This is a genomic window from Aquimarina ulvae (assembly GCF_053613295.3).
Genome location: NZ_JBSIBP030000001.1, coordinates 749,729 through 836,685, shown reverse-complemented (window position 1 = coordinate 836,685; position 86,957 = coordinate 749,729). Strand labels below are relative to the sequence as shown.

Sequence of the window (86,957 nt, the reverse complement as noted above, 5' to 3'; positions counted from 1 at the left end):
ATCAATCAATCAAAAAAGAAATCATGAGAACATTAGACAACAATCAAATCACAAAAAAATTAAAAAACACCAACGGAGACATCTGGAATGCAAAAAGACGCTATAGATAATCCAATAACATTCTTCCGTCTACTCATCTCTGGCGGAACTAAAAACCAATCATTATGAGAACTTTACAAAATATTCGAAATATATCAAGAAACAGTGGTACACCTCAATATAGTAGGTTTGTAAATTACATTACACAATTCTACGATTATGAAGGAAATATTATTACCGGGAACAAAAGATATACTTACCAAACGGAACGATAAGACAACAGGAAGCAACTCAAAAAAACCATGAAATCACGAAGTTATTATTTCGTGATTTTTTTATAACAGCTTCTCTACTACGTTAGAGATAACAGGAGAAAAACTTAAAAAAAATCTTTACTCTATCCTAGACTGATATTGCAATACAAACATCCACTTTCGACCTTTTCTTTCAATAGTACTTCCGAAATCAAAAAACACCGGACGGTTTTGCGCATTTAGAGAAAATTTCGATAAGTGCCTGTTCAGAAAGTAGTTAATTCCTAAATCATACGAAATCATAGAATCATCCAGGCGATCAAAATCAGAATACTGAACTCTAGCATAAGGTTGTAGCTTTCCTTTATCTCGGTTCTTCCCTATACCTCCCAATAGATATCCTATTTGATAGAGCACGGAAGTTCCGGTTCCTATAACGGGATAGGAATTTCCTTTTCCGTTAAAAGAAGCGCTTTCTTGGTTCAATCCATTAGTTGGATTATTAGCTCCAATAGACCGTATGTAATTAGGACCAAAATTATACTCAAAAAATCCCAAATAAGCACTTAATGCTGTTCCTTTGTTTTTATTAATGGGTAGGTCCAGAAATATATCGGCTGCCAGTAAATTCATATCATGAAATCGCTCATCTCCTTGATTTAATGAGCACAAGGCATCCGGTTGGTATTTAAATCCTGCCCCTACACTTAACACGTTTTTATTTCCTAAATATGTCCCACGGTGTGGTGCATATTTATTGCTTTCAGATTGTGAAAATTCATATTTTACGTATCCTGCATATTGCATACCGGAGTGCGTGTTTGCAAATTCTGCTACTCCTTCTGCTGGTTGAATTTCATTCTGAATAGGAAATGGTTTTGATATGATGAAGCGATAATCGATTTTATGAAATTTGCCCTTTGCATAAAGACCAAGATTTCGCAATAAGTCATCGGTTGTATTCACCGTAGGAAGTGCCAAAAATGGAACATCTGCTATCATTAATTTGGAGGTGCTGGGTGCTGATAAACGGGATAAACCGTTCCATAAAGATTTTCCGCCTCCAATAGTAAAATTCTCAGAAAAACTATATTCGGCATATGCATCTAAGAGTTTTAAAGAAGTTCCTCGACTGGATAGATAATTAAGGTTATTCGTTCCAAACTGAGTATAAACGAATAGCTTTTCTGTAAGCTGTCCTTTAATTGCTAGTCGAAATCGACGTATGGAAATATCCGCTGTTGTATTTTGTATTTCTTCAGAAACGAGACTTCCCGGATTATTCTGATTGACTCTCGCCCACAACTGAAGGTACGTATGTAGTCCCAACCACCGGTTGTGATCATCATTTAAGTACCATTTTAATGGTTTATTCCCAAAAGGATTCGTTTGTTGTTCCTGTGAAATAGTATATTGAAAAAAGAAAATAACTATCCCAATGAAAACAGGAATGGTTTTTTTGTAGCTCATATAATAATGTGCCTGGTTAGGGCGGTGGTGGTTTGTTGGAAAATAGTAAATGTGCCATAAATCGCTGATACCGCCATCAATAGTGCCCCAAATTTTGCGGGACACTCTTCTGACAGTATTTAGAAAATTAATATTTAATTGTTAGCGTATTTTAAATATGCTCCCCTAAGTGATGGTGCTCATCAATTAGCGGTCCTCCTTCTATAATTTGTTGAGAAGCTTGGTTAGCAAACTTTTCAAAATTGAGATGGAAAGAATGTGCTAATTGAATTGCTTTACTGATGTAAGCACCTTTTTGAGTCCAGGTATTCATAGGGTCTAAAATTTCTGTAGGAACACCAGGGCAATATTCCGGCATAAATAATCCAAAAATCGGATGTTGCTCAAAATTCACTTTGTTTAATTTTCCTTCCAGAATAGCTGAGATCATAGCTCTCGTGTTTCTTAATCGTATACGAGATCCAACCCCATAAGGACCTGCACTCCATCCGGTATTAATCAACCAAACATTTACGTTTGCTTCTTCCATTTTTTTACTTAACATTTCAGCATAAACCGTTGGATGCAATGGCATAAAAGGTTCTCCAAAACAAGCAGAGAATGATGGTACTGGTTCTGTAATTCCAGCTTCTGTACCTGCCACCTTAGCAGTATATCCTGAAATAAAATGATATGCGGCTTGTCCGGGAGTTAATTTTGATACCGGAGGTAATACCCCAAACGCATCACAAGTCAGGAAGAAAATATTCTTTGGGTTTTTAGCATATGATGGTTGCTGTATAGTATCAATATGATAGATAGGATAACTTACACGTGTATTTTGAGTGATAGAACTATCTTCAAAATCTACCTCGCCATTTTCCTTGAAAACAACATTTTCTAATATTGCTCCCGGTTTAATAGCTCTATAAATATCCGGTTCTTTATTTTCTGTTAGGTCGATTACTTTTGCGTAACAACCTCCTTCAAAATTAAAGATGGTATTTTCTGCGGTCCATCCGTGTTCATCATCTCCTATTAGTTTACGATCAGGATCAGCAGATAAAGTTGTTTTTCCGGTTCCTGATAATCCAAAGAAAATCGCCGTATCGCCCATTTCTCCAACATTTGCAGAACAGTGCATTGGTAATACGTTCTTTTCTATAGGAAGAATCATGTTTAACGCAGAGAAAATTCCTTTTTTCATCTCTCCGGTGTATGCAGAACCTCCAACTAATGCAATTTTTTTGGTAAAGTTAAGGATAGAGAAGTTTCCTTGTCGGATTCCATATGCAGCTGGATCTTTTGCTTCGTATCCGGGAGCACATAATACCAACCACTCTTCCTGAAAGTTTTCTAACTCAGATTCCTCACAACGTAAGAACATATTATAAATAAACATATTTGACCAAGGATATTCTGTGATCGTACGTACATTCATTTTATACTCGGGATCTGCACACACATACGCATCTCTTACATATAGTTCTTTTCCTGATAAGTAATTGATAATTTCATCTTGTAAAAGATCGAATTTATCCGGATCGATAGGTTTGTTGGTTTTACCCCACCAAACTTTATCTTTGGTATAGTCATCTCTTACTAAGAAACGGTCTTTTGGAGATCTTCCTGTAAACTTTCCTGTGTTAATGGCTAGTGTGCCATCAGAAGTTTCTCTTCCTATTCCTTTTTCGATGGTAATTTCCTGAAGTTTTTCTGGAGAAAGATTGTAACGGACAGTAGTGTCTTTTAATCCATACTTCTCTAGATTAACATTTGCGGCTAATACATTTTCCATTTTCTAAATAATTTAAATTTTAATACTATGTTGGTTAAAAAGGCCATATTACTGGCACTAATAAAAGGGTTATTATAAAAAACAATAACAATAAAGGAGCTCCTACTTTTACATAATCAAGAAACTTGTAACCTCCCGCCGACAAAACCATAGCGTTGGTTGTAGTTCCTACCGGTGTAAGAAATGCTGTAGAGGCACTTATCGCCACAGTAATCATTATTGGTTTTGGCGAAATTCCCAAATTTGTCGCAGCAAGTATCGCTATAGGCGCCATTAATACTGCGGTTGCCGAATTATTAATTGTTTGGCTAAAAGTTGTTGTTAATAAAAACACTCCTCCTAATAATGCAATAGGATGAATTGCTCCCAGATATTTTACCAAACCATCTGCGGCCAATTGAGCAGCTCCCGTTTTTTGAAGTGCGATTCCCATCGGAATCATGGCTGCAATCATAATTACACTGGTCCAGCTTATTCCTTTATAAGCCTTATTAATAGGAACACATCCCGTAATCAGCGTAATTCCTGCACAAATTAATGCAGCTATAGCACCAGGAACGATCTTAAATACAAGTAGAACAATCATCAGAACTAGTATGCCTAAAGCTATATAAGATTTAGGAGTAAGAGTTTCGACGTTTTTTGCCATTCCTTCTGGGCTTCCACAAATGACTAAATTCTCGTACATTTCCTTTAAATCACCTATATTCTGCCAAGATCCCCTGATTAAATAAGCATCACCTGCTTTTACTTTAATTTCTTTATCTTCTAAAGGTTCATTATTTCTGGAAGCTCCCAATAATTGTATCTTAAATCGCTCAAAATAATCTCCAACCCTAATCTCCCTTCCTACAAATAGAGACTTAGGAGTTACAATTACCTCTGCCATACCTACTTCCTGATTGATCAGGTTGTTTTTTAATTCCTCCTCGATAGGGTCTAATTTCCACAACCCTAACCTGAATTCAATCATGATTTTATTAATAGCTTCTGTTTCTCCTTTTACTGTAATGATATCGTGATACTTGAATTCTGTATCTTCCTCAGGGAACTCGATAAATGCCGGGTTCTTTTGAAATACATTTGGATGTCTTCGCTTCAAACGAATGATGGAAACGTTGTGTTTTTTTTCAAAACCCCAATCCTTTATTTTAGTTCCTAACAAAGGAGAAATAGAGCGCACACGTAATCTGAAATAATTCTGGTCTACTCGATACGCTTCGATCCACTTATGAAGTTCTGAATCAATATTTACAGGTTTATTCCGAGTTTTATAACTAGGTAATAATTTATATCCAAAGTATCGGAAATAAACAATAGCTATGACCAATAAAGGCAATCCTATTAAGCCAAATTCAAAGAACGAAAAACCGGTAAATCCGTGTTCTATCAAAGCGTTACTGGCGATGATATTAGGTGGCGTACCGGTCAATGTGAGCAGACCACCTGTATTGGATCCAAATGCCACTGGCATTAATAATTTTGAAGGCAGTGTTCCAATATTCCAAGCGGCAGAAATTGTTACTGGAAGTAAGGTTGCTACAGTACCTGTATTACTAACAAATCCAGAAAGCACTCCTGATCCCAAAGTCACAATGACTAATAATTTTGGAACACTTTTACCAGCCCATTGTATGAACTTATTGCCTGCTAACGCAGTCCATCCGGTTTGCGATAAGCCTTCTCCTATGATAAACAGAGCGGCAATCATAATTACCGTTGTATTACTAAACCCGCTAAAGGTTTCAGTAACATCCAAAACACCTGTTAAGTATAAACTTAACATCGATAACAAGGCTACTACATCAGGTGGATATTTACCCCAAATAAATAAACCAATTGTTATCACAAAAATGACTAACATTATGTACATCTTACACCTTCTTTTGAAGTTGATTATTCAGTGATCAAAAAGCTGTATTTCAAGTTTTGAATTAAAATTTTTTATACTGAATTTCAATCAATAGTCAAAAGAGGGATATCTGTATGAAGTGTTAGTAATTTAGTTAGTCTTCCTTCTGATGGGCCATTCTTTTTAGCATGATTTCTTGGTAGAATAGCCAATAAATCAATTTCTTTATCTTTTATATATTCAAAGATGCCTTTCTCAATATCTGTATTCTCCTGAAAGGTATGATGAGAGTAGAAGTTTTCTAAATAATATTCTATTGCATTTTCATTTCTTTCATCTGCAGGAGTATACCCATAGCAACCATCTTCGTTACAAATAGTTAATACATGAACTTGCGCATGAAAACGTCTTGCTACATCTAATAAAGTTCCAAGAACCGTTGCATCTTCTATCTCCTTCTGTCCTAATATCAATGCTATTTTTTTTACGCCAAACTCTTTTATCGTTTCAGGAATAGCAATTACAGGAAAATCTGCTTCTAATGTTAGTCGAGAAGTATTGGTTGTAGCCGATTCATCTTCAGCTCCTTTTGTACCCATAATCACCAAATCAGCTTTAAACTCTTTTTGTGTTTCTAGAATATTTTCAACTAATTCTCCTGATTTTATAACCGAATTAAGTGTACCTCTAAAAGATGGATTGTCTTTTTTAATTTGTGCAATTCTTTCATCCAATACATTATGGATCGAAATACCCTCAGACATATCACTAATATGAGTTAGCAATATTTCTATTGATTTGTCATCTCCCGCAAAACTTATGGCATAGTCCAAAGCTCTTTCTGTTGTGGTAGATGTATCGAAAGGAACAATAATTTTAGTGATATCTTTCATAATTCTGGTATTTAAGTTTTAGGTTTTTGTGGTTATACCTAACTGCTGGTTCTATACTACAAAGGTTAGCTTATTTCCAATGGTAAAAAATGATATTTATCAGCTTTTACTCCCTGTTTTTTTTAAGAGTTTTGTTAGAAGTAAGTTACGAATAATTGATACGTTGTAACCATGAACAAAAGCGTAGGAAAAATTGATTAGGTTACCAGAACCATTTTTGCAGTAGATTAATTTATTCTACCATAACTATATAGGAGAAACCTTAGGGATCGTTTTATTATCCATATCGGAAGTAATGGTGATCACCGGTTTTATGGGGTGGTGCCCTTTGTATCTCTTATTAGGTGCTGAAAACCTGCTAAGCAAAGAATGAATAGTCAGAAGATCAATAATACAAACTATATGAAGCATTTTTAGGTCTTTAGACCAGTCGTAATTAGATTGAAGTTCATATTTAGTGATCCACTTAAAACACACTAATGGATTGTACTCAATAAATTCTAACTGTGTAGGTTTGATAAGATATCCTTCCCAATATTCGGGTTTGGGAATCTCTTTATCTTGAAATAGCACTTCGTATTTTTTTAAACGCTCTTCTAATATTTTGCGAGAAGCTATTACTTCGCTTTGATTTGATACCCAGGTTCCTAACTTACCTACTTACTTCAGGACGGGAATCGAAGTATCCTTCTGATAAATTTTCCGATAACTTTTCTACTTGACCCGAAACCAAAACCTCTCGTTTTGATTTTATCCAATTAAACAAAATAGAAACCCTGTCATCATTGGCAATAGCATTTACTTTTTCGCTATTATAATTAGTAAAGAATACAAAACCTTTCCAAGTAAATCTTTTAAGCAACACGATTTTACTTTTAGGAAAACCATCTAAGCTTTTGGTTGACAAAAATATAGAATTTACTTCATCTTCAGGACGTGCCTTTCTACTGCATGAAGCCATTGTTGAAAATACGCTATCGGATTATGATCACTAGGTACATTCATGATTCCTGAAGTTTTATTTTTCTTCCATACCAATTGGTCAAAGTTGTGACATAAACAACTACAGAAATAGAACTTACAGGCATTAAGACGGCTGCCACAATTGGTGATAATTGCCCAGTAACGGCAAAGTACAAACCAATAATATTGTATAAGAAAGATAGCACAAAACTAGATTTAATGATCCTAATTACTTTTTTAGAAATCTTGAGATATTTAGGAATCTTATCAAATTGAGATGCATCTAATATGGCGTCACAGGCAGGAGAGAATACATTGACATTTTCTGAGACAGCGATTCCTACATTACTTTGCGCCAAAGCACCGGCATCATTTAATCCATCGCCTACCATCATCACTTTTTTCTCTAACTCCTGTAATGATTTGATATGATTTAATTTATCGTCTGGTTTCTGATTAAAAAGTAAGGAAACATTTTTGGGAAATAATTGTTCTAAGCGCACTTTTTCGCCTTCATTATCACCAGAGAGTACAGACAATTCATAAACGTTGTTAAGGACATCGAAAACATTCTTCAGATTCTTTCGGTATTGGTTATGAAAAACATATCGCCCTTTATATTGGTTATTACTACTAATATGGACATTTGTATTTTGTATTCCTAAAAACTCGGGATTCCCAACAAATTTTGACGATCCTATTTTTATAGTACGTGCTGCTAATTTGGCTTCAATTCCCTTTCCTATATATTCCTGATATTCATCAAGTGTATATATGTCTTGTTCTTCTAAAATTTCATACAATGCTCTACTTAGCGGGTGATTGGATGCTCTTAATGTATTCTTGAGTAATGACTCCTCCTCTCCAGACAATTGCATTCCCTCATACTCTATTTTGCTTGAAGTATTCGTTGTTATTGTTCCAGTTTTATCAAAAATTATACTATCTATATTGGCAAGTTGTTCTATAACACCCACATTTTTGAGATAGCATTTATTTTTTCCAAAAATTCGTAGCAAATTACCCAGAGCAAATGGTCTTGCCAATGCCAATGCACAGGGACAGGCAATAATCAATACCGCTGTAAACACATTGATCGCTTTTGAAGCATCAAAGAACAACCAAAGGGTTGTCGCAATAACAGCAATACATAAAATGACAACAGTAAAGTATTTACTAATTGTATCAGTCAGATTGGTAAAAGAGACCGATTTGTCTTTGCTAAATACATCATTACTCCATAGCTGAGTAAGATAACTTTGCTCTACGGTTTTGGTTGCTTCAATTTCTATGGCTCCATACAGCTGCTTACCTCCAGCAAAAAGTTTATCTCCGGATTTTTTCATAACCGCTGCACTCTCTCCTGTTACAAAACTATAATCAATTCTAGCGGCGCCTTTGATCAATATAGCATCTACGGGTATTAATTCTCCATTACGAATAAGAAGTCGGTTACCTTTTTTAATATCATACACCTGAATACTTTCTTCTTTATTCTTCTTATTATTTTTTTCACATATCAATTTTGTAACCGCAATTGGAAAATAAGATTTATAATCTCTTTCAAAAGACAAAAATGAATAGGTTTTCTGTTGAAAAAACTTTCCTAATAACAAGAAGAATACGAGTCCGGTTAAACTATCGAAAAAACCGGTTCCCCAATCAAATAAAATCTCCGCAGTGCTTCTTAAAAAAAGTACCGAAATCCCTAGGGCGATAGGCACGTCTATGTTCAATATTTTGGATCTCAATCCTTTAAAGGCTGATATAAAATAATCCTGTGCAGCATATAAAACAACCGGCATAGAAAATACAAACATTAACCAACGAAATACGTGCTTATATTGTTCCAACCAGTATTCTGACACCTCAAAATACTCAGGAAAAGACAAGAACATTACGTTACCAAAAGCAAATCCGGTAACCCCCAACTTATATATCAAACTCCTATTGATATGCGTTTGTCCTTCGGCATAATCATTTAGACTTATATAAGGTTCATACCCTATAGAATTGAGTAAGATAACGACTTCTTTCAACGATGTTTTTTCATTTTTAAAAGTGATTCTCACTGTTTTTTTAGGAAAATTAACCTGAGAATTAGTTATGGAAGGTTCAAGTCTATGTAAGTTTTCTAATATCCAGATACAAGAACTGCAGTGGATATGCGGAATATACAATGTAAGAATCTCTATATTGCCATCATTGAACTCTACTAATCTTTCTGCAATGGCAGGAGTATCGAGATAGTCGTATTTTTTTTCAATTTCTTTAGGAATGGCTCCAGGAGCAGATTGCAGGTCATAATAACAGGATAAATCATTATTCGAAAAAATATCATATACAGTTTTGCATCCATTGCAACAGAATGTTTTTTGATCAAAAGCAATTGCTAGGGCGTCGCAATCATTTCCACAGTGATAGCATATGGATTCTATCATACTCATTTAATTTGCTACAAAAGTGAAAAAGACAGTACGTATATAATATGACAAATATCATAGTTTTAGGGGCATTGAGGATTTAGTTTTGATATATCACTCTAATACTATTGATGATGAAAAAGATTTTATTACCTACAGATTTTTCAGATAACTCCTGGAATGCTATTGACTATGCCGCAGCGCTTTTTAAATACGAAACCTGTACTTTCTATCTTTTAAATGTATATAATAAAATTATTTATGAATCTGTACATCTTTCTGATATCCCTACCGAACGTAGTATTGAAAACACCGTAAAAGCTAATGCTATAACGAATCTGGAACATCTCAGGAAAACCATCACGCATACAAACGCTAACCAAAAACATCAATTCGAAATCATTGCTGCCCTGGGATCCTTAACAGATGTAATACAAGATGTAGTAAAATCAGAAAAAATCGATCTCATCATTACGGGAACCAAAGGTGCGACAGGAACCAAAGAAGTATTCATGGGTAGTAATACAGTTCGTATCATCAATTCTATAAAAAAATGCCCTGTTTTGGCTATTCCTAATGACGTTACTTTTTCTTCTAAACCTTCAGAAATCACATTTGCTACCGACTTTACCCATTTCTACAGTAAAGAAGAATTGAGACCATTAGTAGATCTGGCAAAATCCTTTAAAGCAGCAATTAGAATTGTTTATGTACAGCAAGAAGAAGGCTCACTTTCCGAAGAACAAAAATTTAACTTAGGAATGCTACAAAAATATTTCAAAAACATAAAGTATTATCAGCATACCTTAACAAAAAGCGATTCTGTTTCAAAATCACTGAAGATATTCACCAAGGAACTTGATATTTATCTATTAGCAATGCTAAATTACTCTCACAGTTTCGTAGACAAATTAACCAGAGAGCCTGTAATAAAAACCGTTGCATTCCATACACAAATTCCTCTTTTAGTACTACCAGAACTAGGTATGAGTGCCGCTTTTTCAATACCAGTTAAAAAAAATTCAAAATTAGAAGAAACACAACAATAGGATGTGTTGCCATATATTCTTGAACTACTCTTGATCTTTGTTTATCGGTTGATCTTCATAGAAATCGTCAAAAGTTTTGTCTGTAGTATACTTGTCTGTCAATACAGCATATACCATCAGCACGACCATTAACTGACCAAAACAGGTAAGATAAAACACCCAACCAAACTCAACATCCATCGTTACCAGAATGCTAATTGATAACAATAATAGCGACGTAATAATAACCATTGCCATTCCAGAAATTCTCATACTTCTTTTTTTATTATAAGATAAAAAAAATCGACCACACACCTTCTTAACAATACGCTAAATTAAAACGTATTGGTGATAAAAATCATAGTTTCTATGCTTGTAGTTATCTAATTTTGAGAGAACGCTTAACGATAGCTGTATCATGAGAAAAATATTGATCCCTACCGATTTTTCTAAAAATGCAATGAATGCAATTCGATATGCGCTGTAGCTATTTAAGTATGAAAGGAGCGAGTTTTTGATTTTTCACGCATATGCTGATGAAGTATACGACCACGATACGCTGACTTCTCGTAAAATTCTGGAAAAGTTGAAAACAAAGGTACATAAAGCTTCCGATCGAGAACTATCCAAGATACGTTCGTGCATACATCAAATTTCTCCTAACCCGAGGCATCAATACGAAACTATATCAGTTTTTGGAACGTTAATCGATGAAGCAAATGATCTGGTAGACAAGAGAAATATTGATGTCGTTGTAATGGCTACCCGAGGTAAAACAGATGACCGTAAGAGTACATTTGGCAGTAATACGCTACAGGTTTTAAAATATGTTAAATGTCCTGTATTGGCAATCCCCGAAGAATATAGTTATGATCCACCAAAAAACATCTTGTTCCCTGCTGATTATATGTTTCCCTTTAAAAGAAGAGAATTGAAATTACTAAATACACTAACCAAAAGTTTTAGATCTTCTATCAACTTCTTACATGTCTCTAAATACAAAAAGCTATCTATGCGGCAGAAGGATAATAAGGCATTTTTAAAAGAATGCTTACCCGATGCAGCACTATCATTTCATACATTCTATGAAACGGATGTTACCATAGCTATTAATAAATTTATTCAAGAAAATGAAATTAACATGGTAGTGATGATCAACTCCAGACACTCCTATTTGGAATGCATATTATACGAATCGACAATTGACAAAATTGGACTGCATATAAAAATACCATTCCTAACCATGCAGAATTTACAACGAAATTAAAAATAAAGTAATCATGAAACGGATCTTATTACCCACCGATTTTTCTGACAACGCATTTAATGCAATACGGTATGCAGTACAATTTTTTAAGAACGAAGAATGTACATTCTATCTTTTGCATACGTTTACACCAGTATCTTATAATGTTGGATATCTTATAGAGAATCCTATGCCTTATGGAATGGAAGATATCGCTATGATGAATTCAAAAAGAGATGTCCAACATACAGAAGAGAAAATAACAAAAGAATTCAATAACCCGAAACATAATTTTGAAAGAATTTCAGTTTTTAATATGTTGATTAGCGAAATTAAGGATACGGTAGATCGTTATAATATTGATTTTATAGTTATGGGTACTAAAGGAGCCACAGGAGCCAAAGAAATCTTTATCGGAACACATACAATGTATACGATCAAAAACGTAAAATGTCCTGTTTTGGTCGTTCCATCCGGTTTTGAATATGAAGAACCTAAAGAGATATTGTTTCCAACAGATTATTACCTTAGTCACACTAATAAGTATCTACCACTAATCAAAGACATTTGTACCCTAAATACCTCAAGAATTCATATGCTAAATGCTTACTATGGAATTCCTCTTGATCAAAATCAAAAGAAAACAAAAGATTTTATTGATACATATTTTGAAGAAAACGCCCATATTTTCCATATTGCAGATGGCATGGATGTCATAGAAGCGGTAGAAGATTTTCAAAAAACAAATATTATAAATATGCTTGTGATGGTACATAATAAACATTCGTTTTTCGAAAACCTATTGTTCAAACCGGTGATCAATCAGATCGCATATCATACCAATATTCCATTTTTGGTAATTCCTTCAGAAAAACGGATAGGATCCAACGACCAAACCAATGAAATGAGGAAAAAAGAGGACCAAGGTTTAGCAGTTGAACCATCACGCTTTATATAAATTTGATCTAAATGACGGAAAAAATTAGTCATAACAGATTCTGACAAAGCGTGAAATGCACTGGTATATGCAATGGATTTGTACAAGGATATTCTTTGTGAGTTTCATAGAAAAAACATCTGTTAACACAGATACAGTAGTGAGCCGACTTAATCGTATAATATATAGAAACAATGAATACACTAAACACATATGTCATCTTAATGGTTACAGTATTACTAATGAGTTGCTCATCCAGTGAACTTGTCGAAGTATGGAAAAATCCTGACATTGATACTTTTGAAGCCAATAAAGTATTGGTGATAGGAATGACCGCTGACATCAATGGAAGAAAAGCATTTGAAAAGAAACTTACTTCCGCGCTCAAAAAAAATGGCGTTACATCTATAAAAAGCCTTGATTATTTTGAAAAGTCGTTTACCAAATCCCAAAAAACTGAAGAAGATCTCTTGGCCATAGAAGGAAAACTTCTGGATGCTGGTTTTGATGCAATTTTAGTATCCAAAGTATTGGCGGTAGAAGACAAAGTAAGTGTAGTACAAGCATACCGAAATCTGGATAAACACTTCAAAAGTTTTAAAGACGATTATTATCAGAATCAGGATATCCATTATAAAGACGAGTATTATGAAGAGTATGAGGTCTATCACGCAGAAACTTCTTTATACTGTATTTGTCCGGATAGGGAAAGAGAGTTAATCTGGAAAGGATCTATCGATATCACAGCACCAGAAAACATAAAAAAAGCTGTAGGAGATTATGTAAAAGTATTGATCTGGGCGTTTAAAGGCCAAAACCTCTTGATCATTGAAGAAGAACTGAACAATGAAGGTATTGATATATAGCGCAAACATTTTAAAATCCCATTTCTGGAAAAACCCAACCAAATTATTACTTATGACAACAATTACTGGAGTTTTCTTATATAGAAGTTGTTATAAATTAAGACGCTACCACTAAAAGAGTTTTGACAAATATTACCGAAACTACTTTTTATAATATGAGCTGCTGGCAATGGAAACAGAACACTAGAAAATAAATTAACTATGGGAATTAGTGTGGTAATTTTTCTTTTAATAAACCATATAGAAAAGTTCCCGCTATAGATGCTACAATAACAATCAGTATTGGTACATATCCCGCTCCTGCTAATACAAACATAGGGCCAGGACACGCCCCTGCCAATGCCCAACCCAATCCAAAAATAATCCCGCCGAATATATATCGGCTAAAACTTTTTTCTTTTGGCGCTATATGGATTATATCCCCGTTAACAGATTTTATGCTATATCTTTTAATCAATTGCACGACGATAATACCAAGACCAACTGCAGAACCTATAATTCCGTACATATGAAAAGACGCAAATTGAAACATTTCATAAATCCTAAACCAGGAAGCTGCTTCTGATTTGAACAGCACGATTCCGAAAAAAACACCAATAGCTAAATATATAATTATACGCATATTTTTAAAAAATTAAAGGGAATATTAAATGTATCATTGTTAAACCACCTACAAAAAAACCCACAACTGCAATAAGTGATGGTATTTGCAAATCACTTAAACCCGAAATGGCATGACCAGAAGTACATCCACCGGCATACCTTGCACCAAAACCAACTAACAGTCCACCAACAATCAGTATGATCAAGCCTTTTGGATTTGCAAAAACGTCATTAGAAAATAACATATCAGGCAAGTATGTATTTCCGGCACTCGTAAAACCTTTGGACTGCAGATCACTTATTACCTTTGGATTTAAATCAACATTCGTATGATGAGATAAGTAATATTTAGCTATGAAACCTCCGATAATTACACCAATAACCACAACCAGATTCCAACGCTGTGCTTTCCAGTTAAATTTAAAAAAATCAGCAGTTTTTCCAGCTCCACAAATGGCACACATTGTTCTGAGATTGGATGACATACCAAATTTTTTTCCAACCATCAGTAATAAAAACATCACTAATGTTATTAAGGGTCCAGAAACATACCAGGGCCACGGTTCATATATCCAATTCATTCTTTATTTTTTACATTTCTAACTCTTGATTTACTGTAAAGTTGAAGGACATACGTAGTCTGTTGTCTCCATACCAGCTTCTTTTATTGCTGAAAAACCACCTGCCACATCAATAAGATTGTGAATTCCCCGGCTTTTTAGAATAGATGCTGCAATCACTGATCTATAGCCACCTGCACAGTGTATATAGAAAGTTTTATCTTCTGGAAAATCATTCATGTAATCATTAATGAAGTCTAACGGCGAATTTTTAGCCTTATTCAAATGCTCAGCCACAAATTCATTTTCTTTTCTAACATCGTATATTGCTGGTGTTTCAGTGCTTAAAACATTCTTAAGCTCTGTAGCAGATACAGAGGATATTGTATCATAATCCTTACCCGCTTTTTTCCAGGCCCCCAAACCTCCTTGCAGATACCCCAATGTTTTATCAAAACCTACCCGGGATAATCGAGTAACTGTTTCTTCTTCTCTACCTTCAGGGGTAACTAATAAAATAGGTTGTTGTACATCTGCAATCAAAGCTCCTACCCAAGGAGCGAAACCACCATCAATTCCTATAAATATCGATCTTGGAATATGACCTTTGATAAATTCGCCTTGATGTCTTACATCCAGCACTACAGCTCCGGTTTTGTTTGCTAAAACTTCAAATTCTTCTGGTGATAAAGGTTTTGTACCTCTTTCCAATACTTCATCTATATCATCATATCCTTCTTTATTCATCTTCACATTCAACGGAAAATATTGTGGAGGTGGTAACAGACCTTCGGTAACTTCTTTTACAAATTCTTCTTTGGTCATATCAGAACGCAACGCGTAATTCATCTGCTTTTGATTTCCTAAGGAATCTACAGTTTCCTTCATCATGTTTTTACCACAAGCAGAACCTGCTCCGTGTGCCGGATATACAACTACATCATCTGCCAAAGGCATAATCTTGTTTCTTAAGCTATCAAATAATGTTTCTGCTAACTCTTCCTGAGTCATATCAGCTGCTTTCTGCGCCAGATCAGGACGTCCTACATCCCCTAAAAACAAGGTGTCCCCACTAAAAATAGCATGATCTTTACCGCTTTCATCACGTAATAAATAAGTAGTACTTTCCATCGTATGTCCCGGAGTATGCATCGCAACAATGGTTATATCACCAAGGGTAAACACTTGCCCATCAGTTGCGATAGTAGCCACAAACGATGGGTTGGCGTTAGGCCCATAAATGATTTCTGCACCTGTTTCTTTCGCTAATGTAACATGTCCACTTACGAAATCAGCGTGAAAGTGTGTCTCGAAAATATACTTGATTTTCGCACTGTCATTCTTGGCTCTTTCGATGTAGGGCTTTACTTCTCTCAGTGGATCTATAATCGCCACTTCTCCTGCACTCTCAATATAATAAGCGCCCTGAGCAAGACATCCTGTATATATTTGTTCTATCTTCATATCTTCTACTTTATGTGGTACTTCATATATCGAAGTTTATCGTTTTTATTACTTGTCTTCAAAAATACAACTCATATTATCTTTATACAGTAACAATTGTTACAAATGCATAATTATACTAATTCTTTAATAAGGATGTAAATTCCCATTACCAAAACAAACCAGCCGAATCCTTTCTCAAGTTTTTTACCATCTATAAAATTAGATAGATACATCCCTATAAAGATGCCTATTATTGAAATTCCTGTAAATAATAATAAAAAGCTCCAATCTATATCCAGATTTTCTACATCTCCTATAAAACCAATCAGCGACTTAATTGCAATAATCAATAAAGAGGTTGCTACTGCATTTTTCATCGGCAATTTTGCAAATAAAACCAAAGCCGGAATGATTAAAAACCCTCCTCCTGCTCCCACAATTCCGGTTAACGCTCCCACAACAAAACCTTCTAAGATGATCAAGGGATAATTATAACTTATTGTCATTTCTTTTTCCGATGGTTCTTTTCTATTCTTTATCATAGAAATAGATGCCAAAAGCATGATTAATGCAAAAAACACCATAATTCCGATATTTTTGGTGATCGTAATCTCTACAATAGAAAAAAGTTCATTCGGTATTGCGGGAACCAAAAACTTTCTGGTTGCATAAACCGCGATAAAAGCAGGAATAGAAAACACAATCGCTGTTCTGATACTAACCAACCCCTTTCTTAGGTTTTTAACGCCTCCTACTAAGGATGAAGCTCCAACTACAAATAAGGAATATGCTGTTGCTGTTACCGGGTTGATGTGCATCAAATAAACGAAAACAGGTACGGTAAGGATAGAACCACCTCCACCTATTAAGCCTAATACAACACCGATAATCAGTGCACCCAAATATCCTAGTACCTCTATTACTCCCATCAATTATTTTTTTGACAAAAATAACCGCTGGTATACCCAACTACAGTAACATTAGTTACATAGGATTAAAATGAGAAATTGTATCAAAATCTTTTGCTATTCATTTTAGATTTCAGTCTCCGTTGGAATGAGAGATAATTAAGAATAGGTTAGGTGTTGTCATTCTTGCGTAAGTCGAAATCTGTTTTCTATCGTAATTCAATAATACTTCTTCGTTTTAAAAATTTAAAATTTGAATAGAATTGCGATTTAGTTGTATTTTCCCTTCTACTTCCAATTTTTTTAGTAATCTGGATATCACTACGCGCGATGTGTGTAAGTCATAAGCTATCTCCTGATGTGTATTCTGTAAGGTATCATCATTATTTACTTTGGTTTTATCCTTTAAATATTTGAATAAACGTTCATCCATTTTCAGGAAAGCAATACTATCAATTGTTTCAATGGCTTCCATGAGTCGTTTATGGTAACTTTCGAAAACAAAATTCCTCCAGGATTTATATTTTGCAGTCCATTCTTCCATTTTTCCAATAGGAATCATGATCAGTTTAGAATCATTTTCGGCGATAGCTTTGATTTCACTTTTATGGTGACCAATACAACAGGAAAAGGTCATTGCACACGTATCGCCACTTTCTAAAAAATATAGCAGCAATTCATCACCATCCTGGTCTTCTCTTAGTATTTTGATTGCGCCACTGATAATTAGTGGCATGGATTTGATATAACTTCCGGGTTTTATGAGTTCCATGCCTTCAGAAACCTCTTTGAACGTCGCTACCTTATTGATCTCCGCTAACAATGCATCTTCAAAGAGATGCCCGTACTTATTTTTCAATTCCTGAATCATTGTTTCTATTATTTTTTTGATTCTCAAAATATAACGCTAATTGTTGTTTTGCTTCTTGGTATCCAACATCAAATACTTTATCCTGGTTTCCGCTACTAAAAATTCCGTGATTGATAAGTTGTCTAGGCTGAATTATGAGATCACATCGTTTAAATTTTGTTTCAGAGTTTGGCATTGCCCGCAAATAATAAGCCCGCTGCATCACATTATGCGCATGTTTGAAATCTGACATTTTTGGTTTTTTAATCGGCGTAACATCAATACCAATGATCAGGTCACAATGTGTATATAAAGGCTCTATTGGGAAGTTATCCAAAATGCCTCCATCAGAATACAATTGACCTTCGATCTTTACGGGAGAAAATACTCCGGGAAAAGCTGCTGAAGCCAAAATGGGTTTGATCAACTCTCCATCACTAAAAACCTTCACGGTTCCTTCTACCAAATTGGTTGCGGTAATAAATAGTTTTTTTTGAAGACTTTGAAAAGAATTTTGCGGAAAATAATCAATAAGATCTTCGTGATATTTTTCAGAATCCAGAAATCCTGCTTTCCTTCTGGCAAATCTATTGAGTTTAAACAAGGGGACATCACCAAAAAACTTTTTGATTTCTTCTATCGTATATCCGGCGGCATATAAGGAGCCTACAATGGCTCCTGCACTTGTCCCAGAAACAAAAGTTGGAATCAAACCCGCTTCTTCTATTGCTTTTATAGCACCAATGTGTGCGACACCTTTAAATCCTCCACCAGAAAGTACCAAACCAATATTTTTTGATGTCTCCATATGCTGAATTTTCTACAAAACCGGACTGAAAATTTTAGCCACTCCTTCTTTAAATTTTTCTTTCCAGGGTCTTTTTACAAAAGTAGCACAGTCTAATTAAATACTTTGTTTACAATCCAATAAAAAATCATGTTTTAATTCCTCTGCAAAAGCGTCATCATAGATTACAATATTTACCTCATAATTCTGCTCAAAACTTCGGATATCAAGATTAGCCATACCCACAGAAGAAACGGTATCATCAACCACGATGGTTTTACTGTGCAAAAACCATCAGAAAACAAATAGATTTTCACCCCAGATTCCAGAAGCCCCTCAAAATAAGATCGCACACACCAGCGTACGATCTTGCTGTCTGAAATATCCTAAAGTAATAATCGTACTTCTATCCCACTTAAGGCAGCCACTTTAAGGGATTCCAAAATAGTTTCGTCCGGAATTATGTAAGGATTTGTAATATAAACGTAGTTTTTTGCTTCATTAATCAAAGAAAAATATAACTGTTGCGTAGCAGAAAAGTTCTCATCCGGACTACTATGCACAGAGCAGTCATCGTACCCATTTTTTTATAGGTCGTAAAATACAAAGAACTCAAAATTTTTTCATCATTATTGACCAGGTACCAATCCATCACAAAAATTGCCTGTAGACTATGTACAATAGGGCCTTCTAATTGTAAATGCATATCGTGCCAAATACCTAAGTCGGGATCTCCTTTTACATATTTGTCAGAAACGTTGATACCACCCGTAAATGCTATTTTGTTATCTACTACGATAATTTTACGATGATTTCTGTAATTAACGGAAGATAAAAACTTACCAAATCGAACCAGTAAAAAACTATAAATTTCTACACCTGCTTTCCGAAGTTTTTTGATATACTTTTTGCTTAATGACCGGCTTCCGATTCCATCATACAGAATTCTTATCAGAACTCCTTCTTTTACTTTTTGTTCAAAAAGTCCGAACAGTCCTTCAGCTAATTCGCCATCCTCAAAAATGTAATATTGTCGGTGAATAAAGTACTTTGCTTCTTGCAAGCTTTCAAAAATCGCTTTAAATGTGTCACCTCCGTCTTTAAGAAGTTGCAGCTTATTTCCGGTACTAGGCGCAAAACCACAGTTTTTGGTAATAAGTTTGATTAACTTTTGATGTTCGTAACATTCTTCTGCTGATATAGGTTCATAATGACTTTCGGCTTTTTTTAGATAGGAGAGGATTTCATCTGTGCGTTTTAATTGAAATAGTTCATTTTCTTCGGTTTCTACCTAATAAAAAATAAAATAAAATACCTCCCACGGGAATCGTAAAGATCGCCAGCATCCAAGCAAGAGTTTTTGTAGGACGCATACCGTAGAGTATTAGTTTAATGACAATTATAAATGCTGCTAAAAAATATATAATCAAAAGAGCAACATACAGCATCAGTTAAAAGCTTTCGATTGTATTAATGATGCATGATAAGCAAGGGAACCCGGGTGCCATAATTAATTCCAGAAGTCTCTGAACCACGAAAGAATCGTTCCAGAAATGTTTCTTTGTGAATAAACATTGTATTTACATCCACATCCATAATTTGCACAAAACTATCAATAGCCAGTGATGTAGGAACATTGGTAATCGAATGAAACGTGTGGTTGATCTCTTTAAAAAAGTCTTTTAAGTGTTTTTTATCATCAAATTCTGCAATGGTAAGCGTATCATCTTCTCTGATATTAAGAATCCTTAACGAAGCCTTATATTTTACTAACATATCTACCAAAGGTGTTATATTTTCTGTATGAAAATGATCATTGTAATCAATAGTGTATAACACCGTTTTGGGTGCACTAAAAGTATATCCCTGAGGAATCGCCAGTACCGGACAATCTATTTTACGTATCACATTGAGGGTATTACTGCCAAAAATAACTTCTCTGGCTCCTGTTGCTCCATTAGTACCCATCACGATAAGATCAATACTCTTAGACTTTACTACTTGTTTGATAGCATCTGTAAAAACATCATAATCTGTAATCGGGTGAAATGTATAATTCTCGTGTTCGATTTCTTGTTGCAGCTCTTCTATGAGCGTGCTAAGTTTTTCTTTAGATCCTTGTATCACAGATTGATGGATAGAAGTATTTGCCGGAGCTGCCATCAGATCATCCATCATATAGTTAGAAACTTTTTGTACATTAAGGATATAAAACGTACACAACTCATTTTTGAAAACTTCAGTGCATAGTCAATTGCATTTCTTGCATTTTCTGAAAAATCGGTAGGAAGCAGGATATTTTTCATTGTCTGATCATTTTATATCCTAAAAGTAATTTAGGATCGGTTAGGGAACTATGATATTTGTCATACTGGTGGAATGGAAGTTTACAGTGGTTCTGCTTCGTAAAATCTACCGACTTCACGCACTACCAATAGAAGATTTACATAAACAATATGTCAAATCACTAAACATTATATTTTTTGTTATACAACTTGCATAGGTTACAAAAAGATAAGTTAATCGAATTTTGTATCTTCCAGATATTAAAGATTAAACCCACTACCATGTTAAAAGGCATCCATCCAAAATTGCCCATGCGCAATAAAGCAACAACTAAAGAATTCTATACAAAAGGGTTAAACTTTCAACCATTAGGAAGTGTGGATTATGATGGATACCTGATGCTAAAAAAGGATGCTATTGAAATTCACTTTTTTGAGTTCAAAGCGCTTGATCCAAAACAAAATTACGGTCAGGTGTATATACGAGTTGAAGATATTGAAAAGTTTTACCAAGTATTATTGGATAACAACATCAAAATCCACCCTAATGGAAACTTGGAGACTAAACCTTGGGGACAAAAGGAATTTTCTATTCTTGATCCAGACAGTAACCTGTTGACTTTTGGGGAATCTAAATAAACAGTTTGCTAAGGTTCTGATAACAGGATCATAAATTGCTATGAAAAATAACCCTATGCTATTTGCTTCATTATAACTTTGAGCTAAAATCGTTAATTTTGTTTAAACATTTTTAATAAAAATTAAACATTTTGTATCTTTATGAAAAATCAGCTAAAGAGTGTATTGAAAAAGCGTTCGTGTTTTTTAAAATATAGTAAAAAGATGCATCCTATGAAGCGACTCCGTAGGGATACCCATCAAAATCAAGTCACTTTTTTTACGATTACCAAAGTATAAAACAAAGTACATTACATTGATTGGTAGTATCAAACTGTTTATTGTAAAAAATAAATAGAAAAACGCACTCAAGAGTTTTTTAGGCACACAGTATTCAGACTAATTAAGAATTTTAACAATGTTATTAGACACTACATATCATCATAAAAAAAATAAAAAGCTTATCAACGATATGGTCGGTAAACCTTTTTCTCTACTAAGTTCTTTGAAACTTAACGGTGTTGGTTCTAAACGTATGATCATAGAAGATGTAAGTCCTAATCTAAAGAAGTATCTAAATACCGTTTCGGATATCAACTATGGAAGTATAGAGTTGAGGCCTGGTGGAATATTGATAGCGATTAACAAGGGCTTGCAGAACTTTACCTGGGTGATACCTTATTATCAGTTTTATCTTTATAAAACTAATGGTATTAGCATTCACGCACAAGGTAAGTTTGTTCATTTCAGGAATAATCGTACTCATCAGGAAAATGCGTCCTTCTTTAAAAAGTTAACACGATTAAAATCGGAATACGACCAGAAGTTTCCGCATGTAGACTCTATTTAACAAACTCTCATAAAAACTGAAGAATTAATGGCTCGAGAACTAAATGTATTGGGAACCGAATTGCAACCCTGTTGTTATGAACCTATGACCGGGTATTTTAGAGATGGATTTTGTAGAACTATTGCAGAAGATACGGGTACACACATCATCTGCGCAGTGGTTACACCAGAATTTTTGGCATACACCAAATCTAAAGGAAATGATCTTTCTACTCCGGTACCCTATTGGAATTTTCCGGGATTAAAACCGGGTGATACGTGGTGTTTGTGTATATCCAGATGGCTACAGGCTAAAGAGGCTGGAAAAGCACCTTTTATTGTATTAGAAGGTTGTCACCAAAAAGTGTTGGAATACACAGACATAGAAACGTTACTGGAATATAAACACACGACATAAGCGATCTGTTTTTATGTAAATTCGGAAGTGAACTGTTCTACAATCAGACCATCTTCTAAGGTTTTTATAATTCCTAAAGCAGCACGCTCACCTGAAATCATCGCCGCATTTAGTGATCCGTTAAGTAATTGATCTCCTGCAAGAAAAATTCTACTGGTAAGTTTCGTTTCTGTTTCTGAAAGTTCGTACTGTAGGTTTTGCAATTTAGGTAAAGCGTTTTTGATATGATACCGTTTTATAAATCTGCATCCTGTTATTCCACAGAATTGATCCAACTCTTTTACAACCTTTGCTATTAATTCTTTTTCATCCAGTTGATGCTCTTTAACCACCGTTACAGATAACAGTTCTTTGTTAGCAGTTCCGGAAGTTTTTAAACTGGTATGATAAAAAATATTATTGATCAGGGCTTCGTTGTCAGCAATTAACCCAATTAATGGTTTATCTATAACCTTATGATCAACTTCAAAATAAAGCGTATCACAAGACTTCCAATCCATCTCCTGATTGTTAAGATTAGTAATCAGCGAATGTGCTTGTGTAGCTACGATCGTAAAATCACTTTTTAGTTCGTCTCCACTATCTAAGGAAACACTTCCATCAATTACTTGTTTTGCAGAAGTGTTATATAAGAATTTTGTTTTATTTAATTTTGAAGTTAATTGACGTACAATTTCTTCAATACCATTTTTGGGAAGTGTAGCGTATCCTTCTCCAAACATTTTATATACAAACTGAAACATTCGACTGGACGTTTCCAGATCAGGCTCTAAAAAAATACCGCTAAAAAAAGGTCTAAAAAAATTATGAACCATTTCTTCAGAAAAACCATAACTCTGCAAGTACTTTAATGTAGTAGTTTCATTTTCTTTGAAAATAGCAGCGATTGATTTTTTCTTCAATAGCGTATTGAGTCGTAGCACCTTTATTTTATCAGAAAAATTCCCAATATTCGAAAAAAGTGTTGGAATCAAAAGGGATGGACTGCGAAGCGGATCACCAATGGTTTTCAACTTTCCATCAGTAAAAATAGAGGCTCCGGATAAAAACTTTTGTAATGACAATTTCTCAAAATCCAGATATTTCTGCGCCGCTGGATACGCAGTAAGTAACACCTGAAAACCGTGATCCAATTGGTACCCATCTATGATATCAGTTTTGACACGACCACCTGCACGATTTGTAGCTTCTAGAATCACTGGTGTATATCCATAGTTTTCTAACACCTGAGCTGCAATTAAACCGCTGATACCAGCACCAATAATATGAATTTTATATGCTTCCTTTCTCATACGCTATGTGTAATAGATGTCCGTGTAAAATCTATTTACAAATAATTTCAATAGCCCCCACCTCTCAAATATACAATGGGTTTCCCAATACACATTATAGTATTTTGTTAATTTTTGTTTAACTTTTTAAAAATAATGATAAACAATTTTATTGAGCAATAAAAAGATGATGCATCCTTTGTGTCAGTTCTTCTATTGTGAAGATCTGCAATTATAACGTAGTTACAAAAATAAAATTCACCTCCAGCCATTTACAGACAGAAGGCGAATTTCAGGAAATGTTACTTGTGAATATTACTGTTTAATCAGTTTCATTGTTTTTACTTCTTTTCCTACTGAAAGTTTTAAGAAATAGATTCCATTCGGAATACCATCCGTGCTCCACGTCATATTATAATTTCCAGGAGATAGTTTTTCATTGTCTTTCAACACTGCGATTTTCACACCGATCTGATTATAAATAACTGCAGTAATCGGTTTATTTTTATTCAGCTGCAAAGTGACATTAACTTCTGAAGTGAACGGGTTAGGAAACATCTTTACATTTTCTTTTTCTAACAACTCATGATCTGGATTTCTTTGTTCTAAACCATCCAAATATTCCCTTACTGGATCAGAAAATGTAAAACTTCCGAATTGATCCCAATTTACGGACCAACTCATTACACCTCTTAGTTGTGGATATGTTTGAGAAAGTGAATATTGGCCTCCAAAAGAATTGCCTCTAATTATATAATCCAGCGCATTAATCACTCCTTGTGATCCTGTATATCCGTTTCCTGCATTTACTGTAGCGGGTACTCCGAGGAGTATTTGATCCGGTCTCAATGCAGGAAAAAATTTACTGTTATCTCCGGTAATCGGAAATCCTTTTAATAACATATCCACTAAAGACACATAAAAGTCAGCATTCCCCATTGCATAAAAACGATCATCTAATGCGGTAATAGATCCCGAATTGTAATATTGAACTTGTAAAAAAGTTAATTTATCCCGTAATGCATAAATAAGTGGAAGATAAGCACCTGCTCTGCGATCTGCTCCTGCCGAAATCCCTCCATAGAAGGAATATCCCAGTTGAACAAAAAAGGTTTCGGGTGCCATAGTCAGAATAAAATCATTCCCAAAATGGTTACAAATGCTCTGTACAGCGTCTATTGTATTCACAATTACCGGGGTTGTAGGGTTTTTGAAATCGGTATCGCCTAAGTCAAACGATAGCGATTGTCCTTCAAAATCAATATCCATTCCGTCAAAATTATATTCTTCTATAATTGCAATCATAGAAGTAACAAATTTGTTTCTGGCCGAAGTTGTGTTTAATCTTACTTGACCTTCTGCGCCACCAATAGAAATAATTACCTTTTTACCCTGACTTTTCAAAAACTGAACATCTGATTTGAAATTTTCTACGGTATATCCTATACTATTAAATATCGGATCCAGTTGAAATTCTATTTCTCCATCTGTTGGGGATATTTTTGATACTGCAAAAGAAACATTGATTACATCCCAATTTGCTGAAACATCTCTAAGGCGAATTAAACCGGAACCATTTTGAAAATTATGCCAATACCCATTCAAAATCCTGGTTGGTAATTCTGAGCCCGGTGGCGGTGTATCTGAACCGACGGTTATGTTTACAGGAACTCCTGTTGCCGTACTTCCATCATTATCTGTTGCTTGTACAGTTATCGTTTGATTTCCTCTTATACCTATCCAATTGGCGGTGTAAGGAGAGGTTGTGTCTTCTGCTATTTTTATGCCATTTATGAAAAACGCTACGGCATCGATCGCTCCATCTTGATCTGCTGCATTAGCTGCTATGGTGATTGTTTCCCCTTCTTGAAAAACAGATCCTGTAATAGGTTGGGTTATAGCAACTGTAGGTTCTTGATTGTCCTCGCCGCCAGTTGAACAAGGTCCTAATTCTTTCCAGGCAGAAGGCCAGGCCCAATCTGCAGTACCACCTGGTGCATAAGGACCTCCAATAGAGCACCATCCACCAACTAAGCATTCGTACTTCTTATCAAAGTTTTGTACAATATCTCCTGTTTGATAACCGTTCCCATCTGAGTATATAGGTGCATCACAGTCTTCATCGCCACCGTCTCCTCCAGTGGTTTTTACCACAATGGCAATTGATGCTGAATCTGCTATTGCTCCTACATTATCAAATGCTTTGGCTTTTAAAATATAAGAAATACCACTTGACACATTAGTTATGGTATATTGATAAGGACTACTTGTATCTTCTCCCAGTTTGGTTGTTCCATTGTAAAACTCAACTTTAGAGATTACTCCGTCACTATCCGACGCATCTGCATTGATTGTTACCGATGTTCCCTCCATGAATTCTTGATCGTTTGATGGAGAAGTCAGTACACAAATTGGGGCTTGGTTAGGAGTTCCAACTTGCTCACTAAATATCAGGTGATTGATATTTAAATCATTACTATCCATGAATAGTCGAATTACTTGTATTCCTTTGTTTAGAGAAATGCTAGCTGATACAGTTTGCCAGTTTTGCCATCCCCCAGTATTAGGAATGTTAATAGCTCCGCTAATATCTTGATTATCAATCTCTAAGTGAATTTGTCTACCTGATGTAATTGCGGCCACTCTGCATGCCACATTGTAATCTCCAGCCGTGGTTACATCCACTGTATACTCTAACCACTCATTGGATTGTACCCAACCGATATTAAATCCTCCTTCAGAACATTGTTCTATATCTACCGCATCATTGCGATAAGATCCTCCTTGATTAGCAGCAGAATCATCATTGTATGCTATATTTTGCCCACCAACATCATAGTTTTCTGCTTCAATTTTTCCTGGAATGCTCCAAGCTATGTTACCATATGGCACCTGCTCATCGTCTCCGTCATCACCACCAGGAAAGTCATCCGCTGGGTTTTTAATTTTATCTCTAATCCAGCTTCCTGCTGGTTTCAAATTTTGACTAGTCCAAGCTCCACTTGAACAAGTACCAGATTTCCAAGAAGCTCCTGATCTAAAATCATCAGAATAGTTCCAACTTGTCCAGCTTATTTTCTTTTGTCTCATTAAATCAATAAACTGTTGTGTCATAGTAAAATCATTAGGGCCATCTCCTGTAAATTCCTGACTACCAAATTCTGTTACAAAAACTGGTAATTGATCTGAGGCTTGATCTAAGGTGTTGAGATAGGCATCTCTATGGCTTGTTGCGTAAAAATGAAAGGTATACATAACATTATCAAAGGATAATGGATTACTTATCACATCTTGTAATGTTCCTTCTCCTGAAACCCCAAAAGTTGCCCATCCCTGAGTACCAACAAGGATTACGGCATTATTGTCAATTGCACGGATCACCGGAATAATTTGATCTGCATAATTCTTGATTCTATTCCAATTTACGCCAGATCCATTGGGCTCATTACAGACATCATATATGATATTATTCTTGTTTTTATGTTGATTTGCTATATCAGTAAAAAAACGCTTCGCATTATCCAGATTACTATTAGGATCTCCAGGATTTAATTGGTGCCAATCTACTAAAGCATACATTCCGCGTTCTGTAGCCTCTTCAATTAATCGAGAAACCTGATTTGTAAAACCGATCGGGTCTGTTTCATAGCCTCCTTCTTGTACATATAGTGAAATACGAAGAATATCTGCTTCCCAATCATTTGCTAATACATCTAAAGAACTTTCTGTTAAGCAATCGCCCCATCCGTACCACTGAATTCCATGAGTACTCATCCCTCGTAACTGAATTGGGTTGTTATATTGATTGCATAATTTAGTTCCACAAACTTTTAGCTGTCCGTTTTGTTCTACCGGGCTTGTTTGTGCCCATGTTTTTGATCCGAAAAGATTGAAACAAATCAAAATACAGATCGATATTTTATATATTGAAGTAATAAGTTTAGTTTTCATAAGGTTTTATTTAAGAGTACTTTGTGTAAACTCTTCAAACATGAAGATTCTATATTACAGAAAATTACATGATGATTATCAATAACAAAATTCACCTCTTGCCCTTTTGAAATACGGCAAGAGGTAAATCTCAATAAATAATGGGGAATATTACTGCTTAACCAGTTTCATGGTTTTTACTTCTTTACCTATTCTAAGTTTTAAAAAGTAGATTCCATTTGGAATACCATTTGTATCCCATTGCATACTATGATTTCCTAAAGAAAGTGTTTCATTATCTTTCAACACTGCAATCTTCACACCGATTTGATTATAAACCACTGCGGTTACTAGTCTATTTTTATTGAGTTTGAAAGTAACATTGACCTTGGATGTAAAAGGATTAGGATACATTCTTAGACTTTCCTTTTCTAGTAATTCTTGCCCTGGATCTCTTTGATCTAAAGCATCTAAATAAGCTCTATGCGGATCAGAGAATCCGAAACCTGCAACAATATCCCAATTGATAGACCAGGTCATCAGCCCTCTGAAATTAGGATAACCATTAGGGTTTCTCAGTTGATAATTACCTCCAAATGATTCACCTTTTATTAAGTAATCAAGTGCTTTATGTACTTCTGCTGGTGCTGTATATCCACTTCCTGCAGCGCTTGGATTAGCTGGCAATCCTATGGCAACCTGATCTTGTCTTAGAGCAGGAAACTGATTACCTCCTGCCGGGAAACCTTGTAATAGCATCTCTGCCATTGCCACGTGAAAATCAGCATTAGATGAAGAATAACAAAGACCGTCTAACCCTAACATACATCCCGTATTATAATGCTGCACGTGAATATAATCCATTTCATTTCGTAATCCATAAATAACAGGTAAGTATGCACCACTAGCTCCACCATAAGCACTAAATCCTCCTTGCACATATAGTGTTTCTGGTGCCATACTTAAAATAAAACTATCTGGACCTATATTATTTCGGATTTGCTTAGTTGCATCAATTAAATTCACAATCTTCGGAGTTGTTGGACTTCTAAAATCTGAATCTCCTGAGCCTAGAGAAAGTGAACTTCCTTCTAAATCTATATCAAGCCCATTAAACCCGTAAGTATTGATAATAGAAGTCATAGAACTTATAAATTCATTCTTTTCTGCTAGTGTATTCAATTCTACTGTAGCGTTTGCTCCACCAATAGAAATAAGTACTTTTTGTCCTCTTCCCTGTACTGCGGCGACATCATTAATAAATTCGGAAGTACTACCATAAATTTCATATGGACTGAAAATCATATCAGATCTACTTCCAAATGTAGGTTCTGCAAAAGCAATACAAATAACATCCCACTTTTCGGATACTTCTCTTAATTTTGGAGTTGAAGAACCATTATTAAAGTTATGCCAGTATCCCACTAAAATTCTTTTAGGAAGATCACCTGCAGGTGGCGGAGTTATGCTGCCTACCACTATGTTAACAGCAGCAGACTCTCCTTCTGCATTTTGGTTATCAGTTGCTTTTGCTGTGAGCGTATAACTTCCAGAAGCCATATTGCTCCAGCTAAGACTATAAGGGTTTGAAGTATCTTCTCCTATTTTAATCCCATTGTTAAAGAACTCTACTTTGGTTATATCTCCATCTGTATCTGAAGCTGTTGCATTAATTAAAATAGTACTACCTGTTGTGTATGTTTGTCCGTTAAACGGTTCTGTAATCGTTACTGTTGGAGCTTGATTATTACCAGTATCTCCATTACATTCACCAACCAATGTCCATGCATCCTGCCAGTATGTTCCTGTCCCCGGAGCGTATGCCCAGGCTGCTCCATCACACCATCCACTATTTGGCCAAGAACGGCATTCATAAACATTCCCTTCATTTTGAACTGTACTTCCTTCAGAATATCCACCACCTTCAACGTATTGTGCTTCATCACAGTCGCCACCGCCATCTGTATTCACAGTTATATTTATTGCTGAGGACATCGTTGATACTTCATCATTGTCGGTTGCCTGAGCCGTAAGGGTATAATTACCACTTGTAGCTGTCCAGTTTGCTAAATACGGAGCAGAAGTATCTTCACTAATTAGATTTCCATCTAAGTAAAAAGATACTTTAGTCACATTACCATCAGTGTCATTTGCATTTGCTTGAATACTTACATTATCACCTGCATTAAAAGAAGCACCATCCGATGGACTTGTAATATTTATAGTTGGAGCAGTATTATTACCACCAGTAACTATAATAGAAACAACTGTCGATGTTGTAGCTGCATTATCATTATCTGTAGCCTGTGCTGTAATCGTATGATTACCTGCTACAGCAGTCCAATCTGTTGTGTATGGTGCAGCGGTATCTTCACTGATTATATTTCCATCAACATAGAATGCTACTTTAGAAACCGTTCCATCAGTATCTGATGCGGTAGCAGTTATATTAATCGTATTCCCTTCTGTAAAGTTTGCACCAGAATTTGGTGAAGTAATAGTGACTTGCGGGGCTAGATTATCTGGTTCACACGGATTTCCGGCAACCTGATTTATTGCTGCTAACAAAGAAGTGTTTGGATTCGTAGTATCGTGTGATAGTTCCCATATCATTATACCTCCGGCACGATCTAATGCCATTTGCGTTTTGGCTTTCATAGTAGGAATTCCATTGTAATTATTACCTTGGAAGCTATCGCTATTTGGATCTGCTCCTTGCGCCAAAAGAGATGCGTAACTTTGTGCTTGGGGACGGCTATAAAAAGGAACTCCCAGTATGGCCTTTTCCTTTGGCAACCCTCTTCCTAACCAATAGTCCAATCCACCGGTTGCTTGAGCCATTGAACCGTGATCCGGTCCATCATATGCCATAATATTTAAGAAATCTATATCATCAAATACTCCATTTAATACTCCATCGGCATTCCATCCGGATACAACCACCGCTGCTGTTAATAATTTACCGCGATTATGCATTGCCTGACCCAACTCCTGCATCAATAGCTCAAAATTTTGTGGCTCATTACCTTCTCTTGGATATTCCCAATCCATATCAACTCCATCAAGATCATATTGATTTACAAAATTGACCAAGTTGTCTATAAACGTAGCTCTAGTAGTTGGATTTTCAGCTAAAGTAGTAAATGCAGAATCGTTACCATTCATCCATCCGCCTACAGCGATCAGTACCTTTACACCTTGTGCGTGTCCAAGTGAAACGAGTTGTTGCATTTTTGAAAGGTTATCAAGCGGTCTTAAGCTACCATCACTATTAGGTAATAAAAAAGAATAATTGATATGAGTTAGTTTGTCATATTGTATTGCACCTGCACTACCTTGCCAACTTGGCATATACCCTACAACTTTAAAGCTAGAACTACCAGTACATCCACCATCAGTTGTAACACTTATACTAACAGCTGTTGAAGTAGTGGTTTGGTTATCATTATCAGTTGCCTTTGCAGTAATGGTATGGTTGCCCAAAGTAGCTGTCCAGTTTGTTGTATAAGGAGCAGTTGTATCCTCAGATACAACAGTACCATCAACATAAAATGCTACTTTGGAAATCGTACCGTCATTATCTGATGCATTGGCACTAATTGCAACTGTATTACCATCCGTAAAAGATTGTCCACTTGTTGGAGTGGTAAGAGACACTTGTGGAGCACTTTGTCCACCTCCGCAAGGTCCAATTAATTTCCATACATTCTCGCGATTGGTCACTGGATCGTTATTTTGTGTCCACCATTTGGCTTCATACTCATTTCCTTGATAGGATACTCTATCACCCCCTACGTATACTTGTCCAGCTGCATATGGTGATGCTGTACATGAACCACCTTGTGTTACGGAAATAGAAACTGAAAAAGCTCCTTCACCGTTTTCATTATCAAACGCTTTTACAGTAATCGTATAGTTACCTTCAGCTATACTTGTCCAATCATACGTATAAGGAGCACTCATATCTTCACCAAGCATAGTATTGCCATTGTAAAACTCAACACGATCTACAGTTCCATCAGCATCTGAAGCATCTGCAGAAATAGTAACCGTTGCTCCAGCTGTAAATGATGTTCCTTGCGCAGGTGATGTAATAGTAACGACTGGTAATTCATTTCCACCGATACCTGTCACTGAAACATTTATACTTGTTGTAGTACTAGCACCTTTATCATCATATGCTTTTGCTGTAATAACCTGATTCCCGGTTGGCACATTATTCCAGGAATAAGAATAAGGTGCTGTTATATCTTCTCCTAATAATGTAGTTCCCTGATAAAATTGAACTCTCGTAATGCTCCCATCGGTATCACTTGCGCTAGCCTCAATATCTATAGTAGTACCTGCTTCAAATGTGTTACCATCCCTTGGGGATGTAATTGATATTGAAGGAGGCTGATTACCTACTCCTCCACTAGCAAATACTTCATTCAACGTATTAACTAAAGGTGATTTCACATTAGACCATCTTTTTAGTTTTGTACCAAATGATTGTGCAGACCCAGAGAATTCAAGATCTCCAAAGACTGTCCAAATAATTGTTCCTGCCAGATTATTAGCATTGATAAATTTAGCTTTTTCGGTTATTGATTCTTCATCATCATAACTAAGAAAAAAATTACCCTTAGTCATGTAAGGCACTTTTGCCTGATCGTCCCACTTTCTGGTCCAACCACTTCCTGATCCTGTTTTTTGTTTTATAAAAAAGTAATTAGGAGTCCCATCATATACCTCTTGAGGCCAGTTGGTATAATCTGAAGCTGTGCTTACAGGACCATCAGGCTGAATTGTAACATTTCTCTTTACTGTAGGAGCATTTAAATCTGCCGCTCCGTCAGTAACAACTCCTCTGCCATAAAATGGAGCTCCGAAGTTGATTTTATAGGTAGGCACACCCATACCTTTCATTTTATCCAATAAGGTTTGCCAGTTAAAATCAGGGGCTTCTGCTCCATCGTAAGGGTATACTGGTGCGTTGTGTCCGGCTATATTAGACCATCCTCCATTAAAGTCATACGTCATCATATTAAAATAATCCATAGTACTCGATAGTCTAGACCAATTAAACCTTTCTATTTTTTTATAGTCTGCGGCCATAGCAGCCGTAATTAATTTATCTGGACCTATGGCATCTCTTATCTCTTCTACTAAGTTTTCAAAATTGGCATAATCTGCATTGGTTCCGGTAAAATTCATTCCTGGAAAAGGTCCTGGATATTCCCAATCCAAATCAATCCCGTCGAAGCCCATATTGATAAGTTTTTTACAATCTTCAATAAAACGGGCTCTTTTTATTGGATCTGCTGCCATCTCAGGAAAATGTTTACACATACTCCATCCCCCTAGAGAAGCCATTACTTTAACTCCATTTGTTTTGGCTAACTCCAATAGACCTTTTGCACCACTTCCTTCTTTAGGAAGAGGTAATGGTAAAACTCCGCTAAGCCCCCATTCAGGATGAGACCAAGTGGTGCCCCCTACTTCTACAACGTATCCCAAAGCTTCAGCTCTTTGTTTAACAGTTTCGTTAATCCATTGAATAGGTTCTATCTCGCCAAAAAGAATATGAAAATCCCAACTACTGTAAACATCTCCATATAATAGATCACCTGGTTGTTGTATAGCTCCAGGTTGCCAAATATCCTTATTTCTGAGATCTCCACTATGCAAAGACCCATCTGCAGCAACTCCAAAAAAAGAATAATTTAAAATGGTATATTTTGAGTAATCAATATTTAACTGTGTTAATGCTCCTGCAGATGGCACTCCCGCACTAGCTGCTTTCCAGGCATCCCAGTTTGTTATATACCCGATCACCTGCTTTTGATGATCGCTAGTAGTTGCTGTTCCTCCTGTATTTACCTGAGCCCAGGTTACGTTAAAAAAGAAGATACATAAAATCAATAGTGGTACTTTCCAAGATCCATAATAAAAAGAAGATCTCTTAAGTAGAGGTTTTAATAGTTTCATGATGATTTGTGTTTAAGTTTTTGAAAAGTTTATGCTAAACTCGATCTTAAATTAGAAATAACTATTTAACACAAAAAACTAATTAGATAAATGACATCATTTCATAGATATTACGAGGTGAAAATCCTATGATCGTCATTTAAGATACTTTTAAGAAATTTAACCGCTTTATTTTCTGACTAAATATCCCTTTATCTTTTCTAAATCAAGGAAAAAAACATAACAGGAAATTTTTAGTCAGAGAAGAAAATCGCGTCGAGACTTCAATCTAATTTTGTATTCAATTGTGCGTTAAATTTTATCTAAACAATAAGATCTTTACCAATTTTTTTCCATACTCTTATTAATAAAATACCAGCAATCACAGTTCCGGATCCTATCATCAATGATTCTTGCAAATTACCATAAATAATGTGCCCCGTAGTAAACAATATTCCATACACTAAAAAACAACCTAATAATAAAGCTAATATACCTGATGGCACACTCCAACCCTGATTAGTATCTACTATTTCTACATCTTCTTGTTTGGCCTCGTTGACAATCTTTTTCCAACCAGGTCCTCCCGGTTGTATTTTTTTATAAAAATTTCGTAATACACTAACACTTTCAGGTTTTGTCAATAGTGTTACACTGATCCAAACTATCGTTGTTATGAAAACAATACTTGGCAATTTTGCCCAACCTGGCATAAAACCATCACTCCCAAAAAAATAATCACCAATTGAGGAAGAGAATATTAGCGATACAACTCCTGAAATTAGCATTGCAGAAATCTCACTCCAAGAATTAATTCTCCACCAAAACCATCTAAGAATGAATATGAGTCCTGTACCGGCTCCAAACATAATGATGATATCAAAAAGTTGTTTTGCATTTTTAAGATATAACGCAAATATTGCACTGAGCACCATCAAAATTACTGTAGACAATCTACCTATCATTACTAATTCTTTCTCAGATGCGTCTTTTTTTATTTGTTGTTTATAAAAATCATTCACGATATAAGAAGAGCCCCAATTGAGATGTGTAGAAATTGTGCTCATATACGCTGCAATCAACGAAGCAAATACCAATCCTAAAAGTCCGCTTGGTAATTTTGCCAACATTGCTGAATATGCCAAATCATGACCTAATTTGTCCTCTGACACGTTTGGAAAAGCTTCTTGGATACTTGCGATATCTGGAAATACTATAAGAGAGGCCAATGCAACTAATATCCAAGGCCAAGGACGTAAAGAATAATGCATAATATTAAAAAAGAAAGTTGCTCCTATGGCGTGATTTTCATTTTTAGCAGCTAACATTCTTTGCGCAATATATCCACCACCTCCAGGTTCTGCACCCGGAAACCAAGAGCTCCACCATTGCACTGCTAAGGGGATAATTAAAAGTGTTATAAGTGCCTCCCTATCATTAAAATCTGGTATTAATGATAGTTTATCTGAGACATTTGGATGTGAAATCAAATTCTCTAATCCTCCAACTTCGGGTATGTTTACCAAATAATATGCCGCTCCTATGGCTCCTCCTATGGCTATAAAAAACAATAAAAAATCTGTATAAACCACACCTTTAAAACCCCCTAAAGCACTAAATATTACCGTAATTACCCCGGCATACACAATCGTTTGCCAAGGCTCTAATCCAAGCATTATACTACCTATTTTAATCGCAGCGAGCGTAACACCAGCCATTGCAAAAACATTAAATACAAGACCTAGGTATAAGGCTCTAAATGATCTCAAAAATTTTGCCGGAGCTCCACCATAACGTAATTCATAAAATTCGATATCCGTACTTACATTGGATCTTCGCCAAAGTTTAGCATAAATAAAAACAGTCAAAAGACCTGTTATTAAAAATGCCCACCACATCCAGTTTGAAGAGACACCATCTTTTCTGACAATATCTGTCACAAAATTAGGGGTATCTGTAGAAAACGTAGTTGCTACCATCGAGAATCCTAATAACCACCAGGGCATGTTTCTGCCAGATAAAAAATACTCAGAAGTGCTTTTTCCTGATTTTCTTGATACGATCACACCTATCAAAAGTGTGGTGAGTAATATAGCTACAATAATAGCGTAGTCTAGCGTGCTTAATTTCATGTGGTTGTATTTGTTATCGTTTGTTAATACCGATTATATTTTAAAAAAGTAGTTTCTCTTAAGTTTTTTTGATGATCAGATAAACCTATCCGTTTAGAAGGTTTCCTTTATTCTTTAATATTTGTTTTTTAGCGTGCATTGAGTAATTGCGTCCTATTGGAATTCTTTTATTATCAATTTCTACAAGATTACCTTCTACAGATTTTACTTTATCTATTGCAATCGTATAAGACTTATGTATTCTGATAAAGTTTTCTGATGGCAATTCCTCACTTATACTTGCCAATGATTTATGAGAAATATATGTTCCTTCTACACTACGCAACTTGATATAATCTTTTAAGCTTTCTATATAAAGAATATCCCGAAGAAAAATTTTGATTAGTTTTTTATCTACTTTTAAAAATATATGTGGATCTTGTTCAAAATCTGCAAAAGGTTTTCCTTTATCCAGATGTATTAGTTTTGACATTAATTTATTGATTGATTTTAAAAACCTGCTAAAAGGAATGGGCTTTACTAAATAATCAAGAACTTCTAACTCATAACTTTCGATAGCGTATTCTTTGTATGCTGTTGTAATAATAATTTCTGGATAATCTTTAAGCGTTTTTAAAAATTCTAAACCATTCATTCTTGGCATATTAATATCCAAAAAAATGACATCTACTCCTCCTTTTTCTAATAACGGCAAAGCTTCTAAAGGGTTTTTAAAAACACTAATGATTTCAATATTTTTAAATTCTTTGAGGTATGACTCTATGACACTTATTGCCAAAGATTCATCATCAATTATGATACATTTAATGGTCATAGGGTTGGGATTTTAAGGGTAATCTTATACGTCTCATTAGTATTTTTATTTGATATTTTCAGTTCATAATTTTTATTGTATAAAAGTTGCAATCTTCTTTCTACATTCTTAATTCCTATGCCACTTTTCAACCCAGAAGAAGCTTTATGATCATAACTATTCTCAGCTATGAAGATCAATGTTTTATCGTTGACTTCAAATGTTATAATTAAGCTCATTTCACCTTTATCTTTAAAACCGTGTTTAAAGGCATTTTCTACAAAAGGCAAGAATAAAAGTGGGGTCACTGACACCTCATCAATACATCCCTTAATGTTAATTTCTGTTTTGAGTTGATTTCCATATCTGATATTTTCTAACTCTATGTAATTGTCTATATATTTTATTTCTTCTATTAAAGGAACTTTTTTTTTGCTCGCATCGTATATGATATACTGCATAAATTCTGATAACTTAATCACAACCTCTGATGCTTTTGACGATTTCTTAATGGTCAGTGCGTATAAATTATTTAAGGTATTAAAGAAAAAATGTGGCTGAATTTGTGCTTTGAGGTATTGTAATTCTGTATTATACTGCAACACTGTTAACTGTTGGTTTTTATTTCTTTCCATTATAAAATCAACACTTATTTTTATTGAGAAAGTAAGTGCCAGAACGTATAATTCTCCTAAAACAACCGCTATAATATGGTTCAGGCCAAAGGGCTCATTTTCTCCTTGTGCTTCGGGCCAAATATTTTCTGTAATCAACCAAAAATTTAGGCATGATCTTACTACATAATGAATTCCTAAACTAAAAAGTAAAAAGGTGACATACAATGTGTATTTCTTCCTTAACAAGTAATTTGGTATCAGGTAATAGATATTGAAATATACGACAACCAAATGCAATGGAAACTCCACCAAATTGGATTTAAATGAGTACCAATAGTCATTAAAATAACTCCCCCACCTAATCACATTAAAGAGAAAATATATGATCCAAAAATAGATATGATACTTTCTCTTAATGGTTTTTTCTATCACACCTTTGTGGATTACATTTTTTTCAGTGTTTGACACAGAACAGTGTTAATTTTATTAAAAAACTGTGAAAAAGTATCATTAAATAAGATAAAAAACAAAAAAAAGTTTCTTACAAAAATCTTACAACTACGATTATCTACAGTTCCATGTCGTTCATTATTAAAATGCTGTTGTTCGGATAAAAAAAAAAAAAGAAAACCTTCAAACTCCTAATTTAGAACATCACAAATAATCAATAAAAGGAAAACATGAGGCAAAAAAAAATCACTTTAATTTCATTTTTATTTTCAATAATTGGAGTCCTAGCTCAGGAAAAAAAGGTTTCAGGTACAGTAACAGATGCTGCCAATAACACTCCTTTGCCGGGAGTTAATGTCATTATAAAAGGAACTTCTTCCGGAGCGCAAACCAATTTTGATGGTGCATACTCAATGAACACTTCTTCTGGGGATATTTTGGTCTTTTCATACATTGGATTTAAGACCAAAGAAATACCTGTTAATTCATCAAACATCATCAATGTAAGTTTAGAACAAGACGCAGAACAACTAGAAGATGTAGTTATAACCGCTTTTGGTATACGACAAGAGTCAAAAAAACTAGGATATTCTGTACAGGAACTTAAATCGGAAACTATCACGCAGACTGCAGACCCTAATATAGGATCAGCTATTCGTGGAAAACTAGCTGGTGTAAACATAAATTCTAATTCTGGTGGCGTAGGATCATCTGTATCTATTAACGTTAGAGGAATTAGCTCTTTAGGAACAAACAACCAACCTCTTATAGTATTAGACGGTGTAATTATAGATGATAATCAAGGAGGTCAAGGAGATTTTGCTTCGGGATTGGATTATGGAAATACGTTATCCAACTTAAACCCTAATGATATCGAAAACATATCGCTTTTAAAAGGAGGTAACGCAACTGCATTGTATGGATTTAGGGGTATCAATGGAGTGTTGGTTATTACCACAAAAAAAGGACGTTCTGACAAACCAACTGTCGAAATTAACTCTGCGGTAACTGCTAGTTCATTATTGGTGTCTCCAAAATTTCAAAATGAATTTGGTCAAGGCCAGTTTGATACCTCAACAAACCAATTAGTATATGACATTACAAATGGTAGTAGCTTTGGCCCCAGATTGGACGGATCGCAAAGAGAACGTTTTGATGGTATAGGAACTGCAACGTATGCTGCGAATGATAATAAGTTTAAAGATTTTTTTAGAACAGGATTCTCTTTCCTGAATTCTGTATCTGTTTCACAAGGGACAGAAAAATTCGATTATAGGTTCAGTTTTTCAAGATTAGATGATGAGTCCATTGTGCCCGGAAGTAATTTGAAAAGACAAAATTTTAGTATCAAAGCTGGAGCATCTATTACTAAGTGGTTAAAAATCTTAGGAAAAGTAGATTACATTCACCAAGATGCCCAAAACAGACCAGAATTAACAGGAGGACAAACCAATATAACCCGTGCTCTTTCCTTAAGACCCAGAAATATTTCAAACTCATTATTGAGTACTAATTTTTTAGAACCTGATGGTACGCCAAACAATTGGGCAGGAGCCTTTATCACCAATCCATATTATACTGCCAACGCCCTACTTAATGAAGATGAAACTGATCGATACATTAGTCTTCTAGAATTAAATGTAGATATCGCACCGGGATTAAAAGCCCTTATGCGGCTTTCTCAGGATCATATCACTACCAATCAGCAGGTATTTAACCCCTTTGGTGCATTTGATATTGCCGGTAATGGACGTTTTTCTGATACTAACTCTACCGCAAGAACCAATAACTATGATCTTATTTTTAGATACAATACTGATCTGGGAAGTCATTTTAATCTAGGCGCTACTTTAGGTTTTAGTCATTCTGATGTCTCATTCAGATCAGTACAGGCTATTGGAGAGACTTTTTTACTACCCAACTTTTTCTCACTAAATAATTTTGAAAGTATTAGTGTAGTGCCTGGTAATGCCAGAAACTCTTCTAACTCTATTTTCGGATCTATGACTTTAGGGTTTAATAATTACCTCTTTGCAGAATTTACAGCTAGAAATGACTGGAGTTCTACTTTACCAATCAATGATGCTTCTTTTTTCTATCCTTCGGTAGGTTTAAGTTTTGTGGTGACTGATGCTTTTCCTTCCTTACAGGATAATCCAATACTATCAAATCTAAAACTAAGAGGTAGTTTTGCACAGACAGGAAATGCTACAGGAGCTTTTTCTTTAGTAAATACTTATAATGTATCTTCTAATCTATTTAACGGGCAACGCTTTTTCTTTTTTGGAAATGCTGAAGAAGGTGCCGGTGCAGGTCCAGAACTTAATAATCCAAATTTAGTTCCTGAAATATCTAATTCACTTGAGTTTGGTATCGATGCTAGATTTATAAATAATAGAATCGGATTATCAGCGACCTATTACACAATAAGAACCGAAGATCAGATATTAAGATTAACACTACCTCCATCAAGCGGAGCTGCAAACCAGATTATTAATGCAGGTCTAGTGACTAATAAAGGAATTGAACTTTCTGTTGACGCAGACATTATAAAGACAGATAATTTTAGCTGGTCGACTACAGTGAACTTCACTACTAATGAAAATGAAGTAGAGGAATTAGCACAAGGAGTAGATAGAAACATATTGGTAAGACAATTTAACGACATTGTACAAGTAGCCGCAGAAGTGGGTTCTAGTGCTCAAGGATTATTTGGCACTACGTTTACCAGAGATGACAATGGAAACATCGTTTATGACACCAACGGGCTACCTGTAATAAATACCGAAATATCTCAGATTGGGGATGTTGCTCCAGATGCTTTTTTAAACTGGGGAAATACTTTTACGTACAAACAATTCTCCTTAAGTTTCTTATTTGATGCAAGATTTGGTGGTGATGTGTTTTCACTTTCAGAAATACAAAGACATACACAAGGTACTGCCGTTGAAACATTGCCTGGTAGGGAATTCTTTGCTGGTGGACAAGGTATTGAGGTTCCTCAAAATGCAACTATTGATGGAACATTAGACCCAGAAGTGCAACAACGAGGTGTAAATCCTCAGGTATACTGGGGTAGACTTGGCCAAATAGGAGAAAACTGGGTATACGATGGAAGCTTTATTAAGTTTAGAGAGTTGACCTTTGGATATAATTTCCCAGAAAAAACTATTAAAGGATTGCATCTCTCCAATCTGTCTATAAGCTATGTAGGAAGAAATCTGGCGATTTTACACAGCAACATTGACAACTTTGATCCAGAGACAGGATTCAATACGAGTTTTGGAGGGGTAGAGTTTTTTGGAATTCCATCTGCCAGCAGCCACGGACTTAGAGTAAATCTTACTTTTTAACAAATGAATAACGATAATGAAAACATATAGAATTATGAAAACTCAAAAACACACACCGAAACTATTTGTTGGTTTTCTTATACTACTAATTATATCCGCTTCTTGTACAGAAGATTTTGAAGAAATAAATACGAATCCGGTTAGTCCCGAAACTGCGACTGTAGAAGGAATTATGGCGGGAGTACAATATTTTGAATTTGCAGAACCTCGTTTCTTAAGCTGGAGAGGCAATTTAATCTATACAAGTCAATTTGCAAATCAATTTAGTTACAATGCAGAAGGTTCTTGGTTTGCTGGTGATGCTTATCAAAACAATCAAGGATATACCAACGCTATATTTGATGCATCTTATCAAAAAGTATCTTTAAACATCAGAAACCTGTTAGGTACCTATAATGATTTAGGGGATGGTAATGGTGCAGCTGTAACCAAAATTATGATGTCTTGGTTTTATCAAAAGATGACCGACATCTATGGAGACATTCCGTACAGTGAGGTAATTGGCGACGAATTGATTCTAAATGACCCACAACCCAAATATGATGCCCAAAAAGAAATTTATACTGACCTTCTTAATGAGTTAAAAACTCAAATGGATGAAATCGGTTCATCATCAGAAATAATAGCTGGTGCAGAAGGCGATTTTATTTATAATGGAGATCCTCAAAAATGGAAAGCATTTGCAAATACATTACGATTAAGAATTGCGATCAGATCCAGAGATGCTTTCATACAAGCCGGAGAACAATCACTTATTGATGATGTCATCAATGATTGCCTTGCTAATACTTTAATCGACAGCTCTAATGAAGCGCTTTTAAAAAAGTCTGAATCCGCATTGATATTATCATTTCTTGATGGAGGTTTTGAAGATATTTATTGGGGGTTTGCAGGATTAGGTTCTAAATGGGTATTCTCTGATCGCTTTATGAGTTTGCTCAATGATAACAATGATCCTAGACTATCAGAGATGGCTGATCCATCTCCCAATGGCACTTTTGAAGGTACTGCCATTTCATTAAGAGGTATTATACCAAGAGCAGATCTAGCTATTCCATCTCAAAAAATCATTGGAACATCAACGACCGATGTTATTAATGTAGTACCCACTCAAATACTTACTGCAGCCGAATCTTACTTTTTACAGGCAGAAGCCGCACTTTTAGGGTATCCAGGAAATCCACAGGCACTTTATCAAGAAGGCATCAGAGCAAGCATGAATTTTTGGGGTGTAGATGCTGGTGATATTGAAACATTTATAGCAAATCAATCCATTGCTACTTTATCTGGATCCACTGAACAACAATTAGCGTCTGTATGGAATCAAAGATGGCTAGCGTTATTAATGAATGGGTATGAAGCCTGGTCTTTGGTTAGAAGAACAGACTTAATACCTGCATTTACTGATAATACCACCTATTTCGTTTCGGAACCCAATAACGGAAATGTTCCTAAAAGATTACAGTACTCAACGACAGAATTAGTAGCCAACGAAGCAAAGGTAAAAGAAGCTATAGAAAGACAAGGACCCGATGTAATGACCACCACTATTTGGTGGGATATCGAATGAGATCATATGAGAACCTTTATAAATACCCATGAAGTAGTATCATTTTAACAAGAAAAACAAGTTTAAATCACCTTAAAACTTAAAAAAAGAAAATGATTAAAGAAATTAAATTCAGGCAAGTTGGTAAGTTTGAGGACACCAAGTTTGAAAAAATACATAATGAAATATTTCAGGATTCCTCCTATGCATCTAAGCTGGCAGCTTTAGAAATTTCAGACATAATAAAGCAAAAGCAAAAAGAAGGTAAACCATGTATTTTGGGGTTGGCTACAGGGTCATCACCCATAAAAGTATACGAAGAATTAGTAACCTTATATCGTTTGGGAGAACTAAGTTTCAATAACGTGATCACTTTTAATCTAGATGAGTATTATCCAATGAATACAGATAACCAACAGAGTTATCACCACTTTATGCATCAACATTTATTTGACCATGTTGATATAAATCCAGAAAATATTAATATTCCTTCTGGGAACATTCACCCTGAAGAAATCGATCAATACTGCATTGATTATGAGATGAAGATTAAAAAACTTGGTGGATTGGATTTTCAGTTACTGGGTATTGGGAGGACAGGACATATTGGATTTAATGAACCTGGATCCCATCGCAATTCAGGAACCAGAATCATTACGTTAGATCATATAACGAGAAGAGATGCTGCTTCAGATTTTAATGGTCTAGAAAATGTACCTAAGAGAGCTATCACTATGGGAATTAGCACCATTATGAAAGCAAAACGTATTCTCTTACTTGCGTGGGGACATAAAAAAGCATCTGTTGTCAAAAAGACTATCGAAGAAGAAATAACTTCACAAATTCCAGCTTCTTTTTTACAAGAACATAAAAACATTACTGTTGTTCTTGATAATGAAGCTGCTGAAGATCTTACGCGGATAAAAACCCCATGGCTGGTGGATCAATGTATCTGGACCACTAAACTTAAATTAAAGGCAGTTACCTGGCTAAGTCAGGAAGTGCAAAAACCTTTACTAAAACTGACCGATAAAGACTACAATAACCACGGAATGTCCAGTCTTTTAACATTAGAAGGGTCCGCATATGAGCTAAACATAAAAATGTTCAATCGCTTACAAAATACGATTACCGGATGGCCTGGTGGCAAACCAAATGCAGATGACACAAAACGTCCCGAAAGAGCTAATCCTTCTCAGAAAAGAGTACTTATATTTAGCCCACATCCTGATGATGATGTAATCTCTATGGGAGGCACATTTTCTAGGCTAATTGATCAAGGGCACGACGTACACGTAGCTTATCAAACCTCTGGAAACATTGCAGTCACTGATCAAGAAACTCTAAAATTTGGTGAGGTAGCACAACACTTAGCCGAAGATAGTACTGTTTTTAATACGATTATAAATACTATAAAATCTAAAAATACCGGAGATGTAGATACTCCCGAAGTAAGATTAACGAAAGGTTTAATAAGAAGAATGGAATCCTATGGTGCTACTAGATATTTAGGACTTCCTGATCACAAGGTTCACTTTCTGAATCTTCCTTTTTATGAAACCGGAAAAGCCAAGAAAAACCCAATAGGTAATGCTGATATTACTATCATTAAAAGCATTATAACACATATAAAACCCCATCAGATTTATGCGGCCGGAGACTTAGCGGATCCTCATGGAACCCATAAACTTTGTCTAGACGCTATTCTGGAAACAGTTTCTATAGTAAAACAAGAAACGTTTATGGATGATTGTTGGTTGTGGCTATATAGAGGAGCCTGGCACGAATGGGATATTCACGATATTGAAATGGCCGTACCATTAAGCCCTGATGAAGTGAGTAGAAAGACAAATGCTATTCTTTTTCATCAATCACAAAAGGACAAAGTTATGTTTCAAGGTGAAGACTCTAGAGAATTTTGGTTACGAGCAGAAGAGCGAAATAAAAACACAGCAAAACTATATGACAAACTTGGATTAGCAGAATATGAAGCCATTGAAGCTTTTAAGAGATATTACTTTTGATAGCTTATAGTAAACTTCTTACAATCAAAAGGTTACATAACACTACTCCAACAGTAAATATACAAGTATATAAAAGTTTTGAAGTAACCTCTAACGATTAAACTCTCAATACGAAGTCAAATCATAAAGGATATGATATTAATAGCCGATAGTGGTTCTACCAAATGTGATTGGGTCATAATTGATCTATCTGGAAAAACCCTGTTTTCTCATACCACCATAGGGATCAACCCCTTACATCTATCTGAAAAAAAAATTGAAGAAGTGGTACTTGAGGTTACTGAGATGTCACAAAAAAGAAATATTATTAACGAAATCCATTTCTACGGAGCGGGTTGTGGAACAATAATTGGTAGTCAAAAAATCAAATCATCTTTCAATACTATTTTCAAAAACGTAAAATTGATAACAGTTCAAGAAGATTTGATTGCTGCTGTTCATGCTACAACAAAAACTCCGGGAGTAATTGCAATTTTAGGAACAGGATCGAACTGCTGTTATTTTGACGGAGCAAAAATAGTCCAAAAAGCACCTTCTCTGGGATATCTGCTAGCCGATGAGGCTAGTGGTAACTATTTCGGAAAAGCCTTATTAAAAAGCTTTTATATGCAAAACATGCCTGCTGACCTTGCAGAAGGGTTTAAAACAATGTTTGGAGCAGATTTAGAAAAACTCTTTTGCAATTTATATGGCTTAAAACAGCCTAACGCCTATTTGGCATCCTACGCAGTCTTTATGTTTCAGCATAGAGGACATCCTTTTATAGAGAATCTTTTGCATCAAGGAATACAGGTTTTTATTGATGATTATCTTGTGTTATATTCCAGAGAACTAGAGAATTACCCAATTCACTTTGTAGGTTCCATTGCATACTATTCACAGGATATTATCAATAATATTCTTTCTAACACCAGCTTTGTTGTAAAAAGTTTCGTTAAAAAGCCGATCAATAACCTAATAAAACATATCATTTCTACCCAACATCCATTGCAAAAAATAATTTAATTAATGAAAAGATCCATTTTCTATATAGTATCCATATTCATAGTTTTAATTTCTTGTCAAGAAAAAGAAAAACCCGTAGTGGCTGTCAATACGAGTCCAAGAATTACACCGATGCCTTTATCGTTGTTAGAAAAACAAGGTACTTTTACTGTAAATAAAGAAACCTCCTTTTTTACTAAAAATAATGAGACAACGAAAATTGCACAATTCTTTATCGATGTAATTAACGATAGAACTGGACTAAAACTCAGAACCACGGATCAAAAAAAGGAGAATTCAATTCAATTGCTAATAGATAACGATCTAAAATTAAATGAAGAAGGTTATCTATTAAAAACTTATGAAGATCATATTTCGATAATTTCTAAAAGCGCTAAGGGCTTGTTTTATGGAGCGCAATCCTTAATGCAACTGCTACCGCTGATTCCAAATGATAATTTTAAAGGAGATAAAACGTTTATTATCCCTTCTGTAGATATAAAAGATGAACCCGCTTTTGCGTGGAGAGGTGTATTGTTGGACGTTTCCAGACATTTCTTTACTGTGGAGTTCATCAAAAAACAATTGGATTTTTTAGCAACACTAAAAATAAACAAGTTTCATTGGCATTTGACAGACGATCAAGGTTGGCGCATAGAAATAAAAAAATACCCAAAACTAACAGAAATTGGTGCCAAGAGAGGAAGTACAGAACGTAACATTTACCACGGATTTTATACACAAGACGATATAAAAGAAGTTGTCGCGTATGCCAAAGAACGTTTTATCGATGTAATTCCAGAATTTGATATGCCCGGACATGCAAGAGCAATTCTTGCATCATATCCCGAACTTGCGTGTGTCGAAAAACCTTTCGAAATAAGGGAAATATGGGGAGTGGATTACAATATTTTATGTGCAGGAAAAGAAGAGGTTTATGTTTTTGCAGAAAATGTAATACGCGAAATGGCAGCTTTATTCCCATATACTTATTTTCATGTTGGCGGAGATGAAGTTCCAAAACGTAACTGGAAGGAGTCCGAATTATGTCAAAAATTAATGAAAAAAGAAAATTTGAAAGATGAAAAAGAGCTACAAAGTTACTTTATGGCACGCATAGAAAAAATACTACAAGATCACGGTAAAATTATGATAGGATGGGATGAAATTCTGGAAGGAGGAATTACCGAAACTACTAACATCATGTCTTGGCAAGGTGAAAAAGGGGGTATTAAAGCTGCAAATGAAGGGCACGATGTGATTATGACCCCACTAGAGTATGTATATCTTAATTTTTATCAAGGAAGTAAACAGGTAGAACCTATGGCATTTGGAGGGCATACTACGCTTCAAAAATCGTATAACTATAACCCCATTCCTGAAGCAATACAAGAAAACAAAAGACATCACATTCTTGGATTACAAGGTAATCTTTGGGCAGAACAAACAGACAATGATGATATTGCAGAATATCAATTATATCCAAGGTTAATAGCCATTGCAGAAACTGGTTGGACCCCTAAAAAAAATAAAAACTTCAATAGTTTTTTAAATCGTCTAAACAACTTATATCCCATACTAGATTATCACAACATTAACTATCATATTCCTTTACCAGAAGGGCCCTCGTCTGATTATATTGCATTTCTGGATAGCGTAACCTTACCTTTTAATACCACACATCCAGTAAAAATGGTTTATACTACAGATGGATCTGATCCTACACAAACAAGTAGTGAGTACACCAAGGCTTTTACATTTGATGAAACAACTACGTTGAAGATAGCCTCAGTACTACCTCATGGTAAAATAAGCAAAACACGAACGCTTAACATCGTAAAACAATCTTACCTACAACCGATAAAAGCATCAATGGACTTATCACCCGGATTAAAAATCAAAACCATAAAAGGTCATTTTCTGGATATCGATGAAATTGAAAAGGGAACTCCTTCTGAAGTTTCAGTTATTAAAAATATTAGAGAAGCAAATCACACCTATGATTGGGGACACGAAGTTAAAAAGGAAAATTTTAAAGCCGTTTTTTTAGAAGGATATATCGATATCCCAGAGGATGGAATCTATTATTTCTCTAGTACACAGGATCAAATATGGATCGGTGACCAACTTGTTATAGATTACAAAAAAGTCATAAAAAAACACCCTGAAGAAAGTTCTGTTGCTCTTAAAAAAGGAAAACATAAACTCAAAATCATTTACTTGAATAATATTGTAAAAGGTTGGGCATCCGACTGGAATACCGTAGAATTAAAATTTCGAAAAGAGTCTGATAAAGATTATCAAATAGTAGACGAGCACATGATTTTTCATCAAAATACCAAAACAACATTATCTTTTAAATAGATAGCTTCTGAATAATTTATTTTATAATGAAAAATATATTTCTTCCCATATAACATCCATCATATTCTTGTGTGCTGCCTTTGGGGTAACAAGTATATCATCATTTTCTTAGACAGCTGAAAACGTAAAAAGGCACACTTAAAAATCTTTTGAGCACATTTATTATAAGCTTTAATAGTTTTTTTATAAAAATTCTCAGAGAATGACCATAATCAATTGATGAACAAAGTGTATTATGGCAAGTCAGTATGTATAGTCCGGAATTTACAACTGTGCCTTTGGGGATTTTTTGGTTTTAGTTCCTTTTTTTATTCACTTTCCATTATTGCATGAGCCATATAACTTCTCAATTGCCCATAAAGAAACAGAACCAGTAGCGCTTATCGATGATCATTTTTCGAGTAAGAGTCCAAATGAGTCTAACAATCAACAGGTATTTTAAATAGCTATTTTTCTATAATGAAAAAATTCTCTTCTCCTTTTTGACTTAAAGTTATCTAATACCATCATCACCCGTAGTACCTAGAATCCGACAATTGATAAAATAATCACTATGCTACGATCTAAACCGATTTACCAAAACTATTTATGTTTAACATATTTAACTAAAGTTTAAACAAAAATTAAGTATATTAACACGTAAGCTTCATTAACTTTGGATAAAAACCTATTAATTATGAAAAAATTATTTTTAACTGCATTTTTATTAAGTGGATTGCTAGTTACAGCAGCTTGTAATAACAACAACAAAAAAGACACTGAAAAAAATGAATCCGTAGAAGAAGAGACTGCTAAGGAAGTAACCCAAGAAAAAAATGGCCAGACACCTACCATTGTTGGGGTGGCAGCAGCTAATAAAAATTTTTCTACTTTGGTTGCAGCTGTAAAAGCAGCGGGATTAGTAGAAACGCTTAACAGCGATGGGCCGTTTACCGTATTTGCTCCGGTAAATGAAGCATTTGCAAAACTACCTAATGGTACTGTTGATAGTCTTTTGAAAACTGAAAGTAAGGAAACACTTACGTCAATATTAACGTACCACGTAGTGTCAGGTAAATTCATGGCCACTGATGTCATAAAAGCAATAAAAGATGGTGATGGAACTTTTACAATTACTACCGTACAAGGTGGTAAATTGACCGCTTCCTTAGATGGAGATAGTGTAATTCTTACTGATACTAAAGGAGGAAAATCAAAAATAATTTTAACAGACGTTGATGCTTCGAACGGTGTAATACATGCTATTGATACAGTAGTTATGCCATAAAAAAACCATCTTAAATTTCTTAAAAATATAACCACTTCTTAAGTTAAATTAGTTAGAAGTGGTTTTTTGCGATTTATCAGAATGTTTTTTTAATTAAAAATTTCAATACACCATCCTTCTCGTATGAATGCATATCTCAACATATATTATTTCTATTAATTATATAACAAGATTTTTTTTAGCAGCAACTCTCTTACAACAGGTTTGGTCATATAATCATTCATTCCAATATGTAAAACATGTTGTCTGGTTTCTTCCATAGCATCTGCCGTAACAGCAATAATAGGAATATTGCTAATTGTCATTCCTAAACTCCCACTTCTTATAAATTTGGTCGCTTCATAGCCATCCATAATCGGCATTTGTAAATCCATAAGTATCAAGTCATACGTTTCTTCTTGCAACATATCCAGAGCTTCTTTCCCATTTTCTGCAATAGAGAAACTAATACTAGAAAAACTTTCCAGATGTTTGCCCATTACCATCTGATTAAGTTTATTGTCCTCTACCACCAGAATATGTAGAGGTCGTAACGGATTGTCATTTGATCTTACATTGACTTCCTCGTTATGAATTTCTTTTATAGGGAGTTCAATAAAAACATCGGTTCCTTTATCTAACTTACTTTCAATCCTTATACTCCCTTCAAATAAAGATATGAGATGCTTCGCAATGGTAAGCCCCAGACCTATTCCTCCGAACTGACGTTTATGATTTAGTTGCATTTGATTGAAGCTATTAAAGAGAATGTCTTTGTTTTTTTTGTTTATGCCAATTCCCGTGTCTGAAACCTGAAAAGAAAACAACCACATATTATCTGGCTGAGGTATACCCTTCATTTTCAAAGCGACCGCTCCTGTATTGGTGAACTTAACAGCATTGCTTAGTACATTATTTATTATTTGTAGTAGTCTATCTGCATCACCCGTAACTCTTGTAGGAAGTTCAGAATCTATTTCGAAACGATAAGCTAATCCTTTTTTTAGCGCCTCCGATTCCCAGTTTTTACTAATTTGATTTAAAATAATTGAAGGGTCAAAAACTTCGGTTGTAAGCTTAATTTCATTCTTCTCAATTTTTTCAAAATCTAAAATATCATTTACATTACTTAATAAGCTAATGGAGGCGTTTCTTATCATTTGAAATTTCTCTAGTTCTTTTTGGGTATTTGCTGTATTCCTTAATTCTGTCTCAACAATCCCCATTATTGCATTAATAGGCGTCCTCAACTCATGACTCATATTAGACATAAAAAACGTCTTTAACTCACTAACTTCTTCAGATTTTTTTAGTGCTAATCTTTGTGATTCTTCTTTTTGTTCTCTCAGTTTTCCTAAAAGATTGGTCATGGATAATGATAAAAAAACCACCTCAAAACCACTTCCAAACTTAGAACTATTCAAGGTGTAGAAATTCGTTGGTAATACTCCCAGGTTGTTCAGCACAAAACCTAAAAGTCCCACTACTAAGAAAAAAATACCAATTGAAAAATACGTGTCAACAGATATTTTCTTGAAACGCATTGTAATTACCGTAGCAATTATAAGTAGTAAACTTAAAAGACCATTAAGATTACTGATTGGATATACGAGCTCTAAGGTCATTGAGCTTATAAAGATCATAACAAACAGTACAGCAAGTACTCCATAAATAATACGGTACAATTTTAAATAACTTGGCAGATGTAATCTTATATTCAAAAAATATTCACAATACTTAAGTAAGAAATAGTTTGAAAATAAAGCAGAGATTAAAACCATTCGACTATTAAAATACCCTCCGTTTGGCAAGAAATACTGATGAACAAAACCATCCAGTGCGGCTTGCATTAAAGCAATTGAGAATACATAAATCCCGTAATATAAAAATGCTTTGTTCTTTAAACTCGTGTAGAAGAAAAGATAAATAAAGCCTGCTAATACTAATACCCCATAAAAAAGTCCTAAAAACAACTGCTGTTTGTAATTATCATTTATGAATGTTGATTCGTTCGATAAATTAAGAGGAAGGTTAATTGTCTCCCCATCACTGGAAAGCTTCATATAAAACTCCTTTTCGGTTTGGGGGTTTAGTAAAATCTTAAAAACAATTTGTCTGTGCTTTATAGCCTTATGATCAAAAGAAATTTGATCCCCGTTTCTTTGTACTTTAATGGTTTGCCCTATTTCGTATATATTGACTACATCTGTGATAGGTCTTGCTGTTTCTAAATAATAGGTTTTAGCAACCTTAGTGCTATTCTTTAGCTTGAAACGAATCCAGTAGGTGTCTGATGTAAAACCAAAATCATGATTTTCTGATTTTAAATTTTCATAAACTAAAAGACTGTCCCTAATAATATCATGAACAGCATACTTAGATTTGCCAACATTTGTAAATTCTGCATACTCAAATAATTTTCCTGTAGATTTTTCAGGGTCAAAAGCTGGTTTTTGAGCATACGAAAATAAGGTAAGGAAGTAGACAGTTACTAATAACTTCATGTTTGGGGTATTAAACAATTTTCAATGTACAAAAAAAAGCGATAATATTTGGAAATCAAATGTTTGTACCTGGAGTGTCTATCTGGCAAATATTACTTAAAACTATTAAAAATGAAACTAAACTACAACTACTTTATTTTTCTCTTTTTAACATTCGTTAATCTGAACGCTCAAACAGACATAATTACTGGTTTATCTGGACCTGTTGGGACTTTAATCATTGGTAACGATTTATATATAGCTGAACTAACTGGGAATAAAATTTCTAAAATCGATATTACCGACATGAATCCAGTAGCTTCGGATGTTATAACTGGTTTAAATGCTCCACACGGAATTGCAATTAATGATAACGATTTATACATAGCTGAATATTCAAGTGATAAAATTTCAAAAATAGACGTAACGGACTCTTCTCCAGTTGCATCATATTTTATAACTGGAATCGCTGAACCAAACGAAATTCTTTTAGTTGGTAACGATTTATATATAGCTGAGCAAAATAATACTAGGATTTCTAAAGTAGACATAACCTCTCCTACGACATCACTTACTACAGTTGTAAACGCTAATGCTTTTGGTCTTGAATTATTTGATAATAACATTTATTTTTCTCAATTCAATAATGATAAAATATCACGTTTTGATATCTCTAATCCATCTGTAATTGATGTTATTTTTGGTTTAGATGGGGTTGCAGGAATGGCTATCAACAATAAAGATTTATATATTGTAGTTTTCCATGAAAATAAAATTTCAAAAATTACTCTGGCTACACTTTCTTTAACTGAAAATGATCATGATGAACCTAGATTATTTCCTAATCCATCTACAGTTATTATTAATATTTCAGGATTATCAGACTTAACTGCTTATCATATTAGCGATATCACAGGAAAGATTATTCTTAAGGGTATGACTTCAAACAATAAACCCATATATATTGATAATTTGACTAAAGGCATCTACCTTTTGAAAATTAACAATAGAAAAGCAAAAAAATTAAATAAAAACATTTGCTCACATTGGTAGCTGGTGCACAAGACCATAATTCTTTATAAAACAACTTATTTCGAGCCTCTGTAGTGAGGCTTTTTTATGTTACCTGATACGAAACAGGCATTTTCAAGATCGTTATATCGAAGCTAAATAGTTCATATATAGTAGTTTGTAAATAGAATCAAAAATCTAATGAAAACAATTACAAGTTAATAGATTTTACTTAACTAAATTAAAGAGAGAGAGACTTCGAGTGGGTAATAACAGAAATATAATATGAGAGGTTTTCTAATTGCAACTATTAAACACTGATTATTTTATTATAGTAAAAGGTTTAATTATTAGGTAAAGTATGATTCAATTCGACATCAACCAACAGGTATAGTTTGTCGCGAATAGCTTCAGCATCTTTATCAATAGGGTACTTTTTTCCAGATCGTTCTAAAATTTTCCTACAATATTCTATGCTGAATTTTTCTATCATATTTAAATTCATTGACAGAATTCGAACCCCTTTATTTATCTAAAAACAAAATGGTTAACTGTGTTTCGTTCAAATTAATTGTTTTCTTAATAAAATACCGAACCAAAACAAGCAAAAAACAACGTTTTGAAAATCAGTTATTTAAACAAAAATAGAACAAGTAAAAAGTAAACTTGTCCTCTCGAGTGACCTCGACAGGAGAGAGTTCAAACCTTTTGAAAGAAGATATTTGCTTAATTCTCTCTAAATCAACAATTATCACTAATAAAAACTACGTTTAATTTTATTTTATAGAATAATTAATGCGAGTAAGTTTTACTTCATAGGTACACATAAGAGTAATTTTAATGCATATTTACCCTTATTAAAATAACGAAAGTAATTATTACTCTTATTAAAATGGCAAATTTCAATAAAACTAAACCTTATAATAGCTTACCATTATTGCCTCCTAAAACTGTACTGGAAACAACTAAGGTTCTTCGTAAAACTATAGATGCTAGTAGAGCATTAGCGCAACTTAATGGAATGTTGACTAATTTACCCAATCCTACGTTATTTTTAGATACTATACACTTACAAGAAGCAAAAGCGAGTTCTGAAATAGAAAACATTATTACCACTAATGAGGATTTATATAAGTCTTTGGTAGCTGATAAAAAGTTTGATAATTCTGCTACAAAAGAAGTCATCAGTTATAAAGAAGCGCTTTACAATGGATTACGAGATATTGAAAAGCGTCCTTTTATAAGTACAAATTTATGTGTCAAAATTGTACAAAGTATTTAAAAAAAATACAGCAGGAATTAGAACAACTCCTGGAACTGCCCTAAAAAACACGCAAGGACATACCATTTACACACCACCAATTGGAGAATCCATTATTAGAGAGAAACTAGCAAATCTAGAAACTTTTATAAATGCTAAAACTGAATTAGATCCATTAATAAAAATGGCATTGATGCACTATCAATTTGAAGCCATTCACCCCTTTACTGACGGGAATGGAAGAACTGGAAGAATTTTACTATTACTCTATTTAAAACTCGAAAAACTACTAGATACACCTGCAATTTATTTGAGTGAGTATATTATAAAAAACAAATCAGAGTATTATACTAAATTGCGTCAAGTCACTGAAAATGATGATTGGGAGTCCTGGATATTATATATGTTAGAAATGGTAGAGTACACAGCAAATAAAGGACTAAAGCGTTTGAGAGATGTAACAGAGTTAATGGAAGTAATGTCTACCGAAATTAAACAGTCTCTGCCTAAGGTTTATACTAAAGAGCTAGTAGAAATACTCTTTAGACTGCCATACACAAAACGAAAATTCCTAATAGAAGCTAAGTTAGGAACACCCAAAACCGTTGGTAACTACTTAATGCTACTTGAAGAAGTTGGTTTTTTAAGGTCTGAAAAAGTGGGGAAAGAAAAACTATATCTCAACCATAGGTTGATGAATATCTTAGAACCGTCTTAAAAAAAGAGTTTTTAAAAATAGTCCAAACCTGTATAATTTTATGAACCAGATATCTACAAGATATTTTAAAATCTAGGTAAAACAACAAAACGCTCTAAACATCTAGTTTAAAGCGTTTTATATAAAATTGTGACCGCGAAGGGATTCAAACCCCCAACCCTCAGAGCCGAAATCTGATGCGCTATTCAGTTGCGCCACGCGGCCTAATATTTTGTTTTCTCCATCTTCTTCCTGTAGCCGATTTGAGATATTTCTCTCTAATTCTAGCATCTGGTCGAGTTTCAAAAAAACCTCTTTTAAAACAATCTTCCAAGGTTTAAAAGCCTTAGTTGATTGCATTTTTCCTAAATTATGCTCAGCTAATCTTCTTTCAAGATTAACTGTCATCCCTACATAATACCGATCGTAATTGACACTATAAAGAACGTACACATAATATATTTATTTTATGCGCCCTGCCCGAACGAGACTAACGTCAGTTCGAATCGGGCGGGTATTCAGTTGCACCACACGGCCGATTTATATACGCCTAACCTTTCAAGAAGGAAAAAAGATGCCTTTTACTATGATAATTTACTTTTTACTATGGTAGAAATGGTCTTACCATCGGCCTTACCCGCTAACTGCCCAGATGCCATTCCCATTACCTTCCCCATATCTTTCATTCCATCAGCTCCGGTTTTAGCGATAATGCCAACAATTACTTTTTCGATTTCTTCTTCGCTCATTTGCTCTGGTAAAAATTGCTCGATTACCTTTGCCTGATCTAATTCTGGTTGTGCCAAATCATCTCTGCCTTGTTCTGCAAAAATAGTAGCACTGTCTTTACGTTGTTTTACAAGTTTTTGTAGCAATTTCAGCTCTTGATCTTCGCTTAATTCTTCTTTAGCTCCACTCTCCGTCTGAGCCAATAGAATAGCAGACTTAATGGCGCGCAAGGACGTTAATGCATTAGTGTCTTTAGCTTTCATCGCCTCTTTCATAGCAGTCATTACTTTTGCCTGTAAACTCATAAATAATCCTTTTTTAATCTTTTGGAATGCGAAGATAAAAAATAAACCGATAATCTATTTTAGATTATCGGTTTATCTGAAAAACTATTTTAATAATTCTTAGTCCACGTTATCATGAAGAAAAGAATTGTTTTTTCTTAATTGAATATCGTCATTACTATCTGTGCCCAATGAAGTCCTCGACAATTCTGATGATCCTGGTCTAGAATCTACGTCCAGTCCTGCACGTTTATAAGCAGGCTCTTTCTCGATATCATCAATATTAGACGCATTATTTCTAAACTTATAATTAAACTCCTTCATTTTAGCTCTGCGTTCTGCGGCTCTTGCTTTTAACGTTTCAGAAATTGGCTGATCAATGGGGTCTGCACTTTCAGAAGGTTCTGATTCGGGAGCGGGAGCAACAGTTTTTTTCTCAAAAACTACTTCTTTATCTTCCTCCATTACCTCAGCTTCTGGTGTCGCTTCTGTAAGCCTTTTTTCTTCTTCCATATATTCCTCCAGGCTATACTTTCGAACACCTCCAGATTCAATTCCACTTACAGGAACTACTTCTATAGGTTCATTTACTTCCACTTCTAAAATATCATCTGTAAGATCAAAAACGATTGGTTTTTCTTCTTCTTTTTCAGCAATCGGAGGGACACTTTCCTCTGTATCCGGTTGATCTCGTTTTTCTTTATTTCCACTTACGGGCATATCAAATGCTAAAGTGAACTGATCTTCCTCTTCCTTTTCTGCAGCTGCTACTTCATTGGCATCGTTTACCTCTATTTGGTTTATAATATCTTGAGCATTGATAATGACAAATTCACTATCGTTACCAAATGGATTTACTACTTCTGCATCTACTACATCTAAATTTTTCAAAAAATCGGTAGTTGGCAGTAATAGAGATTCATTGATATTTTCCTCTTCCTCTTCTATTAACTCATGCTTGATAATTGGTTCTTCTTTTACCTCCTCTTTCTGAGTTGCAGGAGTAGTCCTGGTAGTTGATTTAGGAGTTAAATCCTGAGTTGTTGCACGTTGTTCCTCTTCTAAAGTATGAATGATTCTTTTCGTCTCTGTGTTAACGATTTCGTCTTGTTGCTCTACATCAAATCCGGTGGCAATTACGGTTACAGAAATTGCATCTTCAAGAGATTCATCTTCTCCGACCCCCATAATGATATTCGCTCCGTGACCAGCTTCTTGTTGGATATGGTCATTTATTTCTCCAATCTCATCTATGGTAATTTCTTCTTTCCCAGAAACAATCAATAACAGTACGTTCTTAGCTCCTGTAATTTTATTATCATTAAGCAAGGGCGAATCTAATGCTTTTACAATCGCATCGTGGGCACGTTTAGCACCAGAGGCATTAGCAGACCCCATTATTGCCGTACCACTATTGCTAAGGACTGTTTTTGCATCACGTAAATCAATATTTTGAGTATAGTGATGGGTTATTACCTCGGCGATTCCTCTGGACGCTGTAGCCAATACTTCGTCTGCTTTAGAAAAACCAGCTTTAAACCCTAGATTACCGTATACTTCTCGTAGTTTATTGTTATTGATAACCACTAAAGAATCTACTTGATCACGAAGTTTCTCTACACCTAACTGCGCCTGTTCGTTTCGCATTTTTCCTTCAAACTGAAATGGAATGGTAACGATACCTACCGTAAGAATATCTAGTTCTCTAGCCATTTTGGCAATGATTGGTGCCGCTCCTGTTCCGGTTCCTCCACCCATACCAGCAGTGATGAATATCATCTTGGTATTAGTATCCAGCATTCTTTTAATCTCTTCGTAGCTTTCTACTGCAGATTGTTCTCCTACTTCTGGGTTCGCGCCTGCTCCTAATCCTTCCGTAAGAGACACTCCCAACTGTATCTTATTCGGAATAGGGCTATTTTCTAATGCTTGCGCATCGGTATTACAAATAACGAAATCAACACCCTTGATTCCCTGCTGGAACATGTGATTAATGGCATTACTACCACCACCTCCAACGCCAATAACTTTAATTACATTTGATTGATTCTTGGGTAAATCAAAAGAAATGTTTTCGAACTCTTCCTTGTTACTCATAATTGCTAATTTTCTGGTTCTCTTACTTTTATTCTTAATATTTTACATTTTTTTACCTTGAAGTGGATCTTAAATCATCCATCTCTTCAACGTTGGCTCCTTGCTAAAAAATGTCTAAAAGACATTTTATGTACACTCCCGCCCTACTCTGCGTTATCCAAAAACTCCTTAAACTTTTCTGTCCATTTCTCAAGGATGTTTTTTCGAGGCCTGACATCCACTGCTGGTTTTTCTTCCTCAATACCTTCTCCAACTACCGTTGTAGTTTCTTCTTTTATACTTTCTTCTACAACAGCCTCTTTTGTAGCTGATTTTTTCTGTTTGCTCATATACACCAGGCTGTCCATCACTAACCCAACAGCCGTCGCGTACATGGGACTTGTCGTTTCTGGATCACTATTCCCTGCCAAATGCTCGTTAGGATATCCAATACGCGTATCCATGCCTGTGATATATTCTACTAATTGTTTCAAATGCTTTAGTTGAGATCCTCCACCGGTCAATACAATTCCTGCAATTAACTTTTTCTTAGGAGACTCGTGACCGTAATTCTTGATTTCCAAAAACACTTGTTCTATGATTTCCACAACACGCGCATGGATTATCTTAGATAGGTTTTTTAGCGTAATCTCTTTGGGTTCTCTCCCTCTTAATCCAGGAATAGAAACTATTTCATTGTCTTTATTCTCTCCAGGCCAGGCAGATCCGAATTTGATCTTAAGCAATTCGGCTTGTTTTTCAATAATTGAACACCCTTCTTTAATATCTTCGGTAATTACATTTCCTCCAAAAGGAATTACAGCAGTATGACGGATGATACCATCTTTAAAAATTGCCAGATCCGTAGTACCGCCACCTATATCGATCAACGCTACACCCGCTTCTTTTTCCTCCTGACTTAATACTGCATTGGCAGAAGCCAGTGGTTCTAGAGTAACATCTGATAGTTCTAATCCCGAACTTTTCACACATCTACCGATATTACGTATGGATGTTACCTGACCTACAACTACGTGGAAATTAGCTTCCAGTCGTCCTCCATACATTCCAACGGGTTCTTTTATTTCAGCTTGTCCGTCTACCTTATATTCCTGTGGTAATACATGTAATATTTCTTCACCTGGTAACATGACCAATTTATGCACCTGATTACATAACATGTCTATATCCTCTTCGTCAATAACCGCATCTGCATTAGGACGTGTGATATAGTCGCTATGCTGCAAACTTCTTATATGCTGACCGGCTATACCCACTGTTACTTCACTTATTTTTACTCCAGAAACACTTTCTGCTTCTTGTACTGCTTGTTGAATAGATTGTATAGTTTGAGTAATATTGTTTACGACTCCACGATGTACACCAAGGCTCTTGGATTTACCCACACCCAATACTTCCATCTTTCCGTACTCATTATATCGCCCCACCATAGCAACAATCTTTGTTGTTCCTATGTCTAAACCTACCGCTATTTCATTCTCTTCTCTTCCCATATTGGTATTATTTTATTGTACACACAACTTGGTTTCTAAACTGTAAACTGACTATTTTATATTTATCAAGGCTTTGATCTTTGAGTGCTTTTTGATAAAAAGCTTTAAAATTCTTTACCTTACCTTCTAATAATTCTACTCTACCAAAAATTACTTTGAAATCATATACTCTTAATCCCAGCTCGTAATCACCACTCTGGTTTCGGTAAACACTTACCACATGCTTCTTTAAAAATTCATCTTCTTGGATTTTCCTTAATAATGGAAAAACTTCTGAAACTTCAAGTTCTGAAACATTACTTACCAGAGGAACGTGAGCTGAATAATTATTTGATAATGGCATCGTATTACCAGTGATATCAACATAAAATGGAACAACTGCGTTCACTCTAGCAATTGGAGTACGCTGTTTAATTCTTGCCTTAAGTTGTCCGTTTACAGTAAGATACACATCTGAATCTTCAATCATTTTGTGTGCATCCAGCCCCTTCTCTACAATATTCAAAACTAAAATTTCTTTACCTACGTCCGTCACCCCTACTTGATTTTGTATTAACAATTTATTAACCGTCAATTCATTTATGTATGGATTCTGTTCCTCAACGAATTCTATTTCTACTTCTTTGATCTTTCTATTCTCGTTTCGATTACCTGTAAATGCGAAAAGAAATACGATCAATGCTACAAGACCAATAAATTTCAGATATGTCAAAATTTTCTTCATACTGCTAATAATGCCTTTTTTATACCTTCTACTTCTTCTCCGATATCACCCGCTCCAATAGTTGTTATTACTTGAGCGTTACTTTTTAAAACTTCGTTTATTAAACTGTTCTTCTGTACTATTTTTTTATTTTTCAACGGTATCATTTCCAGCAACCATTCTGAAGATATCCCTTCTATAGGCAATTCTCTTGCAGGATATATGTCCAATAATAAAAGTTCATCAAACTGACTCAGGCTTTTGGCAAAGTCAACTGCAAAATCTTGTGTTCTACTATATAAATGTGGTTGAAAAATTGCTAACACTTTTTTCCTCGGATGCATTTCTCTGATAGCCTGGTGCAATGCATTGATCTCTGTTGGATGATGTGCATAATCATCGATATACACCAGTTCCTGAGTCTTTATTTTATAACTAAATCGCCTTTGAACTCCTTTAAAAGAAAATAAAGCCTTTACCAAAGCAGCGGTTGGGGAGCCGTATAACATTGCCATAGCAAAGGCTGTGATGGCATTTAACAAGTTGTGCTTACCTGGTAGGTTTAAATGTAAATCTTTAAGGAGCTGAGTTGGTGTTTTTAAGTCAAAAATATAAGTACCATTATCAATACGTATGTTTTGAGCACAATAATCTGCATCATCCTCTATTCCGTAGGTACTACCCGAAAGTGGCAATCCATTACAAACCAAAAGATGATCTTTTGCTCGGGAAGAAAATTCTACAAATGATGCTTCCAGAGCGTTCGCCCTCTTATAGATATCCAAATGATCGGCATCCATAGAAGTAACTGTAGCTATATCAGGGTATAATTGTAAAAATGATCTATCAAATTCATCCGCTTCCACTACTACAACTTCATCTCCTTCTAAAATCAAATTTGAATTATAATTTTCACTAATACCTCCTAAAAAAGCAGTCACTTTTGCCCCGCTCTCTTTTAACAAATGTGCTAAAACCGCAGTAGTAGTTGTTTTTCCGTGAGTTCCAGCTACAGCCAGCGTATATGTCCCCTGAGTTATAGTTCCTAAAACTTCTGCTCTTTTTTTAACTAAAAAACCATTGTTTCTTAGATAATTTAATCCTTTATGCGTTTCAGGAATCGCAGGCGTATACACAATGAGAGTCTGATCAGAATTCAAAAATAATTCCGGAATTGCTTCTACATCATCCTTAAAATGAATCTGAATTCCTAACGCCTCCAAATCTGTAGTAATCTGAGTTGGAGCCTTATCATATCCAGATACATTTTTACCCAAAAACTTAAAATACCGTGCGAGTGCACTCATACCGATACCACCGATACCGATAAAATATATATTCTTTATGTCTTTTAAGACCTTATTCATTCGTTAACGCTCTATTTTTTACAATGATTTGTTCAATTTCATTCACTATATCTTTTGTTGCATTAGGCAATGCCATTTTCTTTATAGCGTGTGTTAATTTTATCTGCATAGCTTCCGATTCTAATAGTTGTAAAATAGTTTTCTGAAACTTTTCATCCAACTCACTTTCCTTAAGCATTTTCGCTCCATTGTTATTTACAATTGCATTCGCATTCTTTGTTTGATGATCTTCTGCTACATTAGGTGAGGGAATAAATAATGTTGGTTTTGCTACAATACATAATTCAGAAACGGAACTCGCTCCCGCCCTGGACACAATAACATCGGCTGCAGCATATGCTAAATCCATCGTGTCTAAAAACTGATGTACCTGCACATCTTTGTAATCATCATATTTCTTATATTCATCGTAATATAACTTACCACATTGCCAAAGTACTTGAACTTCTTTTTTAGTAAAAAAGTCCAGTTCTTTTTCGACCAGTTGATTCATTCTTCTAGCACCCAAGCTACCTCCTATCACTAAAATTGTTTTCTTTTCAGGATCTAGTGTGTATTTCGCAATGGCTTCTTTTCTTTTACTTTCTATTTCCAGCAAATCTTGACGAACCGGGTTTCCTGTTTTTATAATTTTACCCTTCGGAAAAAAACGCTCCATATTGTCATACGCTACACATATTTTATCCGCTCCTTTTGCCAACCATTTATTAGTAATCCCTGGAAATGAATTCTGCTCCTGAAGCACTGTAGGTATTTTTGCATAATTCGCCATTTTTAATAACGGACCACTAGCAAAACCTCCTGTGCCAATGACCACATCAGGATTAAACTTTCTGATAATTTTTCTTGATTTCCATAGACTACTCAACAGTTTTATGGGGAATAATAGATTACCAAGTGTTAGTTTTCGCTGAATACCACTAATCCACAAACCTTCAATTTCATATCCTGCTTGTGGAACTTTTTGCATTTCCATTCGATCTTTGGCACCTACGAATACTATAGAAACTTCGGGATATCGATTCTTTAGCTCATTGGCAATAGAAATTGCAGGATAAATGTGTCCCCCTGTTCCTCCACCTGATAATATGACCCTTAGTTGTTGCTTCATATGGCTTCACTTAAAACCTCTAACGGGTTTTCTTCTTTAGCTTTTTGATCCTTCTTCTCTGCAGCATCAAAACCTGATTCCTTTTCTTTTATCATTGCTTCTCTACTACTACTTATACTCAATACCATTCCTAATGCCATACAAGTCATCCAAATAGAGGTCCCTCCACTACTAACCAGTGGAAGTGTTTGACCTGTTACCGGAAATAACTCTACTGCAACAGCCATATTAATCAATGCCTGAAACACAATGGGTAATCCCACACCAATTACTAACAATTTCCCAAATACATCTGAGCTTTTGTGGGCCACAATAACCAACCTAAACAACAGCATCAAATAAAGAAACATTAAAAAAACACCCCCTACCAATCCCCATTCTTCAATAATAATTGCATAAATAAAATCTGAGGAAGACTGTGGTAAAAAGTTTCTTTGTACACTTTTACCAGGCCCTTCTCCCATTACTCCTCCTCTGGCAATTGCAATTTTTGCACGTTCTATCTGGTAGTCTTCCGGAGTATCTTTATCATTAAAAAAGTTTTCTGCCCTACTTACCCAAGTATCCACCCTATTAGGAAAAGCATCTGGAAAAGCTTTTGCTGTTAAAATAAAAAATGTAAGCGCTAATAAACCTGTTCCAAGAATCACAGTAATATATCGCAATGGATATCCACCTAGAAACACCAACATAATTACCATGGAAAAAATAATCGCTGTTGTAGAAAAGTTCGCTGGTAAAATAAGCATGAGAATCATAAAAACTGGTAACCAAAGTGGAATCAAAGACTCCTTAAAGGTTACTTTCTTGTCTTTTATCTTTGACAAATATCTGGCAACGTAAGCCATTAAAACCACAGCTGCCAAAGCAGATGTCTGAAAAGTTACTCCTACGAATGGCAATCGAATCCATCTACTTGCATTTGCTCCACCAATAGTCGTATTTTGAGCCATTGTAAATAATAACAAAACGACAACAACTGGTAACATAATAATAGAAAGCCCTTTAAAATAATGGTATGGGATTTTATGTACCCAATACATAATACTAAATCCTAAAAGTAGGTGCGCAAAGTGTTTTACCAAAAACACAAAAGTGTTTCCGTCTCCGTATAAATAAGCCAAGTTACTACTAGCACTATAGACAGGTAAAAATGAAAACAATGCCAACAGGGCTACAATTGCCCATATAACCTTATCTCCCTTTATATTTTTTAAAACTTTAGTCACGTTATCGTGTTATCTATTTTCTATTTTAACTAGTTATTTTTATTTCATTAATTACAACTCTCTTACCGCTTCTTTAAATTGTCGACCTCTCTCTTCATAATTTTTAAAGAGATCAAAGCTTGCACAAGCCGGTGATAACAACACATTTTCATTTCGTTCTGCAATTTTATACGCCATATTCACCGCTTCCTTCATAGATTGCGTTTCTACAATATTATCTACACAATTACCAAATGCGTTAATTATTTTGGTATTATCCACACCCAGACAAATAATTGCTTTCACCTTTTCATTCACCAAGGGATATAGCTCTGTGTAGTCGTTTCCTTTATCAACACCACCCACAATCCAGACTGTTGCTGATTTCATAGCGTCCAATGCATAAAAAGTAGCATTTACATTTGTTGCTTTAGAATCATTTACATATTGAACATTGTTTATTTTCAATACGTTTTCTAATCGATGCTCAACACCGTGAAAATTCTCAAGACATTCTCGTATTGTAGCCTTTCTAATTTTCAATAATTGCGAAACCGTGGCAGCTGCCATCGCATTTTTCACATTGTGACTTCCTTCTAATGCTAAATCTTTTGTTGGCATGATAAATTTGTTGTTATCTATTGTTATTTTTATACTTTCTCCTTCCAAATACGCTCCATTTTCTAACTTTTTCTTTAGTGAGAATGGTAATAATCTTGAACGAATAGGATGCTTTTCTATATATGTAGTAATTACTTTATCATCTCCGTCGTAGATGAAATAATCACTTGCTTTTTGATTCATAGTTATTCTAAACTTCGAAGCGATATAATTTTCAAATTTATTATCATATCGATCCAAATGATCCGGAGTTATATTGGTCAGCACTGCGATATGAGGTGCAAACTTCTGAATGCCATCAAGCTGAAAACTGCTTAACTCTAATACATAATATGGAGTGTCGTTTTCTGCTACTTGTTTGGCAAAACTATCTCCGATATTACCCGCCATACCTATGTCTAAACCTGCATTTTTTAGCACGTGATGTGTCAGCATAGTAGTGGTAGTTTTTCCATTACTTCCAGTTATCCCAACAACTGTTGCCGATGTAAACCCAGAAGCAAACTCAATTTCTGATACCACAGGTATTCCTAGACCGTGTAGTTTTTGAACCAAGCTTACTTTATCCGAAATTCCGGGACTTTTCATCACCACATCTGCATTCAGAATTCTATCTTCTGTATGCTTTTGTTCTTCCCATTCGATTTCAAAATTTCTAAGAACTTTTTTATAATGATCTGTGATTGTTCCTTTATCCGAAACAAATACAGCAAACCCTTCTTTCTTCGCTAGAATTGCTGTTCCTACTCCACTTTCTCCTGATCCTAAAACAACTAGTTTATTCAACACTACCTGACTTTTAAGGTTACAACTGCTATAATTGCAAGAAAAATTCCTATAATCCAGAATCTTGCTACAATCTTACTTTCATGTATTCCTTTTTTCTGATAATGATGATGTAACGGTGACATCAGAAAAATCCTTCTTCCTTCTCCATATTTTTTTCGGGTATATTTAAACCAACTCACTTGTATCATCACAGACACTGTTTCTATAAAAAAGATTCCGCATACAATCGGAATCAAAAATTCTTTTCTAATAGCAATTGCGATCACTGCAATGATTCCCCCTATCGTTAAACTACCTGTATCCCCCATAAAAACTTGTGCGGGATAAGTATTATACCATAAAAAGCCAACCAAAGCTCCTGCAAATGCTGTTATATAAATAGTCATCTCTCCAGAATTTGGGATATACATTACATTGAGATAATCTGAGAAAATGATATTACCAGACACCCACGCAAATAGCGCTAAGGTCAGTACAATAATAGCTGAAGAACCAGCTGCTAATCCATCAATCCCATCTGTAAGATTTGCTCCATTAGAAACAGCGGTAACGATGAAAATAACTATGGGTATAAAAACTAACCAGGCATATTTTGCAAAATCTTCACTAATCCAGGTAATCAAACTAGCATACTCAAACTCATTATTTTTAAAAAACGGCAATGTTGTTTTCGTTGATTTCACCGCTGGATTAAAATCGGATTTATTTCCTGAAGTTGAAACCTGTTCTATATCAGACATTACCTTTTCTTCTTTAATGGTAATATCTTCATGAAAATACATAGTACAACCTACAATCAATCCTAGTCCTACTTGACCAATTACTTTAAACTTTCCTGCTAACCCTTCTTTATCTTTCTTTTTAATTTTTAAATAATCATCTGTAAAACCAATAACTCCCATCCACAATGTGGTTACGATCAAAAGGATTACATAGATATTATCAAGTTTCGCAAAGAGCAGCACAGGAACTAATGTTGCCAGAATGATAATGACACCACCCATTGTTGGTGTTCCTGCTTTTTCTGCCTGCCCATCCAACCCAAGCTCTCTAATACTTTCGCCCATCTGCTTTTTTCTTAGAAAGTTTATAATCCGTTTACCATAAATAGTAGAAATCAACAGCGATAGGATAATTGCCATTGCTGCCCTAAATGTGATAAACTGAAACAAGGATGCTCCAGGAAATTGGTATTCACTTTCTAAATATTGAAATAAATAGTATAGCATATATAGTCTTACCTTTTATTGTTGAAACAAATCAAACAGAAAGGATTTATTTTCCTAGTTTTTTTAGCTCTTCTCTTACGATTTCGAAATCGTTAAAATCTTTTCGTTCTCCATTTGTTTCCTGATACGTTTCGTGTCCCTTGCCTGCGATCAAAATAATATCATTCTCTTCAGCAAATTGACAAGCGGTTCTGATAGCTTGTTTTCTATCGGTTACTGATATAATTTTCTTATAATTCTGCGGCTCTACACCTTTCTCAATATCTTCGATAATTTGCTCTGGATTTTCGGTTCTTGGGTTATCACTAGTAAAAACTACTTTATTACTTAGTGTTGTTGCTATATTACCCATGACTGGTCTTTTCCCTTTATCCCTATCACCTCCACAGCCAACTACTGTAATCAGCGTTTCATTCCTAGTTCGTATGTCATTAATCGTTTCTAAAACATTTTTCAAGGCGTCCGGAGTATGTGCATAATCCACAATTGCCGTAACCTTTTTATCAGAGATCAGGTACTGAAATCGTCCACTTACACTTTCTAAATCACTTATTAACTGTAGGATTTCCAATGTTTCTAATCCTAATAATTCTGCTGTCCCGAAAATTGCTAAAAGGTTGTACGCATTAAAACTTCCTATAAGCTTTGCCCAAACATCATTATCGTTTATTTTTAGTAACAAACCACCTAAGCTATTCTCCAATATCTGTCCTCTGAAGTCAGCATACGATTTCAGGGCATAGGTATACTGTTTAGCTTTGGTATTTTGAAGCATAAAACTTCCGTTTTTATCGTCATTATTTGTCAATGCAAAAGCCTTACTTCCTAATTCATCAAAAAAAACTTTTTTTACGTCTCTATACTCCTTAAATGTACTATGGTAATCCAGGTGATCATGTGATAAATTTGTAAAAACACCTCCTTCGAACATCAAACCTGCCGTACGTTTTTGATCAATTCCATGAGAGCTGACTTCCATAAAGCAATACTCAACACCTATATCATTCATCTCTTTCAGGTAGTGGTTGATAGTCAATGAATCTGGGGTTGTGTGAGTAGCTTTATATTCGACATCATCTACCATAATTTTAACAGTAGAAAGTAAACCAACCTTATACCCTGCCTTTTTGAAAAGCTGATACAACAAAGTTGCAATCGTTGTTTTACCGTTAGTTCCTGTTACGCCAACCAGTTTTAAATTCTCTGATGGAGCCCCATAATAATTCGTAGCGATAATTGCCAATGCTTTTTGTGCGTTCTCTGCTTGAACATATACTAAGCCGTCTACCAGAAATTCGGGCATTGTTTCACATACAATTGCTATTGCTCCTTGGTTTATAGCCTTTTCTATATAATCATGACCATCTGTTACGGTTCCACGAATTGCAACAAACATATCGTCTTGTTCGACTTTTCTGGAATCAAACTCAACCTTACTTATTCCTGTTGTTGTATTTCCTACAACGGCATTCATAGGTACCCTGTATAAAATGTCTTTTAACTCGATCACGATAGCTCTAATCTAATAGTTTGATTCGTTTGTACTTTTGTTCCTGGTTCTATAGATTGGCTCTTTACTTTCCCTGAGCCTTTCACCTCAACTTTTAATCCCATATTTTCTAAAAGAGAAATAACATCCATAGCAGGCATCCCTTTTAAATTTGGCATAATAGTTTTATACTTTCTTGCTTTTTGAAAGTACTCTTCATAGCTTTCTGATATCTCTTGGCTTTCTACTATTTTTGGCGATACTTCATCAACTACCGGTATATCGTTATACACTTTTAAAGCGATTGTTTTAAAAACCGGAGCGGCAACGATATTGCCATAATATCCTTTTTCTTTATTTGGTTTATGAATAACCACTATACAGGAATACCTAGGATCATCTGCCGGAAAATATCCGGCAAAAGAAGATATGTACTCTCTTTCTCTATCTTTTCCATAGTTACCCCAGCAAGTACCTGTTTTACCAGCTATTTGAAAGTTTTCAGTGTGTACATTATCAGCAGTTCCTCTGATTACGACATTTTTCATCATTTCCTGAACAACCTTAGCCGTTTCTTTAGAGCATATCGCAGGGTTAAGCACTTCTTTATCGAATCTTTCTTTGGTACGATCCCATGCTTTTACTTCTTTTATAAACCTAGGCTTCACCATTTCTCCATCATTTGCTATCGCATTATAAAAAGCTAATGTTTGTAATGGGGTCAGGGCAACTCCATACCCGTGCGCCATCCAGGGTAATGTGGTACCATACCAATCCTTATCACCTGGGTAAGGAATCTTAGGTTTTCCTTCACCTTTAATAGACAGTCCTAAGGTTTTATGCAACCCCATATTCATTAATCGATTTACAAATTTCTTTGGATCATCTTTGTAATTCTCGTTTATAATTTTTGCAAATGCAGTATTTGAAGACAACTCAAATGCTTTGGCTGCAGATATTTTTCCGTATCCTCCCCATTTAGAATCTCTTACTACTCTATCGTAAAACTTTACCCGACCGTTTTCTGTATCCACCACATAACTGGAGTCGATTACTTTATCTTCTAAAGCCGCAACCATAGCCATTAATTTGAACGTTGAACCTGGCTCATGCGATTCACCAACTGCATAGTTCAATTTTTCGTAATACTTGCCTGATTTGGTGCGTCCTAAATTAGAAATAGCTTTTATCTCTCCTGTTCTGGTTTCCATTACCACAACCGTTCCATGCTCTGCTTCAAATCTTTCCAATTGAGCCAATAATGCGTGATGTGTAATATCCTGAACATTAACATCTATGGTAGAAATCACATCATATCCATCCTGAGGCTCTACTTCGTTAGCATCGCCGATTGGTTTCCACTGATTTTTTGCGATTTTTTGTTTTTTACGCTTTCCTTCTTTACCTCTTAAAAAGGGACCATATGCTCCTTCCAAGCCAACTCTGGTGTAATATCCTTGATCATCACGGCGTTCATACCCCACGGTTCTTTCAGCTATCTTTCCAATAGGATGTTCCCTAATAGTACGCTGCTCTACAATCAACCCTCCTCGATTTGCTCCGTATTTTAATAAGGGAAAATTCTTAACACGCATGTATTGAGAATACCCCAAATTTCTTCTGATTAGAAAATACCTGTTTTTATTATCTCGGGCCCTCCTTAATACATCATCATAATATTCTGCAGATTTGCCAAACTCTTTTGATAAGGCTTTAGATAAATCGGTTATATTTTCTCGAAAATCCTTATCCGTAACAGTAACCGCATCAAAGCGGATATCATACTTAGGCACAGATGTAGCTAATAAATTACCTTTACTATCATATAAATTACCACGGTTAGCAGGAATATCAAATGTTTTAAAAACTCGTTGCTCTCCTTTAGCGCGATACATATCTCCTTCTACAAATTGTGTTTTTGCAAGTTTTACCACAACCAAAATTGCGAAGATGAACATACATCCTGCAATGAAGTATAACCTATTTAATATGTTCTTATTTGTAACTGCCAAAACAATTCTAATCTTTTACTATTATTTTTTGTGGTGGTGTTGTTGGTCTTTTTATTCCTTTTTTTGTCATTTTTTCGATGACAGACGATTCCATTTTTAACTGCATTAATTCCGTTCTGCCGTCTACAAATTGTGTTCTTAATTCTCGTACTTCATTATTCAGTTTTGCAATTTCATGAACTTTACTTTCTGCATTATGGGAACTAGCTATCATGATGATTGCCAAAAATGACAGAAAAAGGAGCATTCGCCAGTTTTTCATGGCATCATCTGCTATTAAAAACTTCCCTTTTAATATGTCATATACTCTTTGTTTCAAATCTTTTCTGCTATTCTTAGTTTCGCACTCCGCGCTCTGTTATTTACTTTAATTTCTTCATCTGTAGGAATAATTAATCCTCCTATTTTCTTAAAAGGCACAGAAATATTTCCATAAAAATCCTTCTCCGGTTCTCCTTCAAACATTCCGCTTCTGATATACCTTTTTACTAATCTATCTTCCAAAGAGTGATAGGATATCAAACTGATTCTTCCTCCCCCACCCAACAAACCCTCCGTTTGTAAGAGAAACTCCTTAAGAGCCTCTATCTCTTGGTTTACCTCTATTCGTATCGCCTGGTAAATCTGAGCTAATATTTTATGTTCTTTATATTTTACCATAAAGGGTCGTAACACTTCTTTTAATTCTGCACTGGTTTTAATCCGCTTATCTTTTCTGGATGTTGCAATTGCTCTAGCCAGTTTTGGTGCATTTCTTAGTTCTCCGTACTGCAAAAACATGGTTCTCAAATCCGATTCATCGTATTCATTAATCACATGATACGCTGATAGTCCTTTATCTTGATTCATTCTCATATCCAAATCTGCTTCAAATCTGGTAGAGAAACCTCTTTCTGCTACATCAAACTGATGTGATGAAACTCCAAAGTCTCCAAGAATTCCATCAACTTTTCTTACCCCGTGAAAACGGAGAAAACGCTTTACAAACCTGAAATTCTCGTGGATCAATACAAATCGATCATCATCTATTTCATTAAGCAACGCATCCTTATCCTGATCAAAAGCATACAACTTACCGTTAGCACCTAATCTTTTTAAAATCTCTTTGGAATGACCTCCTCCTCCAAAAGTCACATCCACGTAAATCCCGTCAGGTTTAATTGCAAGCCCGTCTACGGTTTCCTTTAATAAAACCGGGTTATGATATTCCATCTGTTTCATCATCAAATCCCATTACTTCTTCCGCCAGGTCGGCAAAATCTACCGCTGCGTCATCAATTGCTTTTTCATACTGAGTTTTATCCCATATTTCGATAATATTCACAGCAGACGACAACACCAATTCTTTTGTAATACCGGCAAAACTAACCAGATCCTTAGGGATCAAAAGGCGTCCTGTCGCATCAATCTCTACTACTTTAACACCTGCAGTAAAACGTCGAATGAAATCGTTATTTTTCTTTTTAAAGCGATTTAGCTTATTCATTTTCTGCATTAAAATACTCCACTCTGCCATCGGATATAGTTCCAAACAAGGCTGAAACACAGCCCGCTTTAGCACAAAACCTTCTTGTAACACAGGCAAGAGTTGCTTTTTAAATGCTACAGGTATCATCAGACGCCCTTTGGCATCTGCTTTACACTCGTATGTACCTATAAGATTTACCACTTTTATTTACTTACTGCTATAATTAGTCAAATATATTGAAAAAATTACCACTTTTTACCACAATATACCACATTGTTAATAAGTTGTCCTTAAAACACACGTTGAAATCCCTAGCAATCTTTACTATTTTCTTGATCAAAAGAATATTACTTTTTCTTTAAAATATTGGTTTTGACGCCTTAATGATTTAAAAAAAAGCGGTATCAAAAAAATCTAAAAAAATCATATCGCAGTATTGATAAAAAATCCTCAAACTAATTATGAAAATGCTATATTTGCTTTTAATTCTTGTAAGAAGTATTAATGAAGCACGAATTAAAGAAAGACGGAAAATTCAATTATCTCGAGCTAGGCGAAGGCGCTCCAATCGTAATTTTACACGGTTTGATGGGGGGGTTAAGCAACTTTGATGGTGTCAGTACTTTTTTTCCAGAGAATGGGTATAAAGTTTTGATACCCGAACTTCCATTGTACGAAATGCCATTAATAAAAACCAGTGTTGGTACTTTTGCTAAATACCTTAAAGATTTTATTGATCAATTAGGCTACAAAGAGGTAATTCTATTAGGTAATTCTCTTGGAGGACATATTGGATTGCTTTGCACAAAAATGTTTCCTGAAAAAGTAAAAGCACTGGTCATAACAGGTAGTTCTGGTCTTTACGAAAGTGCCATGGGAGAAAGCTATCCTAAGCGTGGTGATTATGAATATATCAAAGCCAAAGCAGAAAATGTATTTTATGATCCAGCTATTGCAACAAAAGAGATTGTTGATGAAGTGTACGCTACTGTAAATGATCGAAATAAACTGATTCGAACCCTTGCGATTGCTAAGAGTGCTATACGGCATAATATGGCGAAGGATCTTCCTAATATGAAAACCCCAACCTGTATTATCTGGGGTAGAAATGATAATGTTACTCCTCCCGAAGTTGCAGACGATTTTAACCGACTACTACCTGATTCTGATTTATATTGGATAGATAAATGTGGGCACGCAGCGATGATGGAACACCCTGATGAGTTTAATGAATTATTACATACCTGGCTACAAGAACGTAATTTCTAACTACCAGAACCATGAAAATTAGTAGCGCTGAATTTGTGATGAGTAACAGCGATGTGGCAAAATGCCCAAAGAACAATGTACCCGAGTATGCTTTTATTGGCAGGTCTAATGTTGGTAAATCTTCCCTGATCAACATGCTAACGAGTCGTAAAAGTCTGGCCAAAACATCTGGAACCCCTGGAAAAACGCAACTAATTAACCATTTTATGATTAACAAAAATTGGTTTTTGGTAGATTTACCAGGTTATGGTTATGCTCGAGTTTCAAAGTCATCCAAAAAAGTGTTTCAGAAATTTATTACTTCTTATTTTTCCAAAAGAACTCAACTAGTTTCTGCCTTTGTATTAATAGATTCTAGACTTGAACCTCAAAAAATAGATTTAGAATTCATGCAATGGCTTGGAGAAAATCAAATTCCGTTTTCCATAATTTTCACAAAAGCCGATAAGCTTACAAAAACCAAGTTACCAAAAAACATCAAAGCTTACACCAATGAAATGCTAACATACTGGGAAGAGATGCCCAACTATTTTATCACTTCGTCTTCTTCTGGATTAGGTAAAGATGAAGTATTGAGTTACATTGAAGAAATAAATCGAAAAATGGCTAGCACTTAAATCTATTTATTTAAGAACATCCTACAAATCTTTGAAAGGTTTTATCAAGCAAATTCCTTCAGCATCTATTAGAATTTTAGACTTATTTTTTCGGCTCTTTCTTTATTTTTTTCTAAAATCTCTAATAAATTCAACTTAAAAAAAATACAGAAGAAGGTAGAAAGGTGTGCAATTCCGCGTTTAAAAACTAAATACCTATGCTAACTAACCATAAAAGCAAACAAGTACTGTATACTGAGACCATTGTTTCTTGTAACGCTGTCATTTTAAAAAAAGTAACAACTAATCTACAGAAACTATCGTTCTTTTAACTCTAACTTCTCTGCAAAATAGTCACAAAAATCCTTCATTGTTGCGGACATTTTTTCATCTTGTGTTGCCCTATTAAAAGTTTCACTCATAGAAACTAGCGTTTGATGAAAAAATATTTTCATCTCATCGACCGGCATATCTTTTGTCCAAAGATCAATACGAAGACTCTCTTTATTTTTATGGTCCCAAACTGACAATAACATTGCTTTCGTCTCCGCATTTTCTATTCCTCCATCCTTAGCTGTCCAGTTTAATTTTTCCGGGACTTTGTTTTCGTCCAACTCTATATCGATCTTGATCTCTGATGTATGCATTTTTGACATTATCTTGCAGGTTTGTATTTAGAAGTATTAAAAATTGTTTCAGCATCTGTTAATAATAACTGCCGCAAAGATACATTGTTATTCTCCATATATGAACTCACAATCTTCCAGCCTATATATTGGCCAATCCTATCGGGTGCTTCCTTATCAATTTCTTCTAGATAAAACTTAGAAAATGGACCCGGATACAAAAAACGAGGCAAAAGATCAGCTTCTGTGCTGTACAGCAATTGACGGTCGATAAAGTATCTCCAAATCTCTTCTTCATTCGCTATTGCCCACTCCAACTGATCCTCGGTATATGCCAATTTCTGACTATCTGGAAAATTAGGAAGAAACAAGTTCTTGAGATATATTTCTTTACCATAGTATATCATATTTGCTAAAAAAGTTCTATCTCTTGGCACTTCTACTAATTGCTTTGCATACACGGTAGCTACATCTGGCACTATCTGACCTCTCACAAAACGATCCTTAAGATATGCTTGTATGCCTCCATAAAAATGATGGTCAGCCCCTAAATACGTATCTAAAGAAATTATTAATAAATTATCTGATAATATGACCTTTCGTTGGTAATCTACATTCGACGTTACTGTTATCACTCTAGGCACTGTAACTTCAGGAAAGTAATATTTTATGTGTTGCAATAAAGATTCCAACTGTTCTTTTTCTTTAGATAAATTACTAAATGCTTTTTCTACTTCCTGATTGATCTCTAGCTGTATGGTGTCTTTAGTTTTTTGAATCCAAATACTATCATTATTTTCTTTAGGAAAGAAAAAAGGATATTTTGCCTTTACATCAGCTAAATTTTTGGGTGTGACGTTGGCAAAAATTCTATCAAAACGTTCGATACCAATTTCTACAGGTACTGCTGCTATTTCTTTTTCGATTTTACTTTCTTCTACACAGGAACAAAATATGCAAAAAACTACCCCAATCTTTAAAAACTTACTATACTTCATTCAAATATTATAATATCTATACAAATAATCGCTCTAACACAATAACGCTATCTTTTTTTATTAATTTTATAACCACAAAGGTACTAATTATCAAATCAGGTTCTATAATATATTAGCTTATAAAAGCGAGGCTGGCTTGAACAACAATCATTACAAAAAAATAAAAACATGCAAACTGAAAAAGTAATTGACCACATTGTAAATTGGCTAAAAGAATATGCTATCAACGCAAACATTACTGGATTTGTGGTTGGAATTAGCGGTGGAATTGACAGTGCGGTTACCTCTACCTTATGCGCTAAAACAGGATTAAATGTTTTATGCGTAGAAATGCCAATACATCAGGCAAAAAATCAAGTCACCAGAGCACAAGAACATATTTCACAACTAAAAAGACGATTTGATAAAGTATCAGATACGCGAGTTGACTTGACTCCTGTTTTTGAAGAGTTTAGAAAAGCAGTTCCAAAAAGTGATTCTGAAACGAGGCTAAACCTGTCTCTTGCCAATACCAGAGCTCGATTAAGAATGACTACGTTATACTATTTAGCAGGTACAAATAACTATCTGGTTGCCGGGACAGGAAATAAAGTTGAAGATTTTGGCGTAGGTTTTTATACTAAATATGGTGATGGTGGCGTTGATATTAGTCCAATAGCAGATTTACTGAAGAGCGAAGTTTATGAATTAGCAAAGGTACTGCAAGTACCTGATTCGATACAAAATGCTACTCCAACTGATGGTTTGTTTGGTGATAGTAGAAGTGATGAAGATCAGATTGGAGCGAGTTATGACGAACTGGAGTGGGCAATGAAAATGAAGGACTTAGGTAAGAAAAGTAGTGATTTTTCTGATCGAGAAGAAGAAGTTTTTAAGATTTATTCCCATTTAAATACGGTAAACCAACATAAAATGATACCGATTCCAGTCTGTGAAATACCCGTTAATCTGATTTAATTAACGTTTTGTCGATAATTTCATAAAAACAAGTTTACGACTAGTAGTTCTTAGTAATTTTGCGTGAAACAAGTATCAAAATTACCCCTAGAGATGTTAACCCCTTTAAATTAAAAATTAACATTTATCAATTGTAAACAAGAATGACAAACGTACTAATCGCAGATCATCATCCTATTACTAGAAAAGGGATCGCTTCTTTGCTTAGAAATTCTGAAGATTTTGAAATCATCGGAAAAGTAAGCAACGGAAATGAAATGTATGATATTTTGAAAACTAAAACTCCTGACATTTTGATCATGGAGTTAGACTTGCCTCAAATTAATGGCATCATGGCGTTGCGAACCATTAAAAAAGAATTCACTGGGATAAAAGTTATTATTTTCAGCTCTCATCCTGAAGAAATGTATGCACTAAGTGCGATCAAGGCTGGTGCTTCTGCATATCTATCTAAAACAGTGGCAACTAAGACCCTTAAAAAGGCTATTGACCGTGTTGCTCGCGGGGGCATCTACCTTAACGACAATTTAACTCAACAGTTAGCCAATGGCAATACGAATGAGAACAATATGGTCGTGAAGTACAAAAAATTATCTTCAAGAGAAATAGAAGTATTGAATTTATTATCTTCTGGAAAACGTAATAAGGATATTGCTAGTACTTTATCTATAAACGAAAAGACAGTAAGTACCTATAAAACGAGATTGCTTAAAAAACTTAAGGTAGATAATTTGGCTGATTTAATTCACCAGTCTAGATTATTACACATTAATTAAATCACTCGATTTAGTTTTTGATATAAAAGTTTCTTTAACGTCTGATAATCTCTTATATCTTCTAAAATATTGAGATTATTATCAAAATTTAGGGCTTTCACTTCTTGTGAAAGCTCATTTATTTTTTCGTTAATTAAGTATCTGCGTAGATTAAGAATAGTATCAGAAACATATTGAGAAACAGAATGTTCCTTTTTCTTCACATGAATTTCCATATCCGACCATCTATGTAACGCATGACGTTCTTCATCCATCATAATTTCTGTGATTTCGTATGCAACATCTGGTGGGATTTGATTAATGAAATGTTCAATTTTAAAATCATCTTGCTGATTTAATTGATCAATCAAAATTTTATAAACTTCTTTAAATGTATTTTGGGTAAACTCAATTTCATCTTCTTGAAGGTCTAAATATATTTTCTCAAAAACTTTTGTAGTATATAATTCTGGTTCTAAAAAAAGTTCTCCTTCTTCATTTTCTTTCATAACGAGATCCTCGAATTCTTCTTCTTTAGTACCATACAACAATAAGATTTCGATGATTTTTTTTTCTAGGCCATTTTGTTCATTTATCTTAGGTTGTTGGGCCTGTTGCTTGACAACTTCTAATGGTTTTGTAATTTCTTTTTGTTGTTTGCGCTGATCTTTATTATCAGTATTGCGAATTTGGGCCAAAGTATCAAAAAGCACATTTTCGGAAATATCCATAATACGAGAACACTCCTGCACATAGATTTCACGCTTGATCACATCAGGGATTTTAGCAATACTAACTACCATATCCCTTACTAATTCGGCTTTCTTAACAGGATCTGTTTTTGATTCTTCCTGTAATAGTGAAGCCTTAAACCTTATAAAATCCTGGGCATTTTCTTCTAAATATAAGGTGAGTTCTTCCAGTGTATTTTGCTTTGCAAAGCTATCAGGATCCTCTCCCTCTGGAAAACTACATACCTTAACGTTCATCCCTTGCTCCAAAATCAAATCGATTCCTCTAATTGAAGCCCTCATACCTGCTGCATCGCCATCAAATAAAACAGTAATATTCTTAGTAAGTCTGTTTATCAATCTGATTTGATCCGACGAAAGCGCTGTTCCTGATGAAGAAACTACATTTTTAACTCCTGTTTGATAAAACTGAATTACGTCGGTATATCCTTCTACCAGAAAACAGTTGTCTTCTTTAGCTATTGATTGCTTAGCGTGATAAATACCATACAGTACTTTGCTCTTATGATATATTTCACTTTCTGGTGAGTTAAGATATTTTGCAGCTTTTTTTTCATTGGTTAAAATTCTTCCTCCAAAACCTAATACACGTCCAGACATAGATTGAATTGGGAACATAACCCGACCTTTAAACCGATCAAACTGTTTTTCTTCTTTTACAATGGTAAGACCTGTTTTTTCAAGAAACTCTAACTGATATCCTTTCTTAATAGCTTCTGATGTAAACGCATCCCAACTATCGGTAGAATAACCTAATCCAAATTTCTCAATTATATCTAGGGTAAAACCCCGTTCTTTAAAATAAGATAACCCTATAGCCTTGCCTTGTTCTGTTCTATGAAGTGTCTTCTGAAAATACGTATTAGCAAACTCACTAACCAGATACATGCTTTCTCGTTCATCAGCCTGTACTTTTTGCTCATCAGTTTGCTCGGTCTCCTCTATTTCAATATTATATTTTTTTGCAAGATATTTTATCGCTTCGGGATATGTAAAGTGTTCGTGTTCCATCAAGAATGCCACTACATTCCCACCTTTACCACTAGAAAAATCTTTCCAGATTTGTTTTACTGGCGACACCATAAAAGAAGGTGTTCGTTCTTCGCTAAAAGGACTTAATCCTTTAAAATTACTCCCTGATTTTTTAAGCTGCACAAAATCTCCTATCACCTCTTCTAATCGGGCAGTTTCAAAAACAGCATCTATGGTTGACTTATGGATCATGAAGCACTTAATGTGGTATTAAACAATAGACAAAAATAGTATAATTCTTGATACCCATTTCATTTCATAACTGTTTCTATAAACAAAGAGGCTGCCTTATAAAAGACAGCCTCCTTGTGGCTAAATTATAACTTGATAAATTAGATTATTCTGCGATTACAAATTTTCTTGTTATCTCCAATTCTGCATCATAAGACGCAAAACGAATAAAATATGTACCTGAAGCTAAATTGCTAATGTCTATTTGTTTCTGGGTTCCCTGGCTCGTTATTTCTTTTACTAATTGACCATACATAGAAAAAATCTTTATATTATCAATTGATCGATCACCTGCTGCTACATTTAGAGTCCCTTTAGCCGGAATAGGATAAATTTTGAAAGCGTCTGCATCTTCCGAACGAAGACCACTTAGAGGATATGTATCTAATCGTACTGATCCTTCCACACAGAAATCTGTTGCCTCTGAACTGGCAAAATCACCACCTGTTACAATTGTTCCTGCTTCACTAGATAAAGTATAAGAGCCATTACCAAAGTTACAACAGATACCATCACCGAATGAATCAGAAACTGTAAACGTGTATGTCCCGTCTCCTAAGTCCGAAATCGTCTCAGTCACTGTAGATCCGTCAGGATTTGCTGTAGAATAACTCTCTGATGCAACAACACTTCCTTCTGAGTCCGTTAGTGTCCAAGAAGTTTCTTGTGGATAATCATCAAAAGTAATACTTAAAGTTATGTCTCCAGAAACACAATCTTCACCACCTGGTCCACCGTCAGCAGTCAATTGCACATCGTCTATCGCTGCATCCGCTCTCCAAGTACCACCAGTTACTCTATTAAATCTTAATTGTACTCCAGTGCCTACATAATCAAACAGATCTATATCGGCCGTCCTCCACGAATTACCTTGATTACCGATTCTGCTCCAGATACTAGTCCAGGTAGTTCCTTCATCATTACTAGCTTCTACAGTTAAAGAGCCAAAATTACCAGCTCCAAACATATGATATTGAAAAGAGAAAGAAGCAGCAGTCGCTCCTGTTAGATCAAAGCAAGGAGATGTTATAATTGCTTGTTTATCAGGAAATCCGGTTCCATTACCAGAAGCTTCCACATAGATATAATTGGATCCATCTATAGCGCTAGAAGGACCTGTGCTATTAGATGGTGTTCCATTAGCTCCTACAATCCAATCAAGATCATCACCAGAACCTTGTGTCCACTCTCCAATACCGGCTTCAAAACTCTCTGCATAAGGAGGTAAAATACCTTCTAAACATCCAGAAGCAGCAGGAGTTGTAACACTAAGAGGATCGCTTGCCGCAGACTCATTACCTGCGGCATCCTTGGCTACAACTGTAAATTCGTACGTAGTCTCTGCGGTAAGCCCAGAAACTACCACCGTAGTTTCAGAAACTGTCGCTACCACAACACCATCCTGTAATACATCATATGCTGCTACACCCACATTATCTGTAGAAGGATCCCAACTCAATGTGGTTTGTCCTGCAGTAGTATTAGATGCTACGAGATTGGTTGGAGTTGATGGAGCTTCTGTATCAGGAGCTTCTGTAGTTACTGCCAATGCAGCACTAGCTGCCGACTCATTTCCAGCTGCGTCTTTTGCTACTACTGTAAAATCATATGATGTAGCTGGAGATAAACCTGTTATATCTGCTGATGTTGTAGCAACTGTTGCCGCCAAAACCCCATCCTGAAACACATCGTATGCGGTAACGCCAATATTATCGGTAGAAGCATCCCAGCTAATAGTTGTCGAAACATCAGTCGTATTAGATGCCACCAAGTTTGTTGGCACTGTTGGTGCTTCTGTATCTGGAGTATCCGGTTGAAGTTTAAAAGCAACTACGTGACTTCTTCTTACATTAGGAGCAGGACCTTTCATATATTCACTGATATGCCAAAAAGTCATATCATCTAGCGGATCAATAGTCATTTGTCCATAGTCTCCGTAACGACCGTCTCCTCTATTATTTTGCGCATCACCGTCTGCAGAAACTTGCTCTGCGAGGGTCATTGTACCCGAAGGATCACTCGTTAATCTACCTGTGTATCTCAATGATGTAAACACAGAACTACTTACCACAGTATACGCTAAACCAATATTACCTTGAGCATCTTGCGCTATACTACCACAGAATGCACTTAATCCATCTGGTTGCACATAAGTTCCTTCCTGAAAAATTGTCCAAGGTTGTCCGTCAGCAGTTTGCCTTAATTCGTACCAGCGAATACCAGCTAAACTATCTGTTCCATCCAAGTCAACTACGAAATTTAATACAATAGAATTGTGGGTACCAAAACGTCTATAATTTGTCATATACATCATAGTCGCTTGTAACGCATCGATGTCAGGTCCATTTCCTGGTTCATCCAAATTCTGGAAAGATCCGCCATCGAATACACTATCAAAAGGTGTAGTATCAATTTCCTGAGGTTGAGAAATTGTTGAATTACCCGGGTTAACCCAGTCTACATCGGTAGTCCAAACTTTTATATGATCTTGAGAAACTCCCGTCCAGCTATCATCTTGTAAATATAGTATGGAATGTCCTACTCCAACGGGAGGTAAATTTGGACCAGTAGAATTCGAGCCACCTGGACTATAAAAACCATTCGTAGCTGCGCCTGGTAGTGGAAAACCTAAAAACCCTGCATTAGGATCACCTACTAACATCTTATCTCTTTCTGCAGCAAACACCACATCGTTAGCACTTGGGTTATTTTGATCTTTGTTGGCAGTAATATAATATCCATCACTCCATATAGATAGCTTTTCATAATCCGGAAACGATCCTGTATTAAATCGGTAAGTAAACCATCCGTCGTTTACAGGGTCAGGTCCTTGACCAACTGCAATTAAAATACCATTTGGTGTATTACTAAATTCCATGATAATAAAACGGTCAGCATAGTTGTCATATACTACAATAGGATCCCCTAACGTTTCTCCTGGAAACAGTGTCCCTAACGAAGCTTCTGGCAACAATACATTACCAGATCTGTCCAGAATACCAAAACCTGAATTGAACGCATACACATAATGATTAGGACCTATGGCTCCTGTGGCATCATTTAATACAGTACCTATGTGTGCATCAAACGAAGCTATTTCTGTACTAACAGCCATTCTCGTTTGATTATTCTTTTGAGTTTGTAAAAGAGGATCATCTTGACCATATGCTGGTATCCCTTTACCAGGAACAAACATATTTTGACCTCTCTTTTTGTCCGGAGCGACGTGTTGGAAATTTTTTGCGGATATTATATTATCCATTTTCGAAAGAGCTGGAATGTTTCTCACATAAGCTGCTTTACTAATTGTTGAGGGGCCTTTTGGTCCTACTTGGGCAAGCATACCAAAACTGCAAAGCATAAAAAATGCTACGTAATAGAATTTTGTTTTCATATCTAAAATTTGGTTAACAGTTACATTGTTATATACCAATTTTAGCATAAGTAGTATTTCACTGACCTGTATACGGGCTAATACAAGCCTGACTTTTTTAAAAAAAACCTAATAAATTGACTATCAAAATGGATTTTAAATATATGCTATTTAGATTAAGAATAAAAAAAATACATGTCATAAAATACTTACAATCAATCCATTACTTTAAAACCGTAAATTACCTAAGGTATATCTCGACACTTATTTATTTAACAACTCCCTTTTATTTGTGTATTATTTAACAAAAAGAAAACAACTCTACTTCTCATAGTATTTTAACAGAGTATTCTCAACACCCTATAAAATCTAGATAACACAAAACGTAATTTATCTTTAAAGCTAAAAAGAGTTGTGGATAATCACAACTCTTTTGCCTCCAAAATGGGCTAACACTTAAAAATGAAATTAAAGCTAAATTCGAATTTGTTAAATTTCATAAATTTGAAATCTACAGAGAACCCTGCCGATTATGGTAATTATCAGAGGTCAAAACGCAACCCCAAAGAAACATTGTTCTGATCTACTGATGCATTCTGAAAAATTGGAGATAAATCATACTTAGCATATAACGACATATCACCAAAACCAATATAGGTGCTTAAGCCATAAATTAAATCACTTGTATTATAATCTCTTTTAATTTTATCTTTTATTCGGTCTCCATTTTCTTTATACTTTAATTTTTGACGTGTACTGATATTTGCTCCTACATAACCTCCTAATCCTATTCTAAACTTTCCGTGCGTTGAAAATCTCAACTTTTCTTCAGTTTCTGTTCTTTTTGAAGGCCCGAACTCTAAATGCATTGGCACTACCATATTGTCCATTCTAAACTTTGACTTATCCAGCTCTAACCGAAACTCTTCCAGCTCAGTTTGATCTCCATTTGCTACAAAATACCTGTTATCTGTTGGTTTAAGCCCATTAGATTGGTATGAAATCCCGTAGGTTACCCTCATAAAGTTTGAGTTTTTGAAAACTCTAGTTTTCCACACCAGACCTATCTCAAAAAATCGACTCCCTGCAATTTTATAATCTGAATCATCTAGTGATTGCCCTTCTACAATTGCATTATTCAACCCAAAGGCTACTACCAAATCGGAATATGTACGTCTATCGTACCTTATCTTTGTCTTCTTCCCGGTATTAACATTGAAACCGAATAAGATATCTCCATCATCCTTATCCTTAGCTCCAAGGCCTATTGAAATTTTACTTTTATCAGAGTTCAGATATTCACTATCATTTCTTTCTAGTAAGGCAATTTTATTTTTTATTATTGCCAACCGATTTTCGATATTCAATGCGCGTCTTTCTGCTGCAGTTTCCTTTAGTTTCTGAGCCTCATCCGTAGTTATCTCCCCTTTTACTAACCGCTCATTAATTGATTCTACCTCTTTTTTAAGCCCTTCTCTTTCAGAAGTAACAATAGCTTCTTTTTTCTGATTGAGTTCCTCAATTTTATTTCTATTATCTGTATCCTGTGCACTTAAAAAACAGGTACTAAGTATCATTGTCGTTAATACGACAAACATTATAATTGTTCTCATAAATAATATTAGATTTCACTTACAGTTTCCTCTCATTGAAAAGAGAGGAGATCTGTAAGCTTCGATTGATGAATGTTTAATTATCCCTTTCTGCTACAGTAGTTTTTAATTTCTCGAAACCTGTCTTAAGCGCTTCAAAAACACGATCTTTAAATGATTCATCTAACTCAGATTCTACGTCTAGAAGCAATGCAGATGCACTTACTGTATTTGATTTTAAAATTTCTTCTGTTGTGATTTCAAGCTGCGCTTTGCGAAGTAAAGCATCAACTTCTTCATCGGAAACAGTTTCGTTATTTTTTTCAAGTTCTTTCACTTTTTCGACAACATCTGCTATTTTACTTTCAATTGCTTTTGTAATAAGTTGTAGCGATTTACCTTCATCATAAACACCTTTATCTAACTCAATTGCAATAGTTGTTGTCGTACTAGTTTTAAAGATACGTTCCCTGATCCTATTTTGATTATTATTTTCCTCCTGAATATCTTCTTTATGCTTGCTGTTTTTTAAACTGCTACTTTCTCCATCATGACTCTTTGCAACCTTAGTATACTTAATAAAAGCTTCTTTATCAGCTTGTTCTTTCTTGGTCTCCTGGATTAATTCTTCGGGAATTATTTCTACAAAATCCGTAGATTTTTTTTCTTTAAAACTATCTTCACTAGCATCAACAAGCTCTCTATTACTTGGTTCAATTTTTTCATCAGACATGATAAAAACTGTTGAAAGAATTAAAAAACCTGCTATACTGGCAGCTATACCTAACCACCAATAATTTTTTACTTTTTTATGACTATGTTGATCATTTAATTGCTGTTCTAATATATTCCAAGTTTCGGCAGAAGGTTCTATAGTGCGCTGCTCCAACTTCTCCTTTATACTATCTTCAAACTTTAATGGCGCCATTACTAATTTTATTTTGTTGATTTAACTTTTGCTGCAGCATTTTTCTAGCCTTAAAAAGTTGAGATTTTGAAGTACCTTCACTCACTTCTAACATTTTAGCAATCTCATGATGTTTGTACCCCTCTACAGCATATAGTACAAATACCATTTTATAACCTTCTGGCAGACTATCTATCAATTCCTGAATTTGTTCTACTTCTAATTCTATATTAATATTATTCCAAGAAGCTTCCTGATAAACAGAAATATCTTCTGTAAATACTATCTGTTTTTGTTTTCTTAAAAAAGAAATCGATTCATTGACCATAATCCTTCGCACCCAGCCTTCAAAACTTCCTGTAAAATTGAACTGTTTCAAGTTAGTAAACACCTTAAGAAAACCACTTAGCATTACTTCTTCTGCAAAATGAATATCTTTAATATATCGTCTGCAGACGCTTAGCATTTTAGGAGAATATTTATCATATAGCTGCCGCTGCGCATCACGATGCTTATTTGAAGCTTTCTTAATAAGCTGTGTTTCGTTTTTATAAAACTGAATAACTTTCAATGTAAAAATCAATTATTTAAAACTCTCTATTTACATAGACGTGCTAACAAATAAAAAGGTTGCCTGATAAATTTAAAAAAACCTCTTATTAAGATTAATGGAGCAGCAGCTTGAACATGTATTGAGCCAACTACAGCACTTAAAAGATTTCAAGTTAGAAGAAAACCTAGTTATTTTTTACGATCGATTACATAATTTACCATTAATTCTAAAGATGACCTATACTCTGATTCAGGATATTCTAATAATATAGCTAATGCATCTTCTTTAAATTGATGCATGATTTTTATTGCATATTCTAATCCACCGTTCATTTTCACAAAATCAATAACCTCTTTGACACGTTTTTTATTCTTGTTGTGATTTTTAACAGAATTGATAAGCCATTTCTTTTTTTCTGTGGTGCAGTGATTTAAGGTATAAATCAAAGGCAACGTCATCTTTTGTTCTTTGATATCAATTCCGGTAGGTTTACCTATTGCTGTATCTCCATAATCAAATAAATCATCCTTAATCTGAAATGCCATTCCTATAAGTTCACCAAATTTTCTCATTTTTTCTACAGAGTCCGAATTTGGTTCTACGGAACAAGCTCCTACACTACAACACGCTGCTATTAAGGTCGCAGTTTTTTGACGGATAATTTCGTAGTAAATTTCTTCTGTTATATCCAGATTTCTTGCTTTCTCAATTTGTAACAACTCGCCTTCTACAATTTCTCGAACGGCTACAGAAATGATTTTTAACAAATCAAAATCATCATTATCAATACAAACCAACATCCCTTTGGAAAGCAAATAATCACCGATAAGCACGGCAATTTTATTTTTCCAAAGTGCATTAACTGCAAAAAAACCTCTTCGCCGATTAGAATCATCTACCACATCATCATGGACAAGGCTAGCGGTATGGATTAGTTCAATGACTGAGGCACCACGATAGGTGCGTTCTTCTATTTCTCCACCAGAAACCATTTTAGCAACAAGAAAAACAAACATAGGACGCATCTGTTTTCCTTTTCTATTTACTATATAATGAGTAATTCTATTAAGCAAAGCTACTTTAGAATACATTGAGTGAGAAAACTTTTGTTCAAAAAGTTCCATCTCATCAATTATGGGAAGTTTTATTTGCTCAACGACTTTCAATCTGAGGTAGATAATTTTGTTTTCTAACTAGTTGCGAAGATAGTATAATCCTTATTGAGGGTCAAAACAGATTATAAATAATTAACAAAACGCACAGAATTATGTCTTATTTGCCAATTGCCCGCAAGCAGCATCTATATCCTTACCTCTGCTTCTGCGGACATTTACTACAAACCCTCTTGCTTCTAATGCGATAATATAATTTTCTATTGCAGTATCTGAAGCTTGCTGAAACTCTCCATCATCTATAGGATTATATTCGATAAGATTCACTTTACATGGAACATAAGAACAAAACCTGAGTAACGCATCAATATCCTCTTTTCTGTCATTGATACCTTTCCAAACTACATACTCATATGTGATCCGGCTTTTGGTTTTTTCG

70 protein-coding genes, 1 tRNA gene and 1 pseudogene (1 of these 72 cut by a window edge) are annotated in these 86,957 nt (G+C 35.0%); 22 read left to right on the top strand and 50 right to left on the bottom strand.

Annotated elements, in window-relative coordinates:
- Positions 1-164 precede the first annotated feature (164 nt).
- Positions 165-314 carry a hypothetical protein gene (locus ACWGOQ_RS03645; RefSeq protein WP_452057196.1) on the top strand — a complete coding sequence of 50 codons (150 nt, stop codon included), beginning with the start codon at positions 165-167 and terminating at the stop codon, positions 312-314.
- 117 nt (positions 315-431) lie between these two features.
- Here ACWGOQ_RS03645 and ACWGOQ_RS03640 read toward each other — a convergent pair whose 3' ends face one another.
- The 4 genes from ACWGOQ_RS03640 to ACWGOQ_RS03625 all read right to left on the bottom strand — a co-directional run bounded on the left by ACWGOQ_RS03640 (position 432) and on the right by ACWGOQ_RS03625 (position 6,285).
- Positions 432-1,868: a porin gene (locus ACWGOQ_RS03640; protein WP_452057195.1), complete on the bottom strand. Its 1,437-nt coding sequence runs from the start codon at positions 1,866-1,868 to the stop codon at positions 432-434.
- Between the two features lie 46 nt (positions 1,869-1,914).
- Positions 1,915-3,540 carry a phosphoenolpyruvate carboxykinase (ATP) gene (gene pckA / locus ACWGOQ_RS03635; RefSeq protein ID WP_452057194.1) on the bottom strand — a complete coding sequence of 542 codons (1,626 nt, stop codon included), beginning with the start codon at positions 3,538-3,540 and terminating at the stop codon, positions 1,915-1,917.
- Between the two features lie 34 nt (positions 3,541-3,574).
- Entirely contained in the window at positions 3,575-5,413 is a 1,839-nt protein-coding gene (locus ACWGOQ_RS03630; protein WP_452057193.1) for an SLC13 family permease, read from the bottom strand.
- An 83-nt stretch (positions 5,414-5,496) separates the two neighbouring features.
- The gene (locus ACWGOQ_RS03625) at positions 5,497-6,285 is read right to left on the bottom strand and encodes a universal stress protein (protein ID WP_452057192.1); all 789 of its coding nucleotides are present in this window, start codon (positions 6,283-6,285) and stop codon (positions 5,497-5,499) included.
- A gap of 226 nt (positions 6,286-6,511) precedes the next feature.
- Between ACWGOQ_RS03625 and ACWGOQ_RS03620 the strand changes: the two genes are divergently transcribed.
- Positions 6,512-6,658: a YgaP family membrane protein gene (locus ACWGOQ_RS03620; protein ID WP_452057206.1), complete on the top strand. Its 147-nt coding sequence runs from the start codon at positions 6,512-6,514 to the stop codon at positions 6,656-6,658.
- A gap of 279 nt (positions 6,659-6,937) precedes the next feature.
- On the opposite strand, the gene ACWGOQ_RS03615 is transcribed toward ACWGOQ_RS03620, so the two are convergent.
- On the bottom strand, positions 6,938-7,246 hold the full coding sequence (locus ACWGOQ_RS03615) for a pyridoxamine 5'-phosphate oxidase family protein (RefSeq protein WP_452057191.1): 309 nt from the start codon (positions 7,244-7,246) through the stop codon (positions 6,938-6,940).
- 40 nt (positions 7,247-7,286) lie between these two features.
- Positions 7,287-9,689, bottom strand: coding sequence for a heavy metal translocating P-type ATPase (locus ACWGOQ_RS03610; RefSeq protein WP_452057190.1), 2,403 nt, complete (start codon positions 9,687-9,689; stop codon positions 7,287-7,289).
- A 116-nt stretch (positions 9,690-9,805) separates the two neighbouring features.
- Between ACWGOQ_RS03610 and ACWGOQ_RS03605 the strand changes: the two genes are divergently transcribed.
- The gene (locus ACWGOQ_RS03605) at positions 9,806-10,720 is read left to right on the top strand and encodes a universal stress protein (RefSeq protein ID WP_452057189.1); all 915 of its coding nucleotides are present in this window, start codon (positions 9,806-9,808) and stop codon (positions 10,718-10,720) included.
- Positions 10,721-10,744: 24 nt separating this feature from the next.
- On the opposite strand, the gene ACWGOQ_RS03600 is transcribed toward ACWGOQ_RS03605, so the two are convergent.
- Positions 10,745-10,972: a hypothetical protein gene (locus ACWGOQ_RS03600; protein WP_452057188.1), complete on the bottom strand. Its 228-nt coding sequence runs from the start codon at positions 10,970-10,972 to the stop codon at positions 10,745-10,747.
- A 241-nt stretch (positions 10,973-11,213) separates the two neighbouring features.
- Here ACWGOQ_RS03600 and ACWGOQ_RS03595 point away from each other — a divergent pair, with 241 nt between their 5' ends.
- The 3 genes from ACWGOQ_RS03595 (at position 11,214) to ACWGOQ_RS03585 (ending at position 13,748) form a co-directional block, all read left to right on the top strand.
- Positions 11,214-11,966, top strand: coding sequence for a universal stress protein (locus ACWGOQ_RS03595; RefSeq protein ID WP_452057187.1), 753 nt, complete (start codon positions 11,214-11,216; stop codon positions 11,964-11,966).
- 13 nt (positions 11,967-11,979) lie between these two features.
- Complete coding sequence (locus ACWGOQ_RS03590) at positions 11,980-12,903, top strand: universal stress protein (RefSeq protein WP_452057186.1); 924 nt, start codon at positions 11,980-11,982, stop codon at positions 12,901-12,903.
- 173 nt (positions 12,904-13,076) lie between these two features.
- Positions 13,077-13,748, top strand: a complete 672-nt coding sequence (locus tag ACWGOQ_RS03585) for a hypothetical protein (protein ID WP_452057185.1) — start codon at positions 13,077-13,079, stop codon at positions 13,746-13,748.
- 208 nt (positions 13,749-13,956) lie between these two features.
- Here the strand turns inward: ACWGOQ_RS03585 and ACWGOQ_RS03580 are convergent, their stop codons facing one another.
- From ACWGOQ_RS03580 to ACWGOQ_RS03530, 11 genes are all read right to left on the bottom strand, one after another.
- A complete protein-coding gene (locus ACWGOQ_RS03580) occupies positions 13,957-14,370 on the bottom strand; it encodes a DUF6691 family protein (protein WP_452057184.1) in 414 nt (137 codons plus the stop codon).
- A gap of 4 nt (positions 14,371-14,374) precedes the next feature.
- Entirely contained in the window at positions 14,375-14,932 is a 558-nt protein-coding gene (locus tag ACWGOQ_RS03575; RefSeq protein WP_452057183.1) for a YeeE/YedE family protein, read from the bottom strand.
- Positions 14,933-14,962: 30 nt separating this feature from the next.
- Positions 14,963-16,375: an MBL fold metallo-hydrolase gene (locus ACWGOQ_RS03570; RefSeq protein WP_452057182.1), complete on the bottom strand. Its 1,413-nt coding sequence runs from the start codon at positions 16,373-16,375 to the stop codon at positions 14,963-14,965.
- A gap of 113 nt (positions 16,376-16,488) precedes the next feature.
- A complete protein-coding gene (locus ACWGOQ_RS03565) occupies positions 16,489-17,286 on the bottom strand; it encodes a sulfite exporter TauE/SafE family protein (protein ID WP_452057181.1) in 798 nt (265 codons plus the stop codon).
- Positions 17,287-17,503: 217 nt separating this feature from the next.
- Entirely contained in the window at positions 17,504-18,136 is a 633-nt protein-coding gene (locus ACWGOQ_RS03560) for a Crp/Fnr family transcriptional regulator (RefSeq protein WP_452057180.1), read from the bottom strand.
- A complete protein-coding gene (locus ACWGOQ_RS03555; RefSeq protein ID WP_452057179.1) occupies positions 18,114-18,923 on the bottom strand; it encodes a patatin-like phospholipase family protein in 810 nt (269 codons plus the stop codon). Before ACWGOQ_RS03555 ends, ACWGOQ_RS03560 begins: the two co-directional genes overlap by 23 nt.
- 96 nt (positions 18,924-19,019) lie before the next feature.
- Positions 19,020-19,190, bottom strand: coding sequence for a phospholipase D-like domain-containing protein (locus ACWGOQ_RS03550; protein ID WP_452057178.1), 171 nt, complete (start codon positions 19,188-19,190; stop codon positions 19,020-19,022).
- A gap of 98 nt (positions 19,191-19,288) precedes the next feature.
- A complete protein-coding gene (locus tag ACWGOQ_RS03545; protein WP_452057177.1) occupies positions 19,289-19,465 on the bottom strand; it encodes a phospholipase D-like domain-containing protein in 177 nt (58 codons plus the stop codon).
- Positions 19,408-19,965 (bottom strand): phospholipase D-like domain-containing protein, encoded by a 558-nt coding sequence (locus tag ACWGOQ_RS03540; RefSeq protein ID WP_452057176.1) that lies wholly within the window; start codon positions 19,963-19,965, stop codon positions 19,408-19,410. Before ACWGOQ_RS03540 ends, ACWGOQ_RS03545 begins: the two co-directional genes overlap by 58 nt.
- Before the next feature lie 208 nt (positions 19,966-20,173).
- The gene (locus tag ACWGOQ_RS03535; protein ID WP_452057175.1) at positions 20,174-20,275 is read right to left on the bottom strand and encodes a PLDc N-terminal domain-containing protein; all 102 of its coding nucleotides are present in this window, start codon (positions 20,273-20,275) and stop codon (positions 20,174-20,176) included.
- Between the two features lie 97 nt (positions 20,276-20,372).
- Positions 20,373-21,080 (bottom strand): universal stress protein, encoded by a 708-nt coding sequence (locus tag ACWGOQ_RS03530; protein WP_452057174.1) that lies wholly within the window; start codon positions 21,078-21,080, stop codon positions 20,373-20,375.
- Between the two features lie 389 nt (positions 21,081-21,469).
- On the opposite strand from ACWGOQ_RS03530, the gene ACWGOQ_RS03525 reads away from it, so the two are divergent.
- The 3 genes from ACWGOQ_RS03525 (at position 21,470) to ACWGOQ_RS03515 (ending at position 23,051) form a co-directional block, all read left to right on the top strand.
- On the top strand, positions 21,470-21,826 hold the full coding sequence (locus ACWGOQ_RS03525) for a bleomycin resistance protein (RefSeq protein WP_452057173.1): 357 nt from the start codon (positions 21,470-21,472) through the stop codon (positions 21,824-21,826).
- A 397-nt stretch (positions 21,827-22,223) separates the two neighbouring features.
- The gene (locus ACWGOQ_RS03520; RefSeq protein WP_452057172.1) at positions 22,224-22,655 is read left to right on the top strand and encodes a hypothetical protein; all 432 of its coding nucleotides are present in this window, start codon (positions 22,224-22,226) and stop codon (positions 22,653-22,655) included.
- 27 nt (positions 22,656-22,682) lie between these two features.
- On the top strand, positions 22,683-23,051 hold the full coding sequence (locus tag ACWGOQ_RS03515; RefSeq protein ID WP_452057171.1) for a DUF2237 family protein: 369 nt from the start codon (positions 22,683-22,685) through the stop codon (positions 23,049-23,051).
- 11 nt (positions 23,052-23,062) lie between these two features.
- On the opposite strand, the gene ACWGOQ_RS03510 is transcribed toward ACWGOQ_RS03515, so the two are convergent.
- The 6 genes from ACWGOQ_RS03510 to ACWGOQ_RS03485 form a co-directional block, all read right to left on the bottom strand.
- Positions 23,063-24,343: a protoporphyrinogen/coproporphyrinogen oxidase gene (locus tag ACWGOQ_RS03510; protein WP_452057170.1), complete on the bottom strand. Its 1,281-nt coding sequence runs from the start codon at positions 24,341-24,343 to the stop codon at positions 23,063-23,065.
- A gap of 294 nt (positions 24,344-24,637) precedes the next feature.
- The gene (locus tag ACWGOQ_RS03505) at positions 24,638-28,273 is read right to left on the bottom strand and encodes a cellulase family glycosylhydrolase (protein ID WP_452057169.1); all 3,636 of its coding nucleotides are present in this window, start codon (positions 28,271-28,273) and stop codon (positions 24,638-24,640) included.
- A gap of 150 nt (positions 28,274-28,423) precedes the next feature.
- Positions 28,424-34,222, bottom strand: coding sequence for an Ig-like domain-containing protein (locus tag ACWGOQ_RS03500; RefSeq protein ID WP_452057168.1), 5,799 nt, complete (start codon positions 34,220-34,222; stop codon positions 28,424-28,426).
- 302 nt (positions 34,223-34,524) lie between these two features.
- Positions 34,525-36,333: a sodium:solute symporter family protein gene (locus ACWGOQ_RS03495; RefSeq protein WP_452057167.1), complete on the bottom strand. Its 1,809-nt coding sequence runs from the start codon at positions 36,331-36,333 to the stop codon at positions 34,525-34,527.
- 85 nt (positions 36,334-36,418) lie between these two features.
- A complete protein-coding gene (locus tag ACWGOQ_RS03490; protein ID WP_452057166.1) occupies positions 36,419-37,147 on the bottom strand; it encodes a LytR/AlgR family response regulator transcription factor in 729 nt (242 codons plus the stop codon).
- The gene (locus ACWGOQ_RS03485) at positions 37,144-37,899 is read right to left on the bottom strand and encodes a sensor histidine kinase (RefSeq protein ID WP_452057165.1); all 756 of its coding nucleotides are present in this window, start codon (positions 37,897-37,899) and stop codon (positions 37,144-37,146) included. The genes ACWGOQ_RS03490 and ACWGOQ_RS03485 overlap by 4 nt, the downstream gene beginning before the upstream one ends.
- A gap of 524 nt (positions 37,900-38,423) precedes the next feature.
- Between ACWGOQ_RS03485 and ACWGOQ_RS03480 the strand changes: the two genes are divergently transcribed.
- From ACWGOQ_RS03480 to ACWGOQ_RS03455, 6 genes are all read left to right on the top strand, one after another.
- Positions 38,424-41,546, top strand: coding sequence for a SusC/RagA family TonB-linked outer membrane protein (locus ACWGOQ_RS03480; RefSeq protein ID WP_452057164.1), 3,123 nt, complete (start codon positions 38,424-38,426; stop codon positions 41,544-41,546).
- A gap of 34 nt (positions 41,547-41,580) precedes the next feature.
- The gene (locus ACWGOQ_RS03475) at positions 41,581-43,116 is read left to right on the top strand and encodes a SusD/RagB family nutrient-binding outer membrane lipoprotein (RefSeq protein ID WP_452057163.1); all 1,536 of its coding nucleotides are present in this window, start codon (positions 41,581-41,583) and stop codon (positions 43,114-43,116) included.
- Between the two features lie 92 nt (positions 43,117-43,208).
- Positions 43,209-45,119: a glucosamine-6-phosphate deaminase gene (nagB, locus tag ACWGOQ_RS03470; protein WP_452057162.1), complete on the top strand. Its 1,911-nt coding sequence runs from the start codon at positions 43,209-43,211 to the stop codon at positions 45,117-45,119.
- 132 nt (positions 45,120-45,251) lie between these two features.
- Entirely contained in the window at positions 45,252-46,124 is an 873-nt protein-coding gene (locus ACWGOQ_RS03465) for an N-acetylglucosamine kinase (protein WP_452057161.1), read from the top strand.
- A gap of 3 nt (positions 46,125-46,127) precedes the next feature.
- Positions 46,128-48,467: a family 20 glycosylhydrolase gene (locus tag ACWGOQ_RS03460; RefSeq protein ID WP_452057160.1), complete on the top strand. Its 2,340-nt coding sequence runs from the start codon at positions 46,128-46,130 to the stop codon at positions 48,465-48,467.
- Positions 48,468-49,143: 676 nt separating this feature from the next.
- Complete coding sequence (locus ACWGOQ_RS03455; RefSeq protein ID WP_452057159.1) at positions 49,144-49,734, top strand: fasciclin domain-containing protein; 591 nt, start codon at positions 49,144-49,146, stop codon at positions 49,732-49,734.
- Positions 49,735-49,889: 155 nt separating this feature from the next.
- Here ACWGOQ_RS03455 and ACWGOQ_RS03450 read toward each other — a convergent pair whose 3' ends face one another.
- Entirely contained in the window at positions 49,890-52,217 is a 2,328-nt protein-coding gene (locus ACWGOQ_RS03450) for a hybrid sensor histidine kinase/response regulator (protein WP_452057158.1), read from the bottom strand.
- Positions 52,218-52,328: 111 nt separating this feature from the next.
- On the opposite strand from ACWGOQ_RS03450, the gene ACWGOQ_RS03445 reads away from it, so the two are divergent.
- From ACWGOQ_RS03445 to ACWGOQ_RS03435, 3 genes are all read left to right on the top strand, one after another.
- Positions 52,329-53,249 (top strand): T9SS type A sorting domain-containing protein, encoded by a 921-nt coding sequence (locus ACWGOQ_RS03445; RefSeq protein WP_452057157.1) that lies wholly within the window; start codon positions 52,329-52,331, stop codon positions 53,247-53,249.
- A gap of 850 nt (positions 53,250-54,099) precedes the next feature.
- Positions 54,100-54,489, top strand: a complete 390-nt coding sequence (locus tag ACWGOQ_RS03440) for a Fic/DOC family N-terminal domain-containing protein (protein WP_452057156.1) — start codon at positions 54,100-54,102, stop codon at positions 54,487-54,489.
- Positions 54,464-55,186 (top strand): Fic family protein, encoded by a 723-nt coding sequence (locus ACWGOQ_RS03435; RefSeq protein WP_458202328.1) that lies wholly within the window; start codon positions 54,464-54,466, stop codon positions 55,184-55,186. Before ACWGOQ_RS03440 ends, ACWGOQ_RS03435 begins: the two co-directional genes overlap by 26 nt.
- A gap of 130 nt (positions 55,187-55,316) precedes the next feature.
- Here the strand turns inward: ACWGOQ_RS03435 and ACWGOQ_RS03430 are convergent.
- From ACWGOQ_RS03430 to mraZ, 16 genes and pseudogenes are all read right to left on the bottom strand, one after another.
- Positions 55,317-55,390 (bottom strand) — tRNA-Arg (locus ACWGOQ_RS03430).
- Positions 55,391-55,474: 84 nt separating this feature from the next.
- Positions 55,475-55,573: pseudogene (locus tag ACWGOQ_RS03425) on the bottom strand (GIY-YIG nuclease family protein); the annotation flags it as partial.
- Positions 55,574-55,749: 176 nt separating this feature from the next.
- The gene (locus ACWGOQ_RS03420; RefSeq protein WP_452057154.1) at positions 55,750-56,199 is read right to left on the bottom strand and encodes a GatB/YqeY domain-containing protein; all 450 of its coding nucleotides are present in this window, start codon (positions 56,197-56,199) and stop codon (positions 55,750-55,752) included.
- 99 nt (positions 56,200-56,298) lie between these two features.
- Complete coding sequence (gene ftsZ / locus ACWGOQ_RS03415) at positions 56,299-58,275, bottom strand: cell division protein FtsZ (RefSeq protein WP_452057153.1); 1,977 nt, start codon at positions 58,273-58,275, stop codon at positions 56,299-56,301.
- 143 nt (positions 58,276-58,418) lie between these two features.
- On the bottom strand, positions 58,419-59,768 hold the full coding sequence (ftsA, locus tag ACWGOQ_RS03410) for a cell division protein FtsA (RefSeq protein ID WP_452057152.1): 1,350 nt from the start codon (positions 59,766-59,768) through the stop codon (positions 58,419-58,421).
- Positions 59,769-59,775: 7 nt separating this feature from the next.
- Entirely contained in the window at positions 59,776-60,492 is a 717-nt protein-coding gene (locus tag ACWGOQ_RS03405) for a cell division protein FtsQ/DivIB (RefSeq protein ID WP_452057151.1), read from the bottom strand.
- On the bottom strand, positions 60,489-61,838 hold the full coding sequence (gene murC, locus ACWGOQ_RS03400; RefSeq protein WP_452057150.1) for a UDP-N-acetylmuramate--L-alanine ligase: 1,350 nt from the start codon (positions 61,836-61,838) through the stop codon (positions 60,489-60,491). Before murC ends, ACWGOQ_RS03405 begins: the two co-directional genes overlap by 4 nt.
- Positions 61,831-62,949 carry an undecaprenyldiphospho-muramoylpentapeptide beta-N-acetylglucosaminyltransferase gene (gene murG / locus ACWGOQ_RS03395; RefSeq protein ID WP_452057149.1) on the bottom strand — a complete coding sequence of 373 codons (1,119 nt, stop codon included), beginning with the start codon at positions 62,947-62,949 and terminating at the stop codon, positions 61,831-61,833. The genes murC and murG overlap by 8 nt, the downstream gene beginning before the upstream one ends.
- The gene (locus ACWGOQ_RS03390) at positions 62,946-64,178 is read right to left on the bottom strand and encodes an FtsW/RodA/SpoVE family cell cycle protein (RefSeq protein ID WP_452057148.1); all 1,233 of its coding nucleotides are present in this window, start codon (positions 64,176-64,178) and stop codon (positions 62,946-62,948) included. The genes murG and ACWGOQ_RS03390 overlap by 4 nt, the downstream gene beginning before the upstream one ends.
- A 51-nt stretch (positions 64,179-64,229) precedes the next feature.
- On the bottom strand, positions 64,230-65,564 hold the full coding sequence (gene murD, locus ACWGOQ_RS03385) for a UDP-N-acetylmuramoyl-L-alanine--D-glutamate ligase (RefSeq protein WP_452057147.1): 1,335 nt from the start codon (positions 65,562-65,564) through the stop codon (positions 64,230-64,232).
- A 2-nt stretch (positions 65,565-65,566) separates the two neighbouring features.
- Entirely contained in the window at positions 65,567-66,796 is a 1,230-nt protein-coding gene (gene mraY, locus ACWGOQ_RS03380; protein ID WP_452057146.1) for a phospho-N-acetylmuramoyl-pentapeptide-transferase, read from the bottom strand.
- Between the two features lie 46 nt (positions 66,797-66,842).
- Positions 66,843-68,306, bottom strand: coding sequence for a UDP-N-acetylmuramoyl-L-alanyl-D-glutamate--2,6-diaminopimelate ligase (locus ACWGOQ_RS03375; RefSeq protein WP_452057145.1), 1,464 nt, complete (start codon positions 68,304-68,306; stop codon positions 66,843-66,845).
- Positions 68,303-70,297: a PASTA domain-containing penicillin-binding protein gene (locus tag ACWGOQ_RS03370; protein WP_452057144.1), complete on the bottom strand. Its 1,995-nt coding sequence runs from the start codon at positions 70,295-70,297 to the stop codon at positions 68,303-68,305. The genes ACWGOQ_RS03375 and ACWGOQ_RS03370 overlap by 4 nt, the downstream gene beginning before the upstream one ends.
- 7 nt (positions 70,298-70,304) lie before the next feature.
- Entirely contained in the window at positions 70,305-70,616 is a 312-nt protein-coding gene (locus ACWGOQ_RS03365; protein WP_452057143.1) for an FtsL-like putative cell division protein, read from the bottom strand.
- The gene (gene rsmH / locus ACWGOQ_RS03360) at positions 70,613-71,509 is read right to left on the bottom strand and encodes a 16S rRNA (cytosine(1402)-N(4))-methyltransferase RsmH (RefSeq protein WP_452057142.1); all 897 of its coding nucleotides are present in this window, start codon (positions 71,507-71,509) and stop codon (positions 70,613-70,615) included. The genes ACWGOQ_RS03365 and rsmH overlap by 4 nt, the downstream gene beginning before the upstream one ends.
- Positions 71,496-71,966, bottom strand: coding sequence for a division/cell wall cluster transcriptional repressor MraZ (gene mraZ, locus ACWGOQ_RS03355; protein ID WP_452057141.1), 471 nt, complete (start codon positions 71,964-71,966; stop codon positions 71,496-71,498). Before mraZ ends, rsmH begins: the two co-directional genes overlap by 14 nt.
- Positions 71,967-72,269: 303 nt before the next feature.
- On the opposite strand from mraZ, the gene ACWGOQ_RS03350 reads away from it, so the two are divergent.
- Together ACWGOQ_RS03350 and yihA are read left to right on the top strand one after the other, a co-directional pair.
- Positions 72,270-73,034: an alpha/beta fold hydrolase gene (locus ACWGOQ_RS03350; RefSeq protein ID WP_452057140.1), complete on the top strand. Its 765-nt coding sequence runs from the start codon at positions 72,270-72,272 to the stop codon at positions 73,032-73,034.
- An 11-nt stretch (positions 73,035-73,045) separates the two neighbouring features.
- Positions 73,046-73,651 (top strand): ribosome biogenesis GTP-binding protein YihA/YsxC, encoded by a 606-nt coding sequence (gene yihA / locus ACWGOQ_RS03345; RefSeq protein WP_452057139.1) that lies wholly within the window; start codon positions 73,046-73,048, stop codon positions 73,649-73,651.
- Between the two features lie 296 nt (positions 73,652-73,947).
- Here yihA and gldC read toward each other — a convergent pair whose 3' ends face one another.
- Complete coding sequence (gene gldC / locus ACWGOQ_RS03340; protein ID WP_452057138.1) at positions 73,948-74,286, bottom strand: gliding motility protein GldC; 339 nt, start codon at positions 74,284-74,286, stop codon at positions 73,948-73,950.
- On the bottom strand, positions 74,286-75,254 hold the full coding sequence (gene gldB / locus ACWGOQ_RS03335) for a gliding motility lipoprotein GldB (protein WP_452057137.1): 969 nt from the start codon (positions 75,252-75,254) through the stop codon (positions 74,286-74,288). The genes gldC and gldB overlap by 1 nt, the downstream gene beginning before the upstream one ends.
- Before the next feature lie 168 nt (positions 75,255-75,422).
- Between gldB and nadE the strand changes: the two genes are divergently transcribed.
- Together nadE and ACWGOQ_RS03325 are read left to right on the top strand one after the other, a co-directional pair.
- Positions 75,423-76,211: an NAD(+) synthase gene (gene nadE, locus ACWGOQ_RS03330; protein WP_452057136.1), complete on the top strand. Its 789-nt coding sequence runs from the start codon at positions 75,423-75,425 to the stop codon at positions 76,209-76,211.
- Positions 76,212-76,354: 143 nt separating this feature from the next.
- Positions 76,355-76,987 (top strand): response regulator, encoded by a 633-nt coding sequence (locus ACWGOQ_RS03325; protein ID WP_452057135.1) that lies wholly within the window; start codon positions 76,355-76,357, stop codon positions 76,985-76,987.
- On the opposite strand, the gene dnaG is transcribed toward ACWGOQ_RS03325, so the two are convergent.
- The 7 genes from dnaG to rlmN form a co-directional block, all read right to left on the bottom strand.
- Complete coding sequence (dnaG, locus tag ACWGOQ_RS03320) at positions 76,984-78,942, bottom strand: DNA primase (RefSeq protein WP_452057134.1); 1,959 nt, start codon at positions 78,940-78,942, stop codon at positions 76,984-76,986. The genes ACWGOQ_RS03325 and dnaG overlap by 4 nt on opposite strands.
- 145 nt (positions 78,943-79,087) lie before the next feature.
- Complete coding sequence (locus ACWGOQ_RS03315; RefSeq protein ID WP_452057133.1) at positions 79,088-82,375, bottom strand: T9SS type A sorting domain-containing protein; 3,288 nt, start codon at positions 82,373-82,375, stop codon at positions 79,088-79,090.
- 521 nt (positions 82,376-82,896) lie between these two features.
- Positions 82,897-83,967 carry an antitoxin VbhA family protein gene (locus tag ACWGOQ_RS03310; protein ID WP_452057132.1) on the bottom strand — a complete coding sequence of 357 codons (1,071 nt, stop codon included), beginning with the start codon at positions 83,965-83,967 and terminating at the stop codon, positions 82,897-82,899.
- Positions 83,968-84,043: 76 nt separating this feature from the next.
- Positions 84,044-84,874 carry a hypothetical protein gene (locus tag ACWGOQ_RS03305; RefSeq protein WP_452057131.1) on the bottom strand — a complete coding sequence of 277 codons (831 nt, stop codon included), beginning with the start codon at positions 84,872-84,874 and terminating at the stop codon, positions 84,044-84,046.
- Complete coding sequence (locus ACWGOQ_RS03300; protein ID WP_452057130.1) at positions 84,855-85,424, bottom strand: RNA polymerase sigma factor; 570 nt, start codon at positions 85,422-85,424, stop codon at positions 84,855-84,857. The genes ACWGOQ_RS03305 and ACWGOQ_RS03300 overlap by 20 nt, the downstream gene beginning before the upstream one ends.
- A 170-nt stretch (positions 85,425-85,594) precedes the next feature.
- Entirely contained in the window at positions 85,595-86,572 is a 978-nt protein-coding gene (locus ACWGOQ_RS03295; protein WP_452057129.1) for a polyprenyl synthetase family protein, read from the bottom strand.
- A 99-nt stretch (positions 86,573-86,671) separates the two neighbouring features.
- Positions 86,672-86,957, bottom strand: partial view of a dual-specificity RNA methyltransferase RlmN gene (gene rlmN, locus ACWGOQ_RS03290; protein WP_452057128.1) — the 3' portion only. It continues 755 nt past the right edge of the window; only the last 286 of its 1,041 coding nucleotides appear in the window; its start codon lies off the right edge, out of view; its stop codon occupies positions 86,672-86,674.

Excerpts from the sequence above, each read along its gene's own strand:
- ACWGOQ_RS03350 (WP_452057140.1), top strand. The coding sequence starts at position 72,270 with ATGAAGCACGAATTAAAGAAAGACGGAAAATTCAATTATCTCGAGCTA.
- ACWGOQ_RS03460 (WP_452057160.1), top strand. The coding sequence starts at position 46,128 with ATGAAAAGATCCATTTTCTATATAGTATCCATATTCATAGTTTTAATT.
- ACWGOQ_RS03535 (WP_452057175.1), bottom strand. The coding sequence starts at position 20,275 with ATGCGTCCTACAAAAACTCTTGCTTGGATGCTGGCGATCTTTACGATT.
- ACWGOQ_RS03500 (WP_452057168.1), bottom strand. The coding sequence starts at position 34,222 with ATGAAACTATTAAAACCTCTACTTAAGAGATCTTCTTTTTATTATGGA.
- ACWGOQ_RS03495 (WP_452057167.1), bottom strand. The coding sequence starts at position 36,333 with ATGAAATTAAGCACGCTAGACTACGCTATTATTGTAGCTATATTACTC.
- ACWGOQ_RS03310 (WP_452057132.1), bottom strand. The coding sequence starts at position 83,967 with ATGAGAACAATTATAATGTTTGTCGTATTAACGACAATGATACTTAGT.
- gldC (WP_452057138.1), bottom strand. The coding sequence starts at position 74,286 with ATGTCAAAAATGCATACATCAGAGATCAAGATCGATATAGAGTTGGAC.
- ACWGOQ_RS03445 (WP_452057157.1), top strand. The coding sequence starts at position 52,329 with ATGAAACTAAACTACAACTACTTTATTTTTCTCTTTTTAACATTCGTT.
- ACWGOQ_RS03645 (WP_452057196.1), top strand. The coding sequence starts at position 165 with ATGAGAACTTTACAAAATATTCGAAATATATCAAGAAACAGTGGTACA.
- ftsZ (WP_452057153.1), bottom strand. The coding sequence starts at position 58,275 with ATGAGTAACAAGGAAGAGTTCGAAAACATTTCTTTTGATTTACCCAAG.
- murG (WP_452057149.1), bottom strand. The coding sequence starts at position 62,949 with ATGAAGCAACAACTAAGGGTCATATTATCAGGTGGAGGAACAGGGGGA.
- murC (WP_452057150.1), bottom strand. The coding sequence starts at position 61,838 with ATGAATAAGGTCTTAAAAGACATAAAGAATATATATTTTATCGGTATC.
- ACWGOQ_RS03420 (WP_452057154.1), bottom strand. The coding sequence starts at position 56,199 with ATGAGTTTACAGGCAAAAGTAATGACTGCTATGAAAGAGGCGATGAAA.
- nadE (WP_452057136.1), top strand. The coding sequence starts at position 75,423 with ATGCAAACTGAAAAAGTAATTGACCACATTGTAAATTGGCTAAAAGAA.
- ACWGOQ_RS03530 (WP_452057174.1), bottom strand. The coding sequence starts at position 21,080 with ATGATGGATGATCTGATGGCAGCTCCGGCAAATACTTCTATCCATCAA.
- ACWGOQ_RS03575 (WP_452057183.1), bottom strand. The coding sequence starts at position 14,932 with ATGAATTGGATATATGAACCGTGGCCCTGGTATGTTTCTGGACCCTTA.
- nagB (WP_452057162.1), top strand. The coding sequence starts at position 43,209 with ATGATTAAAGAAATTAAATTCAGGCAAGTTGGTAAGTTTGAGGACACC.
- ACWGOQ_RS03570 (WP_452057182.1), bottom strand. The coding sequence starts at position 16,375 with ATGAAGATAGAACAAATATATACAGGATGTCTTGCTCAGGGCGCTTAT.
- yihA (WP_452057139.1), top strand. The coding sequence starts at position 73,046 with ATGAAAATTAGTAGCGCTGAATTTGTGATGAGTAACAGCGATGTGGCA.
- rsmH (WP_452057142.1), bottom strand. The coding sequence starts at position 71,509 with ATGGAATATCATAACCCGGTTTTATTAAAGGAAACCGTAGACGGGCTT.
- ACWGOQ_RS03525 (WP_452057173.1), top strand. The coding sequence starts at position 21,470 with ATGTTAAAAGGCATCCATCCAAAATTGCCCATGCGCAATAAAGCAACA.
- ftsA (WP_452057152.1), bottom strand. The coding sequence starts at position 59,768 with ATGGGAAGAGAAGAGAATGAAATAGCGGTAGGTTTAGACATAGGAACA.
- ACWGOQ_RS03455 (WP_452057159.1), top strand. The coding sequence starts at position 49,144 with ATGAAAAAATTATTTTTAACTGCATTTTTATTAAGTGGATTGCTAGTT.
- ACWGOQ_RS03475 (WP_452057163.1), top strand. The coding sequence starts at position 41,581 with ATGAAAACTCAAAAACACACACCGAAACTATTTGTTGGTTTTCTTATA.
- ACWGOQ_RS03490 (WP_452057166.1), bottom strand. The coding sequence starts at position 37,147 with ATGACCATTAAATGTATCATAATTGATGATGAATCTTTGGCAATAAGT.
- ACWGOQ_RS03305 (WP_452057131.1), bottom strand. The coding sequence starts at position 84,874 with ATGGCGCCATTAAAGTTTGAAGATAGTATAAAGGAGAAGTTGGAGCAG.
- ACWGOQ_RS03610 (WP_452057190.1), bottom strand. The coding sequence starts at position 9,689 with ATGATAGAATCCATATGCTATCACTGTGGAAATGATTGCGACGCCCTA.
- ACWGOQ_RS03515 (WP_452057171.1), top strand. The coding sequence starts at position 22,683 with ATGGCTCGAGAACTAAATGTATTGGGAACCGAATTGCAACCCTGTTGT.
- ACWGOQ_RS03560 (WP_452057180.1), bottom strand. The coding sequence starts at position 18,136 with ATGATTCAGGAATTGAAAAATAAGTACGGGCATCTCTTTGAAGATGCA.
- ACWGOQ_RS03555 (WP_452057179.1), bottom strand. The coding sequence starts at position 18,923 with ATGGAGACATCAAAAAATATTGGTTTGGTACTTTCTGGTGGAGGATTT.
- ACWGOQ_RS03605 (WP_452057189.1), top strand. The coding sequence starts at position 9,806 with ATGAAAAAGATTTTATTACCTACAGATTTTTCAGATAACTCCTGGAAT.
- ACWGOQ_RS03510 (WP_452057170.1), bottom strand. The coding sequence starts at position 24,343 with ATGAGAAAGGAAGCATATAAAATTCATATTATTGGTGCTGGTATCAGC.
- ACWGOQ_RS03615 (WP_452057191.1), bottom strand. The coding sequence starts at position 7,246 with ATGGCTTCATGCAGTAGAAAGGCACGTCCTGAAGATGAAGTAAATTCT.
- ACWGOQ_RS03580 (WP_452057184.1), bottom strand. The coding sequence starts at position 14,370 with ATGCGTATAATTATATATTTAGCTATTGGTGTTTTTTTCGGAATCGTG.
- ACWGOQ_RS03405 (WP_452057151.1), bottom strand. The coding sequence starts at position 60,492 with ATGAAGAAAATTTTGACATATCTGAAATTTATTGGTCTTGTAGCATTG.
- ACWGOQ_RS03315 (WP_452057133.1), bottom strand. The coding sequence starts at position 82,375 with ATGAAAACAAAATTCTATTACGTAGCATTTTTTATGCTTTGCAGTTTT.
- ACWGOQ_RS03325 (WP_452057135.1), top strand. The coding sequence starts at position 76,355 with ATGACAAACGTACTAATCGCAGATCATCATCCTATTACTAGAAAAGGG.
- gldB (WP_452057137.1), bottom strand. The coding sequence starts at position 75,254 with ATGAAGTATAGTAAGTTTTTAAAGATTGGGGTAGTTTTTTGCATATTT.
- mraY (WP_452057146.1), bottom strand. The coding sequence starts at position 66,796 with ATGCTATACTATTTATTTCAATATTTAGAAAGTGAATACCAATTTCCT.
- ACWGOQ_RS03505 (WP_452057169.1), bottom strand. The coding sequence starts at position 28,273 with ATGAAAACTAAACTTATTACTTCAATATATAAAATATCGATCTGTATT.
- ACWGOQ_RS03630 (WP_452057193.1), bottom strand. The coding sequence starts at position 5,413 with ATGTACATAATGTTAGTCATTTTTGTGATAACAATTGGTTTATTTATT.
- ACWGOQ_RS03480 (WP_452057164.1), top strand. The coding sequence starts at position 38,424 with ATGAGGCAAAAAAAAATCACTTTAATTTCATTTTTATTTTCAATAATT.
- ACWGOQ_RS03520 (WP_452057172.1), top strand. The coding sequence starts at position 22,224 with ATGTTATTAGACACTACATATCATCATAAAAAAAATAAAAAGCTTATC.
- ACWGOQ_RS03440 (WP_452057156.1), top strand. The coding sequence starts at position 54,100 with ATGGCAAATTTCAATAAAACTAAACCTTATAATAGCTTACCATTATTG.
- ACWGOQ_RS03450 (WP_452057158.1), bottom strand. The coding sequence starts at position 52,217 with ATGAAGTTATTAGTAACTGTCTACTTCCTTACCTTATTTTCGTATGCT.
- ACWGOQ_RS03565 (WP_452057181.1), bottom strand. The coding sequence starts at position 17,286 with ATGGGAGTAATAGAGGTACTAGGATATTTGGGTGCACTGATTATCGGT.
- pckA (WP_452057194.1), bottom strand. The coding sequence starts at position 3,540 with ATGGAAAATGTATTAGCCGCAAATGTTAATCTAGAGAAGTATGGATTA.
- ACWGOQ_RS03465 (WP_452057161.1), top strand. The coding sequence starts at position 45,252 with ATGATATTAATAGCCGATAGTGGTTCTACCAAATGTGATTGGGTCATA.
- ACWGOQ_RS03600 (WP_452057188.1), bottom strand. The coding sequence starts at position 10,972 with ATGAGAATTTCTGGAATGGCAATGGTTATTATTACGTCGCTATTATTG.
- ACWGOQ_RS03625 (WP_452057192.1), bottom strand. The coding sequence starts at position 6,285 with ATGAAAGATATCACTAAAATTATTGTTCCTTTCGATACATCTACCACA.
- ACWGOQ_RS03590 (WP_452057186.1), top strand. The coding sequence starts at position 11,980 with ATGAAACGGATCTTATTACCCACCGATTTTTCTGACAACGCATTTAAT.
- dnaG (WP_452057134.1), bottom strand. The coding sequence starts at position 78,942 with ATGATCCATAAGTCAACCATAGATGCTGTTTTTGAAACTGCCCGATTA.
- ACWGOQ_RS03585 (WP_452057185.1), top strand. The coding sequence starts at position 13,077 with ATGAATACACTAAACACATATGTCATCTTAATGGTTACAGTATTACTA.